The sequence below is a fragment of the Ignavibacteriota bacterium genome (genome assembly GCA_016713565.1).
In the GTDB taxonomy this organism is placed as follows: Bacteria; Bacteroidota; Ignavibacteria; order Ignavibacteriales; family Melioribacteraceae.
Genome location: JADJOX010000003.1, coordinates 57,672 through 173,014, shown reverse-complemented (window position 1 = coordinate 173,014; position 115,343 = coordinate 57,672). Strand labels below are relative to the sequence as shown.

Here is a 115,343-nt window from a genome sequence, read left to right as displayed (position 1 = left end):
GTATTTGGATCTCAAGGATATACAAATTGTAGAAATACTATTTTTAATCCAAAGGGAGATATAATTTGGGAATATCAATATCCAAAGATTGAAGGCGTTGAAAAAAATGAATCAGTAAAAGTTTCGCCTTATGTTCAAGAGCATATTGATCTTGTTACGGCAATTAGAGAAAACAAACCTTATGTTGAAGCTGAAAATACAGCCGTATCAACAATGTGCGCAATAATGGGAAGAATCTCCGCGTACACCGGTAAAGAAGTAACTTGGGATGAAGTTATGAATTCGGATCTTAAATTAGGACCGGATGTATATGAACTCGGCAAAGTAAATATTGAAAAGATAATTCACGTGCCGGGAATAGCTTGATAATTGTGCAGAATAATTTTAAGATTTTTTATTCTCTTTTATTAGGTATTCATTTTTTATTTTTTCAAAATAATTTCGTCTTTTCTCAAGGTGTTGTTAAAGTAGAAAATTTAAAATGTGAATACCTTTCTGCACCAAATAATATTGATACCTATAATCCAAGATTCAGTTGGACTTTAAGATCCAATGAAAATGGTCAGCTTCAAACCGCATATCAAATAATTGTATTTACCCAAAAAGATAAAATTGAAATTTGGAATTCGGGTAAAATAGATTCACCGCAAAATTCTCAGTTATATTATTCAGGTAAAAAACTAAAAAGCAATTCAAAATATTTTTGGTTTGTTAAAGTTTGGGATAAATCCTCAAAAGAATTTGTTAGTGATACTACTGAATTTTGGACGTCTTTGCTTGAGCCGACATTATGGAAAGCAAAATGGATTGGCGAAAATTCTAAAAAGGAATATTTCCCTGAAACAGGATTTTTTCAAGACCCAAAAGAACAATATAAATTACCGGATACAGTAATTCACAACGGCAGATCGCTTCTGCTTAGGAATGATTTATTTATAAAAGACAAAATTAAAACTGCAAGAGTTTTTATTACCGGATTGGGATATTACGAATTTTACATCAATGGAAATAGGATTGGAGATCATTATTTATCACCCGCAAAAACAAATTACAGAAAGGAAATTTTATATGATACTTATGACGTTGCAAATGAATTACTGAAAGGAAAAAATTCCTTTGGAATTCATTTAGGCAACGGCTGGTTCAATCCTTATAAAAAATGGTGGCAGCCATATAGAATGCAGTGGTTTGGCGCCAAACGGGCTATAATGCAATTAGTTATTGAATATGAAAACGGTTCTGAAGAAATTTTTACCACAAACGAAGATTGGAAATACGCAGACGGTCCCGTTACTTATAGTTGTATATATGACGGAGAAATTTATGATTCTAATCTTGAAAAAAAAGATTGGAATAAAATATCTTTCGACGATTCACATTGGAAAAATGTTAAAGTGCTTCAATCTCCTGGCGGCGAATTAAAATCGCATACAATGCCGGCAATAAAAGTAATGCACAAATTATTACCAATCAAAAAAAATGTTATTAATGATAAAAAAATAGTATATGATTTTGGACAAAACTTTGCTGGTTGGGTTAAAATTGAGATCAAAGGAAATAAGAATTCGCAAATTAAATTGCAGTTTGCCGAAGATATTTTCTTCGATGGAAATATTGATATTACCAGTAATGAAAACGCAAAAGCTCAATACGTAATAAAGTTAAACAGTGATACAATCCAAATATTTCAACCGAGATTTACATTCTTTGGTTTCAAATACGTTGAAGTATCAAGCGATAGTGATTTTGAAATTAGAAATATAGAAGGTCAAGTTCTGCATACTGCCGTTGAAAATACCGGAAGGTTTGAATGCAGTAATGAGACTCTTAATAAAATTCATCGCGCTACTGTTTGGTCGCAAAAAAGTAATATTTTAGGATATCCCTCAGATTGTCCGCAAAGAGATGAGCGCTTGGGATGGTTTGGAGATGCTCAAGTTACAATTGAGGAAGCTCTTTACAATTTCGACATGCCCCAATTTTATATGAATTGGCTGAATGGAATTAGATTGAATCAGAATTCAGATGGTGATATTCCTATTATTTCGCCTCGTCCTTATATTTGGGATGAAGGAGTTGAATGGAGTTCAACTTATTTGATATTAGTTTGGAAATATTATAAATATTTCGGCGATGAGGAAATTTTAAAAATTCATTATCCTGCGATGAAAAAATATTTTGACTTTTTAAATTCAATAGCGGATAACTTTATCATAAAGAAAGGATGGATTGGAGATTGGGGAAGTTTAGTAAATGGCTGGAAAGAAGGCGAACCGGAGTCGGTACCAACTGCATTTTATTATTGGAATGCGGTTATTCTATCCGAAATTGCGGAAAAGCTGAACTTTAGTGAAGATCAAAAATACTTTATAGATGCCGCCGAAAAAATCAAAAAAACTTTTAATGAAAAATTTTACCATAAGGAAACGAAAAACTACAATGACGGAAGCCAAATGGCGAATTCATTTCCTTTGTATTTGGGACTTGCACCTGAACGTGATAAAATTACAATACTGGATAATTTAATTAAAGATATTGTTGAGAAAAATAATGGACATTTAACTACCGGAGTTTTGGGATCAAAATATATGATTGATGTTTTAGCGCAGAACGGAAAGGAAGATATTGCTTATTTGCTTGCGACTCAAACCGGATACCCGAGCTGGAGTGAAATGGTTGAAAAATATACTACTATGTGTGAATTCTGGACTTTGAAACAATCACACAATCATGTAATGACAGGCAGCATTGACGCGTTTTTCTATAAAACTTTAGCGGGGATAAATTTTAGCGAAAATTCTATAGGAAGCAAAAATATTTTAATAAAACCATATTTTACGGATAATTTGAATTTTGTCAATGCTTCAGTAGAAACAATCAACGGCGCAATTTCTGTTAATTGGATAAAATCAGTTGATTCGATTAAATTGACCGTTCAAATCCCAATAAATTCAAGTGCGGAAGTTTTGTTGCAAAAAAAAATAATGGATAAAATTTTTGGCATAAATCAAATTTCCAACGATGATAAAAACATAGAAATAATAACAGAAAATAAAGATTTAATAATATTTCAAATCAATTCCGGTAAATATGAATTCTCGTTAGTAAGTAAGTAAAAAAACGTGAATTAGAAATTTACATTTCCATAAACTTTCCGACACTTTCATTTTTTAACTCACAAGAATAAATCAAATAATTATAGATTCTTAAAAATAAGAGTATATGAAATCCTTTTCTAAAAATTAAGAGATAAATTGCACCGCATTACTGATTTTGCTTAAAATTGACTAAAAATTAGTATTAAAAACTGGCATAATTTTAGAATTGAAAACTCGAATTTCGTTTTATATTATAAAATAATAATAGATAAGGGATAAAATGGAAAGAATGAAAATAACAATAGACGGCAATGAAGCCGCTGCTTATGTAGCTTATCATAACAGCGAAGTAATTGCAATTTATCCAATTACTCCGTCATCCGGAATGGGAGAAATGTCGGATGCTTGGGCGGCACAAGGTAAAAAGAATATTTGGGGAACAATACCAAATGTTTCTGAATTACAAAGTGAAGGCGGCGCTGCCGGTGCAGTTCACGGATCGCTTCAAACCGGCGCTTTAACAACTACTTTTACAGCCTCGCAAGGTCTTTTACTTATGATTCCGAATATGTATAAAATCGCAGGCGAACTTACATCAACGGTATTTCATGTTTCCGCCAGATCAATCGCTGCTTCCGCTTTGTCAATTTTTGGAGATCACAGCGACGTAATGGCAACAAGACAAACCGGTTGGGCTTTATTGGCTTCAAGTTCAATTCAAGAAATTATGGATTTGGCAGCCGTAGCTCACAGAGCAACTTTAGAATCAAGAATTCCATTTATCCATTTTTTTGATGGGTTTAGATCTTCACATGAAGTTAACAAAATTGAGCAATTGTCTCTAGAAGATTTAAAATCAATGATAGATGATAAATTGGTTCGTGAACATAGAAAAAGAGCTCTTTCACCCGATAACCCGTTTATTCGCGGAACAGCGCAAAATCCCGATGTTTATTTCCAAGGCAGAGAAGCAGTTAATAAATATTATGATGTTTGTCCAGATGCGGTTCAAAGCGCTATGGACAAATTTGCAGAATTGACAGGACGCCAGTACCATTTATTTGATTATTTTGGCGCGCCGGATGCTAAAAGAATTATTATTATGATGGGATCTGGAAGTGAAGCAGCGTTAGAAGCTATTGAATATATGACTTCAAGAATGGAAGAAAAGATAGGTGTTCTTAAAGTTAGACTTTACAGACCATTCTCAATTGATAAATTTATTGAAGCAATTCCAAATACAGTTGAAAAAATTGCCGTATTAGACAGAACAAAAGAACCAGGTTCAATTGGCGAACCGCTTTACTTAGACGTTGTTTCGGCATTGATCGAAAATATGAATTCGTCAAATCCAAAATTCGTTAAATTGCCTAAAGTAGTCGGCGGACGTTACGGATTATCATCAAAAGAATTTACACCCGCAATGGTTAAAGGAATTTTTGATGAATTGAAAAAAGATAATCCTAAAAACCATTTTACAATTGGTATTAAAGATGATGTATCATTTACAAGTTTAGATTATGATCCAAACTTCATAACCGAAGGCGAAGACGTTGTTCGCGCACTGTTTTATGGTTTAGGTGCAGATGGTACTGTAGGAGCAAATAAAAATTCAATCAAGATAATTGGTGAAGAAACAAATAATTATGCACAAGGTTATTTTGTTTACGATTCAAAAAAATCAGGTTCAACAACCGTTTCACATTTGAGATTTGGGAAAAAAGAAATTCATTCTACATACTTAATTCAAACGGCCAACTTTATCGGAGTTCATCAGTTTAATTTGCTGGAAAACTTTGACGTTTTAGAAAATATTGTAGACGGCGGGACATTCTTATTAAATAGTCCTTATTCAAAAGATGAAATTTGGAATAAACTTCCTCAGAAAGTACAAAAGCAAATAATAGATAAAAAACTTAATCTATATGTAATTGACGGTTACAGTGTTGCAAAAGATACAGGCATGGGAGCAAGAATCAACACTATCATGCAGACATGCTTCTTTGCAATTTCCGGTGTATTGCCCAAAGATGAAGCAATTGCTCAAATTAAAAATGCTATAAAGAAAACATACGGCGGAAAAGGTGAAATTGTTGTTAAGAAAAACTTTGAAGCTGTTGATAGCACATTAGAACATTTGCACAAAATTGAAATACCTGCTGAAGTTACAAGCAGCATAATTTTACCTCCAATTGTTTCAGAAAAAGCACCTGCATACGTTCAAGAAACATTGGCAATGATGATGAAAGGAAAAGGAGATTTAATTCCTGTAAGTCAGATGCCGCTTGACGGAACTTTTCCATCAGCAACAACACAATGGGAAAAACGAAATATTGCTTTGGAAGTGCCCGAATGGGATCCTGAAGTTTGTATTCAATGCAACAAATGTGCTATGGTTTGTCCACACGCAACGATAAGAATTAAAGTTTATGATAAGGAAATTACAAACAGCGCTCCGGAAACATATAAATGGACCGAAGCTCGTGGTAAAGAATATGACGGCATGGCATATACAATTCAAGTTGCTGTAGAAGATTGTACTGGCTGCGCTTTATGTGTTGATATTTGCCCGGCTAAAAACAAACGCGAGACGGGTAAAAAAGCTATTAATATGGTTCCACAAATTCCTTTGCGTGAAAAAGAAAGAACCAATTATAATTATTTTTTGGATATTCCAGAATTCGATAGAACAAAATTAAATGTCGGTTCAATAAAAGGCAGTCAATTATTGCAACCTCTGTTTGAATATTCGGGAGCATGCTCAGGATGCGGAGAAACTCCTTATGTTAAATTGGTTTCACAATTATTTGGTGATAGAACCGTTATAGCAAACGCGACCGGATGTTCTTCAATTTACGGCGGAAATCTTCCTACAACTCCATGGGCTGTAAATCGTGAAGGAAAAGGACCGGCTTGGTCAAATTCACTTTTTGAAGATAATGCCGAATTTGGATTTGGTATGCGTTTATCAATCGATAAGCAAAAAGAGTTTGCTGAAGAACTATTAAAAAGTATGGAATCGCAATTAGGTTCTGAATTTGTAAACTCAATTATAAACGCTGAACAAAAGTCCGAAGCTGACATATACGAACAGCGTGAAAGAGTAGCGGAGCTAAAAGAAAAACTTAAAAATATTAATTCCGATGCGGCTCAAAATTTATTAATGTTAGCAGATTACCTGGTTAAAAAATCTGTATGGATTATGGGCGGCGACGGCTGGGCATATGATATTGGCTACGGCGGTTTAGATCATGTAATTGCTCAGGGAAAGAACGTTAATATTTTAGTTTTGGATACAGAAGTTTATTCAAACACCGGTGGACAAATGTCTAAAGCTACCGGTTTAGGAGCCGTTGCAAAATTTGCCGCAGCCGGAAGACCGAATCCTAAAAAAGATCTGGGAATGATGGCTATGGGATATGGAAATGTTTACGTTGCTCAAATTGCAATGGGTGCAAACGACGCACAAACATTAAAAGCTATTCTTGAAGCAGAAGCTTATGAAGGTCCATCTATTATAATTGCTTACAGTCACTGTATTGCGCATGGATACGATCTTGCAAAAGGAATGGAACATCAGCAGTTGGCGGTAGACAGCGGACACTGGCCATTATACAGATATAATCCTGAAAATACTAAAGAAGGAAAAAATCCGCTTAAACTTGATTCAAAAGCTCCAAAAATTAAGTTGGCAGATTTTATTTATACTGAAACAAGATATAAAATGCTGCAGAAAATTGATCCGGAAAGATCAAAGTATTTACTTGGTCTTGCTCAAGCAGAAGTCGATCAGAAATGGAAACATTATGAACAGCTTGCTGCAATGGATTATTCAAACTTGAATAAATAGTTTTAACGGCTGCCATCATGTGGCAGCTTAAATTAAAGTTTTAATAAATATTGGAGAAAAAATGGATCTAACAACAAAATACATGGGTTTAAAATTAAAAAATCCAATTGTTCCTTCTGCATCGCCGTTATCTCAAACAGTTGATTCGGTTAAAGCAATGGAAGACGCCGGAGCAGCTGCAGTTGTAGTTTATTCTTTGTTTGAAGAACAAATTAATCATGAATCTGGCGAATTGGATCATTATTTAAATTATGGAACTGAAAGTTTTGCCGAAGCTACTTCTTATTATCCTGAACAAGAAGATTTTAAAATGGGACCTTATGAATATCTTGATCATATCGCAAATTTAAAGAAAGCAACCGATATTCCTATTATTGGAAGTTTGAATGGAGTAAGCAGCGGCGGCTGGGTTAAATATGCTAAAAATATTGAACAAGCAGGTGCCGACGCAATTGAATTGAATGTTTATTATATTCCGACTAACGTTAATCTGACCGGATCAGAAATTGAGAATATGTACGCTGATACTTTAAAATCTGTAAAGGAACAAATTAAAATTCCGGTCGCGATTAAATTAAGTCCCTTCTTTACCTCAATGTCGAATATGGCAAGAAGATTGGACAACGCCGGAGCTGACGCTCTTGTAATGTTCAACAGATTTTATCAGCCTGATTTTGATTTGGAAAAATTAGAAGTTGTTCCAAACTTGGTTTTAAGTACAAATTGGGAAATGAGACTTCCGCTAAGATGGATTGCAATATTATACAGCAATATTAAAGCAAATATGGCAGCAACAAGCGGTATTCATACTTATAAGGATGTCTTAAAAGTTATGATGGCAGGCGGCGATGTTGCTATGATGTGTTCTGAATTATTGATGAACGGTGTTGGCAGAATTTCCGAAATGTTGGCTCAGATCAAAGTTTGGATGGAAGAAAACGAATATGAATCTATCGAAATGATGAAAGGAAGCATGAGTCAGAAGGCAGTAAATGAGCCTGCGGCATTTGAAAGAGCTAACTATATGAAAGCACTACAATCTTATAGGACAAACCTCGTTTGATTTTTGAACGAAATCTTTTAAAAAAGCCATCCTTTGTGATGGCTTTTTTATTTTAAATTATGTTTTTGTGATTTTACTTAATTATATTTGCTCAAATATGAAAAACTAAAATCATTAAATCATTTGGGCAACGCTATGAAAAAAATTGGAATTCTATTTGTTCAAGAAAATACTTTTCCTCAAGCATTTGTAGATAGAGTAAATTCAAAAAAAGTGAAAGGAATAACGGCTGAATTAGCAAAAATTAATGTTGTTGAGCAAGGCAAAGCTACTCAATATGATGTGTTAATTGATAGAATTTCGCAGGACATTCCGTTTTACAGAGCATACTTGAAGAATGCTGCCTTATGCGGAACGGCTGTAATAAATAATCCGTTTTGGTGGAGTGCGGACGATAAATTTTTTAATAACGCAGTTGCAACCAAAATTGGCGTTAATGTACCCAAAACTGTAATTTTACCATCAAATCAACATCCGCCTGATACTAACGCAAATTCAATGAGAAATTTGGCTTATCCGTTAGACTGGAATTATATTTTCGATTACGTAGGTTTTCCGGCTTTCTTCAAGCCGTTTGCCGGTGGAGGATGGAAAAACGTGTACAATCCAAAAGATATTAATGAATTTTTTAGGGATTACCATGATACAGGAACTTTAGTAATGCTGCTTCAAGAAGCCATTGATTTCACAGAGTATTTCAGATGTTATTGCTTGGATAGAAGAGACGTTAGAATTATGCAGTACGATCCGAAACAACCGCATCATTTAAGATATGTTAAAGACCCCAAACCTGTTGAAGAAAAACTATTAAAAACAATTGAAGAAGATGTGTTAAAAATAAATAATGCTCTCGGCTATGACTTTAATACCGTTGAATTTGCGGTAAGAGACGGAATTCCTTATGCAATAGATTTTGGAAATCCGGCGCCTGACGCTGATATAAATTCAGTTGGTGAAGAAAACTTTGAATGGGTTGTTGAAGCAGCCGCAAATATGGCAATAAGGAAAGCAAAAAATCATATAAAAGGTAAAAATAATTTAACTTGGGGAGATTTTGTAACTTCTTTTACCGCAAATGAAAAACTAAACACTAATAAAAAGAAAAATAATTGAGGCACATATGTTGTCTGATAAAACTTTTACGTTAGGAATTGAAGAAGAATTTCAGATAGTTGACCCTGAAACCAGAGAATTACGTTCCAGGATTGAGCAGATTTTAAGAGGCGGAACAATGCATCTTAGAGAAAAAATCAAAGCTGAACTTCATCAATCTGTTGTTGAAACAGGTTCTAAGATTTGTACAAATGTAAAAGAAGCACGACTTGAAGTTGTGCATTTACGATCTCAGCTCGCCGAACTTGCCGAAAAAGAAGGACTAAAAATTGCGGCTTCTGGAACTCATCCTTTTTCCAAGTGGGAAGATCAAGAAATTACCGACCAGCCGAGATATGCGGGCGTTGTTCAAGATATGCAGCAAGTTGCGAGAGCAAACTTAATATTTGGGCTTCACGTTCATATTGGAATTGATGATAAGGAATTGGCAATTCATATAATGAACGCGGCTCGTTATTTTCTTCCGCACATTTTTGCTTTATCAACAAATTCACCTTTCTGGAAGGGAAGAAATACTGGGTTAAAATCATACCGAGCAAAAATATTTGATAGATTTCCGCGTACAGGTATTCCGGATTATTTCGCAAGTCACGGCGAATTTCAATCATTTGTTAATATGCTTATTAAAACAAATTGTATTGAAGACGCAAGTAAAATTTGGTGGGATATTCGTCCTCATCCCAAATACCCGACTTTGGAATTTAGAGTGTGCGATTTACCAATGACTGTTGATGAAACTGTTGCATTGGCAGCACTTTGTCAAGCTGTTGTTGCAAAATTATATAAACTTATAAAGCAGAATTTAGGATTTAGACTTTATAGAAGATTGTACATTAATGAAAATAAATGGCGAGCAAGCCGCTACGGAATTAGCGGAAAGCTTATCGATTTCGGCAAGCAGGTAGAAGTTGAAACACCATTGTTAATTGAAGAACTTTTAGAATTTATTGACGATGTTGTAGATGTTTTAGAAAGTAGAGAGGAAGTAAATTATGTAAGAGAAATTATAAAAAACGGAACGGGTGCCGATAAACAGATTTCCGTTTTCGAAAAAACTCAAAACTTAAATTCCGTCGTTGATTATATCATTTCTGAAACTTATAAGGGACTTAGCTATTAAAAGATGATTGCCGAAATTAGAGATAAATATAATTCACTCTTTGATGAAAATAATTATTCCGAGTTCATCAAAAATATAAATCTTGAAACTAACAATAGATTAGATTTTAGAATTTCTGAAACGCCTTTGTTTTTAAATGAAAGTTTATGCAATAAATTGATACAAGCGGGAGATGAAATTTTAAGCCAAATAAAAACAAATGAATTTTTAACAAAATCAAAAAATGCCGTTCCCGAAAAATATTTTGTCCCAAATGAAGATTTACATCCGGTTTTTCTACAGCTTGATTTTGGTATTATAAAAGATAGTAATGGCGAATTTATTCCTCAGCTTATTGAGCTGCAGGGTTTTCCGTCATTGTATGCGTATCAAATATTCCTTGATCAAAAAGTTAGAGAGCATTTTTTTATACCTGATAATTTCACGACATACTTTAATTCTTTCGACTTTAATTCATACCTTGAAATGTTCAAAAAAACTTTAGTTGGTAATTCGGATCCAGAAAACGTAATTTTATTGGAAATAGAACCTGACAAGCAAAAAACGCGCATAGATTTTTATTTAACTGAAAAGTATACAAACGTACAATCTGTTTGCATTACAGAAATTATTAAAAAGGGGAACAAGCTTTATTATAAAAAAAACGGAAACGAGATTCCGATAGAAAGAATTTATAACCGCGTAATTTTTGACGAATTAGAAAAAAAGAATTTAGTCTTTAATTTTGATTTTAGAGATGATTTAAATATAAAATGGGTTGGACACCCGAATTGGTTTTATAGAATCAGTAAATTTAGTTTACCGGAAATAAACAGCAAATATTCACCGCAAAGTTTTTATCTGAATGAGCTTGATTATTTTCCACTAGATTTGGAAAATTATGTATTAAAACCATTGTTCTCATTTGCGGGATCCGGTGTTATTATTGATATTTCAAAAGAAATTTTGGATTCTATAAAAGATAGACATAATTATATAATCCAGAAAAAAGTTGATTATTTTCCGCTTATTAAAACACCGCAGGGAAATGCAAAAGCAGAAATAAGGATGATGTATGTCTGGAATGATAAACCGATTCTCGTTAATAACCTTTTACGAACAAGCAAAGGTAAAATGATGGGTGTGGATTTTAATAAAAACCAAACTTGGATTGGCTCAAATACTGTTTATCATTCACTTTAAATCTTTATTATAATTTGAATATCTAGAAACTATTCTGCCAATTTGCCTGGTATTCCATTTGGGAATAATCTTTTTATTTCAGCGTCTATTTGAGAAATTCGATTTTCCGGATTAGGATGAGTGTTGAAAAATTCAGATTGACTTCCTCCACCTGAAGCTTCTTCAAGTATTTTCATAACTCCAATAAGTGCATTGGGGTTATAACCGGATTGCGACATAAAATTGACTCCAATTTTGTCGGATTCAAGTTCATCATCTCGTCCGTATTTCATATTCACAAGTTGACCAATATACGCCGCAGCTTGAGCAGAATTGCTTGAAGGATCACTTGCTAATAAAACTCCGTTCAGAATTCCTTCAGTTAAATTTGATTTAGCCATTTGCTGTGCTGAATGTCTTGCAACAACGTGACCAATTTCATGACCTAAAACTCCGGCTAACTGCGCCTCAGTTTTTAATCTTCCGAAAAGCGCGGCAGTTATAAAAATTTGACCGCCAGGTAATGCGAAAGCGTTAACGGTTTGTCTGTCATTCAGTAAGTGAAAATCAAATTGATATTCCGTTTCGGAAGCTTTAGTACTTCTTACTAATTTATTGCCAATTTGATCAACTAAATCTTGGTATTGCTGATTTGGATAAAGTCCGCCGTATTGCTCAATCATTTGAGGTGCCGCTTGCAATCCTAACGCAATTTCTTGCCTAGGAGTCATTCCAATGTATTGATCTTCACCTGTTACCGGATTGTACTCTTTAGAACTTAAGAAAGAAATGAGTGAAAACCCAATAACTACTAAGGCGATTAAAAGTCTTGATTTTCCAAAACTTCTTGTACTTCCAGTACCTCCAATCATTTTAATCTCCGATAACTATTTCTATTGGTTCGAATTCTTCTACTTCTAAAAGTTCATAAACTCCGCCGGCAATTGCGCCGAATAAAACATGAGTAAGCACAAAAGGCCAGCTGCGCATCACGAAAAACCATGGAAAAAAATAACTTAGTGAATAAAAATTAATTAAATAAATTGCCAAACCGAATAACGCTCCGCCTATAATTCCAGTAATTAAACCGTATTTATGTAAAACAAATGCTATTAAAATTGTATATAGTTCGGATAAGACTAAGTTTGTAATTATACACATTATCAACGCGGGTAAATTATATGTAGCCGGTGGCGCTAAAATAATTTGCCCGAAAAATATTGAGGAAAATAATCTTATAATCACCCACATATTTCCACCGAGTAAAATCGGTACAAGAAAAATATTAAGAAATAAAAATACAAAACCCGCAATTAATCCGGACCAAAGTGCCGCTCTCCAATCCATAATTTGTTTCATTTTTTTATTCATATTTATCTCATAAATTTTGTTCAAAATTAAAAACAAAAACACAGAATTCCAAAGTTGATGATCGGTTAATTTATTAATTTTTCTCAATTTATTTTAGTTAAGCAATCTTTATTTTAATTTTTACGATTGAAAGATTTTATTTTTTTATTCAAAAATTTAAATACGGTTAAAATTTATTAAATTTCCATACTTAATTTTTTATTTTTATTAAAAATAGTTTACAAGGAAGGTTATGAAAAAAACAGAAAATGAAAAACCAAATACTCTTGGCGGATTGAAACAAATTCGTGAGATCATTTTTGGCGAGTATTTGGATAATTTGCAAAATCAAATAAATCAGCTTAGAGATGAAAATAAAAATCTTAAACAGCAAGTGAGCCTACACGATAAAAATTTAGAAAAAGCTTCCTCTCAGATAAGTGATTTATTTTCGAAAAGTAAAAATTCTGATACCAATATTCAAAAGTCAAGTGAAGAACTTGATAAAATTAAAACGGAATTAGAAAGCAAAATTAAGGAATTGAAATTGACTAAGATAGATAAAAACCAAATAGGTCAAGTATTTATTGAATGGGGTATGAAAGTAAAACAAGAAGAAGGTCAGTAGGTATTTAAAATATGGTTTTAGACGAAGAAAAATCATTTGAAGTTTTAAGGGAAATTTTTCTTTCCGAAAACAATCAAAAACTTGAAGATCTTGAAAAGGAATTTAAAGATTTTAGGTTTTTGATCAATGATACCGAATATCAAATTTCAACTTTGTACCCAATTATTGATAAGATTATTGATAGAAAGATCATTCATTCAAAATCTGAGCTGACTCAATCAATTTCACCAATATTGGGTCCAGCAATAAAGAATCAAATTGCCGAATCAAAAGATGAAATTATTGACGCTTTATTTCCCATAATTGGAGAAATTATAAAAAAAGCTGTTGCAGAAAAGGTTAAAGAAGTATACCAGTCTTTAAATGCAAAAATTGAAGCAACTCTTCAAAAGGGAATATTTTCGAAATTAATTAAATCTAAAATTTCCGGAGTTTCTGCGAATGATTTGATTTTGCAAGAAGCTTTTCCGTTTGCATTAAAGGAAATATTTTTAATTCACGAAAAAAGCGGAATTTTGATTTCTCACATTTCTGCTTCTGAATCAAACAAATCTCTCGATGCGGATTTGATCAGCGGTATGTTGACAGCTATTAAAAATTTTGTGTCGGAATCATTTGTTAATGAAAGCGGGAATCAAAATTTATACGAAATCCAATATGGAGAGTCCAAAATTATTTTGGAAAGAGGAAGATATTCTTACTTAGCGGCTGTAATTTTAGGACAGGAACCGGTTAATTTTAGAGAAAATTTAACCGATGTAAATAATGATATTCACAAAAACTTTTATAAAAAATTGAGAGACTTTGATGGTGAAATAAATAAATTGGAAAATATTGACTCACCAATAAAAGATCTTTTTGCTACTGCAAATAAAAACGAAATTGTGAAAAGTGAAACTAAAAACCCGCCTTTATTGTTATACGCATTCGGATTGCTGCTTGCGATAGTTTTGATAATAATTGGGGTTTTCACCATTCCGAATTATATTAGCGAAAAAATGATTTCAAATAAAGTTGAAGAAAAACTGGAAATATTTAATAGCGCGGATATTAAAAATCTAACATGGAAAGTAGAAGATAATGCAATATTATTGGATGGAACAGTTGCATCAATTTTGATAAAAAATAAAATTGACAGTGTAATTTCTACTATTCCGGAGATAAAAAAAGTAGATAGTAAATTGGGAATAATTCTTCCTATTATTGAAGAAAATGAAATTGCGAAAAATATCCGTAATCTATTGACGGAGCTTTCATCAAATTCTAATAGGGACATAAAGTTTTCCATCGATAAAGATAAAGTTACGATTTGGGGAAACGTTATTTCAAAAGATGAAAAGTTAATATTAGGAAACAAAATTTCAGAAATAGCCGGTGTGAGGATTTTAATAAATAATTTAGATGTTATATTACTAAGTGATTCAGAATCATTAAAATTATTAAACAATTTAAAATTAAATTATGAATTTAACGAAACACCAATTAACAATGAACATTTAAAAGAGTTATATCCTATTTTACCATTTCTTGTAAGAAATAATAATTTGAATTTTAATGTCATTGGAATATCCGATAACTCGGGTGATAAAATTATTAATGATATCAAAACAAAAGAACGAATTGAAAATCTTTTAAATTTTTTGTCATCTGTTGGTATAAATAAAAAAAGAATAAGTATTACATTTGCGGAGAACAATAACAGCGGCAGAAGAATTGAATTTAAGGTGAACGCACAGAGGGAATTTTGACGGTACAAGTAAATATAAAAAAGAAGATTTGCCTTCTTGGTTCTTATGGTGTTGGAAAAACCTCTCTTGTTCAAAGATTTGTGTATAATAAATTTGATGAAAAATATCTTTCTACTATCGGCGTAAACATAAGTAGAAAAACAATTCAATTAAATGAAAGTGAAATCAGTGATTTTGTTAAAAATATTGATTTATTTATTTGGGATATTGCCAACATTGAAAAATTTGATTCTGTGGCAAAAAGTTATTTAAATGGCGCTCATGGCGCTATAATAGTTTCCGATATAAGCAGACCCAATACAATAAACCAATGCATTGAACAAGCAAATAATTTTTTGGAACTTAATCCAAAAGCAAAAATTGTATTTATTGGAAACAAACTTGATTTGGCGGAAAACGTTATTTTTGATAAGGAAAAATATCATTTAAACTTCAAATCCTTTAAGACAAACGTTGAATTTGTAAGCGCAAAAACCGGAAAAAATGTTGAAGAAATATTCAATATACTTGGGGAAAAATTAGCTGAGGAATAAGTTTGAAACAAATTTTAGAACAGTTAATTCAAGAAAAAAATATTGCTTATGCAATTTATGACGATAAATTAAATTTGTATGAAATAAGTAGTAATCTTCAAAAGATGCTAAATTTAAATGAAGTTAAATTTGAAGATTCACTTTTTGATACTTTTCCGGAATTCTTCGGGTCTGAGAAAGAAATTTATAATGTCCAATCTGGTAAAAGCCAAAAATTACTTTTAGAAAAAATAAATAGAAAATCACGAAACAACGGAATAAATTATTTTGATTTTGCGATTTTAAAGCTAAAGGGAAAAAATAATTTTCTGCTTTTGATAGTTAATGATTCAACAAAGGAATCAACTCTCCTGCAAAAAATAAATCAACAGCAAAACGAAATTAAAATTCTAAAAGAATCTTTTAACAATTTAAAGAAAGATTCTATTGAAAATATATTGGGAAATTCCAAACAAATTAATTCCGTGAAAAATTTCATCAGAAAAGTCGCTTCGGTAAGAGAAACATCAATACTTTTAACGGGTGAAAGCGGAACGGGAAAAACTTTAATTGCTAGAGCAATCCATAATCTCACTCTAAATGATGAAGCGCCCTTTGTTGAAATAAACTGTGCCACAATTCCGGACGCACTATTGGAATCGGAAATTTTCGGTCATGTTAAAGGAGCGTTTACAAATGCATTGGAAAACAAAAAGGGATTATTAGAAGAAGCAAATGGAGGAACTCTGTTTTTAGATGAAATAGGGGAATTGCCTATTTCACTTCAGCCAAAATTGCTTACTTTTTTAGAAACAAAAAAGTACAGAGCTGTTGGGTCAACCAAAGAAAACCAAGTAAATGTAAGAATTATAACCGCTACCAACAGAGATCTTAAAAAAGCCGTAAATGACAAAGAATTTAGGGAAGATCTGTTTTATAGAATAAATGTTGTAAATTTGGAAATTCCGCCGCTTAGGGAAAGAGAAAATGATATTTTAATACTTGCGGATCACTTTATAAAAAACTTCTCAAATGAATTCTGTAAAAACAATTTGTATTTATCAAAAGATGCAGAGGACAAATTATTGCAACACAGTTGGCCGGGAAATATAAGAGAATTAAAAAATGTAATTGAAAGAACTTTGATATTTTGTGAAAAATCCGAAATAGAATACGACGATATTGTACTTTTCGAAAATACAAAAATTAAAAAAGTTAACAATGAATGTAATATTCCCGATTACGGAATTTCTTTAGAGGAAATAGAAAAAAAATATTTGGAAAACGCATTAACTTTGGCAAATGGAAACCAATCAAAAGCCGCAAAATTACTAAACATAACTTTAGATACATTTCGATATAGAATTAAGAAATTCAATATTTCTTAATTACAAATCTTATAATTATTTCATTCAGTGAATTGACCAATATTTGGTTCAGTGATTTGGTCATTTCACCAAACTTCAATTCCTTTTATAGAAAAATGTCAAAAATAAAGCAAAATTCGAACATAATATTCGAAAAAATTTTGGCATTCTAATTGAATCTAATAATATGATTTATTGAAAAATGTGACTGTAACCTCTTGGAGAACTCCCCCTTTTCTTCAACTGTAAAAGTCACTATATAGGGAATTAGGAAACTAGTTCCCTATAACTTTAGGAGAAAGTAGTGGAAAATTTATTGAATTCAATCAAATATTTAACGTTAATAGGAGTATTGTATTTTATAAGCAGTTCGATGCAGTATTTTTTTCAGCAATAATTTTAACTTCAAAGCTCGTATAAAAGAGTAAGGATACATAATGAATTCTAATAATGAAATTATTGAAGAATTAAAACATTTTGATCAAGCAACTGCAAAGGTTCTATCAATAATCTCGCACGAAATAAGAGGTTCATTTAATATTATAAATGGAATTAGCAATCTTATATTAAGGGATAATATAATTAAGGATCCCGATGTAAGAGAATTAATTCATTTAATTCAATCTACATCGAGCAAAAGCTTTGATCTTTTGGATAACTTGTTGCACCTTTCCAATCTAGAAACCATAAATTTTAAATCCGAGAAACGAAATGTAAATATTAAAAATATCATCACGGATGTTATAGAGTTCTATAAATTTCAAATAAATCAAAAGAAGCTTTCAATTATTTTAGATTTGGATAACAACACCGAAGTTAGCCTAAATGAAAATATGATGATATTTATATTTAGAAATTTGCTTTCAAATGCCATTAAATTTTCGAATGTTAAGGGTGTTATTGAAATTTCATATAAGTGGAATAACGATGATATAGAAATAATATTTACAGATTTCGGCGTAGGAATGAACAAGAAAAAAATTAATGAATTAAAAGAAAATATTCACAATGTAAGTTTCAGCGGAACAATAGGTGAAAAAGGTACCGGTATTGGATTAAACTTATGCCAGTATTTTATTAAACAGTACAATGGTAGTTTGGAAATACAAAGCAGCTTAGGAAAGGGAAGTATAATAAAAGTAATACTTCCGGTGAATTTTTAGATAAATTTTGTACCGAAGGCCGGACTCGAACCGGCACCTAGTTGCCTAGACTAGATTTTGAGTCTAGCGCGTCTACCAATTTCGCCACTTCGGCTAAAAATGAGATGTAAATTTAATAAAGTTGAACACTTCTTACAACTATAATTAAATATTTTATTTTCTATAAAATAAATTTAATATCCGCACTTTTTACAAGACCAAGTTATTATCAATAGTCAACCACTTCAATTTTATTATTTGAATAAATTCGACTAAAAAGAACTTGAATAATTTATAAAATTATTATTATTTTTAATTAGATATAAAGCTCCACTTACTTCAATAACAAATTGAGGAAATTTAAATGTACGCAAGAATGACTACTTTTTACCTAAATGTAAAATCTTTGGATAAAGCCTCAAAAGTTTATCAAGAGAGCATAATTCCTGCGGCAAAGAACCAGCCGGGTTTTGTTAAAGCTTTTTTCTTAACCAACAGTAATGCCGGAAAATTTATCGCTATTACTATTTGGGATAACATTGAACATGCTTTAGCTAATCAGAAATCAGGCTATTATCAAACTCAAATAGATAAGTTTAATGATTTTATGATTGGTGATCCTGAAATTGAAGGATTTTCAGTCGGAGCAATGTCTTTATAATTAAAAATAGAAGATTTATAAATGGTTGTAATAAAATAAGATAAAAAGGCTACTATGTTATAGTAATATAATATAGTAGCTTTAATTTTATTTAGAAATTAACTTAGACCAACTATCTTTTAATGTAACTGTTCTATTAAAAACCAAATTATCATTTTTAGAATCTTTATCTAAACAAAAATATCCGTTTCTTTCAAACTGAAAATTCTCGCCGAGTTTTGTATTTCTTAAACTTGGTTCAAGTTTACAATTTTTTAGGATTGTTAAAGAATTAGGATTTAGAAATTCTATAAAGTCTTTTTCTTTATCTTCTTCTGGGAATTCAACACTAAAAAGTCTGTCATAAAGTCTAACTTCTGCTTCGATTGCTTGTTTTGCTGAAACCCAGTGAATTGTACCTTTTACTTTTTTGTCGCTTTTACCGGCGCCGCTTTTTGTCTCCGGATCAAAAGTGCAGTGGAGTTCAGTAATATTTCCGTTTTCATCTTTTATAACATTCTCGCATTTTATTATATAAGCATAACGCAATCTTACTTCTTGTCCAGGTGAGAGTCGATGAAATTTTTTGTGCGGAATTTCTTGAAAATCGTCTTGCTCAATATAAATTTCTCTCGTAAACGGAACATTTCTTGTCCCCATTTTTTCATCTTGAGGATTATTTATCGCTTCCAGTTCTTCGGTAACATTTTCTTCATAATTTACTAAAACAACTTTAAGAGGATTGAGAACCGCCATTACTCTTGGCGCTATTTCATTTAAATCCTCGCGAATGCTGTATTCTAAAAGGGAAATATCAATTACTCCGTCTCTTTTTGCAACTCCAACTCTTTCTGCAAAATTTCTAATTGATTTGGGTGTATAGCCTCTTCTTCTAAATCCGGAAATAGTAGGCATTCTCGGGTCATCCCATCCTTTTACAAGTTTTTCTTGTACTAATCTTAGTAGTTTTCTTTTGCTCATTACTGTATAGTTTAAATTCAACCTGGCAAATTCAATCTGTTGTGGATGATGAATTTCTAATTTTTCGATAAACCAATCATAAAGCGGACGATGATTTTCAAATTCCAAAGTACAAATGGAATGAGTAATTCCTTCAATTGAATCCGACTGTCCATGTGCCCAATCATACATTGGATAAATGCACCATTTATTTTCCGTGCGGTGATGATATGCATGACGAATTCTATACATAATTGGATCGCGCATATTCATATTAGGAGAACTCATATCAATTTTTGCGCGTAAAACATGTTCGCCGTCGTTAAATTCACCGTCTCTCATTCTTTTGAATAAATCCAAGTTTTCTTCTACAGAGCGGTCTCTATATTTGCTTAATTTTCCCGGTTCGGTAGGATTTCCGCGCTCTTCCTTAATTTCTTCCAATGATGATGAATCAACATAAGCTAAGCTGTTTTTAATTAATCTAACCGCATAATCATAAAGCACTTCAAAATAATCTGAAGCATAGAGTTCATTTCCTTCCCACTGGAACCCAAGCCATTTTATATCTTCTTTAATAGATTCAACATATTCAACATCTTCTTTTGTTGGATTTGTATCATCAAATCTTAGGTTGGTCTTACCATGATATTCTTTACCCAAACCAAAATTTAAACAAATTGATTTTGCATGACCAATGTGCAAATATCCATTTGGTTCGGGAGGAAACCTTGTATAAACCTTTCCGCCGTTTTTATTTTCTTTAATATCATTATCAATAATTTCTTGAATAAAATTTCTTGGTATTTTTTTCTCTTCATCCATAAATAATATAATTTAAATTGTTACAAAAATTTTGGAATTTCTACAATTCCATTTACAATTCTTTTTAAAACTTCATCCTTTCCTAAAATATACAGCAGATCAAAAACTCCCGGACCAATGCCCACTCCGGAAACTGCCAATCTTAACGGATGAATAATTTTTCCGGCGCCAACATTATTTTGTTCCGCGACTTTGTGAAGAATTTCTTCATAATCTTGTTTTTGAGGACTTTCGACTTTTGATAATCCAAAAGAAAATTCATTAAGTAATTTTTCAGAATCTTCTTTCCATCTTTTTTTTATGATAGCTTCATCGTAATCAATTGGCGGTTCATAAAAATAAGTGCAGCTGTTTATAAAATCCTTAACAAATTCCACTCTTTCTTTCATCGCCTCAATAATAGAAATCAATTTTTCATCTGCGATGTTGATATTTGCATATTTGGATTTTTGTAATTCGATTTTAAATAATTGCAATAACTCATCATTGCTTTTATTTCTTAAATGAAGTCCGTTAAGCCAGTTTAATTTTTCTACGTTAAAAACCGCACCGGCTTTATTTACTCTTTCCAAAGAAAACTTTTTGATCATTTCATCGATTAAATAAAATTCTTTATCATCGCCGAAATTCCATCCTAATAATGCGACAAAATTTACCAACGCTTCTTTTAAATAACCTTTATCTCTGTAATCCTCTACAGCAACATCACCCTGACGTTTGCTTAATTTACTTTTATCAGGATTTAATAAAAGAGGGAGATGAGCAAACTGAGGAATATCCCAGCCGAAATGCTGATAAAGCAAAACGTGTTTCGGAGTTGAAGAAAGCCATTCTTCACCGCGTATAACGTGTGAAATTTCCATTAAATGATCATCAACGACATTAGCCAAATGATACGTTGGAAAACCATCACTTTTAATTAATATTTGATCGTCAATTGTATCTGAATTGAATTCGACAATTCCTCTTACAATATCTGTAAATTTAATTGATTGATTAGGTTCGACATTTAAGCGAATTACTTTTGGAATTCCGCTTTCCAATTTTTCTTTAATTTCATTTGCGGAAAGATGAAGACAATGCTTATCGTATTTTGCTTGCGGCAATTTCAATTTTTGCTGTTCTTCCTTTAATGCCGTTAATCTTTCCGGTGTACAAAAACAATAATACGCTTTATTTTCTTCAAGCAGCTTTTTAACTCGTGATGAATATATTTCTAATCTCTGAGATTGAAAATATGGTCCAAAATTTCCATTTACATCGGGACCTTCATCATAATTCAATCCAACCCAATTAAGAGAATCTATTAATTTTTCGACCGCGCCTTCAACATAGCGCGATTGATCCGTGTCCTCAATTCTTAAAATGAATTTACCATTATTCTTTTTTGCGAAAAGATAATTATATAACGCGGTTCTTAATCCGCCAACGTGTAAATAGCCGGTTGGACTCGGCGCAAATCTTACTCTAATTTCTTTGGTCATTTACCTAGTAATTTAAATATTGATTAGAAATATAAGAATTTTTTACGGATTTCTTTGAATGGAAAATATTGAATAATTACTAGTCTATAGATTAATCAGTCACTTTAAAGCAATAGAATTTATGGAAAAACTGAAAATTAATTTAAAAATCATTGACAAATAATTTTAAACTTTGAGTCCGCAAATAAATTATCAATTAAATCTAAAATCTAATTCTCAATTTTTACTTGGGTATAATATTTTACCTTTTCAATAAACTCTTTGCTGTCTATTGGCTTTGGAATATAATCGGTTGCGCCGGCTTCCAGACATTTTTCTCGGTCGCCTTTCATTGCAAATGCAGTAAGCGCTATAATTGGTGTATCCTGATATCCATCAAGTTCCCTAATTTTTTGAGTTGCCTCAAATCCGTTCATTACAGGCATCTGCATATCCATCAAAATTAAATCCACATTTTCGTTTTTACAGATTGATAACGCGTCTTCGCCGTTTTCAACAACTACCACATTTTCGAAGCCGCTTTTCTTTAATAATCGGGTTACAATAATTTGGGAGTGTTTATAATCTTCCGCCATCAAAATTTTCGGTGAATCATGAACTTCTTTAATTTTCTCAATAGAGACCGGCTCTTCGTAATTATTAATCATTGACAAAATTGTTTTTTCCAGTTCATTAAACGATGTACTTTTTTTATCGAGAAGATCAACGAACAAACCGTCTATTTTTTGCAGATCCTGTTGATAATCTTCTTTCCCAGTATAAATTATTATAGGCAGTTTTGAAAAGTTATCAAGCGATTTAATTTGCTTTATGAGTTCAAAGCCGTTTAATTTAGGCATATCAAGATCAACAATCGCAAGGTCAAGTTCTTTATCGGAAATTAACTCAATAACGCTTTCGGGTCTATTTTCAGCAATTACATTGAATCCAGCCGTTTGAACAGCCTGCTGAACCAATTTTAAAGTAGGGAGATCATCATCAACGCACAGAACGGTTGAATTTCTTCTTAGTTTATAACTGGTCAAAATTTCAACTAAATTATTGTAATTTATTGGTTTTACCAAATACTCAACAGAGCCCATTAAGTAAATCTTTTCTTTTTCCGCTTCAAGTGAAAATACAATAACCGGAGTATTTCTGGTAAATTTATTGTTTTTAATTTTTTGCAAAATTTCTAAACTGTTTTCATTTTCCTGTTCGATATTCAAAATAACCGCGACATACTTATTTTGCTGAAGCAGTTTTAAAGCAAAATCGCCGGAATTAACAATTTCAGTCTGATAATTCCACTTTGATAAATAGTTATTTAATAACGCCGAAGAAGCTTGATCACTTTCTATTACAAGAATTTTATCTTTGTTTGAACTTATGTTGTTCATTAAAACTTCGTGTATTGATTTGTGCATTTCAGTTTGGATTGGAATTGAAATATTAACAATAAGATTGTTTTCTTCAATATCTAATTTTAATTGTCCTTCAATCAATTCAATAATTTTTAAGAGTAAATTGACCGCTAAACCGTTTGTTTTATTTAATATTTCACGTTTTCCAAACGGAGAAAATATCTGATCCAAATCATTTTTATTTAGTTTAGAGTTTTTACCAACTATGCTAAAAAATAAATTATTTTCCGATACAATTTTTGAACTTATAATTGCCTCATTCGAATGAGAAAAGTCTGATACAAAATTTAAAGTTATATTTAAAATTGATTTAAGAATATTTTCGTCAAAACTTATATCTCCCGATTTTATTTGATCAAGAGAAATTTTAGAATTCGGATTATCGGATTTTCGCGCTTGTACAAAATCAATTAATAAATTTTCCATATTAAAAGTAGATTTTGTCTGCCTCATTCCTGTGTTATAAAGAGTTACCAAATTATTAAGATCATCTAATGAAGAAGAAATGAATTGGTGAGAATTTCTAATTTGATCTAAATATTTATTAATTCCGCTGTTTGGATTTTCTGCCTTTGCCAAAGTAAGTAATCCATTTATTGTAATAATTTCCTTTTGAAATCCTTTAATACTTTTTGAAATTATATTTTCAGAGGGAATGTTTAAATCTCTTTTTATTAAATTTGCATCATTCCACATAGCTAAACAATTTTGAGCAAATTTAACAATTATTGAAAATTTATTTTTAACTTCATCTGAGGGAAGAATTTTATGAGATAAAATTATTAAGCCGAAAAAGTTTTCATCATAATTAAATAAAATTGACTGAAGATTTTCGGTTTGAAAGGGAAGTTCAATATTGCAATCTTTATAAAAATCGCCAATTAAATTCTGCTCAGCTTTCATTTTTTCATATTCAGAAATTGAAATTATGTTTGGAATATTTAAATCGTCAGTTTTCTGAGATTTTCCAATAAGCACGAATGAATTATCTGAATTTTCCTTAAATAAATGTACGGATCGTAAACTCAATTCATCGTTTAAGAATATGCACAAATCATCCGGGAAAGTCCTGTTGCCCAATTTTGACAATTTGCGAAGAACGTTTAGATTTTCGAATAAATTTAATTTTATATCATAAACCATTTGTAATATCCAATCCATTTTATATTGCAAAGTTAAAGGTGAATTTAACGGTTTGCAATAATTAACTCATAATCGATAAAGAAAGTGATTTTTTGAATAAAAATATTTTCCGTCGGATGTTTCAGAATTGGAAAAAAATAATTCTATTATCTTTTTGAGAAACAAAAATTGAATTAGAAGCATTTCAAATAGCCGAAAAAATTTTAAAAAATAATAAATTGTTTTCTTTTTGCTTTATAAAACGATTTTATTTCACTTTTTTCATAAAAACATGAAATACAATTTATTTGGCATAAAAGATGAAAGATGTATTCGCCTTTTCGAATATAATATTAAAAATTCAAATGAATATTTTAATTAAAATAAATTGAGCAGAAGGTATGGGGGGAATTAGCTCCGCCGCGAAACGGAGCTAATTTCTGTTAAAGATTATCAATAAAATATTGTGAAATTTTAGTGTAGAGGTGTAAAGCATCTTTTCCTACAACACCGTGACCATGTCCCACATATGGAAAATAATCAAGAGGCACATTCAAGTTTGCGGCTTTCTTGGCAAATTCCAAAGTATTTTCCCAAACAACTGTAGGATCTGAAGTCCCATGAACCAATAATAATTTCCCATTTAAATTTTCAACATAATTTAGTAGACTTGCTTTTTCGTATCCTTCGGGATTTGATTCGGGTGTATCCATATATCTTTCACCGTACATAATTTCATAAAATTTCCAGTCAATAACCGCGCCTCCGCCTACACCTACTTTGAATGTATTATTTGTTCTCAACATCAAAGACGTTGTCATAAATCCGCCATAACTCCAACCGTAGACACCAATTCTTTCTTTATCAACATAGTTTAAGCTTTTAAGGTATTCAATTCCCAATAGCTGGTACTGAATTTCAATAGTTCCAAGATTTCTAAAAATTGCCTGTTCAAACTCTAGACCTCTGTTTGCCGAACCTTTATTATCTAAAGTAAAAATTATATAACCTTTTTCCGCCATATATTGAAACCAAAAATCATAACGACCAAAGTACCAAGAATTTGTTACCAATTGAGCATGCGGACCGCCATAAACATAAACAATTACGGGATATTTTTTAGATGGATCAAAATCTACAGGAAGTATCATTCTGCAATACAAGTCAGTTTTATTATTATCCTTTATTGTAAATATTTTAGGTTTGCTGAAATTATATTCTGCAATTGGATTTTCACTTTTGTTTATTACGGCAACCTTTTTTCCGTTTTCATCTATAATGTTTGTAACTGAAGGTATTTCTAAACTTGAATATGTATCTATAAATAAATTGTTAGATGAATTGTATTTCAATTTGTGATTGGCTTTTTCTTCGGTTATTTTTTTTATTTGACCGTTATTAATATTCAATTTATAAACATTATCCTCAATCGGTGAATCTTTGGTTGATGTAAAAAATATGGATTCATTTTTTTCATTATATCCTAAAATATCTTTAACTACCCAATTTCCTTTTGTCAACTGCCTTAGTAGTTTACCGTTTACATTATATAAATAAAGATGATTCCAGTTGTCTCTTTGAGAGAACCATATAAACCTTTCAGGATTATTTTGAAGAAAATAAAGTTCGTTTTGCGGTTCTACATATTCTTTGTCTGTTTCTTCAAATAAAATTTGAAGCTGTTTTCCGGTTTGAGCATCATATTTTACCAATTTTAATTGATTTTGATCTCTATTTAAATGGGCTGTAAAAATAAATTTTTCCGTTGGATCCCAAGTTACGCAAGTCAAATACTGATCGTCAGGTCCGCCAGTTTGAAGCCAGGTAATTTTACCGTTTGAAAAATTATAAACACCGATTTTCACAATTTCAGATTTTTGTCCTGCCATTGGATATTTAATATTCTTCAGTTTTGCCGGGGCATCGCCAATTTCAACTAGGGGATAATTTGTAACATTAGATTCATCTTTTTGGTAAAATGCCAAATAATTATTTTTAGGCGACCAAAAAATTCCATCTTCAATTCCGAATTCAGACCTGCTAACGGTTTGTCCGCTTACAATGTTTTTATTTTCTTCATTGGTAATTTGAACTATTTTATTTGAATCGATTGAAGCAAAAAGATTGTTTTCAACCGTAAAAGCGGCAAAAATATTATTGTTCGAAGTTTCAATATTTTCCGCGTTATCTAAAACTTTATTTAAAATCTTATATGTTTTGGTATTGTGATTTATGCAAACCAAATAATTATTGATCCAAAAAGTGAACTCATCTTTATTTAACCATTTTATATTCGGGAAGTTTTTGATTTGATAATTTAAGATAGAATTACTTAAAATATTTTTAATATCAGAGTTGCTTATTAAATTAGTTTTGATATTATTGTTAATTTTAAGTTCAATTAAAATAGAATCTCCATCAACATAACTTACATTTTCAGAATTTGGAATCCAGCTTAACTGCTTTAAAGTTTTTGGCGCGAGTTTATTTGTGGAATTAAATACAACCTCTTCGATTGTCAAATTTTTCTTCTGTGGAAAAATTACTGAAACCGATATTAATAGAGATAAAATTAAATTTTTTAGATTCATAGTAAACCTTTGATTTCAAGAAACAAATTTTTAAGTGAATAAAGTTACAAAATGAAAATTTCATTTTTTTATAAAATTGCAAGAAATGTTTACATGTAAATATTACACTTATAAGTAAAATTTAATTATGGTTTGAATTTCTAAATTGTTACAAAGTAGGAAAAATTTATAAAAGTGGGATTAAATCATGTCTCAAAAAAAATCACTATGTGATTGAAATCAAAATTCCCTAAAAAATATTTACTCCTTTCGTTAAAGAGACTTACAATTTTTATCAAAAACCCAATCAAAATTAAACCCATTAATAAAAATTGATTTTCGGAGCAGATGAAATTCAATATGGCATAAAATGTGTTTGTAATCACAAGTTTATGAGATTAATAAGGAAAAATATGACTGAAGTTCAAACACCCGCAAACAACAATGGAAAAGCAAATCTCCTTGATGATCAATATTTGAATGATAAAATTAATCAGATAAAGGAAAATCACTTAAAAAATATTTCACCCATAATCTTGATAAAACCCGCAATTTTTTCGTTTATTGTTTTGCTGGGTTCATTATTTATAGATATTTCTTCAGTTCCTCTACTTGGAAACGTAACTATTGATATTGCAAAATCACTATACCCAAATTGGCACCAGGCGGAAAACACAGTAGAGCCGATACAGTTTTGGTGGCTTCCGGTTATTAGTTATTTATTCTTTATTTCAATTGCTATTAAAGAATATATGGGATTATTCAGCCATGTCCGTTCTACAACCCCAAGAGAAAATATAGACAGAATTATTTCTTCATCAATAAGTTTAATTGACGGTTATGCAACAGCTCTTCCGCTAATTGGAGCCGCATTTTTACTGGTCAGCATAAAATTGGGTCCAGAAATATTTTTAGGATTATCAGTTCCTTTTGAAATCAAATCTTTAATCGTTTTGGCAATTGCAAAATTGTTTGAACCGGTGCTGGATTATATAGGAGTTAAATTCCAAAAGGTAATAAATGTTGCGTCGGATTATCAAGAACAGTTTTATCAAAAGCTGCAAGTTAAGCAGACTGAAAAACTTATAAAATTATTTTCTGATAATAATTCACCAAGACAAATGGACGGAAATTTATCTTTGGAAAATCTTTCAAATTTAAGGGAAGAATTGGAAAAAATTAAAACATTAAGTTTTGAATCATATCAAAATTTTAACGTATTAAGTAAAATTACCGCTCAGCTCAATTCAAGTTTAGAAAACAATGGAAAACATATATCAGCATTGAGTCAAATGAGTCAATCGATTGATGCTATGGCATCAAATTTAAATAGCGACAAAGTTTTACAGTCTTTGAATAGTCTTGAACTAATTGTAAATAAAAGGTAATCAATATGGTTAGAAGAAGCAGAGATGCAAAATTTGTCATCTATCAAGTTCTTTACATTTTTGTTATAACAGTTTTAGCGCTTAAAGGCGCTGAAATAAATTTAGGTGAAGTTGTTAAAAAGGAAAATGTAGTTTCAAAAAGTGTACGAGATTCGTTGATAAATGTTGTAGATTCATTGAGCAAGTTAGGGTTAAAATTTAATATTGAAATTGACGAAAACGTTATTTCCGAGAATAAAGATCTAAAGGAAAAATTATCACAATTAAATACGCAGGTTGCTTCTCTTTCCAAAAAAGTAAAAGAAACGCCTTTGCCGGAACCGGTTAAAGAAAAAGAAATTAAAAAAGAAGAAACAGTTCCCTCGCCATTTTCAAAGAGTTTAGAATTTCTGCAATATGCTACAAACATTGCGGAAAATAAAGGAGATTATATTGTTAGTATTGTAGATCCGAAAAACAATTCCGAATTGATTAAGGTAGAACCTAATTCTAAAAAAGAATTTGAACTAACAAATCAAAATGAAATACTAATTAAATACGCAAACCAAACCGACAGAGTAAAGGTAAAAAATAATTTACCTCCAGAAGTTGATATAAAAAAATCAACAACCAAAATGGATAAAGGCGATATTTTTGTTAAAGATTTGCAGAAAACCACGTGCTTTACCGTTGAAGTTAGGGATGAAAAAATTGAACAAATTAAAGTCACATATTCTGGACCTATTACAGTTTCAGGTCCGCAGCAGGACAAAAAGGGAAATTTGGTTTATAATATTTCTCTAAACCTTGCAAATACAGAAGAGAAATTTAATTCTTGGGCAGATAGAAATGAACAACTAATTGATTCTGAAGGACGTTATAAAGCGAACTTTTTCTTCACCGCATTCGATACAAAGTCAAAACAAAAGACTGAGGTTGGCGAAGCATTTTACTTTACTGAATTTTCCAAATAATAGAAATAAATAAAAATGAAAAAAATTACTCTAATATTACTTGTACTATTTACATTACTTAACAATAATTTAATTTTGGCTCAAGATGAAGAAGAGCAAATAATGTATTATCAAATGGAACCGCTTGATGATAGTCTATTTGTTAAAATACAGGAAAATCTTTTTATTGATCCGCCTGACCCGAAAGCTGAAATAATTGTTGATCTACGTGATTCAAAAAATAATACAATCGAAATTAAAAGCCGTATTTATCCTTTAGCCGCATTGAATGAAGAGTTAAGAGCAAGAGTAATTACTTATCCTTTTAAAATAAACTTACAGGATAATATAACTTATACTACGGTATTTACTGATGTTTTCGCTAAAATGAAATTTAATAAGATTTTTGATACGCCGACCAAATACCAAATCAGTGCTGACTTGGCTTATGTAAATCCATATTTACAATTATTCGGCGGTGAAAGATTTGGCATTGCAATTAAAAAGGATATCGGTATTTCCATGGGATTGGGAACTCCATATTCTGGACCAATGGAAACCGATTTGGTTGAAGCTAATTTTCATATTCTTGGATTTAGATTTGGAATGTTCGGTATAATTGACGCTTTCACTAAATTGAAAAACACAAACAACCATAATAATATTTACGGATCACAAGGATTTCAAGTAGGTTATGTAATTCCATTCGGCAACTTTTTTGAAGTGAGCTATAATAAAGTCAATACAGAATTAACCGAGCCTGAAGTACTTAACAGAATGCAGAACGCGGTTGAAAAATTTGACTATAAACCAATGATTTTAAAAGGTTCATATTTAAACTACGAATTGAGATATCCTGTTAGGTTTTTAGGTTCAACGAGAAGTAAATTTTATGCGGCTAAATTTTTTAATGAATGGCACTTTGGTTTTACAGGTAGGGAATTATCTTTGGCAGGCAGTACATTTGACTTAAGATTGGACGCGATGCCAAAAAGCGATGTAAGAAATCCCCAATATTTAATTGATATTTTGGTGCAGAGAATTATGGAATCTTGGGGATTTAGTGCCTTTGCAATTGGACCTGCAGCAATTTTATCAAAAACTGATGAAGGTAAATTCGGTGTTACAGCTTTATTTGTAAACTTAAGATTAAAGGTTGGTACATCATTATAAAAGTTTCATATTTCCCCTAAAACAAAAAAAGTCCGATTAAACTCGGACTTTCTTGTTTTTAATCTTGACTTATAAAATTACTTTTTTTCATTTTCGTTTAACATTTTTCTTCGTTCATGTACTTTATCGATTATTTTATAATCAACAGCTTCTGCCGCAGTCATATAATAATCTCTATCACAGTCTTTCATAATTTGCTCGGTGCTTTTGCCCGTATGATTTGCCAAAATTTTATACAATTTATCGCGCGTTTTAATCATCTCTTTTGCGTGAATTTCTATATCGGTAGTTTGTCCTTGCAAACCGCCAACCCAAGGCTGATGGATCATTATTTTTGAGTGAGGTAGAGCAAATCTTTTATTTTGAGCTCCGCCTGCCAGCAAAACGGCTCCCATACTGGCAGCCATTCCAACGCAGTTAGTTGAAACGTCGGGTTTAATGAATTGCATTGTGTCGTAGATTGCCAACCCAGCAGAAACACTTCCGCCTGGAGAATTTATATATAAATTTATGTCCTTTTCGTGATCTTCGGCTTCTAAAAAAAGTAATTGTGCAATTACTACGCTCGCAATATGATCGTCAATCGCTTCACCTAAAAAAATAATTCTTTCACGCAGTAAACGAGAAAAAATATCCATTCCACGTTCCCCGCGACCGGATTGTTCAATTACATAAGGAATTAATGTGTTATATGTTTTTCCTGACATTTTATACCTTTGAGTTTTTTATAAATTCATTTAATGAACATCTTCGTGTTTATTTTCTGAATCTTTAGCTGAGTTTTCATTTTTAACAGTTGGATCAACTTCTTTAATTTTATTGTTTTCTTTTAAGAATTTTATAACTTTTTCTTCAACCATAGTTTCTAATCTATTTGAATCTTTATAATACTTAATAAGTTTATCCACTGGAATATTTATTTTTTCAGATTCTTCTTTTGCCATTTCTTCAAGTTCATTTTCGGTAACTTCAATTTTTTCTTTTTCGGCTATATTTTCTAAAATAATTTGCCATTTAGCGTTCCATTCGGCTTTAGGTCTTAAATTTGTTCTGAGTATTTCATCATTTGGAATCGGTGTTTTATATTGTTTGGCATATTGTTTTTCATTTTCAATCATTCTATTTAGAATTATTTCTACATAGCTTTTCGAAGGTTCAAAATCATTATTTTTAACAATTTGCTCAAGAAGTGTGTTTTCAAAAATCCTTGTTGATTGATCATTATAGTAATTTTCATAATTGGATTTTGTAACTTCTTTTAATTCATTAATAGTTTTGGCTTTTTTACCTGATATCTGCAAAACCAAATCTTCAGTAATCTCAGGTAAAACAATTTTTTCAATTTTTTTAATATCTGCATTATAATTAAATTCTTCTACGTGTTTATGATCTCCGTGCATATGCTCGTCAACAAATGAAAATTTGAAATTTTCTCCAAGCTTTTTACCTTGTGCATTTTTTACAATATTTTCATTAACTTTATTGTCGCTTAAATCGATTACAATATTTGAGCTTTTGTTTCCTTCAATATCATTGCCATCAGCATCTGTCCTTTGAAGATCAACAGTAATTTTATAGGTGTTATCGGTAACTTCATCGGCGTTTTCAAAACTTGCTTTTGATTTCAGCAGGTTGTTAACTTCAGCTTCAATGTCTTCACTATTTACTTTAAAGACTGGCTTTTCAATTTCTTGATTAGTATAATCTTTTAAATCTAAAGTTGGTTTTACTTCGTATTTTACTTTAAAATTTAAATATTTATTAATTTCAAAATCCAAAGCCGTCATTTGCGGCATACTTAAAGGTTTCAGATTTTGTTCTTTTACAATTTCCCAAAATTTGTTATTTGCAATATCTTCACTCGCTTTATATTCAATTGCATCGCCATATGCTTTTTTAAGCATCGCGATTGGAACTTTGCCTTTTCTGAATCCGGGCATAGCAATTTTTTTTCTTTCTGCTTGATATGCAGTTTCAATTTCGGTTTTTATTTCATCATAAGAAAAATTAACTTCAATTTCATGTTCAGTGTTATTTAAAATATTGATTTTTGTTTCCAAAAAGTACCTCTGATAGTTAAAAAAAGCAGAAATGTGGTACGAGAGGGGGGACTCGAACCCCCACACCGTTAGATACTAGATCCTAAGTCTAGCGCGTCTGCCAATTCCGCCACTCTCGCAAAAAATAAAACGTAAATTTACTGTAATTTTCAGTTATAAACAAATACGTTAATTATCTTCTATGGTAAAATATTGATTAAAATTTTTAAGTTTAATTACGAATATTAAAACAATAAAAGATTTTTATTGCGAAAAAAAAATGTTTCTATTACTTAATAAATGGTAATAATTAAATGAATGTAACTCATTCATTAACAAATAATTAAGAAAAAATAATGTTTGAATTAGCCCCCAATCCATATTCAGACCCGATTAAAAAATTTTACTCTGAAATAAAAGGTATTCAGTGGAAAGTTCCTTTTATTCTCCAAGGGATTCAGGCTTTTGTAACAATTATCATTTTGGCGATACTTTCTATACTATACGTTACTGTAGGAATTGTTTCGCAAATAAGTACTACTTTTTGGGATATGATTGTCGGTTTGGGTGAAAAAATGAACTTTTCACAACCTATCGAAAGTACGGCATATGCAATTGCTTTGGTTCTTTATTTCATATTATTCCTTCCATTTTTCATTTTACAATCACCCGTTTGGTTCGGAGGGTGGCTATCAACAAAAATTGGATTTAAGCCTTTTTTAGTTATAACCCTAATTTTTGCCTTTTCAATTTACATTTATTTTTTCAGTCCGGATACAGCGACTAATTCTTACGCAAAAATAATAGCAATCCAAGATTCTATAACAAAAGAATATTTTTCTTCCGATTCCATATCTGTTCCCGTCGATTCAACTTTTGTCGCTCAAGAACTTAAGGCAGAGGCAAAGCAGCAGACTGGCATTTCCAAAAAACTTAAATCAAAGAAAAAGAAAATTACTCAACAGATAAAATAATTCGTCTAAAAATTTTATTTTATGATTGTAAATTAATCAATATCAAATTATATTACATAGTTGTAAAAGCAATTAAACATCCCCCAATACTTTTACTGTGCGAAAGACTAAATAACTTTTCCTAATTTTGGAGGTTAATACGCATGGAAACCACAAAGGATATTCTAGAACATTCAAGAAAGTTTCACCAAATTATTGCTGATTATTATAAGAAATTGAGTCAAAAAGAAGATAAGGAACGCATTAAACTACTTCTTAATTATCTTGAAGATAGAGAAGTTGAAATTGAAAAAACTTTGACCGAAATTGAAAATTCAACTTCTTCAAATATTTTAAATTCTTGGTTTCCAAGAAGTCAGTGCAAATCTAAATTAGATGTACTTTCAACATTGATTGACGAACAAAAAGTTACAATTGATGAAATTATTGATCTATTTGTTCATTTGGATAACTGCCTAATTGATTTATATACCAAATTAGTTGAAAATGCAGAGAACATTGATGTTCAGGAATTTTTCAAAAGTTTAACAAAATTGGAGGAAATACATAAGATCAAAACTCTTAAAAATGCTTCACAGCTTGAAGATATTTAAAATTTATAATGAATATTGCCTCAGTAATTTTCTATTAATAAATAGAACTCCTATATTTATTTATTCATTTTAAAATTTAAGGCAAATTATGGATAAATTTGTAATTCATGGCGGAAATCCATTAAAAGGATCTGTAGAAATTAGCGGAGCAAAAAACTCGGCTTTGGCGTTAATGCCTGCAGTTCTTTTAAACAACGGAAAAAATGTAATAGATAATATCCCGGAAGTCAATGATATTTATACTATGTCAAAACTTCTTAATCAGCTTGGTGTTAAATCTGAATTTTTAGGTAAGCAAATTGTTTTAGATTCATCTAAAATAACTTCACAAACCGCACCATATGAACACGTTAAAAAAATGAGAGCTTCGGTTTATGTTCTAGGTCCGTTATTATCAAAATACGGAGTTGCAAAAGTTTCTATGCCTGGCGGATGCGCTTGGGGTCCGAGACCAATAAATCTTCATCTTGAAGCAATGAAAAAACTCGGCGCCGAAATTGACTTGGAAGAAGGATATATAATTGCAAAAGCTAAAAAGCTAAAGGGAGCACGACTTAATTTTGATATTTCTTCTGTTGGTGCAACCGGAAATGCGCTGATGGCAGCTGTTTTGGCAAAAGGGGAAACTATAATTACTAACGCGGCAGCCGAACCTGAAATAACTCAGTTAGCACAATTTTTAATTTCTATGGGTGCAAAAATTGAAGGAATCGGGTCAAATATTTTAGAAATTCAAGGAGTTAACGATCTTTCAAGTGCCGAAGTTAACAATATTCCGGATAGAATTGAAACAGGTACTTTGTTAATTGCGGCGGCAATGACCAAAGGAAAAATAAAATTAAAAAATGCAAATTCAAAACACCTGAATTTAGTTATTCAAAAACTTGAGGACAGCGGGGTTAAATTAAGTTATAACAATAATATTTTGTCAATTGATGCAAGTAATTTTGAGGCTAAAAGTGTTGATGTTACAACCGGAGTTTATCCGGGTTTTCCAACTGACATGCAGGCTCAGTGGACAACATATATGGCAATTGTAGATGGCTCTTCCAAAGTTACAGATACAATATATTTAGATAGGTTTAAACATATCCCAGAACTAATTAGATTAGGTGCTAATATTGAAGTGATTGGAAACAGCGCGATAATTCACGGCGTAAATAAATTAAAAGGAGCAACTGTCATGTCAACTGATTTACGTGCAAGCGCTTCTTTGGTTTTAGCGGGTTTGGTTGCCGAGGGAACTACAGAAGTTCTTAGAATTTATCACCTTGACCGAGGATATGAACGTATTGAAGAAAAATTATGTAAATTGGGAGCACGAATAGAAAGAGTTAAAACGCAAGAATTTTAGAAAAACGTAAAATTTGACAAAAATTAACAAAAACATAATTTCATTTTTTTTTATTGTTCTGGTAATTGCATTAAATTTAGTGTTTACTCAATTGCCGCTATTAAACTTACTTGGTTTTGAAACAAGTTTTATAAACGCCATAATTTTTTACTTTATATCAGGGCTATATTGGCAATTATATTCAAAGTCAATTTGTGATAATAAAATAAATATTGCAATTAAACCGCCGACATTTTATGGTTTCGTTGCTTTTTCACCATTCTTTATACTTATTATCTCAACAATTTTTTGCCAAAATTGTCCGCTTGGTGATGGAATATTATTTTATTTAATCTTATCAATGCCATCCTTATTTATTGGAATTTCTGTCGCAGAATTATCAAACTGGGTTTCCAATAGATTTTCACATTTAACATTTATAATCATTTCGATTCTTTTTTTATTTGGATTCTTACCGGAATTGTATTTCAATCCGCAGATTTATTTTTATAATCCGATTTTTGGTTTTTTCCCCGGTACAATTTATGACTATCGTATTCAAATTAGCAGCGAGTTAATTGGATACAGAATTCTAAATATTTTACTCTTTGGAACTATTTTCTTTGTTTTACATTTTAGAAAAATATTAAATAAAAAACTGCCGGTAATTATTATTTTTTTTGTTGCCATAATTTATTTAACCTCGGATTTTTCAAAACCATATTTAAAATTTTCTACAGATAAAAAGCGGATTGAAAAGGAGTTAAAAGGTAAGTATACAAGTGGAATTTTAGAGATATTATATCCCAATAATATTTCTGAAAAGGAAAAGAAAATCTTAATTCTTGAACATTTGTATAGCATTAAAAAAAATAAAAATACATTCGGTTTAAATTTTAATCAAAAGATAACATCAATAATTTTTGAAACGGGAGAACAGAAAAAGAAACTTTTTGGATCACAATTTGCCGATGTTACAAAACCATGGCTAAATCAAGTTTATATTGATTTTGATAATTATAAGAACAGTTTGAACCACGAAATTCTTCACGTTTTCTCAAAGAAATTTGGAAAAGGATATTTTAATCTTCCCAAAAACTATAACCCGGGGTTAATTGAAGGTTTTGCGACCGCGTTTGACAATAATTTTGATGATTACGACATTGATTATTTAGCTTTTTTAGCATATTCCAACGGAAATAAAATATCGCTGAAAAATTTATTTTCAAACCTAAGTTTTTTCGTTAACGTATCTTCAATTTCATACATTTATGCGGGATCGTTTCTTAAATTTCTTTCCAACAAATATTCTGTAACTAAGGTTTTGAACTTCTATAAAGAACCGGATTTTAATAAAGTATTTGGCATTAAAATCGAAGAAATTGAATTTGATTATTACAATTATTTAAAAAATCTAAATTTTTTATTCAATAAAAATAAAGCGGATTACTATTTTGGACGTATTCCGCTTATAAAACAGTTTTGTGCAAGAGCAAAAGAATATGATATTCAGACAGCATGGGAACTGTTTGACAAAGAAAATTATTCTGAATCGGAAAAATTGTTCTCGAAAGTTTATACTTATTCAAATTCCTTTTCGGCTTTAAACGGAATGGTTCAAAATGAAATAAAAAATAAGGATTTTAATTCAGCAATTACCTTATTGGAAAAAGAAGAGACAAAGTTTTTAAAGACTTCTTACTATTTTAATATTGAATACTTGAAAGCGTTCTTATTTGGAAAGGTAAAAAAATATGAATTCGCAGCTGAAATCTATGATAGTTTGATGATTCAAAATCCTTCGGATTTCTATTTTAGAAGTTCTTTTGTCTATAAAACAATATTAGAAAAAGATAAAAATGATTTTGATAATTATTTAGAAAACAAAGATTCAAGGCATAATATTATAAAAAAATATTTATCGGATAATGAGATTATTCTTCAATTCTACATTGAATCTTTTTTATTAAATACGGATCATGGTGAAAATATAAAATATATAAATGAAATTGAAAAAGTTTATAGTTTAAGCAAAAGTAGATTATTTTCCTCCGAAACAAATTATTTATTGGCAAAATTATTTTATAAAAATTTGGAATTTGATAAAGCTGTCAAATTTGCCGAAATTTCTTTAGCTAATTCAAAATTAGAAAGAAAGAAAATAATTAAAGATCTTTTTGATAAATTAACATGGCTTAATTCTAATTATTAGAAACAAATACTTACCCATGAATTTTAGTGAATTTTTAAAAAATAATAGTTTTTTCGGAGAAATATCAAACCTTTCCGACTTTCATAATGTCAAAGTTTATATTGTTGGCGGATTTGTCCGGGATTTAATTTTAAATAGAACAAAAAACGAAATTGATTTTTTAGTTATTGGAGACGGAACTTTTTTTGCAGAAAAACTTGCGGAAAAATTGGGTGAAAAAAATGTTAAAATCTTTAAAAACTTTGGTACGGCTCACTTTTTTTATAAAAATTTGAATTTAGAATTTGTTGGAGCAAGGAAAGAATCCTACAATAAAGACAGCAGAAATCCAAAAGTTGAAATTGGAACCTTTGAGGATGACATAAGAAGGAGAGATTTTACAATAAATACATTGGCAATATCATTAAATAAAGAAAATTTTGGAAAATTAATTGATACGTTTGACGGTTTGAATGATATTGAATCTAAAATTATCAAAACACCGCTTGATCCAAAAATTACTTTTGATGATGATCCATTAAGAATTATGCGTGCTTTCCGATTTGCAACGCAATTAAATTTTAATGTTGAAGAAAGGATATTGACTGCAGCTGAAGAATTAAAAGAAAGATTGAAAATTGTATCGCAAGAAAGAATTACGGATGAATTTCTGAAAATATTGGAATCAGACAAGCCATCGGTGGGATTAATGCTGATGCAAAATACAAAAGTTATGGAAGTGGTCTTCTCTCAAATAGCAAACTTAGCGGGAGTTGATCAGAGAAAAGATTTTCATCATAAAGATGTTTTTTTACATACATGTCAAGTAGTGGATAATATTTCGAAAAATACGAATAATGTTTGGCTTCGTTTTGCTGCTTTAGTACACGACATCGCGAAACCTCAAACTAAAAAATTTATAGAGGGAATAGGCTGGTCCTTTCATGGGCATGAAGAGCTTGGTGCGAGAATGATGAAAAACATTTTTGTTCAATTAAAATTACCATTAAATAAATTAAATTATGTTGAAAAATTAGTTAGGCTGCATTTAAGACCTATCGCATTGGCATCTGAAGAAGTTACCGATTCGGCGGTTAGAAGGTTAAGCGCAAACGCCGGAGAAGATTTAGATGATTTAATAACCTTATGCCGGGCAGATATAACGAGTAAAGACCCCGGAAAAGTTTCTAAATACTTACAGAATTATGAAAATGTGATGCGTCGGGTTAAAGAAGTTCAGGAAAAAGATAATCTTCGCTCATTTCAATCTCCGGTCAAAGGCGATGAGATTATGAAAGTCTGCAATCTTAAACCATCAAAAAAAGTCGGTGTAATTAAATCGGCAATTGAAGAGGCGATTCTTGAGGGAATAATTCCGAATGAATATAATGCGGCATTTGATTATTTAATAAAAATTAAAAATTTATACCTATAATTGTATTGATGATACAAATATTGGTTGTAAAATAAAATATAATATTTTGTAACTTTTTAAAAATACTTTCGTCATAATTACAAATGACTAAAATTTACAAGCTCTTAAACAAAATTGGAGATTAAATATGAGTAGGATTTGGTTAGTGTTTGTCATTCTGATTAGCACAAATCTTTTTGGTCAAAAATTATTAACCTTAGATGAAGCAATAAAAATTGCGCTTCAAAGAAATTCAAATTTAATAAAAAGCAAAAATTCACTTCAAGTTGATAAAGCTAACATAAAGAGCGCTTATGGTGACTTATTGCCGGATTTGGGAATTAGAGGCACATGGGGATGGCAAAGAGTAAATGATGCCGGCGGACAACAAATTGATTATTTAGGTAATCCAATAGAAACTCCGCAAACTCAAACAGATACAAGGAATTTTAGTTTATCAGCCGGAGGTAATGTAGTACTTTTTGACGGACTTGCAAATTATTCAAGAATTTCTCAAGCGGAAAATAATTTGGAATCGGCTGAATTTTCTTTAGAAAAATTAAAACAAGATATTATTTATACTACTACTTCACTTTACTATCTTATAATCAGTTCCGAAGAGTTGGTAAGAGTTAGAGAAGATAATGTTAAATTTAACCAAAAATTATTAGAACAAATTCAAGAAAGAAATAAACTTGGTTCAATTCCAATAGCCGATGTTTATACTCAACAGGTAAGTGTTGGCAATGCTCAATTACTACTGATACAAGCTCAAAATGATTGGGAAACGGCAAAAAATAATTTCTTGAATTATTTAGCATTGGATATATTTGAAAATTATTCAATGGTTGATCCTTACAATTCAACTAATATTGGTGAAGAAGAAACTCTATTTAAAGATTTCAGCAATATAGAATCAATGGTAGATGACGCCTTAAATTCCAGAGCGGATCTAAAAAGTATGAAATTAAATTTATCAGCCGCCGAAAAAGGTGAAACAATTGCACAATCAGGATTGCTGCCATCGCTAAGCGGAAATTATTCATACAGTACAAGCGCTACAAAACCAAATTTATTGTTTGATAGAGAAACATATAATGTCGGGTTGACCTTAAGCTTACCAATTTTTTCAAATTGGAGCACTGAAGCAAACATGCAGCTGGCAGAAGTGAATAAATTGAATATTCAAGAAGATATACTTGCACTGGAAAGAACGATTAAAATTGAGGTTAAAGAAAGTTATTTAAATTTAGTTGCCTCCAAAAAACAATTGGAAGTTACTAATTCAAATATAATTGCAGCAAAAGAAAATAGAAAAGTTAACAACGAAAGATATAATTTAGGTTCAGGAACTATCCTGGATGTACTGCAATCCGATAAAGATTATACACAAGCTTTAAGAGATAATATTAGTGCTAAATTTCAATATTATCAAAATAGAGATAAGCTGATGAATGCGTTAGGCAAACTTGAAATTGAAAAATATAATTAAAATCTGCAGAAGGAGATTTAATAATGGGCAAAAATAACCGAAAAAAGTCAAAGAAAAAGTTATTTATATTTGGCGGACTTGGACTTTTGTTATTGGTAGTTATTCTTTTAACTGTATTTAGCGGCGATAAAGAAGTTATTGTTACTGTACAGACCGAAAAAGTAGCAAAAAGAAATATTACTCAAATTGTTTCCGCAAACGGAATAATCAATCCCGTTGAAAAAGTTGAACTAAGACCGGAAGTTACGGGTGAAATCGTTGAACTTCCTGTTCAAGAAGGTGACGTTGTAAAAAAAGGACAACTTTTAATAAGATTAAAACCGGATCAATATATTGCAAGAAGAAATGTTGCTAAAGCAAGTTTAAATTTAGCTGAAGCATCACTAAGAGAAAGAGAAGCCACTTTAGTTGAAGTTGAGGCTAATTACAACAGAGTTAAAGAATTGTATGATAAAAAATTATCAAGCGATTCCGATCTTGAAGCAGCCAAATCTGCTTATATAGGCGCTAAATCTCGAGTTGAAGCTCAAAAAGCATCTGTTCAACAATCAAATGAAAATTATAACGATGCGGTTGTTGAACTTGATAAAACAGCAATTTATGCTCCGCTTGACGGAACTGTTAGCGCGCTAAATGTAGAAAAGAGCGAGCGTGTGTTAGGAAGTTCTTTTAGTCAGGGAACACACTTAATGACAGTTGCCGATTTAAGTAAAATGGAAGCAATTGTTGAAGTTGATGAAAATGACGTTGTTTTAATATCGATTGGTGATACTGCAACAATTGAAATCGACGCGTTTGGAGAAGAAAAGTTTACAGGAGTTGTTACACAAATTGGAAACAGTGCAAAAACTTCCGAAACCGGAACACAAAATGAAGTTGTAAATTTTGACGTTGAAATTAGACTGTTAAATCCTAGCATTAAAATCCGTCCGGGAATGTCATGCGATGCTGATATTAAAACCGAAACAAGAAAAAATGTTAATTCAGTTCCTATACAAAGTGTAACCGCAAGAATGCCGAAAATGAAAGATCAGAAAGAAAATTCAAAATCAAAAGGTAATTCCAAATCGGATGAAATTAAAGAAAAAGCTAAACCCGTTGAAGTTGTATTTGTGGAAGAAGGGAATCTTGCTAAAATGGTTGAAGTTAAAACAGGCATTAGCGATGACGCATATATGGAAATTGTAAGCGGTTTGAAGGATGGACAAATGATAATTAGCGGTCCGTACAAAGCAATTTCAAAAGAATTGAATGATAGTACAAAAGTTAAAATTACAAATAAACGCAGCGGTCAAAATTCAGGTGATGAAGAAGAATCTGAATAATGAATAAAACTAATTGGAAAAATAATGAACATAATTACAATTGAACATATTGCAAAATACTATCAAGTTGGAATGGAAGAAGTACAAGCTTTAAGAGATGTTTCATTAAAAATTGATAAAAATGAATATGTTGCCATTATGGGTCCTTCCGGTTCTGGTAAATCTACTCTTATGAATATTTTAGGCTGTTTGGATACACCAACAAAAGGGCTTTATACATTTACAAATAAAAATGTAAGTGATATGAATGATAATGAGCTTGCTTCAATTAGAAATAAAGAAATTGGATTTGTATTTCAGACTTTCAATTTGCTTGCCAGGTCAAATGCACTGCATAACGTTGAACTTCCGCTAATTTATGCCGGTGTAAGTAAGGAAGAACGCAGAGAAAGAGCAAAAGATGCATTGATTAAAGTTAACCTTGAAGATCGTATGGATCATAGACCCAATGAACTTTCGGGAGGACAAAGACAAAGAGTTGCTATCGCGCGTGCGCTTGTTACAAATCCATCAATTATATTAGCCGATGAACCGACAGGAAACCTTGATACAAAGACCGGTGAAGATATTATGGCACTGTTTGAAAATCTTTATAAACTCGGCAATACAATTATTTTAGTAACACACGAAGAATATATTGCGGAGCATGCAAATCGTATTATCCGTTTAAGAGACGGACTAATTGAGAAAGATGAAATAATTACTAATAGAAGAGTAGCAGTTCCTCTAAAATTAGAAGTATAAAGGAAATAGTTAAATGTCAAACTTTTTATTTGAGTTAAAAGAAGGTTTAATAATTGCGTTCAATGCAATTAGAGCAAATAAAATCAGATCAATATTAACTACATTGGGAATTGTGATTGGCGTTGCTTCAGTTGTTTTAATGTCAACTGCCATAAAAGGAATTGACGAGTCATTTCAGTCAAGCGCTACAAGTATAATGGGAACTGATAACATTTTTATAGATAAATGGGCTTGGTTCGGAACAATTCCTTGGTGGGAATTGAGAAGCAGACCGGATATTGATATGGATGAATTTCATAAATTTAAAAATCAAGCCGTTCTTCCAATTGCCGTTTCACCTCGTTCAATAAGAAGAGAAGCTGCTACTCTTAAAGACATTGTTGTAGAAGGTTGTTTTATTGTTGGAACAAATCAAGATTACATTAAAACAACCGATTTGAAATTTACAGAAGGCCGATTTTTTAGTGAGATTGAAAGTAATGCCGGAAGAAGAGTTTGCGTTATAGGTGGAGAAATTGCCGATAAACTATTTCCTCAGGGAAATGGCGTTAACCAAGTAATTAAAATCGGCGGGAAAAAATATCAAGTATTGGGAATAAATGACAAGCAAGGAAGTTTTCTATTTGGTGATTTTAATCCTGATAATATGATTTATATTCCGATTGGAGCAATGTTTAAAGATTTTCAAAACCGCAGATGGGGCGGTGGAATTTCAATATGTGTCAGAGCTCCAAACAATCAATCTGTTGCCGCGGTAAAAGAAGAATCGATCAGTATTATGAGAAGAATTCGCGGATTAAAGTACAGCGATGAAGATAATTTCTCAATTAACCAGCAGGATGTTTTGTTGGATATGATAAATCAGCAAGTCGGCGTTATTCAAATTGCGGGATTATTTATTACAGGCTTGGCATTATTTGTCGGTGCAATTGGAATAATGAACATTATGTTTGTTTCGGTAAAAGAAAGAACCAGAGAAATTGGAATAAGAAAAGCAATTGGCGCAAAAAAGAGAACTATACTTGGTCAATTTCTTACCGAATCAGCAGCAATATGTTTGATAGGCGGAATTATTGGGTTATTTATTGCGGTGCTTGGCGCTAAAATAATTGAACAATATAATTTTCCGGTTTCAGTGCAAGTTGATGCGGTTGTAATTGCAATTGGCATTTCTTTATTGACAGGCGTTCTCTCGGGAATTGCTCCTGCATGGACTGCAGCAAAAATGGATCCGGTTGAAGCTTTGAGGTATGAATAATGGAAATATTATTAGTAGCTTTGAGCTCTTTAAGAGCTAACAAGTTGAGATCACTCTTAACAATTTTAGGAATTATTGTTGGCATCTTTTCAATTATAACAATCAGTACTGTAGTTTCTATGCTTCAAAATAGTATTGAGGAAGGCGTTTCTCAATTAGGACAAACGACATTTCAAATTCAAAAATACCCCGCAATGATGGATAGAGGTGAACGAGATAAATATAGAAATAGAAAAGATTTAACGGTTGATGAATATTATGCACTGAGAGATAGACTGCAGGGAGAAGCTGAAGCTGTAGGCGTTGAACAATGGGAATGGGGAAAATTGTTTACTTATGAAAATAAAAAGACAAATCCGAATGTCCAGATTGTTGGATGCACGCCGGAAGCCTTTCCAAATAACAAATGGATTGCCGAATCAGGCAGAAGTTTCAATTATAATGATGTAAATAGTTACGATAAATGTATTGTGCTTGGAAAAACATTAGCTGAAACTTTATTTGGCGATCTCAATCCAATTGGACAGGAAGTAAAAGTAGATAACAAAAAACTAAAAGTTATTGGTGTATTAGAAAAACAGGCAACTTCTTTTGGAAATGATAAAGATAATTTTGGCGCAATTCCGATTACAACTTTTCAAAATTTTTACGGAAAATATGAAGAGAGTGTTAATATTACTGTAAGCTCATTCTCAAAAGCCGATTATAATGAACTTATAGAAAAAGCAGTTGGATATTTTAGAACAATAAGAAAAGTTCCACCGGGAGAAGATGAAGATTTTGCAATATTTTCAAACGAATCAGTTTTAAATGATATTAACAATATGACCGCGGGTGTAAAAATTGGCGCATATGTTATTGCTTTAATCGCGCTGCTTGCCGCCGGAATCGGAATTATGAACATTATGCTTGTTTCAGTTACTGAACGCACAAGAGAAATTGGAATACGAAAAGCAATTGGAGCTAAAAGAAATAATATTCTCATGCAGTTTTTAATTGAGTCCGTTGTACTTTCTTTATTTGGCGGAATTATTGGAATTATAATTGGTTTAATTGTTGGAAATTTAGCCGGCTCAGCTATTGGAGGTGAATTTTCAATTCCAATGGATTGGGTAGCAATTGGAGTTTTACTTTGTGTACTTGTTGGAGTTGGGTTTGGAACTTATCCTGCATACAAAGCGGCAAATTTAGACCCGATTGAAGCGTTAAGATATGAGTAAGATATAAATAATTTAATATTTCAAATACAAAAATCCCATCAATTTCGGTGGGATTTTTTGTTTATTGACTTGCATTAACTGTTCCCACCTTATAGTTTTGATAAATAAATTAATCAAATTATAAAAAAGACCATATTTGAAATCGTTGAAATTCCTTATAATATTTCTGTTGCTTCCAATTTTAATTTCAAATCTGTCGGCACAAAATGATTTTTCCCAAATAACAAAAACAGATACCTTTAAAATTAACTTTCAAAATCTCTATGAACTAAATACGGTTTATATTATTCCTTTTTCGGAAAAAGTAAGCATAAATAAAAAAATATTAGAACCAAATCAGTATTCTCTCAATTTTGAAACCAACTCAATTTCACTTGCTGATTCAATTAGATATTCAATTTTCGATACTTTATTAGTTGAGTACGCTTCCTACAATTTTAATCTTAGGAAAAATTACAAAAACAGAACATTAATAAAGTATTTTGATAATAACTCAAATAATTATATCGGAGCTGTTAAAAATGAATCCGTTGATCTTTCAACAAAAGCAATTCTGGGCAAGGACTTAAAAAGCAGCGGAACTTTACTACGAGGATTTACATTTGGTTCAAATAAAGATTTAACGGTAAATAGCGGTTTGCGCCTTCAGCTTGCGGGAAAAATTTCGGAGGATATTGAAATTGTTGCCGCATTAACGGATGAAAATACGCCTATACAGCCTGAAGGAAATACTGAAAGGTTAGAAGAACTTGATAAAGTTTTTATTGAAATTAAACATAAATACGCAAACGCCATATTTGGCGATTATAATTTAAAGCAAAGCATTGGCGAGTTTGGAAAAGTTGATCGTAAACTGCAGGGTGTTATTGGAAATTTTAACGTTGAAAATTATAACGGTTCTTTTTCTTTCGCTTCTTCCAAAGGTAAATTTAATTCAATGCAGTTTAATGGAACCGACGGCGTTCAAGGTCCATATAGATTAACAGGCGTAAATGGAGAAAATGATATTATTGTAATTGCTGGCAGCGAAAAAGTTTTTATTGATGGGAAGGAATTAAGCAGGGGAGAAAATAAAGATTATACAATTGAATATTCGAATGGTGAAATTACTTTTACGCCTAAAATGTTAATTACTTCGTTAAGCAGAATTACAATTGATTTTGAATATACAAACCGTCAATATGATAGAAATACACTTTCGACAAACGCGCAGGGAAACTTATTCAATAACTCGCTGAAGATTTATATAAATGCATACCAGGAAGGAGACAACAAAAATAATCCGATAGATTTTACATTAAACGAAACAAGTGAAAATATTTTAAATAATGCCGGCGATAATAAATTATTAGCATCACAATCTGGAATTATTCAATTGGATGGTGATTCGTTGGGAATTTATATGGTAAAAGACACCCTAATTTCCAATGAAGATTATAAAATTTATATTTACGCGCCCGGTTCAACCGAAGCAAAATTTAATATCATATTTAGTTTTGTTGGAGACAATAAAGGCGATTATATTCGTGAAAGCATTGGAAAATTTAAGTTCGTTGGAATAAAGAAAGGGTCATACCTTCCAATCAAACTTTTACCGCTGCCCGAAAAAAATCAACTTGCTAATTTCGTAATTGATTATTCTCCAATTAATAAAATAAATTTGAACTTTGAATTAGCAGGAAGCAGTTATGATAAAAATACATTTTCAAGTATTGATGATAAAGATAATAACGGATTTGCGCGAAATTTTAAGCTGAAAATTGAACCGATTGATATAAATATATTTAATTCAGATCTTGGCAAATTCAGCGGCACGCTAAAAACTAGATTTTTAAACGAAAGATTTAAAACCATTGACAGAATAAACGAAGTTGAATTCGACCGTAATTACAATACGGCCGGAGCATTGAACAAAGAAGAATCTTTGAATGAAATGCAATTAGCATACAATCCGCTTGAAAATATTGATTTTATCGGGCAATATGGAAATTTAAAAAAAGGAAGTTCATTTTCTTCGGAAAGAATATTTGTAAAGACAAATTGGAGAAATTATAGCAGGGTAAATGTAAACTATGAGTTTGACAAAGTTATTACTGAAAATCAAAAATTAAATTCAGATTGGCTTCGTCAAACTGGAGAAGTATCATACCAAAATGAATATTTGCAGCCGGGCTTATCTTTTAGAACCGAAGATAAAAATGAAAAATTTATTAATACCGACTCTTTGGTTAACAGCAGTTTAAAGTATAATGAATTTGCGCCGTTTGTAAGTTTTAATACAGGAAACGATTTATTGTTAATAGCAAAATATACTTATACAAACGAATATTCACCTATCAAAGGGGTTTTATTTGACGAATCAAAATCATATACTAATTCGTTTTCAGCAAACTGGAACGGAATAAAAGAGTTTTCTTCAATCTTGGATTTATCATTTCGCAAGAAAAAGTATACAGAAACTTTTTCCAATATGGGATTGGGAAACAATGAAACTATACTATTGAGAACACAATCTAATTTAAATTTGTTCGACCGTTTTATTTCCGGAAATTTTTATTATAATGCCGCATCGGAAAGAACGGCAAAATATGAAAAAGTTTATATAAGAGTTATTGAAGGAACTGGTACATATTCTTATCAAGGAGATTTAAATGGAAATGGAATTGCGGAAGAAAATGAATATATAATCGATCCTTATAACGGAGATTATATTCAATCAACGCTTCCAACCGATGAATTATTTCCTGTTATCGATTTGAAAATTAATTCAAGACTTCAAATTGATTTTGCAAAATATTTCAATCAGAATAATTTCTTAAATTCAGTATTTAATTCATTATATTCGGAAACTACTTATAGAGTTGAAGAGAATAGTAAAATAGAGGATACGAAAAAAATATATTTTCTGAATTTCAAATACTTCTTAAATGATTCGCTTACGATGAGAGGTTCTAATTATCTTCAGCAGGATCTGCATATTTTAAAAAATCAAAGGGATTTGTCATTCCGTTTAAGATTTACGGAATCAAGAAACCTAAATCAATTTAGCTCTGGTTTAGAAAAATCATATTATAACGAAAAAAATATTCGAGTTAAATTTAGAATGGTTGATGAAATAAATAACGAAACCGAATATAAATATTTTATTGAAAATGTTTTTGCTCCGCTAAATACAAATCGTTCGCGGTTAGTCAATAAAAGTGAATTACAGTCGGATTTTTCTTACAGACCTTATAATAACGTAGAAATCGGGTTTTTATTTAAGGTGGGAAGACTTGAAGACAAGTATCCGGAAACACCAACTATATTGGATGAAAACAAAGTCGGATTAAGATTAACACTTTCATTATTGGAAACCGGAAGATTGAGATTTGAAATTGAAAGAACCGAATTGCTTGTAAATACGGACAAAAATATTATTCCATTTGAAATTACGAACGGAAATTTAATTGGCAAAAATTATATTTGGAGAGCAAATTTTGACTATCGTTTTACGGGAAATTTGCAGACCAATATAAATTATTTCGGAAGACTTCAAGGGAAAGGCAGGGTAATAAATACTTTGCGAGCTGAAGCCAGAGCATATTTTTAATTTATAAAATGAGTTAATATATGAAAGTAGTTACAAGTTTAATTGAAGCGCACATTGTAAGAATTATTGATAAAAAAGTTGAATTTCTATTGTTGAAAAGATCACCGGAGAAAAAGTATCCTAATATTTGGCAAATGGTAACCGGTAAGATTAAAGCTAATGAAAAAGCTTATGAAACCGCAATTCGCGAAATAAAGGAAGAAACAAATTTAGATATTGATGAATTATTTATTGTGCCGAATATAAATAATTTCTATAATGAAATTGAAGATTCAATAACTCAAATTCCCGTTTTTGTCGCTACTGTAAAAGATGAAACAAAGTTTAAGTTATCAAATGAACATGTAAAATTTAAATGGGTTAGTTATAAAAAATCACAAAAAATGCTCGCATGGCCAGGACAAAAAAAATCGGAAAAAATTATTAAAGATTATTTTGAAAAAAAATACGAAACATTGAATTTTATTAAAGTCAAATAATATGAGAATTACAAAATTATTAATGCTGATTACAGCAATAAATTTACCGTTTTCATCAATTTATTTGTGCCAAAACAAAATTGGCATTGCTGATTCTGTTTGCGAGATAAGTAATGATATTGAACTAGTCGCAAACAATAATATTGAATATTTTTCAAGACCGCTAATGTTTTCAGCAAATGATTGGCTGGTTTTATCCGGCATAACGGTCGGTACCGGAATTTTAATATCAATTGATAAAGAAGTTCAAAATAAAGTGAGAACCAATCAGTCTAATTTTTTAGATGATTTTACATTAGCGGGAAAATATTATGGCGATGTCTATGGCTTAATCGGAATTCCGTTATTTGTTTATGGAAGCGGATTGATTTTTGAGAACGAAGAATTACGAACTACGGGAAGAATTTTAACGGAATCATTAATAGCGGCAGGAATTACAACAACAGTTTTAAAGGTAATAATTGGCAGGAGCCGTCCCAAAAAAAATAAAGGTGAATTTGATTTTAATTTTATCGAATTTAAAAATATTAACGTGTCATTGCCAAGTGGGCATTCAACGGTAGCATTTACAATTAGCACGGTTCTTTCCGAAAGAATAGATAATATTTATGCAAGCATAGGTCTTTATGGTTTAGCTTCATTAACGGCTTTTCAAAGAATATATTCAAATAATCATTGGCTATCTGACACAATTTTAGGCGCAACAATAGGAATAACCGCTGGAAAGTTTTTTTCTAATCTTGAAAATGAAAGAAAAGAAAATTCAAAAGAAAAAATAAGTTTTCGAGTTTTACCTTATTTAAACTCCTCAGCAATGGGACTTTCATTGCAAATTCAATTCTGAATTTCAATTTAAGTAATTCATAAATAAAGAATCATTTTTTATATTTCATAAATAAATTTTGATTTATTTCCGGAGGGAATATTGGATTTATTAGTAGTTGGTTCCGTTGGTTTGGATTATGTAGAAACACCATTCGGCAAAATTGAAAATGCGCTAGGCGGAGCAGCCGTTTATATTTCATTGACAGCAAGTTATTTTACAAAACCCGTCAAGCTTATCGGCGTGGTGGGAGAAGATTTTCCAAATGAGCATATCGGTATGCTTGAAAATCATATGGTTGATCTTGAACATCTTGAAATTGTAAAAAATGGAAAAACATTTAGATGGGGCGGGAAATATCATTATGATCTGAATGTTAGAGATACGCTTTACACAGATCTAAATGTGTTCGAAAATTTTAATCCAATTGTTCCCGAAAAATCAAGAGAAAATAGTTTTGTAATTTTAGGAAACATTCAGCCTTCACTGCAGCTATCGGTTATCGATCAGCTCAAAGGAAATAATTATATAATCTGTGATACAATGAACCTTTGGATAAACAATACATTGGATGATCTGAAGAAAGTGCTGGCTAAAACAAATGTATTGATCATTAATGATTCAGAAGCCAGATTATTGTCAAACGAAGCAAATTTAATAAAGGCATCAAGAATTATTAGAGACATGGGTCCTGAGTATTTAATAATAAAAAAAGGTGAGCACGGAGCTTTGCTGTTTCACAATCAAACAGTTTTTTCTGCTCCGGCATATCCGTTAGAATCTATTTATGATCCAACCGGCGCGGGCGATACTTTCTTAGGCGGATTTGCAGGCTATTTACACAGTGTTATCGATAGAGATTTTGATACGCTTAAACGTGCAGTGATTTATGGTAGTGCTATGGCGTCTTTCTGTGTTGAACAATTCAGTACAAAAGGCTTAGAAGAGTTGGACAAACTTCAAATCCATGACAGGTTTGTTGAGTTTCGAGAACTATCAAGGTTTGATGATGTCTAATTTCAAATCAATAAGTATTATTGAGAATAAACTTGTTTTAATCGATCAGACTAAATTACCGCTTGAAGAAGTCTATATCATTACTGACGATTATGAAAGAATTGCTGTTGCCATTGAAAGGCTAGAAGTCCGCGGTGCGCCGGCAATTGGTATTGCAGCTGCTTATGCAATTGCTTTAAGTTATAAAAATATTTCAACCAATAATTCAGATCATTTTAACAACGTATATATCAGATTATTTAAAACAAGACCGACCGCGGTAAATCTTTTTTGGGCTTTGGAAAGAATGAAAAAGGTTTACTTCCAAAATAAAAACTCCGGAGAAATATCTAATATTTTGATGAAAGAAGCTAAACTAATTCATCAAGAAGATATTAATATGTGTGAAAATATTGCACAGAACGGAATAAAAATATTTAGCAAAAAAAGTAATGTTCTAACTCACTGTAATACCGGTCAATTAGCCACTGGCGGTAATGGAACCGCCTTTAATGTAATTAAATATGGTTTTGAAAATGGGAATGTTAATTTTGTTCACGTCGATGAAACCAGACCTTTATTACAAGGAAGCAGACTAACAGCTTTTGAATTAAGTAAAATTGGAATTCCATTTGCGATAAATGTTGATTCGGCATCAGCGTTTTTAATGAAAAACCATGAGGTAGATTTAGTAATAACAGGAGCTGATAGAATAGCTTTAAATGGTGATTCGGCAAATAAAATTGGTACATATAATTTGGCGGTTTTGTGCAAATATCATAATATCCCATTTTATATTGCCGCGCCTACATCAACAATTGATAAGAATTGTGTTTCAGGTGATAATATAAAAATTGAGTTTAGAGAAAAAGGGGAATTAAATTCTATTAAAGGAAAATATATAACAAATAACGAATACGAAGTATACTCACCGGCATTTGACGTAACTCCCGGAAAATTAATAACGGGAATAATTACCGAAAAAGATTTGCACAATCCGCCTTACAATTTTAAAGATATTTAAAATTACTTATGGCAGAAATAGTAAAAAATGAAGCCCTAATTTTAAAGAAAATAAATTTCGGCAATTCCAGTTTAATTATTCATTTATATACCAAAGAACACGGCAAAATTTCCGCAATAATCAAAGGAGCAAAAAGTCCAAAATCAAAATTAGGCAGTAAGGTAGATATTCTTAACCACGTTGAAATTGTGTATTATAATAAAGATGAAAAAGAACTTCAGCTTATTACTCAAGTAAATTTAATAGAACATTTTGCCAATTTAAAATCCGATTTAGCCAAATTAAAATATGCTATGTCAATTTGTGAGCTGATCTTAAAACTTGTTTTAGAAAAAGACAAAAATGAGAAATTGTATAGAGGTGTAATTAGAATTTTAAATTTAATAAATGATGAACAATCCGACCCTATTTTGCATTTCACTCAATTTTTAATTTTCTTTATTAAAGAAATTGGATTTGAATTAAATTTTAATACATGTTCAAACTGCGGAAGTAAATTACTGGAAACAGAACAAAACGCCTTTAGTTATAATGATGGAATAATTTGTGAGAAATGTAATTCTGAAAAAATAAGTACATATCAATTTACAAAGGAACTTTTTAATTTATTTGTATGTTTAACATCCAAAAGTAAATCACTTTCTTATAAGAAAAAAGATTTAGAAAATATAATTTTTATTTTAGAGAGATACTTGATATTTCATAATTCGGAATTTTCAGGTATAAAATCATTACAAATATTATAAAGGAAGGTTATAAAAATGAAATCCAAAAATTTATTTGGTAAAATTTCGTTAATAATAGTCGGAATTGTTTTTGGTGCAATTCTAGTTACAAGCGCAGATCTTGTAAAACTAAATCTGGCAGAAAATAAAACCATTGGAAGTCCAAACTCACCTGTAGAAAATTTAACATTAACAAATTTTAATACTGCATTTGTAGAAGTCTCAGAAAAAGTTACTCCATCTATAGTTAGCATAAATGTTGTTAGTTCCATTAAGGAAGATCCGCATAAAGATCTTTTCAATTTTCCTTTCAATTTCCCTGAATTTAAAAATCAGGACCAAGATATGAGACGCGAAGGAAGCGGAAGCGGCGTCATTATTTCAAAAGATGGTTACATTCTTACAAATAATCATGTCGTGGAAAATGCTTCGAAAGTTACAATTCATTTATTTGATAAAAGGGAACTTGAAGCAGAAATTATAGGCAGAGATCCGTTGACCGATCTTGCGGTTGTAAAGGTTAACGCAAATGATTTGCCGGCTGCTTATTTAGGCGATTCCGATAAACTCAGAGTTGGCGAATGGGTTTTAGCAATAGGTAATCCGTTAAGTTATTTAACTTCAACAGTAACCGCGGGAATTGTAAGCGCAACAAGCAGAAATATTGGAATAATGAAAGACACATACGGTATTGAAGATTTTATTCAAACTGATGCTGCAATAAATCCCGGAAACAGCGGTGGCGCGCTTGTTGATCTTAACGGCGCGGTTGTTGGAATAAATTCAGCTATCGCAACAAGTGGATTCTCAGCAACTTATATTGGGTATGGTTTTGCAATTCCTATAAATATCGCAAAAACTGTTGCACAGGATTTAATAGATAACGGCGAAGTAAGTAGAGGATATATTGGCGTAAGTATTAAAGAAGTTGATGCGGCGACCGCAAAGGCATTGGGACTTGAAAAACCGATGGGAATAATAATCAATGACGTAATTGAAGATGGCGCGGCTGCAAGTCAGGATATAGTTGCCGGCGATGTAATTTTAGAAGTTGACGGTAAAGAAGTCGATAAACCTAATCAATTACAGAGCTATATTGCAACCAAACATGCCGGAACTGAAGTTAATTTAACATTATTCAGAGACGGTAAAAAAATCAAAAGAGAAGTTGTTTTAAAAGCTAGAGAAAAAGACAAAGAAGAATCAGCAAAATTTGTTGATCTAAAAAAAGATAAGAAAAAAGAAAATAATAAAATTCAAGAAGCTACCATTAAAGATTTGGGTCTGACTGTCCAAGATCTTAATGATTCTGCTTTGAAGAAATATAAGGTCAAAAACGGTGTAATTATTAAAAATGTTGAACCGTTCAGTAAGGCATCTGATCAGAGGTTATTTGCCGGACTAATTATTACACAAGTCGACAAAAAAAATATTAACTCCGTTAATGAATTTGAAGATTTAATAAATTCTAAAAAAGGAGAAGCCATTTTACTGAAAGTCCAAAATGATGAAGGAACAACAATGTTTATTGGTCTAGAAATTCCAAAAGAATAATATTCAGTTTTTATAAAACAATTAAAGAAAACGCCTAAATTTCATAGGCGTTTTTTTTATATTTATACCAACAATATTTAAGGAAAATAATGATTAGAATTCTTACTTCCGGCGAATCTCATGGAAAAGCCCTATCGGTAATTGTTGAAGGATTTCCCTCAAACATTCCTTTGAATAAAGAATATATAAATGATCAGCTTAGACGCAGACAAATGGGTTACGGTCGTGGCGGAAGAATGAAAATAGAAACTGATGAAATTGAAATTCTATCCGGCATTCGTTTCGGAAAAACTTTGGGATCTCCAATTTCATTTAATATCAGTAATTCAGATTGGAAAAATTGGACAGAGTTAATGAGCCATACTCCAATTAAAAATAAAGTAGAGAAAATTACAATTCCAAGACCCGGACACGCAGACCTAACAGGAATAAGCAAATTTAATTTTAGTGATATTAGAAACTCCATTGAAAGATCTAGCGCAAGAGAAACTGCCGCACGAGTTGCCGGTTCAACAATTGCTCGGAAATTTCTTGAAGAGTTTGGAATAACGGTTGGTAGTTTTGTTGAAAGTATTGGAAACGTTTATTCAAAAAATAACTTTGCGCAAAAATTATTTGATAATAATCTGCCGGAAAAATTTTCGGCAATTGATTTAGCAAATGAAGCGGATAAAAGCGATGTTCGTGTTCTTGATCCGGAACAAGAAACTAAAATAATTAATAAAATCAAATTAGCCAAAAAAAATGGCGATACTTTGGGCGGCAATATTGTTGTTGTCGCAACCGGTGTACCTGTGGGACTTGGTTCTTACATGTTTTATGATAGAAAATTAGACGCGTCAATTGCTTTTGAGTTTATGTCAATAAATGCAATTAAAGGTGTAGAAATTGGAACGGGATTTTTATCTGCCGGATTATTCGGTTCGAAATCACACGATGAAATAACTTTAAATAATGACGGTTTCTCGAGAAAAACAAACAGAGCCGGCGGAATTGAAGGCGGAATTTCAACTGGATTACCTATTATTGTTAGAGCCGCAATGAAACCAATTGCTACTTTAATGCAGCCGATTGAAACCGTAGATCTAAAAAGTATGACTTCAATGAAAGCAAGAAGGGAAAGAAGTGATTTTGTTGCTGTACCAGCCTGCGGCGTTATTGGAGAAGCAGCTCTTGCATGGGTTCTCGCTAAGTTTATGCTTGAAAAGTTTGGCGGTGATTCTTTGGAGGAAACAAAAGCAAATTATAAAAATTATACAAAAAATTTGTTTCATAACATTAAGAAGAATTTTAAGTAAGATTTATGCTTAAAATTAAAAAATTTATTTTTAATCCGTTTCAAGAAAATACTTATTTGGTTTGGGATTTCGAATCTATGGAAGCTATGGTTATTGATCCCGGATGTTATAATGAAAATGAAGAATCTCAAATTATTGAGTTCATAATTAAAGAGAATCTTATTCTCAAATATTTAATAAATACGCACTGCCACATTGATCACGTTTTGGGTAACGCATTTATAAAGAATAAATTCAATTGTACATTCTTTGCCCCGGAATTAGACATGCCGTTATTAAATAATTTAATGTCGCAATCGGAATTGTTCGGATTTAAAGCGGCAAAATCACCTACACCTGACAAATTTATTACTGAAGATTTAAAACTAAATTTAGGTGAAAATTATTTTACATTTCTTTTTACGCCGGGACATACAGCGGGGGAATTTTCAATTTTATTTGATAACTTTTGCTTTAGCGGAGACGTTTTATTTTTAGATGGAATAGGAAGAACTGATCTGCCTGGCGGTGATTATAATACCCTGATTAATTCTATAATTAAAAAATTACTCGTTTTACCTGATAATACCGAAGTATTTCCTGGTCATGGAGATAAAACAACAATCGGATATGAAAAACTTAATAATCCATTTTTAAATTAAGATAGATTGATTATAACGTTTTGATTAGATAATTTTTAGGTTATAACAAATTCATTATGCAAATGATTGAAAAAAGTATATTTAAAAATAATTCTTTGAAATTAACGTTTTCATTGATAAGCGTTCTCTTATTTGTTTATATAATTCTTTTCGAATTTATTCTACCTATTAATCAAATTTTACCCAAGCCTTCCATTTTGATTGAATCAATTCCTAGTTTAATAAATGATAAAAGTCTTGTCAATAGTTACTTCTATACATTATCCATTGTCTATCTTACATTTATCGCGACATATTTTATAATTAGATTTTTTTTTAGTACTCTTCTAAAATTTGCAATATCCTTTCAGAATATTCTTTCATTTTTTAAATCATCTGAATATATTCTCCCGATTTTTCTAATTTTAATTTTCAATCTTTGGTTTGGCGAAGCAGATTACGGAGAAGTAATCTTTACAATTATTATCTTAATGGCTGTTTTAAAAACCGTAGTTTTGGAGAAATCAGTAAAAGTTAAAGAAGAATATATTTCTTCGGCATTAAGTTTAGGACTAGGCAAAAAGGAAATAATAAATAAAGTAATTTGGAAATCCGTTCAGCCGGATGTTTACGGTGTATTCCTGAAATATCATTTTCTAATTTGGACATATGTTTTAGTTTACGAATTTATAAATAAGACCGATGGAATTGGTAATAGTATTCATAACATGCTTAGGTATAAGGATTTTGTTTATCTTCTACTGATAATTATTGTTTTGATCATTACTCTAACAATCTTCTCATATTTGATGAAAATTATTAAATCAAAATATTTCTATTGGGAAAGTTTGGATGAATAAAACTATATTAACTGCCGAAAATATTTCTAAACAGTTTACCGATAAAGTTGGATATAAAATTCATCTTTTGGAAAATATTTCACTCTCGTTAATGCAGAATGAATTTCTTACAATACTTGCTCCCAAAGGTTCCGGAAAAACTTCTTTATTAAAAATAATGGCTGGTTTAGAGAAACAATCAAGCGGTAAAATTTTTACACAAGAAAATAACATCCCTTTTATTCCATCCTTGCCGTCGTCATTTCCTTGGCTAAATGTTTTTGATAATATTTGTTTTAATTCAAATCTTAAAAAAGATGAGATTGATAAAATTATAAATTTGGTTGGTTTGGCGGGCTATGAAGATCATTTCCCTCATAATAAAAGTGAAGGATTCAGATTTAGAATATCATTAGGAAGGGCATTGGCAGTTGATCCGAAACTAATTGTAATAGATGAACCATTCAATAATTTGAAAGACAAAACCCGTGAAGAAATATATATTCTTTTAAGAAAGGTTTATAACGAAACAAAAATATCAATTGTATTTGGAACAACAAATATTACGGAAGCAATTTTTTTATCAGATAATATTCATTTGATGAAGAAAAACCCGGGTGAAATTATTGAATGTGTAAAGGTTAATTTCCCTGCTGAAAGAAATTTGGATGTTATTGAAAAAAATGAATTTAAACTCCTTAGAAATAATATTGAAGAAACCTTTAAAACTAATCTTACCAATAAATTTTACAACTTTTCCGTTTAATTATGAAAAATAAAAACGAATACCTTGATAATCTTAGAAAAGAAGCTAAACTTGGCGGTGGGATTGAAAGAGTTTCTAGTCAGCATAATAAAGGAAAATTAACGGCAAGAGAAAGAATTGAACTTTTGGTTGATGAAGGAAGTTTTGATGAAATTGATATGTTTGTTAAACATAGATCAAATGATTTTGGAATTGATAAACAAAAATTTTTGGGAGATGGAGTAATTACCGGATTTGCAAAAATTAACAAAAGACCAATTGCAATTTTTAGTCAAGATTTTACGATATTCGGCGGTTCATTATCGGAAGCGCACGCGGAAAAAATTTGCAAACTTATGGATATGGCATTGAAGATCGGTATTCCAATTATTGGATTAAATGATTCGGGAGGAGCCAGAATTCAAGAAGGAGTAGTAAGCTTAGGAGGTTATGCTGAAATATTTCTACGTAATACCTTAGCGTCTGGCGTTGTACCCCAAATTTCAGCGGTCTTGGGTCCATGTGCCGGCGGTGCGGTTTATTCTCCGGCTATAACCGATTTTATTTTTATGACTAAGAAAACAAGCCACATGTTTGTTACAGGTCCAAATGTTGTAAAAACCGTAACACATGAAGAAGTCTCTTTCGAACAATTAGGCGGAGCGGAAACTCATACTTCAAAGAGCGGAGTAGCGCATTTTGCCTTTGATAGTGAAATTGAAGTGCTGAATAACATAAGGAAATTACTTGATTATCTTCCATTGAATTGGAAAGATAGTCCTGTTGAGAAAGATTTTGATTATACCGAAAATTTACTGATGCCTGAACTTGATGAAATCATTCCGGAAAATTCCAATAAACCATACGATATGCACAAAGTTATATTTAAAATTTTAGATGACGGCGAATTTTTAGAAGTTCAGGAAAATTTTGCCGAAAATATAATAATTGGTTTTGGAATAATAGGAGGTTTAAAAGTTGGAATTATCGCACATCAGCCGGCAGTCTTAGCGGGTGTTTTAGATATTAACGCGTCTGTAAAAGGCGCAAGATTTGTAAGATTTTGCGACGCGTTTAATATTCCATTATTGGTTTTTGAGGATGTTCCGGGATTTTTGCCGGGAACAGAACAAGAATGGGGCGGAATAATAAAACATGGCTCAAAATTACTTTTTGCTTTTAGTGAAGCAACAGTTCCAAAAGTTACTGTTATTACTCGAAAAGCGTATGGCGGCGCTTATGATGTAATGAATTCCAAACATATTCGCGGCGATTTTAATTTTGCATGGCCTTCAGCGGAAATTGCCGTAATGGGTCCAAAAGGCGCGGTTGAAATTATATTTAAAAAAGAAATCCAATCTGCGGAAAATCCCGGAGAAAAACTCAATCAAATGTTAAACGAATATATTGAGAAATTTACAAGTCCGTATATTGCCGCGGAAAGAGGTTATATTGATGATGTAATTAAACCGAGTGAAACTAAAATTAAACTAATTAATGCATTTCAATTATTGAAAACAAAAGTAGACTCGAACCCAAAGAAAAAACATTCTAATATTCCATTATGATTATTATTAACTCTTCTTACAATAATAATTTGTAAAATATTTGTAAATTTATTTTGATTAATAAAGAAATTTACAAGAGGTGAAAAAATGAAACTCAGATATTTTTCACATTCGGCATTTGAAATTACGACTAATAGCGGTATAAAAATATTAATTGATCCGTTTTTAGATGATAATCCTACTTCACCTGTAAAATCCAAAGATGTAAGTGCAGATTATATAATTTTAACACATGGACATGGTGATCATATTGGAGACGCATTTAAAATTGCCAAAAGAACTGATCCGACGTTTATTTGCGTTAATGAATTAGCCAATTACTGTATTTCAAAAGGTTATAAAGCTCATAATATGCACATTGGCGGAGCACATAATTTTGAATTCGGCAGAATTAAATTTACTATCGCTCATCATGGATCACAAACTCCCGACGGAACTTACAGCGGAGAGCCATCAGGTGTTCTCATAACTATTGAAGATATAACAATTTATCATACGGGTGATACCGCGCTGTTTTTAGATATGAAACTTATTGGCGAAATGAATAAAGTTAAGTATATGCTGCTCCCGATAGGTGATAATTTTACAATGGGAATTGAAGATGCGGTTAAAGCCGTAGAATTTGTTAATCCGGAATTTGCCATTCCGATTCATTATAATACATTCCCGGTGATAAAAGCAGATCCGAATATTTTTAAAAAGCAAGTTGAGTCGGTTGGAAAAAAATGTATTATTTTGAATTTTGGGGAAGAGTTGGAATTGTAATTCTAATTATTAAGCATTAGTTTTTGACTTCTAAAAAAGTATTATTAAATTATAGATATTCGGGTTTTCATGTCAAATGTTATAGCAATAGCGAATCAGAAGGGCGGTGTTGGTAAAACGTCTACGGCAATCAATTTATCAGCCTCGATTGCGGCAGCAGAGTTTAAAACTTTATTAATTGATATTGATCCGCAGGCAAATTCATCTCACGGTTTGGGAATTTACAATAATGAAAATTCAATCTACAACGTTTTAATCGGGTCTGCAGCGATTGAAAACTGCATTATTAATTCTTATATGCCAAATCTTGATATTCTTCCTTCCCATATTGATTTAGTAGGTGCCGAAATTGAAATTGTAAGTCTTGAAAATAGAGAAAAATTATTAAAAGAAGCGCTTAATGTTGTAAGATTAAGTTATGATTATGTAATTATAGATTGTCCGCCTTCATTAAGTTTGTTGACGTTGAATGCATTAACTGCGGCCGATTCTGTGATTATTCCGGTTCAGTGTGAGTATTTTGCGCTTGAAGGTTTGGGACAATTATTAAATACAATTAACATTGTAAAAAAACAGCTTAATACAAGTTTGGCAATTAATGGCGTTTTACTTACAATGTATGATCAAAGATTGAACTTATCAAATCAAGTAGTTGCAGAAGTTAATAAATATTTCGGCGAAAAGGTATTTTCAACTATTATACATAGAAATGTTAAAATTTCGGAAGCGCCGAGTCATGCCAAACCTGTAATATTATATGATGCTATTTCTACAGGAGCAAAAAATTATATTTCACTGGCATCAGAAGTAATTAGCAGATGTAATCATAAACAATTGAGTCAATAATAAAATGAATGATAAGAACAAAGTTGCTCTTGGCAGAGGACTTGAAGCGCTTTTAAATCCCTCAAATAAAATTAATCAACATGAAAATATCGATCTATCGAGCAAGAACATCAAATCTGACGATGGAATTTCGAATGATATTTTGGTAAAAATTAATATTGAAGATATTTCTCCAAATCCGTATCAGCCGAGAACCGAATTTGACGCGGAATCTTTGTCAGAATTAAAACAATCAATTTTACAAAATGGATTAATTCAACCGATTACCGTAAGACGAAATACCGCAAATAAATATGAACTAATTTCCGGTGAGCGAAGGTTAAGAGCAATTAAGGATATTGGATATAAAACAATTCCGGCATATATAATTGTTGTTGAGTCAAAAGAAGCAATGGTGGCGCTTGCTTTAATTGAAAATATACAAAGAGAAAAATTAAACGCTATTGAAATTGCTCATGCTTATAAAAGATTAATAGATGAATGTAATCTTTCTCAGGAAGAAGTTTCTGAGAGAGTCGGTAAAGATAGAACCACAATAACCAACTCGATTCGTTTGTTAAAATTGCCCGTTGAAATTCAAAATAGTCTAGTGAAAGATGAAATTTCTGCCGGACACGCAAGAGCTTTAATTAATATTTATGATGAAAAATTACAGCTTCAACTTTTAGAAAAAATTAAAAAACAAAATCTCTCTGTAAGAAAAGTAGAACAGATTGTTAAAGATTTGCTTAGCGGTAAAAAAGATGTAAAAAAAGATATTGTAAATTCGAACGACCAAGATCTTATTTCGCAAAGAGATATTGAAAACAAATTAAGAATTGTTTTTGGAACTAAAGTAAGCTGTAGACAAAGAAAAGACGGGGCGGGACAAATAACAATTGATTTTTATTCAAATGACGAACTTGATAGACTTTTCGAATTATTTGACATCATTGAAAAAGCTAATTCATAAATTAATTCTCATTCTTATTTTTTCCTATGTCAATGTATTCACACAAAACATTGACACGGATTCTACGTCTAATGATTCGGATGCTGATACTGTTTTTGTAATGACAAAATCACCGACCGGAGCAATGTTAAGAAGTATGTTGATTCCCGGATGGGGACAATTTTATAATGAATCATATTGGAAAATCCCGATTATTTGGGGAGCATCAGCATGGTTCATTTATGCTTGGGATAGACAAAATACAAAATACTATTATTATAAAGATTTGTATAAAAACAGTCTAACAGCAACTGCAAGCGGAAACGCAGACTATAAAAAGTTGAGAAATTTTTATAGGGATGACAGAGATTTGTTTGCAATTTATTTAGGGTTAACGTATTTCTTAAATTTTATAGATGCTTATGTTGACGCACATTTATTTGATTTTAACGTAGGGATAAACAATTTTACAAATGAACCCGAACTAAGGATAAAGTATAATTTTTAACTATGACTAATAATTACATTGTTTGTCAAAATTGCGGGGAAGAAAACCCACTGTTTTTCAGTAAATGCGGTAAGTGCCATCATTATTTACGCGCAACTGTTCCGAATATAGATTTTTGGAGTACAGTATGGAAGATTTTTGAAAATCCGGTTGATGGGTTAAAAAATGTTATTTATGCCGAACATAAAAATTTTATTTCATTCTTAACTTTTTTTGTTTCAGTTAAATTCTTATTAATTTCTGCTTTTATTCAATCATTTTTTGATGATGGAGTTGTAAAATCCGGAAGTTTTATTTATAATTTACTTCTACAGTCATTGATATACTCAATTTTTTTAATTGTATTTTCAGCTTTAGTGAATTTGGTCATTAAATCGGTTTCAAAATCAAAATTTAAAAATACATTTTCTGTAATTTTATATTCATTTATACCATTAGCTCTCACGCTTTTTTTTCTAACTCCAATTGAATACGGTATTTTTGGAAAACATTGGTTTATATTTAATCCATCGCCATTTTTGATCAAAACCATACCAGCATATATATTAACAATTATTGAAGGAATTTTTATTGTTTGGAGTCTATTTATTTTTTGGAAAGGCGTTAAACTGCTATCTGATTCTACATTATTAACAACAGCATTGACTTTAGTTTTTATAATATCATTAGGCTCTATTATTTATTTTGTGCCTTATATAATTATTTAATAATATTAAGATAATTGATTATAATTCCATATCTTAAACCTCTGCCGCTCACAAATATTTTATCTATTTTTTTTATTTTCATTATTGCTTCAAGGATTAAAATTCCGGCAAACAACACATCTTCTCTTCCTTCTACAACCGAGCCGTAAAGTTCTTTCATTTTATAATCCGGAATTTTTTGCAATTCCGTTTTCATTCTCAAAATATCTTCAAATGTCAACTCCGAGGCCTCAACTTTCACTTCATCATATTCATGTAGATTTTGCTTAATGCACGTTAATGTTGTAGGTGTTCCGGCAACAGCAATTGTCGGTAAAGTATCCGGAATAATTTTTTCAATTGGGTTAAAAATTTCATGGAGATATTTCAAAGCATTATTTACTTCATTATCATTTTTTGTTGAATCCTTGAAAAAATTTTCTGTCAAGCTTACTACACCGACTTGAAAACTATGCTTAAATAAAATGTTATTATTATTACCGTAAATTACCTCTGTGCTGCCGCCGCCAATATCAATAACCATTTTAGTAATAAGTTCGGGTATTGAGGAAGACGCTCCAATAAAAGAAAGCTCGGCTTCCTTTGTTCCGTTGATGATTTCAATATTGAAATTTAATTTTTCTTTTATAATTTTTAATATTTCTTCAGAATTTGAGGCAACTCTCATTGCGTTTGTCGCGTTTAGCAAAACCTTTTCACAATTATATTCGTTTGTTTTCTCTTTATATAATGTCAATATTTTTATAAGATGCTCAATTCTATCTTGCTTGATTTTTTTACCCGGGAGCAAATCTTTACCAAGTCTGGGAGAATTATATAAATTCAACAAAGGGAATAGCTTATTATTTTCAATTTTGGCAATTAATAATAAAACTGTATTGGATCCGATATCAATACTTGCAATGTTCATAAATTCTTATTTTCAATTGAGTTAAAGAATTGTTATTTTCAAATTCAAAATAAATTGATGTTCTAAATATAATTCAGAATAATGAAAATTAAAGAAAAAGAATTTGAAGAAGTACTAGAAAATTTAAAATCGATTGCGACTCAAATGGGCGCAAAAGTAAGATTTGAACGAGGTGATTTTAAAGGCGGTTATTGCATTGTAAAAGAAAGTAAAGTTATTGTTTTAAATAAATTATCTACAAATCAAAGAAAAGTAATTACACTTTCAGCCGCGCTAAAAGAACTTGGAATTGATGACATTTACCTGCCTCCAAAATTACGAGAAATTATTGAAGAAATGGATGAGACAAAATGAAAATATTGATAATAAACGGACCAAATTTAAATTTGCTTGGAAAAAGAGACGAAAATCAATATGGAGCATTGACATTAGAGGATATAGAAAAATTAATTAAATCTGAATTTCCAAATGACGATTTTACTTTTTATCAAAGCAATATTGAAGGGGAGATTGTAACGGAAATTCAAAATGCACCAAAAAACTTTAGCGGACTTTTAATAAATCCCGGAGGATATACTCATACTTCCGTTGCAATAAGGGATGCCTTGGAAATTATTAAAATCCCCAAAATAGAAATTCACTTATCAAACGTTTCCTCAAGAGAAGACTTTAGAAAAGTATTAATTACTACTGCAAGCACAAATGGATATATCTCGGGATTTAAAGAAAACGGTTATCTTGCCGGAATCTATTTATTGAAAAAGATGTGTAACACATAATTTTAGCTTGCTCCCGCTTAAAAAATAACGATATACGCAATTCTGGAACTATATTCATAAGTATGGTTTGTTGAAAATTTTCATACGTAATTTCGAATATTAATTCTTGTTGTAATTTTTTAGAATGACGAAGAAATCAATTGCTTTATTTATTTGATTAACTTTTAGTTAATAAATAAAAAGCTTGTTTCAAGTTTAAAATTAGAATAATGTCAAAACTTGCTATTTTATAATACTTTATATATTTTAGCTAAAGTATAAATCGAGGAAAACATGAAGGATTTCGGCTTAAAAAAACTGTATTACTCTATTTCTGAAGTAAGTAAATTAACCGATTTGGAGCAATATATTTTAAGATATTGGGAAACTGAATTTGAACAATTGAAACCTTCAAAGAACAGAGCCGGAAATAGAATTTATACCAACAAAGATATTAAGATGATACTTCTCATTAAGCATCTCTTACGCGAGGAAAAGTACACTATAGAAGGGGCGAAAAAAATTCTTAGCGATCCGGAAGAATTAAACAAGATAGGCAAAGATAACAATAGCAGTTCAAACAGTTTAAATTCAACAAAAAATGTTGTTCCTGAATTAGAGTATCAAGAACATAGAGATATTAAAAAAGATCTTGAAGATTTAAAAAGTTTTCTAATTGATTTAAGATCAAAGATATAATATTAATTTTTAAGATTTTTTTCCAAATAAAATACTGAAAGAATAGAATTTTAAATTTGAGAAGAATTATAAAATTAAATAATTAAAAACATAATCATCACAAAATTATACTTCTAGTAATTATTAACAAAACTTCTTTCACCTAATTCTTTATTTATAAATATCCTAGCAATTGTCAATTCTTTTTGAAATTAAATTTTAATTTTAAAATCGTTATTTTAGATTTGGATTAAATAATATCTTAAATCTTATTTTATTTGAAAGGAAATTTAATGAAACCCTACAATAATTCTTTTGATAAACTTGATACAGCAATTATTAATTGGATGGCAAATAATGGAATTTTTCTCCTGAGAGTAAGTGTTGGAATAGTATTCTTTTGGTTTGGAATTCTCAAATTCTTTCCAGGTGTAAGTCCAGCTCAACAATTGGCAGCAAAAACTATAAATAATTTAACTTTCGGATTTATTCCTCCTGAAATTTCAATTAACCTTTTAGCCTTATGGGAAGTATTGATAGGTATTGGTCTTTTAACCGGAGCATTTATGCGCGCGACACTTTTTTTGCTGTTTTTACAAATGATTGGAACGCTGACTCCGATTTTCATTTTTCCCAACGAAGTTTTCACTCAAATACCGTATGCTCCAACTTTGGAAGGACAGTATATAATAAAGAATTTAGTAATCATTAGTGCAGGAATTGTATTGGGCTCTAAAGTAAGAGAAAAACTTTTTTATAAGTGAAATTTTTTAAGAATATTTTCCTTTTTTTCGGTTAAAATAATAATTCAAAGCGGCGTTTAATTATCAAAAAAATAATTCTTTGGCAAAATGTTAATTATTAAGAATTGCTAAATCATTTTGTTAAACGAATCACATTTAAACTCAAAAATCTGCATCAATTGAAAAAATAATAACAATTATCGATTATACGACTTGAGTAAAGGAATTTAAGCAAAATAATAAAAGTTGTTAATCAAAAAACTCATATAATATCAAATTCAACAACAATTTCTAGAATTTCGCTAAAGGCCATTTAATTTTATTTTAATCGTTCTTTTGGGGGAAGAAAATGGGTATGAAATTATTCTATCTTATTTTGTTATTTTTTATTTCAATTATATGTGCAGATGTAAAAGCTAACGGTTTAGAATCAGAGCTAGAAAGCGCTAATGAAATTACGGATTCAGCAAGCAGTCCTTTCTCAATTAATTTTGGAGCAGATTTAGTTTCACGCTACATTTGGCGTGGGATTGAATTTGGAACAGACGCAAAAGGTAATTCCTCGCCTCACTTTCAGCCAACCGGAACTCTCACTTATTCCTTTTCAAAAAGCGGCAGTATGTCATTAGGTTTTTGGGGTTCTTATGGATTTAATGGTAATTTTAGCGAAAGTGATATGTATTTTAATTTATTTTTTGCAACAGATCTTTTAGACTATTCAGTTACTTTCAGCGACTATTATTATCCTTTCCTGAATATTCCATTTACCAATCTCGATTCTGATGGATTTGGAGCACATACAATTGACGCACAAGTTACTCTTTCTTTAAAATCTTATTTACCGATTTACGTTCTTTTTTCAAATAATATTTATAATGATGTTCCGGATAACAAATCACTTTATTTGGAAACTGGATTTTCATTCAACATCAATAATATTAATACCGGAATATTTGTTGGAGCAGCACAAGGAAAAAGTATATGGCACGCTGTTAATTCAGACAAATTTGAGTTTATTAACGTTGGGTTTAAGGTAAATAAAGAAATTAGTATTACAAATGAATATTCATTACCAATCGGTTTGCAATGGATATATAATCATCATTTAAAAAAAACTTATTTAGTCTTTAAAGTTACATTATAACGGGTGCAAAATGAAAAAAAGTATAAAAACTAAATTGTTATTGTCTATTGTTCCATCTGTTATTGTAACAATGCTTATTCTTGTTATTATCTTAATTAAAATGGTTAATGACAGTAATGAAAAATTAGCATATGAATCTTCTTTTGAAACTACAAGAAAATACTCGAATTTATTTAACGGTGAATTTCAGTCGAATCTTTCGTTAATTAAAAGCCTTGCGAAAACTATAGAGGAGAATAAAAGTTCTTCCCGCGAAGAATTTAATAGGATGCTTTACAATTTTCTTGAAAGCAATCCTCAATTTTTAAGTACATCAATGTGTTTTGAGCCTAACTCATTAGATGGAAATGATTCTAAGTGGGCAAATACATCCACAAATGACGAGAATGGCAGATTTATTCCATATTGGATTAGGGAGAACAACAGTATAGTACAAGCAGAATTAACCGGTTATAATGATCCGGCTGCTGATTGGTATTTCGTTCCAAAAAATACAAAACAGCCGTATATAACCAAACCACTATTATATAATAATTCTTTAATAGTTTCTTACTGTATTCCAATTATTAGAAACGGTCAGTTTATTGGTGCGGCATTTGCAGATCAGGAATTGAATTATATTAACAAAAGAGTTTCCGAGATAAAACTTTTTGATACCGGCTACGCATTTATTGTAGATGATCAAGGTACATATATTGCTGATAAAGATACGAAAAAAATAGGAACTGAGAATTTACTGAAAAACGCAAAAACCGATGAAAATCTTTTTGAAATTGCTGATGTAATTACAAATAAGGAAGAACATTTTGTAAACGCGTTTAGCGAGCAGCTTAATACAGATGCAGTAATGTTTCCCGCAAAAATTCCATTAACAAAATGGTATTTGGTTTCTGTTGTTCCTGAAGATGAAATAATGGCATCGGTAAATCATCTGATTTATATGTTAATAATTTTAAGTGTGGTGATAGTTTTATTAATATCAGGGTTAATATACGTCATAACGAACAAAATTACCCAACCTATAAATAAAGCTTTGGTAATGATAAATGAATTGTCAAAAGGTCATCTAAGTATTCGAGTAAATTCTGACAGTCAGGATGAATTTGGACAAATGACTAAAGCTATGGATGAATTTGCAAATAAACTGCAGGTTGAAATTGTCGGCTCAATGAAAAAAATTGCTAGCGGTGATTTGAATGTTGAAATAAATTCAAATGATCATCAAGATGAAATTTCTCCTGCGTTGAATCAAACAATCGGTGCGTTAAATGGATTGATAAATGAATCTAAACTGTTAATTGAAGCGGCAACTCACGGGCGTTTAGAAACTCGCGGCGATGCAAAAAAATTCTCGGGAGTATACCAGGAAATTGTAATTGGCGTCAATACAATTTTGGATGAAGTAATTAAACCGATAAATGAAGCTGAAAAAGTTTTGAGTAAAATGGCTCAAGGAGATCTTGCTGCCCAAATGACTGGTGAATATCAAGGAGATTATCTAAAATTCAAAGATAATATAAATAATTTAGCTGAATCATTTAATGCAGCCATTACACAAGTTACAGAAGCGGTGCAAGCTACGGCAAGCGCTGCAACACAAATTAGTTCCAGCGCTGAAGAAATGGCTTCAGGTGCTCAAGAACAGTCAATGCAGGCAAGTGAAATTGCGGCGGCTGTTGAACAAATGACAAAAACAATTTACGAAACCACTGAAAATACAAACTATGCTTCGGATGCTAGTAAGAATGCAAAGAAATTTGCCTATGACGGCGGTAAAATAGTTGATGATACAATTATGGGAATGAATAAAATTTCCGAAGTTGTAATTAAAAGTGCCGAGAAAGTAAAAGAATTAGGGAACAGCAGCAATAAGATCGGAAACATAATTCAAGTGATAGATGAAATTGCAGATCAAACAAATTTACTTGCTCTTAACGCTGCTATTGAATCAGCAAGAGCCGGTGAACAAGGCAGAGGTTTTGCTGTTGTTGCTGATGAAGTGAGAAAATTAGCGGAAAGAACATCCAATGCTACAAAGGAAATTGCCGTTATGATAAGTCAAATTCAAAAAGATACCAATACTGCAGTTGAATCTATGATTGAAGGAACGGAAAAAGTTGAACAAGGTAAAAACTTAGCTGTCAAAGCAGGTCAGTCATTGAAGGAAATTATAAAAGGAAACGAACAAGTGGTTGACCTTATTACTCAAGTTGCAGCTGCAAGTGAAGAACAGTCCGCCACATCAGATCAAATAAGTAAAAACATTACAACAATTAGCAATGTTACTCAGGAAAGCGCTTCCGGTTTACAGCAAATTGCTCATGCTTCGGAAGACTTGAATAAACTTACTGTCAATTTACAGAACTTGGTTTCAAAATTTAAATTGGTATCAGTTGCAAAAAATGAAATGTATAATATAGAAAACAAAAGAAAAAAAGTTTCTAGTTATGCTTAAATACTAAATTGATTTTGTATTATATTATCGTAGAAATTAGCGTTCAAAAATCAATTTTAATCATTTCTTCACAGCAAACTTTGATAGGTTATTTTAAACCTATCAGAGTTTGTTATCAAATTTAGTTAATCAAATCTTATATAAATATGAAAAACAATTAAAGAATTAAAATGGTAATTATTTTCATCAAACATTTTTTTATATTTTAAGGCGAATATAAAGAAAAAACATATGCAAAACGGTGATAATAAATTATTCATAAAAAATATGGTTTGTCCGCGCTGTATAAAAGTTGTAAAGGACGAATTGAATAAATTAAATGTAAAAGTTAGATCTGTAGTTTTGGGTGAGGTTGAAAGCGAACTACCAAAGGAAAGACTTCCGATGGAAAAAATTGAAAAAATGTTATTGGAAAATGGATTTGAACTTATTGATGATAAAAATTCTAAGATTATTGAAAAAGTGAAAAACGAAATTATTTCGGTTTTAAATGAATATGAAGGAGAAGAGATAACTAATATCAATTTCCCTAATTTTTTGACAAAAAAAATCAACAAAGATTACAATTATATCAGTTCCATATTTTCAAAAACTGAAGGGATTACAATTGAGCATTACATTATTCTTCAAAAAATTGAAAAAGTGAAAGAGTTTCTTAAATATAACGAACTTACTCTAAGCCAAATAGCCTACCATCTGGGTTACAGCTCAGTGCAGCATTTATCAAGACAGTTTAAAAAAACTACCGGAATGACCGCAAGCGAATTTAAAAACAATATTTCAAACCAAAGAAAATTTATCGATTCTGTTATTTAATTTCTTGACCCAAGTCAAAATAATATAACATTTTCGGGGAAATGTATAACGCAACATTTCCGCATTGTTACTATTTTTGCATAAACATTAGGAGGAAAAAATGAAAGAAAAAAAAATAAATATCGTAGGAATGAATTGCCATCATTGCGTTATAGCGGTCGAAAATGAATTGAAAGAATTAGGAATTGATTTGCTTGATGTAAAAATCGGTTCAGCTGATATCAAATACGATGAAACTAAAATATCTGACGATGATATTGCCAAAGCAATTGATGAAGCCGGTTTTAAATTAGTCAATTAAAAGTAAGTTATACAATAGTTTGTAACTCCTTTGAGTAATCTTTGGACTTCAGTATTGCTAATAAAATTTTAACATTATTTTAGTGAAAGAAAATTTTGAAAATGAAAGATGATATTCTAAATTATAATATACACGTTAGCGGAATGACATGTGCAAGTTGTGTCGCAAGAGTTGAGAAAGTGCTTAATAAAATTGAAGGAATTCAAAATGCTCAAGTTAATTTTGCAGCCGAAAAAGTTTCATTTAATATAATTGACAATAAAGTAGACATTAAATCCGCCGCACAACAATTGGAAAAATACGGTTATATTCTTGACCTTAACTCCGTGTTGAAAGATGAGAAACCTGAGTCTGAAACTGTTGATAGAACTGACGAAGTTTTTGAAAATAATGATTTGCTTAAAGATTTCCGTTTGGCATTAATATTTACTGTACCGGTTTTTATTATCAGCATGCTCAGCGTTATGTTAAGCGATTGGCCTATAAGCTCTGATTATACCAATAAAATTTTATTGATTTTAACTACACCGATAATGTTCATTCCCGGGAAAAGATTTTTTAAAGTCTTTTGGACAAACTTAAAGCATTTTTCTTTTGAAATGAATTCACTTGTTTCAATCGGTACAGGAGCCGCATTTTTATACAGTGCTTTTGCGTCATTATTTCCGGATCTTATATCAGATAAAGGAATTGTTCCACATGTTTATTTTGATACTTCAGCTGTAATCATTACGCTGATTTTAATGGGAAAAGTTTTAGAAAATAATGCTAAGAAAAAAACCAATTCTGCAATAAAAAAATTGATAGAATTAAAACCCAAAGAAGCAACAATTTTGGAAAATGGAAAAGAAATTAAAATACCTCTGAATCAACTTAAATTAGGTCAATCAGTAATTGTAAAGCCGGGAGAAAAAATTGCTGCCGATGGAAAAATTATAAATGGGTTTTCTACAATTGACGAATCAATGATAACAGGTGAAAGTATTCCTGTTGAAAAAAGAACCGGCTCGTTAATCATTGGCGGTACAATCAATAAAAATGGAACATTTGTTTTTGAAATTACAGCTCTCGGTAATAACTCGGTACTTGGTCAAATAATTAAGTTAGTTGAAGATGCACAAGGTTCTAAAGCTCCAATTCAAAAATTGGCTGATAAAATTGCAGGCGTATTTGTTCCAATTGTAATTGCAATTGCAATATCAACTTTTTCTTATGGCTGATTTTCGGCATGGAAAATTCTTTTATAACTTCAATGATTAATGCTGTAGCTGTTTTAATTATTGCTTGTCCGTGCGCGCTGGGATTGGCAACACCAACCGCAATAATGGTAGGAACCGGTTTGGGTGCAAATAGAGGAATTTTAATTAAAAACGGTGAAAGTTTGGAAATTGCCCATAAAATAACAACAATTGTACTTGATAAAACCGGAACAATAACTGAAGGATGTCCTATTGTATCTAACGTAGTTGCAAATAATATTTCCGAAATTGAATTATTGTCTATTGTGGGATCAATAGAAAAAAGGTCTCAACACCCGATTGCCGAATCAATTGTTAATTATGCAGAAATTAAAAATTCGGTATTTTATGAATTCGAATCGTTTAATAATATAGACGGATTTGGTGTTTCCGCAATTGTTAACGGGAAAATGGTAATTGCGGGAAATAAAAATTTAATGTCCCAATATTCAATTAATATTGAAGATGTAAAAAGTAATTATAATGAATTTACAAAATCGGGAAAATCAATAGTATTTGTTGCAATTGACGGAGAATTAAAAGGATTAATTTCCATCGAGGATCCGATAAAATCAACCGCTAAAAGTGCTATTGAAAATATTAAACAAAACGGACTTGAAGTTGTGATGATAACCGGGGATAATAAAAGAACTGCTGAATCAATTGCGGCAAAAATCGGAATTGAAAATTATTTTGCGGAAGTTTTGCCTGAAGGAAAATCACAAATTATTAAAGAATTTCAGCAAAAAGGAAAAATTGTGGCAATGGTTGGCGATGGAATTAACGATGCTCCGGCATTGGTTACTGCCGACTTGGGCATTGCAATTGGAACCGGGACAGATGTAGCTATTGAGTCTTCGGATATAACTTTAATTAAAGGAAATTTAAATGATGTTCTTTCGGCGATAATAATATCCAAAAAAACAATTAGAACAATTAAGCAGAATTTATTTTGGGCGTTTATATATAATGTTATTGGAATTCCTCTTGCTGCATTGGGAATTCTTAATCCAATGATGGGAGCTTTGGCAATGTCGTTCAGTTCGGTTTCAGTAATTTCAAATTCACTGCGGTTAAAAAAAGTTAAAATTTAAGTTCGTTACAGTTTTGACCAAAAACATATAATAATTTTGTAACAAAATTTTATAATTGTATAACATAATTGATTTTTTTATAATTACCTTATAAATATCACAATAAAAAATAATTGAAAAATTTTTTTTACATATCGCAAAAAAATAAAAAGAGAATTTCTTTTTTTCTTTTGATCAATTTTATCCTTTATACATTTTTTGTCGGTTTCCCAAAAGAATATTGCGATAAAATATGCGCAGCAAATATTTCGGAAAAATGCGATTGCTCCTCGAACGGCGGAATGAATTGCTGCAATATGATGGAAACGAAATCGAAGCATAATTCTGCAAACACAAGTCTTAGAATTATAAATAGAAGCTGCAGCTATGAATATGCAATTTCTGAAAATAATTCGTATGTTGTGCCGAAAGTAAATGAAAGTAAAATTGAATTATTTATTAGCACGGAAATTATAGTCGAAAAAGAAAAATTATCATTTAAAAACAAGTTCATCTTCCAAAATTCATTTTCTGATATTGGTCCGCCAATTTATATAACGGTTTCATCTCTTTTAATATAATCCCTCTCCAACTCAATTTGATTTCCACGAAATTGGAAATCGTCGCATAATTATTTCAATTATCAAGTAAATAAATATTTTAATTCAAATTTTCGACGGGGAAATAATGAAGTCAAAATCGTTTTTCTTTGTTGTGATATTGTTGTTGATTTTTAATAATAATCCAGCACAAGAAAATCATAGTAGTTTAAATAGCTTAATTAACAAAGCTATTGAATTGAATCCAAAGCTTAAAATGCTTGAAGCGAAAAAAAATAGCTCCGAAAAGAGAGTGTCCATTAATTCTAACCTGCCTGATCCAAATCTTACATTGGGAATTATGAGTTTGCCGACTAATACTTTCTCATTCACTCAAGAAGCGATGACAGCAAAAGTTATTGGATTAAGTCAAGCAGTTCCGTTTCCCGGAAAATTAAATAAAACGGCGGAAGTTTTTAACAAAGATGTTGAAATTACAAAAGAGGAATTGAATGATTCAAGAAATGAAATTATTAATAATGTAAAACAAGCTTATTATGATCTTAACTATATTCGCGAAGCTTTGAAGATTAGCGGGCGCAGTAAAGAAAATCTGGAAAGAATAGTTTCAGTAGTAAGAACCAAATACATGGTTTCAGAAGCGACTCAGCAAAATTTAATTCAAGCTGATCTGGAACTATCAAAAATTAGTGATAAAATTGCGGAATTAAAAGGCAGTGAAAGAACAAATGTTTCAATACTAAATTCATATGTCTTGCAGGATCCCGAAACTCCGATCGAAACAGAAGAAATTTCTGAGTTGGATTCGACTGATTTGAATATTGATAATTTAATTAATACAGCAAAACAGAACAGACCTTTCCTGAAAGGTATTCAATTGAAAAAGAATAAATCTTTGATAATGGAAAACCTTGCTGAATATGAATTTTATCCCAATTTTAATTTTACCGTTCAATATTCTCAAAGAGACAGAATTGCCGAAACAAATATGCCTTTGAATGATTTTATTTCATTCCTTGTCGGCTTAAACATCCCAATAAACTACGGAGGGAAAAAATCTGCAAAAATTGAAGAATCGCAGATAATGCAGAGAATGTATGACGATGAATATGATAACGCGATTCAACTTTTAATCAAAAGCTTTAGTGAAGGACTATCCAAACTTAAGGAATTGAAAGAACGTGAAAGGTTAAACAGAGATGGGCTGCTGCCTCAGGCGAAGCTATTATTAAAATCGGCCATGGCAAACTATCAAGTGGGAAAAACAGATTTTATTAATGTTCTCGATGCCCAAAATAAAGTGTATGAAGCTGAAACAAACCTTTACAAAATTAAAATTCAATATTATAAGGAATTAGCGAAACTTGAATTTTTGTGCGGGCATTCTGAATTACAAAAAAGCAATCAATAATAATTTTTGAATTATTAAATATATGTGAATTGTTGAAGTACAAGTTTAAGTTAAAATAGAAATTGCAATATTTTGTGAAACTTGTAATTAAATGTATTCCATAATGAAAATTTTATATTTTCAAGACAATCAAGATTTATGTAAATAGAATAAATATTCGGAAATTGTAAAAGCATTTAGCGGAGAAATTTTAATGAATTATAAAACATATTTATCATTAGCAATTATAGCCATAGCAGTTATAATAAGCGTTTACTTATGGAATTCAAATTCACAAAGTAAAATAAGTATTGCCAGCGAAAAACAACTATATACTTGCGGAATGCACCCGGAAATTATTTCGGAAGAACCTGGTAATTGTCCGGTTTGCGGAATGAAACTGGTACCCAAAAACAAATCCGATTCTGCAATTAACGGCGAAAGAAAAATTCTTTATTGGCGTGCTCCGATGGACCCAAACGAAATTTATGATAAACCCGGAAAATCCAAAATGGGAATGGACCTTGTTCCGGTCTATGATGATAATATTGAAGCTGGTAGTATTGTGCAAATCGACGGCGTAATTCAGCAAAATATGAATGTCAAAATTTCTTCTGTGGAAGAAAAAGAACTTTCCGGTGAAATATTTACAAACGGAGTTTTAACAACAGACGAACGCAATGAATACATTGTTACTACAAAAGTCAATGGATGGATTGAAAAATTATATGTTAATTATACAGGACAAAAAATTACAAAGGGTCAAAAGTTAGTTGATATATATTCTCCAGAATTAGTTTCAGCACAGCAAGAACTTCTTACGGCTTTAGATTATCAAAACTCAACAAATTTGATGGAAGATTCCGAAATTTCAAATAGTGGAAATCAGCTTGTTAAAAATACAATCCAAAAACTTCTTCTTTTAGATATTTCTAAAAGTAAAATAGATGAAATTATTAGAACCAAAGAGATAGAAAAGTATTTGACTTTGTACGCTCCGACAAATGGAACTGTTTTATTAAAAAATGTTATTGAAGGTGAAAAAATAATTGCTGGGAAACAGCTTCTGCATATCGCTGATTTGTCAAATCTTTGGCTCAAAGCAGATATTTATGAAAGTGAATTGAGCAAGGTGAGTATTGGTTCTTCGGCAAAAATCAATTTTACATATTTACCTGAAAAAACATATTCAGGTATTGTTGATTTTATTTATCCAACTGTCGATCCCCAAACAAGAGTTGTGCAATTAAGAATGAATATTAAAAATATAAATGGAGAATTAAAACCGGAAATGTTCGCAAATGTTCAAATAAAAGGAAATAGTTTTGGAATATATCCAGTTGTATCTGAATCTTCTATAATTAGAAGCGGAAAACATAATGTAGTTATTCTTTCTTTTGGTGAAGGGAAATTTAAGCCAGTTGAAGTTCGCTTGGGAGCTTATTCAAATGGATTTTATCAAATTCTGTCAGGATTAAATGCAGGTGATAAAATAGTTTCATCAGCTCAATTTATGATCGATTCCGAGAGCAGTTTAAAAGCCGCGGTTAATGCATATGCCGCTGAAGTAAATGATGTTAAAAGTAAAGCAAATATCGGCAAAGTTGAGTCAAATGTAAATTCTAAAGTCGAACAAGAACACGGCGAATCAATTATAAGAGAAGGAATAATAAATGTTATTGAAATTGACAAAAACAAAGATGGAAAAGTCTTTCAAGATATGATGGATTGGAACGTTATTTCAGATAAAGATGGCAAATGCATTTTATGCAATATGAACTTAAAAGAAGTAACTATTGATGAAGCAAAAAAGAATTTACAAGAACATGGTTATGACTATAAATAAGCATAAAGTTCTTGGCAAATAATTAAGTGATCTTACGGAATTTTCTTTCACTAAGTATAAAAAATTATTTAACAGGAAGCGGGTAATTATGGAGAAAATATATGCAAGTTCAAGAAAATAATAAAGATAGATTTATTGCAAAGCTAATTGAATGGTCTATTAATAATAAATTTATGGTAATAATTTTAACCGCCGCATTAATTGGCGGCGGAATATGGGCAGTAGAAAATACAGCAGTAGACGCGCTTCCGGATTTAAGCGATGTGCAGGTAATAATTTATACAGAATTTCCTGGTCAAGGTCCGCGAATAGTTGAAGATCAAGTAACTTATCCATTAACTACAAAAATGTTATCAGTTCCTTATGCACAAGACGTAAGAGGATATTCGTTTTTCGGTTTTTCCATGGTTTATATAATTTTTGAAGATGGAACAGATATTTATTGGGCAAGAAGTAGAGTTCTCGAATATCTCAATTCTATTCAAAAGGATTTACCGGCAGGAGTCTCTCCAACACTTGGTCCCGATGCAACTGGATTAGGCTGGGTTTATCAATATGTTTTAAAATCGGATAAAAGAAATTTACAGGAATTGAGATCAATTCAGGATTGGTTTCTGCGGTACGAACTTTCATCGCTTCCTGGTGTTTCGGAGGTTGCCAGTATCGGTGGATTTGTAAAACAGTATCAAGTAAATGTTGACCCAAATAAATTATCATCATTTGGAATTCCGTTGCAGAAAGTTAAAACAGCGATTAAAGAAAACAACAATGATGTTGGCGGAAGGCTACTTGAAATCAGTGAAATGGAATTTATGGTCAGGGGACTTGGTTATGTAAAAAGTATAGAGGATTTGCGAAAAATTACAATCGGGATTTCACAAAATTCAGGAACTCCAATTTATTTAAAAGATGTAGCCGAAATTGATATTGGACCGGAATTAAGAAGAGGAATTGCAGAATGGAACGGGGAAGGTGAATCAGTTGGCGGAATTATAGTAATGCGTTACGGTTCAAATGCTTTAGAGGTAATAAAAAGCGTTAAGAAAAGAATCGCTGAATTAAAATCATCGCTGCCTGAAGACGTGCAGATCGTAGATGCATACGACCGTTCTGAATTAATTGGTGCGGCTATAGATAATTTAAAAAGTACTTTATTTGAAGAAAGTATAATTGTTGCTATTGTTATAATTTTATTTTTAATGCACATAAGAAGTTCTTTGGTTGCAATATTTACATTACCTACCGCAGTTTTAGCAGCATATTTAGTTATGAAGTACCAAGGTATAAATGCAAATATTATGTCATTAGGAGGTATAGCAATTGCGATCGGAGCAATGGTAGATGCTTCAATTGTTATGGTTGAAAATGCACATAATCATATGGCCAGCGAACAGAAAAAAGAAAAAGAGAAACAGCGCTCGCATTGGACCGTAATCCTAGAATCGGCAAAAGAAGTTGGTCCTTCAATATTTTATTCGCTCCTTGTAATTACCATTTCTTTTTTACCTGTATTTACTCTTGAACAACAAGAAGGAAGATTATTCAAACCATTGGCATTTACAAAGACTTATTCTATGGCGAGCGCAGCCATTTTAGCGGTAACAATTGTTCCCATACTTATTGGATTTTTTGTTAGAGGAAAAATAAAATCCGAAGAAGAAAACAAATTGACAAAATTACTTACAAAAATTTATCATCCGGTTGTTGATTTCGTTATGGATAAAAGATGGATAGTAATCGCCGCAGCAATAATTATAATTATAATAACTTATATCCCGTATTCTAAACTTGGTTCGGAATTTATGCCGCCGCTATATGAAGGTGATTTACTTTATATGCCTACTACACTTCCTGGAATTTCTATTACAAAAGCAAAAGAAATATTGCAGCAGACTGATAAAATAATTAAATCATTCCCTGAGGTTGAAAGCGTATTCGGGAAAATGGGAAGAGCTGAAACGGCAACAGATCCCGCACCATTATCAATGATTGAAACAACAATTCAGTTAAAACCGCAAAGTAAATGGCGAGAAGGAATGACTGCGGATAAATTAGTCGATGAATTAAATAATGCAATTCAAATCCCCGGGTTAACCAATGCATGGACAATGCCGATCAAAACAAGAATTGATATGTTGTCAACAGGAATTAAAACTCCCGTTGGGATAAAAATAGGAGGACCGGATACTCAGGTTCTTCAGAATATTGGAAAGGAAATTGAAGAAGTTGCGAAAACAATTCCGGGAACTCGCTCAGTTTATGCGGAAAGATCAGCAAGTGGAAATTTTATTGATTTTGAAATAAATAGAAATGCAATCGCAAGATATGGAATATCCATCAATGATGTTCAAGATATAATAATGTCGGCTGTCGGGGGAATGAACATCACAAAAACAATAGAAGGTCTTGAACGATATCCGGTTAACTTAAGATATCAAAGAGATTTTAGAGATAACATTGAAGCTTTGAAAAGAGTGCTGGTTCCTATTCCGAACGGTGGAAATGTTCCTTTGTCTGAATTAGCGGAATTGAAAATAAAAAAAGGTCCGCCTATGATTAAATCGGAGAATGCAAGACCAAATGCATGGGTTTATATCGATTTAAAAGATATTGATGTTGGAACTTATGTAAAACATGCGCAGGAAATAATTAGCAGCCAAATTAAACTTCCTCACGGATACTCAATTATTTGGAGCGGACAATATGAATATATGGAAAGATCCACCGAAAGATTGTATTTGGTAATTCCGATAACTTTATTGTTTGTGATTTTACTTTTATACATAAATACAAAATCGGTGTTAAAGACGTTTATTGTTCTGCTTGCGCTTCCATTTTCGCTGATTGGCGCATTTTGGTTTCTTTATCTTGCCGGTTACAATATAAGCGTTGCTGTTTGGGTAGGAATTATTGCTTTACTTGGTGTTGATGCTGAAACTGGCGTAATTATGCTTCTTTATCTAGACATTGCTTATGATAAATTCAAAAAAAATAATATTCTTAATTCTGTTAGTGATTTAAGAAAAGCTATTTTTGAAGGTGCGGTAAAAAGAATAAGACCCAAAATGATGACTGTAATGACAACTTTGCTTGGACTGTTTCCAATTTTAATTGGAAGTGGAATTGGTTCAGATGTAATGAAAAGAATTGCGGCTCCTATGGTCGGCGGAATAATAACAAGTTTTATAATGGAACTAACAGTTTATCCTGCAATTTATTTTATTATAAAAAAGAGGGAACTTAAAAAAAATTCAAGTTTATACGTAAAATAAGGCAAATGATTTTGTAAAGTTGAAATTTAGAATAAAAATTCGGATTCAAATGATTGGCGAATTTGAATTTAATATTTCATTTTCCTTTAAAATTGAATGTATAAAGTAAGTAATTAAATAGCATTTAGAAAGTATACAATGTTAACAAATAATAAATATTCTGTAATTATAATATTTTACATAATAACATTTTTTACCGCAAATTAAATTCTCAAATTAAAGATTCAACAATTCAGCTAAAGAAGAAAGTTGAAATGACTGTGTACGGTACAAAAACGAAAATGAAAAATATGTCTGTCTGAAAATTGTCTTTGCCGAATGAGATTTAATGAAGTAACAATTGAAAGTGCAAAGAAAAATTTAATTGAATATAAGCATGAAGTAAAAAAATAGAAAAGTTTTTAAATTTGTTTTTATTCTTTATAACAACCACTTTTGCAGTGTAGAATATATTTAAAACAATTCTAAATAATAATAAAATAGAAAGTTGGTATTTTTGAATAACATAGAAGAAAATATAATAATTGTAGGCGCCGGTTTCGGAGGCTTGTATGCTGCCAAGGAATTACTTAAATCCACAAATAGATTTAAAGTAATTTTAATTGATAAAAGAAATTTCCATTTGTTTCAGCCACTACTATATCAAGTAGCCACCGCACAGCTTTCACCTGAAGATATATCTTATCCGGTTAGAGAAATATTTAAAAATAATGCGAATATTACAATCCTTAAAGATGAAGTTAAATCTATCGATTTGGATAATAAATTTATCAATGTAGAATGCGGAAAGATAAATTACAGTAAACTTATTATATCTACAGGAGTCGCGCCTGATTACTTTGGAAATTTTGAATGGGAAAAAATTGTGCCTCCATTAAAAACGCTAGAAGATGCACTGGTTATAAGAAGAAAAATTCTAAATGTTTTTGAGCGAGCAGAATCTGAAATGTTGCATCCCGTAGAAAAAATTCCATTAAATTTTGTAATAATCGGCGGCGGTCCAACCGGAGTTGAACTTGCCGGAGCTTTAGCGGAATTGAGAAAATACTCTCTTAAAAATGAGTTTAGAAAAATAAATCCCGAAAGAGCAAAAATTTATTTAATTGAAGCCGGTAATAGAATACTTTCTAATTTTCCCAATAAGTTAAATGAAAAAGCTAAGGAATTTTTAGAAAAACTTGAAGTAACGGTTAAAACCGACTGCCTTGTGACATCTGTTCAAGATGGAATAGTTGAGATTAAAAATAACGGAGAACTTCAAACAATTGAAAGTAAAGTTGTAATTTGGACTGCCGGCGTTAAAGCATATTACGGAAATAATATTATTGGTTTAAAAGGAATTAATTTGGATAAAAAAGGAAGAATTGAGGTTACAGAAAATTTAACCATTCCGAATTATAAAGATGTTTACGTTATTGGAGATATTTCTAAATTAGTTACAACAAATAATATCAATTTACCTGGTACCGCTCCCGTTGCAATTCAACAAGGTACGTATGCTGCAAAACATATTAAGAATAATGGCAGCATATCGGATTTCAAATATAGAGATAAAGGCAATCTTGCTGTAATTGGAAGAAATGCCGCAATTGCGGATTTTGGATTTATTAAACTAAGCGGATTTTTTGCATGGATAATTTGGGTATTTGTTCATATTGGATATTTAATTGGTTTTAACAATAGACTTTTAGTTATGATAAAATGGGGGTGGAATTATTTTTTTAAAAAGCAAACATCAAGAATTATTTATAGAAGTAATAATAATAGGTAGTAAGTCATAGCTGTAATTTTATTTTTGATCTAAAATATTTGAAGGTTTTTATACATGGAATTAATTATTATTGGAATATTGGTAATCGGGTTGTTGCTTCTTATTATCAGAAAATTCAACAATGCCGGCAAAGGAAAAAGCTGCTGCAAATAATCTTTCACAATTAAATAGGATAAAATATGAAAAAGATAGATTTACTAATTTCTATTATAATTTTTTTTAGTTTAATTTCCGCTTGCGGTTCAGAGCATAAATCGGATGATAAATCCGGCGTAGGAATGGGAGTGAAAAATGATCACGAACATAAAATTAGCGATATAAATAGTTTGGATTCCGAACTAATAAGAAACGGAATAATTGATATTTCTACAATTGATGAAAATAAAAACGACAGTTTGTATGAATGTCCGATGGACTGGAATGTATTATCAGATAATGACGGCGATTGTCCAACATGCGGAATGAAATTAAAAGAATTCAAAATCGAAGACGTTAAAGCCAACTTAAGTAAACATAGTTTTGAATATAAATAAAGTTACTACAATTTTTTTAATTGAATTTATTATCTAGTTAATTTCTAAAATTTATCTAAAAGTGTAAAGTATGGAAGAGATTGAAATTAAGCATATAAGTGCTTTAAATATTCTGCAATTGCAGGAAATATGCATTAAAACTTTTTATGAAACGTTTGCCAAAGACAATTCTGAAGATAATATGAAGAATTACATAGATGAAAGATTTTCTCTCGAAAAATTGAACAATGAACTTAACAATAATAATTCCGAATTTTATTTCGCAATATTAAATAATAACATAATCGGTTACCTAAAAATAAATTATGCAGATGCCCAAACGGAGATTAAGAAATCAACAACTCTTGAAATTGAACGCATTTATGTTTTATCAGAATATCAAGGAAGGAAAGTAGGACAGTTGCTTTTTGATAAAGCAGTTCAAATAGCAAATATTAAGAAGATGGAATATATCTGGCTTGGAGTTTGGGAAAGAAATTTAAGGGCAATAAATTTTTACAAAAAGAATGGCTTTATTGAATTTGGAGAGCACATTTTCAAATTGGGTGACGAAGAACAAAAAGATATTATGATGAAAATGAATGTATAATAATATATAAAGCAAATATTTATTATAAAATAAACACTTATCGTATAATCACATCTTAAAGCAGAAAAATTAATTTATCGAAGTAGAAAAAATTTATGATTGACAAATATAAATTAATTGATTAAGTTAAATCAGAATAAAAAATCTGAATATAAAAATATTTTAGAAAATGATATTTAACAAGAGTACGGAATATAGCGTTAGGATTCTTTTATATATGTGTGAAATGGAAGATTACAAATATTTCAGTGCTACAGAAATTGCAAGAGCAATAAAAATTCCAAAAGAATATTTATCAAAAATACTTCAACAATTGACAAAGAAAGGATTTGTTTACTCAAAGCGCGGAAAAGGCGGCGGCTTCAAAATAATAAAAACCAAAAAAGAAATTAAAATAATGGAATTAATAAATCTATTTGAAAATAAAAAATTTTATAATAAATGTCTTATTGGATTGTCGGAAGATTGTGAAGAATGCAGATGTATAATACATTCAAAGTGGACGAATATAAAATCAATTTTAGTTTCGACAAGTTTAGACAATATTAAGATAAAGAAATTACTCAATTAAATAAGTCAAAAAAATATAAAGGATATAAAATGATAAATAAAATATTGGCTGTTCTTATCATCGTTTTAACAATAAGCTGCGGAGAAAGCAAAGAAGAAAACGGAACAAAAAGCAGTAATTCGGCAAATGAAAAAATTGCTCAAAAATTTGGTTTAACTCTTTTTGAATTGGAAAATGGAATAGGTCCAATTAAAGAAAAAATTAAAATTGACGGAATCGATAATGTGCTTGCGCAAAAAGGTTCCAAATTATTCGATGAAAAATGCGCTCAATGCCACAAGCTAGATGAGAGATATACCGGTCCGGCTCTTAGAGGAGTAACTGAAAGAAGAACACCGGAATATGTTATGAATATGATATTAAATCCGGAAGAAATGACTAAGCGTCATCCTGAAGCAAAAAAGTTATTGGCAATTCATATAAATCAAATGACTTTTCAAAATGTAACGCAAGATGATGCGAGAGCAATTCTTGAATTTTTAAGAATGGAATCGAGTCACAAATAACAGGAGATACAAATGATACAAAAAATTATAATTCTATTGACTATTTCTGTTCTATTTTTGGTTCTTGTTTTTGGATGTTCAAGCAATGGAAATAATCCCGGAACTTCTGATGCTGCTGAAAAAGTTTATGTTGCTCCCGGGCAGTACGATGAATTTTACGCGTTCATGTCCGGTGGATTCAGTGGTCAGGTTACAGTATACGGTTTGCCTTCGGGAAGACTATTTAAGATTATCCCCGTATTTGCACAGCATCCTGAAAATGGTTACGGATATACGCCGGAAACTAAACCAATGCTTCAAACCTCTTATGGTGAAATAGCTTGGGATGACGCGCATCATCCGGAATTATCACAAACTGACGGCACACCGGATGGAAAATGGTTGTTTATTAACGCGAACAATACTCCTCGTATTGCAAGAATAAATCTTAAAACATTCGAAACGGAAGAAATTATTGAAATTCCAAATTCCGCCGGTAATCACGGATCTCCGTTTACCACTATGAATACGGAATATGTGGTTGCTTCAACAAGATTTAGTTTGCCAATTCCTCAAAAAGATGTTCCAAGATCTTCATACAAAGAAAATTTTAAAGGAACGATATCTTTTATTAAAGTTAATCCTGAAAACGGAAGAATGAATATTGCCTTTCAAATATTGGTACCAGGATTCAACTATGATTTGGCTCATTCCGGAAAAGGACCTTCGCACGGTTGGGCGTTTTTCACATCATATAACAGTGAGCAAGCCAATACATTATTGGAAATTAACGCATCACAAAATGATAAAGATTTTATTGCCGCTATAAATTGGAAAAAAGCAGAGGAATATATTAAGGCTAGAAAAGGTAAAGAATATAGTTCAGAATATTATCACAATACTTATAATGATGAGACACACAGTGCCACTTCTAATATAGAAAAGAAAATTTTAGTTTTGGATCCTAAAGATTGTCCGGGTATGATTTATTACTTGCCAACACCCAAATCGCCTCATGGAGTTGATGTTGATCCTTCCGGAGAATATATAGTTGCTGCCGGAAAGTTGGCTACTGTAATACCTGTCCATTCATTTACCAAAATGCTGAAAGCTATAGAAAATAAAGATTTTATTTCGGACATTAATGGAATTCCGGTATTAAAATATGAATCAATAATTGCCGGAGAAGTACAAGATCCCGGTTTAGGTCCGCTCCACACAGAATTCGACGGAAAAGGTTACGCTTATACATCTGCGTTTATTTCTTCTGAAATCGTAAAATGGAAATTAGGTACATGGGAAGTTGTAGATAGAATACCAACATATTATTCAATCGGACATTTAATGATTCCAGGTGGAGATAGTAAAAATCCATTTGGTAAATATGTTGTTGCTTTGAATAAAATTACTAAAGATAGATATTTGCCAACTGGACCGGAACTTTGTCAATCCGCTCAGCTAATAGATATAACCGGGGATAAAATGAAATTGCTTTTGGATTTCCCAACTATCGGTGAGCCTCATTATGCACAAGGAATACCTGCTGAAATTCTAATGAAAAATCAAAGGAAGATTTATGAATTGGGTAAAAATGGGCATCCGTACGGATTGAAATCCGAGAAAGATGCCAAAGTGGAAAGAAAAGGAAATGAAGTTCATATTTATATGAGCGCGACAAGAACGCATTTTAAACCGGATAACATTGAAGGTGTAAAAGTTGGAGACAAAGTATTTTTTCACGTTACAAACTTAGAACAAGATTGGGATATTCCACATGGATTCGCGGTTAAAGGAATGCATAGCGCAGAATTACTGATAATGCCCGGACAAACAAGAACCGAAATTTGGGAGCCGAAATCCGAAGGTGTTTATCCTTTCTATTGTACGGATTTTTGTTCCGCTTTGCACCAAGAAATGCAAGGTTATATTAGAGTTTCATCAAGCGGCAGTAATACCGAACTAAAATATAACTAAATAAAATATGGTTGTCTCATGTTGTTATATATAATATTAATTTGTTTTAATTAGTGTAATGATTCAGGCTCCTTTATTAATATATATGAGGCAACCTCTTATTGATTGCATAAGAGGCAAATAAAATGAACAAAAAGGAAAAAATATTAACTTTAATTGCGGCGCTGATTTTAATAGGTACGTTTTTCTTTCCCATTTGGAAAATTGATCTACATGCGCCACAATATCCCGAAGGTATTGGATTAAGAATTTGGATAAATCAAATAACAGGAGTGAATGAATTTGATTTGAGTAATATAAATAAACTTAATCATTACATAGGGATGAAAGAAATAATCCCTTCATCAATTCCGGAACTTACAATTATGCCTTATATAATTATCGCTTTAATTGTATTAGGTATTCTGGTTTCATTTTTAAAAAAGAAAAGTTTGCTTTCAGTTTGGCTGGTTCTAATTATAATTTTTATGATGATTGGTTTATACGATTTTTATCTTTGGGGATACGAATACGGTCATAATTTAAATCCGCATGCTCCAATTAAAGTGCCTGGAATGACTTATCAGCCGCCTCTTTTAGGAGCGAAACAACTTCTTAACATGAAATCAATTTCACTTCCTGATTTCGGAAGTTATTTTATCGGTCTTTCCATAATTATTGGATTTTATGTTCTGTTTAATCAAAAACTAAATAAGAAAAAAACAAAATGAAAAAAATAATTTTGATTTTAATTGTATTTATTTTGTCAGGCTGTTCAAATAAATCTGAACCGATTAACTACGGTTACGATAGTTGTGATAAATGCAGAATGCAAATTGTGGACCGCAAATACGGAACTGAACTGGTCACTTCGAAAGGAAAAATTTATAAATTTGATTCTATCGAATGTCTCGTGTTTTTTACTGAAAATTCAATTGATGATGAAAATTTTTTTACTTTGGTTACGGATTATTTAAATAACAATGAACTTATTAACAATAAAAAGGCATTTTATCTCCAAAGTGAAAATTTAAGAAGTCCCATGGGATTAAACATCACCGCATTTTCATCGCAAAGTGATTTGAAAAAATTTAAAGAAAAGTATGCAGGAAAAGAATTAAGCTGGAAAGAAATTATTGAATATGTTAATCGGAAATGGCAAAATAAATAATATTTATTTTTGGGTTATTACTTACTTAGTAATTAGCATCATCTCAAACAATTTTATCGCGAAAGAAATACACGTCGGGAATGAATACTTTTATAAGAATCTAACATCCGCAATAAAAGCTTCTAAACCGCATGATAAAATTATTTTGCATAAAGGAAAATATCTTGAGCACGACATTATTATTGATAAGCAGATTGAATTGACAAGTGTTGAAAACGCAGTAATTGACGGTCAGAATAAATACCATATTATTCTTGTTAAAGCCGATTCTGTTAAGATTTCTGGAATTACATTCATTAATGCTGGAATTAGTTTTATTGATGATAATGCAGCGGTTAAACTTGATTCCGTAAAAGGCTGCATTGTTTCAAATAATGTTTTTGATAATAATTTTTTCGCAATATATTTGGCACGAACCTCCGACAGTATTATTAAGGATAACAAAATAAAAGCCTATACTGAAAAAGAATCTTACTCTGGAAACGGAATTCATTTGTGGTATTGTAAAAACATTACAGTTGAAAATAATTTTATAAGCGGACAAAGAGATGGAATCTATTTTGAATTTGTAAGAGACAGTAACATTAAAAAAAATATTAGCGAAAATAATTTGCGTTATGGATTGCATTTTATGTTTTCGGATAACTGCAATTATTCCAACAATAAATTTGTAAAGAACGGAGCCGGAGTCGCGGTTATGTATACAAAAAAAGTGAAAATGTTTAAAAATGAATTTATGAATAATTGGGGACCAGCATCTTACGGTATCCTACTGAAAGATATTTCGGACAGTGAAATTGACAGCAATTTATTTTATAAAAATTCCAGTGGAATTTATATCGAAGGCTCAAATAGAATTAATATTAACAACAATAATTTTATGGAAAACGGCTGGGCAATTAGATTAATGGCAAATTCAATGGATAATAATTTCAAACGTAATAATTTTATCGGCAATTCATTTGACGTTTCTACCAACAGTACAAAAAATTTTAATTTTTTTGAAAATAATTTCTGGTCGGATTACAAAGGTTACGATATTGATAAAAACGGTATTGGTGATATTCCGTATAGACCTGTAAAATTATTTTCTCTGATTGTTGAAAAGAATAGACCTACATTAATACTTTTACGAAGTTTTTTTACTGAAATATTGGACGTTGCTGAAAAGATTTTCCCGGTACTAACTCCTGAAACGTTAATTGATAGTTCTCCATCTATGAATAAAATATTATGATCATTATAAATAATTTGGATAAATATTACGGGAAAACTAATGTTCTTAAAAACATTAACCTAAAAATAGAAAAGAGTAAAATCACTTATCTCGTTGGACCAAATGGCTCGGGCAAATCAACATTGATAAAAGCGATTCTTGGATTAATTAAAAAGTACAGTGGTACAATTGAGATTAATGGAAAAATAATTAATGGCGAAAGTGATTATAGGAAAATTATTGGATATATGCCTCAAAGCGCCAGCTTTCCTGAAAATCTTTTGGTAAAAGACATAATTAAAATGGTAAAAGATGTTAGAAATCAAAAAGAATTTGACGAAGAATTGTTGCACGATTTTTCACTGGAAAAGGAAAAAAATAAAAAATTAAAAAACCTTTCGGGAGGCACAGTACAAAAGGTAAATGCCGCGATAGCATTTTTGTTCGACCCCCAAATTTTAATTTTGGATGAGCCGACATCAGGTTTGGATCCTGTCTCAAGTAATTTATTGAAGAATAAAATATTAAAAGAAAACAAAAAAGGGAAGACAATTTTATTTACTTCTCATATAATTAGCGAACTTGAGGATTTAGCGCAAAATATAGCTTTTCTTCTTGAAGGGAATTTATGGTTTAACGGTTCTAAAGATGAACTTAACAATTTGACAAACGAAAAAAATCTAGAAAAATCAATTGCATCTATAATGCAGAAAAATAACAAATGAACAAAACTCTTAAGATTATTAAATATCAAATAAAAGATAATATCCAAAGCAGATGGATAATTGGATTTTTTTTATTTTTCCTTGCATTTTCCGTTTGGATAATAACATTCACTGGAAATGTTTCAAAAGTAATTATGAGCATTTTAAATTTGATTTTAATCGTACTTCCGCTTATCAGTTTGATATTTGGAACAATCTACATCTATAATAATCTTAATTACATTAAGTTTATTCTAACTCAACCGGTCAAACGAACATCTATCTATTTGGGTTTGTACTTAGGATTAGTAATACCGCTAGTTTTTTGTTTAATATTTGGCATTGGGATTCCAATAATTATATTTTATCCGCTTTTTGCAAGCGATGTTGAAATAGTGATTTTACTTTTTTTGACCGGAATATTTCAAATTATAATTTTTACTGCATTCGCGTTTTTCATTGCTTCGGCAAATGACGATAGATTAAAAGGATTGGGAGTATCAATTTTTGTTTGGCTTTTCTTTACAATTATATATGATGGATTCATTTTATTCATTCTGCAAACCTTTCAGGATTATCCGCTTGAGAAAACTGCACTTGTATTAATGATGATAAATCCGATTGATATTGGTAGAATTTTTATAATACTTAAATTTGATGTTTCAGCATTAATGGGATATACCGGAGCGGTATTTGAAAAATTTTTCGGAAATAACTTGGGAATGTTTATTTCATTTTTTGTGCAGGTTTTCTGGTTTTTTGTTTTTTTTATATTAGGACTAAAAGTGTTTAAAAATAAAGATTTTTAATAAAAAGAATATTTTCAAAATGTGATTTTTTTTAAAGTATGTTTTCATTTACATCTACATATTTTCATAACTTCCAAGTATCTAATATATATTTACAAATGATTAAAAATAATCTATTCCCAAACAATTAAAATGCAATAATCTAGGTTTATTGAAAAATAACTTTAAGCTATTCTTATCAAATTCAAAAGTATTTATTTTTTATAACAAATCAATCTATTATTTTTAATTAATAAACTTTTTTTATTTAAAAAAGAATTCTAAATTAGTTTAAGGATTAAATAATACTAAAAAATCTTATTTAATGGGGTTATATGGAAAAGATTCTTATTGTAGAAGATGAAGATTTGAATGCCCTCGAGTATGAAGAGCGATTAAAGAGCTTCGGCTACGATGTTGTTGGTGTATCTGATAAGGGCGAAGACGCAATTGAAAAAGTTAATATTTTAAAGCCTGATCTAGTTTTAATGGATATAAAACTTCAAGGAAAGCTGGATGGAATTGAAACCGCCCAAGAAATATTAAAAAATTTTGATATACCGATAATTTTTCTTTCAGTTTATGCGGATAAAGAAATAATAAACAGAGCATACGAAGTAAATCCGGCCGGCTATTTGTTGAAACCGCTAACAGAGCGTGAACTTAGAATTACTTTAGATTTGGCTTTGTATAAATCACATATGGAAAAAAAGATCGCAAAACTTGAGCTTGATTTAAAAGACAGCGAAAATAATTATTCAAAAATAATTGAGTCTTCACAGGATATCGTTTTTATAGTAAATAAGTCAGGATCAATAATATTTATTACAGAACAAGTTGAATCCATATTAGGTTATAAAAGAAGTTCAATGTTCAATACTCAATTTGAAGAATATGTTCCGCAAGATGAATTACAGAATTATTACAGCAAAATTGAAGAAGTTTTAGGCAGCGGGGAAGTTAAAAATTTTATTACAAAGATTTATAATAACAACAAACAGGAACTTGATGTTGTAATAAATGCTAAGACCTATAAAAAAGGGGATCAAACTTTAATTCAAGGCTCTATTAGGGATATTTCACCGTTTTTGAAATTTGAAAAAAAAATTAACGACAGCTTTAAAAGTTATGAAGGACTTTTCAACGCAATTTCGGATTCGACAATTGTAATAAGTTCTGAAATGAATATCATTGATCTAAACAAAATAACTTTGAGATTGTTTGAATGTAAAAAAAATGAATTGATTGGTCAAAAATTTGATATGATTTTTGAAACCGATTCTATATACAAAACAAATCTCAAGGAAGCTATAAATTCTGTATTTAAAACCGGAACTTCAATTTCATTCGATCTTATTGCAAAAAAGAAAAATAATTTTACTTTCCCTGTCGAAATTGTAATCGATAGAAGTGTTTATTTCGGACAAAATGTTATTATATTAACTATTCATGATATGACTCAAAGAATATTTTATGAAAATGATCTTGAGAAAAAACAACACATGTTTCGTTCAATATATGATGCGTCTCCCGCATTATTGTGCATCATTAATACTGATTATCAAGTTATTGACGCAAATCAAAAATTTAAAGAAGTAACCGGCTGGCCTAAAAATAATCAGAATATTAATACAATCGGAAATGTAATTGATTGTATTTATTCGGTTACAAATCCTCATGGCTGCGGTTATGGACTTAAATGTCAAGAATGTTCATTAAGGCAAAAACTTAAAAACACAATTGAAAACAGAATAGAATATAAAGAAGTAGAATACAAGCATACTATTTTTCATGGAGTTGAAGAAAAGGAAATTACAGTTCTTATTTCTACTCATATTATTCAATTTAACGGTGAGACAAATTTTCTTTTGAATCTTATAGATATTACACCGCGTATCCAATTTGAGAATGAGATAAAAAGAAAAAATGAAGAATTACAAAAACTCAATTATGAAAAAGACAATTTATTTTCAATAATATCACACGATTTAAGAAGTCCTTTTCAAGGATTTATTGGACTAACAGAAATTTTATCAAATAGCATTGATTCAATGCCGCCGATGAAATTAAAAGAAATATCGAAGACTATTCATATTAGTGCAACAAATATATTTGCGTTACTGAAAAATTTATTTGAGTGGTCTTTAATTCAAAGAAATCTATATGAAATTAATTTGGAACCTTTACAAATTAAAAAAATTATATCAAGCGCAATTGACTCGTTCAAAAGTACTGCTTCATTAAAAAACATAACAATTATTAATGGAATTAAACGAGATGTAACAATACTTGCGGATAAGAAAATGTTAAATTCAATAATTGTGAATTTAATATCAAATGCAATTAAATTTTCGTTCCGGGGTTCGTCTATATTTATTAATTTAGATGAAAATTCTAAAGAATCAATAATTATTTCAGTTACTGATTTCGGAATTGGAATGCCTGAAGAGTTAATGAAAAATTTGTTCAAAATTGAAGAGAAGGTCGGAAGAAAAGGAACCGAAGATGAACCAACTACAGGATTGGGTTTAATTTTGTGCAAAGAATTTGTTGAAAAAATGAACGGTAACATATGGGTTTCAAGTAAATATAATTACGGAACAAGTTTTCAATTTTCTTTGATCAAACCTCAATAAAAATGTAATTATTAATAATATTGAATAATTAAAATTGATGTTGAAGAGTTAAAAAAGCTATTATATCTAAATAAAAATTTCACATAAAGGAATGAATTATTTATAAAATTTAAAAATTTACTTTTTTGCTTTTATATATAAAGTACAAATTGCAGCAATTATATATATATATGGTTTTTTGTTATATAAGTTTATAATGTAAAAGATAATTTGCCTTTTAGCCTTATTTATTATTTCCTTTTCAAACACAGGTTGTTTAAGGACTTACTATCCCACAATCAGTTCAGCATTACTTCAAATTACAGAGATGCGAAAAATACTTCATTTCGCGGATATATATTTGGACTAATGTTTAACTTAAACAAGTTTTAGAAGTAATTAATTATGAAAAATATTTTATTAATAATTAAAGTCGTTAACACATCTATTCGGACTTAGTGAATATCTCTGTAAATCTCACAACAATTATTTAGTAAATAATATTAGATGTATAGCATTAAAAAAAAAATATTAATAAATTGAAAATATATTTAAGTTAAATAAAATAATATTGACTATATATAAAGTAATAATTATATTGAAATCAGATATAATATTCTGAAAATAATTAATCAAATAATTGAATAAGTAAATGTTAACCGCGTCGATAGCCGTTCTTTACTGATTCATACTAATTGAGGAATATTGATTGGGAAAAATCAGCATTACTCATTACTGAAATATTTAATTAGCAGATTGAATAATGCGATATTGACGATTTGTAAAATTCAAAAAATAATTATTTTATGGGCGCAAACTTTAAAATGATAAGAACCCCCGTTGTTCATTTCTTTGCCGAATCAATAGATAGTCGTATAAAGCGGCAGTGTTTGCGCCTAATTTTAATTAATTATCCAATTTTACAAACCAATTTAATTAGCTGTATTGGGAATTGGATATAAGTTATGAAAAAAAGTTATTCAAAAAATTCAAAATATATTATTATAAAAATAATACCGGCTTCGCGTATTTAATAAAAATAGATTGGATAAATAAATCTCAAAATTATCCAATATGAGTTTTAATAATATTAAATATATCTTTGACTAATATCTAACTTGCAGCAAAATAAAATAGGTGATTTATGAATAAATATACTTCATTAAACAACTGGATGGAAAATAACATCGTAACTGCATATTCTTTGATAAGAATATTTGTGGGCTTCGCGCTTTTTGTAAGAGGTGTTCTACTTTTTAGTGATCCGTCAATATTTACAAAACTAACGGGTGCAAATCAATGGTATTGGTGGTTTTCATATGCAGTTGTAATTCATACTATATGCGGATTTCTTGTTGGGTTAGGTTACCTGACTCGATTATCGGCATTTCTTCAGATACCAATTCTTTTAGGCGCAATTTTTATTTTTCACTTAAAAGAAGGTCTGGTACGCGTTGAACAATCACTCGAATTATCTACTCTTGTTCTTGTACTATTGATAATATTTTTTCTTTTTGGATCAGGCAGCATATCAATTGACAATTATCTCAAAAAAAAACAAAAAAATAAATTAAACTAAATACATTTATAAATAAACAAGTTGGAAGAGGTTATGAATATTAAAATAGATTCCAATTCTAGAATTGGAGAAATAGTTAAGAATAATTATAAAACGGCGGAAGTATTTAAAAAATATAATATAGATTTTTGCTGTGGCGGAGACCAGACAATATTCAATGCATGTATTGATATTGAACTTAATTCTGATGAACTAATTGCTGAACTGCTCAATAAAAATAATCAACCAGGTGACGTCGATCGAAATTATAAAGATTGGACGGTTGATTTTCTGGCTAAATATATTCTAAATATTCATCATGCATATATTAAAAAAAATATTCCAATTTTGGTGGAATTGACTAATAAAATTGCTAATCGGCATGGTTCACTTCATCCGGAATTGTTTTTTGTAAATGTTAACTTTTTAAAGGTTGCTGAAGAACTACAACTGCATATGATGAAGGAAGAAAGAATTTTATTCCCATATATTATAAAACTTTATGAAGCTTATAATAACAGCTTGGAAATGGATAAACCTGCATTCGGTACTATTGCTAATCCGATTAAAATGATGGAAGAGGAACATGAAGAAGCAGGAAATCTGCTTGGAGAAATTAGAAAAATTACAAATGATTTTACGCTTCCTGATGATGCATGCAATTCATATGCAATTACATTTAAAAAACTTGACGAGTTCGAAAATGATCTTCATCTGCACATTCATTTAGAAAATAATATATTATTTCCTGATTCAATTGAACTCGAACGAAAATATTTTGAAAGATAAAATGTGGAGAGTTTATTAAATGGAAGAAACCATAAAAAGATTTTATGACAAAAACTCAATCGGAAAAAGTTTTCCTTTTGAACCAACAAATGCTTATGATCACCAAAACATAGCAAGAGTTGAATATGAAAATTATCATCCATTTATTAAAGAACTAATTGATGAACATAAAAAGATGACTTTAGTTTTAAATAATTTTGAAATGTCATTAATTGATTGGCGAATTAATGACTGGGAATTTAAGGAAACAATAAATGAAAATTTTAAATCATTTTTTACATTAATAAAGGAGAAAGTTCCAATACATAATAAAAAAGAAGATAAGGTACTTTTACCATTGCTTAATAAAAAGTTGATTGAATTAGGCGATCAAAATTTCCTAAATTGTGAATTAACAGGAAATGATTTAATAGTAGATGAACACTTAAAAATTGAACAGGCTGCATCAATTGTATTTAATTTATTAGATATTGGCTTAAGTCTTTTTGATAAACAATCAAAAGAAATTACATATGCGGCTGTTTTTGAGCAAGGACTTGCAATTGTAGAAACAATAAAACTTCACATATATCGAGAAGAAAATATTTTATTCCCGCAGTCAATGAAGCTATTAAATTTGAATGAAATTACATTTCAAAGCAGCGACTAAATATTCTGAATGAATTATCGTCAATGCTTAATTATGAACTCCTTAATATTTAATTAATTTTAAGCAGTATAGAATTAAATAATTCAAAAATAATGAATTATTAATTATACCTACAAAATATTTATCAACAGTCAATCAATTCGTATACTTATATAAATACTTGATAATATTTTAGTTAAAATAATAATTTTATAAAATCTTAAATAATATAGTAACTATTTATGTAATGTATTTAATTAAACATATTTGCAATTTGTGAAAAATCAGTTATTTTTCAATTATTAATTAAAACTAATAAAATAAAAATGTAATATATGTAAGCTTAATTGCGGAGCCTAAAACTGATAATTAAAGACATAGTGTAGTATTTGAAAGTTTATTAAACAAATTATATAAATAATTCAACCAATTCTCCAAATAAACATTTTGAAAACTCATTAACATACCTTACAGTTATTATTTTTGAGGCATTATGAAAATAATTTATCAATACGCTTATTTAATAATTTCATGTTACTTTATTATTATTTCTTGCAGCTCAAACACTGAACCTACTAAGCCGGATATTGAATATCCAACAATTTTATACCCAATTGGAAGAATAAAAGCCGATTCAATTCAAAATTCATTTAATACTTCCGAAATCAAGATTTCCATTGATGATTATGGATTATTTTCTTTTACAGATTTTTTTGAACGCGGTAATTCCAATATTACCGATAAAAGTATCGCGGTTAAATTGGCAAAAGAAAGCTTGTTAAAATATTCAAAATATTCAAATATTACTGATACTTCGACAATTGAATTAAAAGATGCTGTAAAAAATGATATTTCATTAACTGGTTTTTCTGACTGGATAATTTCTTTTAAAAATCAAAAGCAAGATGGTATAGAAGTCTTGCATAGTGAAATTAACGTAATTGTTCATGATCAAGTTAAACGGATAATTGGACATCACTTTAACGATATATCAATACCAAAATTAAATATATTCTCTAAAGAAAAAATACAAGAAAAAATCGTTGGTCATAAATTCGAAGCTGGCGGTAAAGGTTCCTCTGAAGTTATAATAACGTCAGATATGATCATTAAAGATAAAATATCAAAAAACATTATTTGGATTGAGTTAAATGACAGCATTGAACTTCATGTAGTTTGGAATATACCGTTAGGTTATAGCTCTGAAATTATAAGATGGAATTTTTATTTAGATATTTTGAGCGGTGAAATTTTATCATACAGTAAAAATTAGGCGAAAATGAAAATATAGATATTAAATAATTTATTAAATAGATGATCAATTTGTCATTACGTATTGTTAAGACAGTTAATAAAATATCTGATGTTTATATATTGAAAAAGGTTGAGTATTGAAAAAAATCATATTTAAAAAATATTTTCAAATGTATCTAATAATTATGACAAAAAAATTTAAAATATAAATAAATATTATTATGGGTATAAATTTATACCATTAGTTATATGAATAAAATTATATATTTTATTATTGATTATATAAATTTATATATCTTATGAAAACAAGTCATTTAAATATCATATATTTCATACTTACATCAATGCTTTGGGGTCAATGGGAGAAAGTTCCTTTAGATTTAGGCTATCCAAATGCAATTATTGAGTATAAAGATAAGATTTATATAGGCGGAGGTTTCAAAGGAATTTATATATCAGAAGATGACGGTAATAGTTGGACAGTGATGAAAGAAGGGATTATTGCTAATTCTTTTGAAACAAATTCATTTTTTATCTCTGATGGATTATATGCGTGTACAACCGCAGGCGTTTATAAACTTAATGAAATAAATAAAATTTGGGAAAAAGTTTTTGAATATTCCGCATTTTCTATGTATAAAAAAGATGAAAATGTAATTATTGTAAATAATAACATTGGGTTAATTATTTCAAATGATAATGGACAAACATGGAAGTTTGAAAAAAATGATCCCTATATCATTTATTTTAATATAATTAAATTTCGTAGTCAATTATACTGTACGAGTAATGCGGGTCTCTTTAGATCAAATGATTCAGGCGAAACTTGGGAAAAAATAAATTCGGGTTATTTTAGGAAATTATTTATTGAAGATAGTATATTATACGCATTGCAAGGTTGGAATTTAACAAAAACATTTGATGATGGATACACTTGGATAGAAGTACAATATTTTTACAATAATATATTTGATTATTTGAAATATGACAATAAAAAAATTGTTAGTTCTTTCGAAAAAATTTATTGTAAAATAGAAAACGATTCTGAGTGGCGGCCTGTTCTTCAAAATTTCCCCGATAAAATAAATGGTGAAATTGGTAAAGTTTTATTTGCCCACGACAAATATCTATACTTGTGCAATGGAAACGGACTTTGGAGAAAGCAATTTAGTGATTTTGATCTTCCGGCAATTAAAATTTCTGGTTTAGAGAAAGATAGTTGTAATATTGATGAAATATTCACGAATAATTTCTTTATACAAAATGAAGGTTTTGACACACTTGATATTTCAAATATTGTATCAAGTAATCCCAACTTTACAATAATCGAAACAAAATATAATATTCCACCAGGGGATGCATTTGGAGTTTTGTTTAAGTACTACCCTAATAATGCAGGAACAGATTCAACTACTTTTATGGTTTATTCAAATACAAAAGATTCAGTTATTAATTACACATTTAATATCTATGTTATTCCTTCTGTATATTATATGCATCAAAATTATCCCAATCCTTTTAATGCTTGGACAAAAATTGATTATTCAATATCAAAACCCGAATTTGTAAGTATAAATATCTATAATTCATTAGGTCAACAAATTCAAACTATTGCCAATGAATTGCAAAGTGGAGGCAAGCATTCTTTATATTTTAATTCAGAAAAATTAGCCTCAGGTGTATACTACTACAGCATTAATTCCGGTAAATTTTATGATGTAAAAAAAAATGTTAATACTTAAATAAAAATTATCTTCATCTTTCCCGCCGATTGAATAATATCATATTGATATTATTCCAAATCTTTTTTATCAAATTATTATAAAAAATTTGCCTTATCTTTCTTTGAAAAAGAATTCATTTATTTTAATTTATTGCTATAAAGAAAGTTCTAACTATTAAAATGTTTCAAACAGCATTATAATTATTATGAAAAATAAAAATTAATCTTGTGAACTTATTACTAAAAACATTTTCAAAATATGATCAAACTATGAAAATAAAATATTTTATTTTAGAATTTATTATAGCGTTTCTGTTTAATACTATCTTCTGTTTTGCGGGGAATATAGTTATCCAAAATAATGAGGTTAAAAAAGAGGTGATCTTTGGAAATTCAAAGATTATGCTTACACTAGATTACAATGCTAAATGTAAAATTTCACAACTTGAAATTAACAGCCAAAATCTAATTTCAGGTTCATCTGGTATGTTTTCTGAAATAAGAACATTAAAAAATTCTTTCTCAACAATAAATCTTCTTTCTGCTCCAAAAGTTACTGTAGCAAACAATAATGTATTTGTTAAAGGAATTAGATATGGTGATATTGAAAATAAAATTATTGAAAATTGGGAGTTTATTATTACAGAAAAAAATGTGGTATTGAATATTGAAAGAGAAATCGAAAATGATATATTAGCTGAAGAAGTTTCTTTTCTTGTAATTAACTTTAATGATATAAAAACGTGGAACGCGGCATTTCTTGGTAACGGCGGCGTCGCTTGGTTTTATCTTTTCAATGAAAAACTTTGTACTTACGGTGTTCATACGGATCTTTCGGTATTTTGGAATCGCGACAACAACACAGTTCTAAAAATAAATTCTACCTCAGAAGGAAAACAAACAGCCGTAAAATTCTCTCGTAGTAATGACGATAAGTTGGTTTATTCAATTTCGGTTTCTGATGATGAACTTAAACCAAGATACGACGCTGACACAAAAAGAAGAAGATTTATAAGACAAAAAACAGACGTGTGGGAACCGTTTATTTTGAAGGCAGGTAAATATAAACAAACAATTACGCTTGCACCTTCAAATTATTCTGATGAATACAATAGAGGTAATTTTAGTGGAATTGACGGCGAAAAAATCACAAGTTTATTAAATACAGTTGCAAGAATCGGTGTTATTGATTCAAAACATTTCGGCGCAAATAGCTGGCATACACCATATGGACCAATTTGCCTGCATGAGCAGTATATTGGTCAATTGGGAATTGCGATAAATGATCCGAACTACATAAACGGTTATAAAGAATGTTTGGATTTTTACAGAGATAACGCGGTCAAACCTGATGGTAGAGTTTTTTCTCGTTGGGCATACGATAACAGCGATATGATGCCGGGAGAAGTTACGCCTTTAGGGTTTTATGAAGCTCAGTGGGGATATTTGTTTGATTCAAATACGGATCTCACAACAAATGTGTGTGAATTATATAATTTGTGCGGAGATATTGATTGGGTAAGAACGCATAAAAATAGCTGTGAGAAAACGTTAGAATATTTGCTGAAAAGAGATTCGAATAATAACAATCTTGTTGAAATGATGTCTGATTTTTATTATGAAAAGAAAAGCTCGGATTGGATAGATATTATGTGGGCATCATTCGAAAATGCATTTGTCAACGCTAAATTATATCGTGCGTTAACTTTGTGGTCTAGTGTAGAAAGGCAGCTTGGCGATAATGAAAGAGCATTATATTATGCGGATTATGCTGAAAAGCTTAAAAAAAGTTTTAACAAATCAATTGATGACGGTGGATTTTGGGACAGTAAAAATAAATGGTATGTTCACTGGAGAGATAAAGATAATTCAATTCATGGAAATAATCTTGTAACTCCTGTTAATTTTATGGCAATAGCTTACGGCATTTGTGAATATAATTCGAGGCGCAACGCAATACTTAATAAAATTGAATTGCAGATGAAGACGGAGAATTTATTCTTCTGGCCAATTTGCATGTATCCGTATCAAAGCGACGAAGGTTTAGATTATCAATTTCCATTTCCTAATTATGAAAATGGCGATTTGTTCCTTTCTTGGGGAGGAGTTGGAGTTGAAAGCTACGCGTCAGTTAATCCTGAACTCGCGCTGAATTATGTTGAAAATATTTTAAAGCAGTATGATAAAGACGGACTTGCCTTTCAAAGATATTCCAGAATTAGTCAACAAGGCGCAGGCGATGATATTCTTGCGGGAAACGCGCTTGCTTTGGTTGGACTATACAAATCTATATTCGGCATTAATCCGCTATATAACCGACTTTATATAAATCCAAATCTTCCCGAAAAGTTATCTGGAACCGAATTGATTTATAATTACAGAAATGATAAGCTAAAAATCGGACTTTCAACAAACAGCTATTCTATTTCCAATAATCAATTTAAAATAACTTCTGAAAAGGATTTTGGATTTTTTTCTACAAGTAAAGAATTATTTTATTTCAACTCAAGTAGTGATGATTATTTGATTATGGCTAAACCTGATGCTGAAACAAATTTGTCATTAGATATTTTAAAATGCGGGTCAAATGAAATTAATTGGAATCAGGTATTAACAGAAAATCATAAATCGGTTTATTATACCATAAACAATTTAGAAAAGAACAGTAATTACACAATAACAATTAATGATAAAGAAATATTAAAGTTAAATTCAAAAAATGATGGAATAATAAAATTCAATTATAAGTTTACGTGTAAAGTTAGCAACATAAAAATTACCGGTAAATTTCGAAATGATTTGAAAGTTAATAGTAATACTTCAGTTAAAAACATATTTAACGCTGAATACAGTTCCGAGTATTCAAAGTATGATGCCGGCGGAAAAGACGGATTGTTTGATGGATTAAGAGGTTCCGTAAATTTTAATGACGGAGCTTGGCAGGGATTTGAAGGCGAAGATATGGATGTAACTTTTGAATTGAAAAATCAGTTAGGCATTAAAAAAATTTCAGCTGGTTTTCTTGAAAATACAAGTGATTGGATTTATTTACCGGTTTTATTTGAAGTTTATTCATCTTTGGATGGTAAAGAATTTCGTAAAATCGGTGAATTAAATAGGGAAGAGATAAAAGAATTTCCGGAAGATGAAATTAAATATATTTCACTTTCATTTAAGAATGTTGAGGCAAAGTATATAAAAATAATAGCGAAAAACATAAATTCATACCATGAAAATGAACAATTACCAAAAGGTAAAGAATGGATATTTTGCGATGAAGTTTTGATTGAATAAAATTAACAATATTTTAAAAATTAATTTTATCATTTCATAAAGTGAAAAGGTCAATTCTTATGGAAGCACAGAAAAACCAAAAAGAAATTCTTGACTTTTTTAATCAAGGATTAAGTTTACTTGAAGAAAATTTGTGCGGATTAACTGAGAATGAATTAAACTATATTCCTTCAAATGGCGGCTGGACAATTAGACAAATTGTGCATCATATTGCCGACGGTGATGATTTGTGGAAAACGGCAATAAAGATGGCATTGGGAAATGAAGAAGCCGAATTTTGTCTCAATTGGTACCAAACATTGTCGCAAATTGAATGGGGAAAAAAATGGAATTATGAAAAACGTTCAATTACAAAATCATTAAATTTATTTAAGGCAAATCGCGAACTCATTAAAGAATTATTGGAATATGCGCCAAACTCATGGAAAAGAAAAATAAAATTTCTTGAGAGAGATGGAAAAATTGAAGTTTTACCAATTGGTTTTATAGTAGAAATGCAAGCTGAACATGCTATTCATCATATAAACAGGATTATTGCTATTAGAAAAGAAATTACTAATAAACTGGCTAATAATTCAACTCAAAGTCATCTTAATAATTAATTTCTAAAAATTTATTTCACATATATATTTTAAATAATTATGGTTATAGATTACTTTGCCGTATCACTTCCAAATATTCAAATATTGGAGGAAGATTTAAATAAACTTAACCGACTTCATTGCAAATATTTAATCGCATTTTTAATATAATTTTGCACTAGAATTGACCGAATCAATATTTTTATAATAAGCGAATTATAAGGAATAAAAAATGAAACAATTTATTACTCTAATTTATTCTGCAATAATTTTTATTACCGCTTGCAGCAATGAAGAACCCATGTACATTGATTTGTCAGGTAAATGGAATTTTCAAATTGATTCTATGGATGTTGGAGTACAAGAGAAATGGTTCTCGCAAAATTTTGATGAAACGGTTGACCTTCCCGGTTCTATGGCTATAAACGGAAAAGGCAATAATATTTCATTAAATACAAAATGGACCGGCGATATTGTTGATTCATCATTTTTTAAACTTCCGCGATATGAAAAATTCAGAAATCCAAATAACTTTAAAGTTCCATTTTGGCTGCAGCCTAAAAAACATTACCAAGGTGTGGCTTGGTACAAACGTGAATTCCTTATTCCCGAAAATTGGACAAATCAGCAAATAGAAATATTTTTAGAACGATGCCATTGGCAGTCAACTGTTTGGATTGACAATACTTTACTTGGCACTGAAAATTCATTGAGCACTCCACACAAATTTCATATAAATAATATTTCATCGGGAAAGCATTTTATAACTGTACGTATAGATAACAGAATAAATGATGTTAATCCCGGGAAAAACTCGCACAGCGTTTCAGATCATACTCAATCAAACTGGAATGGAATAATCGGCGAAATGTTAATAATCCAAAAAAGTAACGTTAATATTGATGAAATTAAAATTATTCCGAATTACGCTAATAAAAAAATTAAGATAGAAACAGTATTACAAAATGAAACTAATAAATCTGTAACCGGAAGTCTAGGATATTCAATTAAAAACGTAAATGAAGATCAACAAGGAAAATTACTTAAAAATATTAAACTGAATTTTACCGCAAAAACCGGAACGGATACCATAAATACAGAAATTAATTATTCCAATTTTCTTTCACCTTGGGATGAATTTAATCCAAATGTTTATGAACTATCTGCGGAATTAATAGGTGATAATTTTTATGACTTTAAAAATGAAAATTTTGGTTTACGAAATCTAAAAGTAAATGGGACTCAATTTAGTATTAATGGAAACTTAACATTTTTACGCGGAACTTTAGAATGCACGATATTTCCCAAAACCGGATTTCCTCCTGCAGATGAAGAAGAGTGGAAGAGAATATTAAGAATCGCAAAAAGTTTTGGACTTAATCATATAAGATTCCATTCTTGGTGTCCTCCGGAAGCGGCGTTTAACGCGGCTGACAAAATAGGAATGTATTTACAAATTGAATGCGCGTCTTGGGCAAATCAAGGTGTAACCATTGGCGACGGTAAACAAATTGATAATTATATCTATAGAGAAAGTAAAAGAATAATAAAGGAATACGGAAATCATCCTTCGTTTTGTTTTCTATTATACGGCAATGAACCGGCAGGAGAACATCAGGAAGAATATTTAACAAAACTGGTTTCATTTTGGAAACAATTTGATAATAGGAGATTATATGCAGGAGCTTCCGGATGGCCTGAATTAGAAGCAAATGATTTTATCAGTACACCAGATCCAAGAATACAAGCATGGGGAGTTGGTTTAAATAGTATTATAAATTCTGAACCGCCTCGTTCGGATTTTAACTGGGATAAAATAATTCAATCAAAACGTAAACCGGTAATTAGTCATGAAATTGGGCAATGGTGTGTTTATCCTAATTTCAAAGAGATGAAAAAATATGATGGCGTTCTATATCCAAAAAACTTTGAAATATTTAAATCATTTTTAGACGATAATAAAATTTCAGATTTAGCGGATGATTTTTTATTTGCTTCGGGAAAATTGCAGACACTTTGCTACAAAGCTGATATAGAAGCGGCTTTACGTACAAAAAATATGAGCGGATTTCAATTGTTGGATCTTCATGATTTCCCGGGACAAGGTACAGCTTTAGTTGGAGTTCTTGATCCTTTCTGGGATGAAAAGGGATACGTTACCGCTGAAGAATATAGTCAATTCTGCAATTCAACTGTTCCATTGGCAAAATTCTCAAAATTCATTTTTTCTTCAGATGAAATTTTAAATATTCCTATTGAAGCGGCTCATTTCGGTTCGGCACCACTAGAGAAAATTACGCCAACTTGGAAAATTCTGGATTCAAAAAATAATGTAATAGCAAATGGAGAATTGAATGAATTAAATATTCCAATTGGAAACGGAATCAGCGCAGGGAATATCATTCAATCTTTAAGTTCTTTGATTTCACCCGCAATGTATAAGCTTGAAGTTAATATTGATAAATATAAGAACTCATGGGATTTTTGGGTTTATCCGAAATCTAATCCGATTAAAACAGATGAAGAAATAAAAATTGCTCAAGAAGTAAATGAAGAAATTTTGAAATATATTGAGAATGGCGGCAAAGTTATAATATGTCCCGAAAAAGGAACTGTTCGGAATGATAAAGGTGGAGACATTGCCGTTGGATTTTCAAGTATTTTTTGGAATACGGCATGGACGAATAATCAACCTCCGCATACTTTGGGAATTTTATGTGATCCTAAACATCCGTTGTTAAAAGAATTTCCAACACAATCTTATAGCAATTATCAATGGTGGGATGCTATGAGTCATTCAAATGCGATTTTATTAAACGAGTTAGGAGATAGTATTAAACCTGTTGTAAGAATTATTGATGACTGGTTTACTGCCAGATCTTTAGGACTTATAATTGAATCAAAAGTTGGGAATGGGGAAATTATACTTACCGGCATTGACTTACTTACTGATATAGATAATAGACTTGAAGCAAAACAATTATTAAAGAGTATGTTAAATTATATGAAAAGTGATTCTTTTGAGCCTATGCAGGAAATTAAACCTGCTAAATTATTAAGTTTATTTAAAAAATAATGTATTGGATAATTAAGTACAATTTATCGTAAATAAATTTACTTTTCATTAAAAAATATTATTAAGCTTTAAAAAAAATTTGGGCCGAACTCATTAGCGGAAATTTGTGTTAAAATTCCCGCATCTTGTATCCTCACATTAAAAGTAAATTTTATTAGTAGTATAGTAAACTTATATAAAAGATTCTTGTAAATCAAATAATAATTTCTTTGAATTTATTTCCATTTTATCGGTTTCTATATAGTTTAAATAAAATGAAGTATCCTCATTATCAATTGATCCTCCGGCATTAAATATTTTTATACCAAATCGGGAATAACATTTATTTTCATGGCTATGACCGTGAAGAATTAAATCCACATTATTATCAGAAAATAATTTTAAGAGTTTTTTGTTCCCTCTCAATTTTAGAGTATAACCTTCAATTTTATTCCATATATCATTGTTTGAACTTTTAGCTTCAAAGTTATTCTTGTAAAAATGATGGTGTGATAAAATAATTTTTTTTTGGTCTTGAATTCTTTTGTCGTTCAATATGTAATTTAAATTTTTAAATTCAGATTTTTGACTTTTCCATTAGATGCAAAGGGGTTTTTAAGAATTGAATAAATGTCGTTGGTGTTAATTCCTATAAGAACTAAATTATCAAGTATTTTAACGAATGGAAAAACGCTTTTATCTTCCGGGAACATACAATCAACAAATAATTCTTCAAATATATTTATAAAGTGTAAGACTTGGTTCTCATAATTTGTAGATCTACATCTTTCGGGAAAATTTATTAAATCTCTAACTGAATAAACACCTCCAAAGATATCATGGTTTCCAACAATAACTGTTGTTTTTTTGGAATCCAATAAATTAAAATCTTTTAAGATATCTCGAAAAATTATGAAGCTTTTATCATCAGCATCATGCGCAATATCACCTGTAATAATTAGGTGATCAAAACCGTCAATTATAGCTTTGAAATAGCGTTTACTGTTTTAGCAATATTGTTTTTATAATAAATTGGATTAATGTGAAGATCGGATATGTGTAAAATTTTCATGTTTATAAAAAGTTTTTACGAAATTTACTTCACAAATGTTAATATACTTTGAAGTTAATGTTAACCAATTATTAACAAACAGACAATTTCTTCCAATTTCTTAATCATTTCTTAACTTCAAAGTAATGATTCAATAATAAATGCATTCTAAATTTGCCTCAAATAAAATAAACTCCTAGTTGGTTAGAATGAGTAAAAAAGCATTATTTATATGCGGCTCAATGAATCAAACAACCATGATGCACAAAATATCGAAGCATCTGCTGGGGTTTGATTCATTTTTTACGCCTTTATTATGACGATGGAATTATAGGTTATTTAGCGAGCAAAGGATTATTGGAATTTACGATTTTAGGAAATAAAGCGAGAACCAAAACCGAAAATTATCTTATTAGTAATAAATTAAATATTGATCCTGAAAAAAGAAATAATGAATATGATCTGGTGTTTACTTGTTCCGACTTGATTATACCAAATAATATAAGATTCAATAAAATTATTTTAATTCAGGAAGGAATGACAGATCCTGAAAATTTTATGTATTATTTAGTAAAATATTTGGGATTGCCGCGTTTTTTGGCAAGTACTTCAACAACAGGGCTTTCGGATGCGTATAGATTGTTTTTTGTTGCATCAGAAGGTTATAAGAAATTGTTTATTAAAAAAGGAGTTAATCCAGAAAAAATTGTTGTAACAGGAATCCCTAATTTTGATAATACAATTGAATTCATAAAAAATGATTTTCCGCATAAGAATTTTGTTTTAGTTGCGACTTCAGACTCTCGTGAAACATTTAAATATGAAAATCGTAAGAAATTTATAAATAAAGCACTAGAAATAGCTAACGGACGGAAACTCATTTTTAAACTTCATCCAAACGAAAATTTTAAACGTGCAATTAATGAAATAAAAAAATACGCACCATATGCTTTAGTTTATACTGATGAAAATATAAATCATATGATTGCAAATTGTGATGTATTAATAACAAAATATTCTACTGTTGTATACATTGGAATTGCGTTAGGAAAAGAAGTCTATTCATATTTTAATATTGACCAATTAAAAGAATTGTCCCCAATTCAAAATAATGGCACTTCAGCCGAATTGATAGCTTTTAAAATCTCTTCAATATCATTTTGTCCCAATTTATGGTTGAAAACAGTACAGCAAATTAGAAAGATCATAACATGTTAAAGATTGTAACATGTAATACAAGCAAGAACAGGATCGACCAGGCTGCCTAATAAAATATTATTTAATGCGGCTGGCAAAGCGTTACTTTTGCACATTGTTGAAAGAATAAAAAAAGCAAAAAATTCCGGAAGAGTTGTTGTAGCAACAACTTTGACAATGAAGATGATATAATAGAAAATTATGTGAAGATAATAATATTGAAATATATAGAGGACACCCAACTGACTTGCTGGATAGACACTATAGAGCCTTTAAAATATGATGCGGATATTGTAATTAAAATTCCTTCAGATTGTCCTTTAATCGATCCTCATATTATTGATAATGTAGTATCGTTTTTTTTAGAAAATATTGATTCGTTTGACTTTGTAAGTAATTTAAGACCTCCGACTTACCTGATGGAAATGACGTTGAAGTTATGAGTATGGATACATTAAGATATATCTGGAAAGAAGCAAAAAAGACTACGAACGTGAACATACAACCCCATTTATTTGGTCGCATCCTGAAATTTTTGAGATTGGAAATGTTACATGGAATACCGGATTTTATTTTTCAAAAAGTCATAGATGGACATTAGACTATGAAGAAGATTATACATTTATAAGAATGATTTACGAAGAACTTTATCATTCAAATCCGAATTTCGGTCTATATGATATTTTAAACCTAATTGAGAATAAACCTTACCTTAGCAGAATAAATAGCAAACACGTTGGGAAATTCTGGTATAATGATAATATAGTTATTGCCCCAAAATTAAGGTTGGAATATGGACAATAAAAAAATAAATGAAATAAACATTTCAGCAAAAAATGTTAGAGAACATATTATTACTATAAGTAATAAAGGCGGAGCATTTATTGGATCTGCTTTATCTTGTACGGATTTAATTATAAGTCTATATAAAAATTTTCTGAATGTAAATAAAGATAATTATCAAACAAAAGATAGAGATTATTTTTTCTTATCAAAAGGTCATGCTGTTCACTCGTTATATGGTGTTCTAGTTGAATTAGGTTTGCTCGAAAAGAAAGACTAAAAAATCATTTACAAGCAAATGATAATATTTATTGGCATCCAAATTCTAAATTCCTGGTATTGATTTTCATTCAGGGTCGCTCGGCCATTCTTTATCAATAGCCGTTTGAGTAGCGGTTGATATTAAATTAGAAGGAAGTAAAAATAAAGTAGCAGTATTGCTGGGAGACGGTGAATTAAATGAAGGCTCAATTTGGGAATCTTTATTAATTGCGAATGCTTATAAATTAGATAATCTACTTATTATTATTGATCGTAATCAAATCAAGCAAATTTACATACCGAAGAATTAATTCCATTAAATCCTCTAAATCTAAAATTTGAATCCTTTGGATGTTCAGTTAAACAAATTGATGGTCATAATTTTATTGATTTGAATGACACACTTAAAAAGTTTTCCATTTGAAAAAAATCGTCCTTCTGTAATAATTGCGGACACAATAAGAGGAAAAGGAATAAAAAGTATTGAGAATAAAATTAATAAATGGTTTGTAGAAAATAATGATTTCGAGATGATAGAATATATAAATGAGTTAAATATAACATCTGAATATGAATTTGAAATTATATAAGTAATTAAAATGAACTACGAAGAAAAATTATTTGAACTTACTCATAAAAATAAAAATATAATAGTTTTGACCGCAGAAAACAGAGCTTCAATAAGAAATCTGCAAATATAATTCCAAATAAATTTATTGACATAGGAATTTGTGAACAATCTTTAGTTGGAGTTTCAGCAGGACTTGCGTTAAGAGGAAAGTTCCAATTGTACATGCTATAGCAGCATTTTTAACAATGAGATCATTTGAATTTATAAGAACTGATATTGGTTATCCAATTAAACGTAAAACTTATTGGTAATTTTGCCGGCTTTCTTTCTGAAGGAAATGGACCAACGCATCAAGCAATTGAAGATATTTCTCTATGAGAACCATTCCAAATATTAACATTTTTTGTCCCGCTGATATTGAAGATTTAATTAAAGGTCTTTCCACAATTGTTAATTATAATAGTCCATTTTACATAAGATATAATGATCTAAAACCAATAGTTGAACATGAAGAATTTGCGCTCGGAAAAGCCGAGGTTTTGGAGAAGGCAATGAAATTGGTCTAATTGTTTATGGAACTTTGTTTAATGAATACAAGTCTAAAGAAATTCTTGAAGCTGAAGGAATTTCCACAAGATTATAAATTTAAGAACCCTAAAACCAATTGACGAATTAGAAATAATTAATACAATAACTATTTGTAAAACAATTGTTTCTATTGAAGATCACTATCACATTGGTGGACTTAATTCAATATTATCTGAGATTATTGTAAAAGAAAAAATTATAACTGATTATTTGCCAATTAATTTGCAAAACAAATTCTTTAAACCGGCAAAATTTAGGAACATTTTATCTCATGAAGGATTTACCGCCAATCAACTAGTTAATACTATTAAAAAACATTTATATAAAAAGGAAAAAAATATTGATGTCCAATGGAGTAATGTTTAATAATAATTATCCATCAATTATAAAATCTGATGAATATTATGATAGAGCGGTTAACTTAATTCCTTCAGTAACTCAAACACTTGCTAAAGGACCCACTCAATATGTAAAAGGTGTTGCCCCAAAATATTTAGTAAAAGGGCAAGGCTCACATGTTTGGGATGTTGATGGTAATGAGTATATAGATTACAATATGGGAATTAGCCAATTTCATTAGGATACAATTATAAAAAAATAAATGATGCTATTTCAACACAGCTAAATGATGGAATTACATTTTCATTAATGCATCCGTTGGAAGTTGAAGTAGCCGAATTAATTAATGAAATTATTCCAAACGCGGAAATGGTAAGATTCAGTAAAACCGGTGCCGATGTAACGAGTGCGGCAGTAAGATTAGCGCGTGCTTATACCGGGAAAGATAAAATATTAGTTTGTGGCTACCATGGCTGGCATGATTGGTATTCAAATATTCTTCCTCCGAAAAAAGGAATTCCTAAAGTAATTAGTGAATTAACTCATACGTTTAATTATAATGATATTGAGTCGTTGAATAAGTCTATTGATTTAAATACCGCAGCAGTAATACTTGAACCTGTTGTGTTCGAAGAGCCAAAAGAAAATTTTTTACTTCAAGTTTCTGAGTTATGCAGAGAAAAAAATGTTATACTGATTTTGACGAAATGTGGACTGGATTTGAATGTCTCTTGGTGGCGCGCAAGAATATTTTAATATTTCACCAGATTTGCTACTTATTCAAAAGCAATTGCTAATGGAATGCCAATATCAGTCCTAACGAAGAAAAGAAATTATGCGCTTGCTGAAAATGATATTTTCTTCTATACTACTTTTGGTGGTGAAGCATTATCACTTGCGGCTGCAAAAGCAACAATTGAGGAAATAAAAAATAAAGATGTTATTAATTATTTGTACTGCCAAGGTAAAAAAATCAAAGTTGGTTTCAATGCATTATGTGAATTATATGATTTGGATTTCATCAAAACAGTTGGTTACAATTGGCGTTCTATGGTTAGTATAAATAGCACACTTATTAAACCGCTAATTATCAAATCTTTTATTCAGCAGGAAATGATTAAAAGAGGAATTTTATGGTCGGGATTCCACAATATGTCCTATTCGCATACAGATGATGATATAAACTATACGCTTAATGTTTATGAAACAGTTTTGAAATTATTGAAAAATGTAATTATCAATAATGATATTGAAAACAAACTTTTAGGTGAACCCGTAAAAGCAGTATTCAGAAAAACAGATAATTTTAACGTAAAACCGGTTTCAAACTAATGGAACTATTTTCTTTGCAAAATAAAGTTGCTATTGTAACTGGAGCCTTGGGATTATTAGGTAAAAATCATTGCGAAGCTTTATCTGAAGCTGGCGCAAATGTAATTGTTACTGATATAGATGAAGTAAAATGTAAATTATTTGCTGAAAATAACTAATAAATCAGATGGATTTAATATTGATGTAACAAAAAAAGAATCCATTGAGAATTTGCTGGAAAAAGTTCTATCAAAATTTAATAAAGTTGATATATTGATAAATAATGCGGCAATAAATGATATGGTTGAAAATCCAAAAATATTTTAGATGATTCAAAATTTGAGAATTATTCTTAAGAAAATTGGAAAGCGTCCATTGATGTTAATCTAACCGGCACATTTCTTTGTTCTAAAATAATTGGCCGACAAATGGTTAAGCAAAATAATGGAAACATTATAAATATTGCATCTACTTATGGTATTGTATCTCCAAATCAAAATTTATACAAAGATATAAATGGGAATCAATTATTTTATAAACCTCCGCATATTCTGTGACAAAAGTGCGGTTATTCATTTACAAAATATTTGGCCACTTATTGGGCTGATAAAAATATTAGAGTTAATTGTTTGTCTCGCGGGTTGAGAATAATCAAAGTGAAGATTTCATAAATGAATATTCTAAAAAGAACACCGTTAGGCAGAATGGCTAATTCCAATGAATATAAAGGCGCAATAATATTTTTGGCAAGTGAAGCTTCTAAATATATGACCGGAGCTAATTTAATCGTTGACGGCGGTTGGACAATTTGGTAAAAAGGAAAAAAACATGAATGAATTAAGTGAAAAACTAGTAAAAATTAAATTATTGTTAACGGATGTTGATGGTGTTTTAACAGATACGGGAGTTTATTATTCTGTATCTGGCGAAGAATTAAAAAGATTTAGTCTTAGAGATGGAATGGGAGTACAACGACTAAGGGAACTTGTAAAAGTAAAGGTTGGAATTGTTACAAGAGAAAAATCTTTGCTAGTTAGAAAACGAGCAGATAAATTAGATCTTGATGAAATCCACCTGGGTTCTAAAAACAAATTAAAAGTACTAAAAAATATTTGTATTGAAAGGAATTTGGAATACAGTCAGGTTGCGTATATCGGAGACGACGTTAATGATCTGGAAATTATTGAAGCGGTTGGTGTTTCTGCTTGTCCAGCCGATGCAATGAAAGATGTAAAAGAAAAAGTAGATATTATATTGGAAACTAACGGTGGACATGGCGCATTTAGAGAATTTGCAGAAATTATTATTGAAGAAAATTAAAAAATAAAGAAGAGGATTAAATGAATAAATCAAATTTAATTCGTGTTGGAAATAAATTTATTGGTGATGGTCAACCGGTTTATATTATTGCTGAGATTGGAATAAACCATAATGGTTCATTGGAAAATGCTAAAAAATTAATAGATGGAGCTGTATTTGCAGGATGTGATGCGGTAAAATTTCAAAAACGTACACCTGAAATTTGTGTCCCAGAAGATCAATGGTATATTGAGCGAGATACTCCTTGGGGAAGAATGTCTTATATTGAATACCGCCGTAAAGTTGAATTTGGCTTTAGCGAATATGAAATTATTGATCAATACTGCAAAGAAAAAAATATACATTGGTTTGCATCTGCTTGGGATGTTGAAGCGGTGAAATTTTTAGAAGATTTTAATCCTATTGTTTATAAAATTTCTTCAGCGTCTTTAACCGATTCAGAACTTCTTCTAAATATTAAAATTGCAGAAAAACCAATTATGATCTCAACTGGAATGTCATCTCAAGAAGAAATTGATAAAGCAGTTGAATTATTAAGCGATACAAAACTAATGATTGCGCAGTCTACGTCAAATTATCCGTGCAGTTTAAATGAATTGAATATAAATGTAATAGATAGTTATAAAAAGAGGTATCCAAAAATTCCTATTGGATATTCCGGTCATGAAACAGGTTTAGCGCCAACTTATGCTGCAGTGGCAAAAGGTGCAACATTTATTGAACGACATATAACACTTGATCGTGCATCTTGGGGAAGTGATCAAGCGGCATCTGTAGAAATTATGGGAATGTACAGACTGGTAAAAGATATTAGAGATATTGAAAAAGCACTTGGCGATGGAATTAAAAAAGTTTATGACAGCGAAAAAAAATCTATGTCGAAATTAAGAAAGAATATTTCTGAAACTTTGTACGCGTAATTAATGAATTTAATTTTCTTACAATTTATTTCATTTATAGTTCTTTCACTTTTTGCAATTGGTATTATTATCTTAGAAAGAGTTTTTCCGTATAATAGTAACCAACAATTTTTAAGAAGTGGATTTTGGACTGACTTAATATTCTATAATTTATTTCAAACATTTTTCTTGGAATACTAATTTCTTATTTAATACAATTTATTGATAATTCCACTCAAATATCAAGATTAAAAATTATTTCAAATTGGCCCATATTTTTGCAAATATTATTCTTTGTTATTTCTCATGATTTATACATTTATTGGTTTCACAAACTTCAACACAAAAATAAATATTTATGGCGTCTACATGAAGCGCATCATTCGTCTAAAGAAGTAGATTGGCTTTCCGGAGTTAGATCACACAGTATCGAAATTATAATCAATCAAACAATTGAATTCCTTCCAATTGTGCTGCTTGGAGCTGCACCGGAAGTTGCCGTTTTAAAAGGATTAATTAGCGGGATTTGGGGAATGTATATTCATTCTAACATTGACGTAAATTCCGGAATTTTTCAATACATAATTAATGGACCTGAAATGCATAGACTGCACCATTCTATTGGTAAAGGAAGAAATAATAACTTTTCCACTAAAATAGCAGTTTGGGATTGGGTCTTTGGAACATCATATTTCCCTAAAAATGAAAAAGCAATTGAATATGGATTGAAAACATTTTTTCCGAAAAATTACTTTAAGCAATTTTTATTCGCATTTAGGAAATACAAAAAAAAAAGAAGATTAAAAAATAATTAGAGAATGAAATGCAAGTTAATTGGATTTATTTATTAATAGCCGGATTCTTGGAAATCGGATGGGTTATAAGCTTAAAAAAACCGAAGGTTTTACCAAAGTAATTCCAATAATATTTTACGCGCTTTTTGGATTTTTCGCTGCATATTTTTTTCAAACGCTTTAAAACAATTCCAATTGGAATAGCTTACTCTATATGGATGGGAATTGCAGTAATTGGAACAACAATTGCCGAAAGTTTAGTTTTCAATTCGACAATAAATATTACTAAAATATGCTTTGTTACTTTGATTTTAGTTGGCGCTATAGGTCTAAAATTATCATCAAATATGGAATAATGAAATGAATAAACTTGATCTAAACTTAGTAGTATCAAAATACTATTCTAATTATTCAAATTTATCCGATTGGAAAAAAAGATTTTAATGAAAATAGTTAATAAAGTAATTCATCTTGATGATATCAATAAAATTTTAGAAGCAAACAATGAGATTTAT

General features: G+C 30.5%; 95 protein-coding genes, 2 tRNA genes and 6 pseudogenes (2 of these 103 cut by a window edge). 90 read left to right on the top strand and 13 right to left on the bottom strand.

The genetic code is table 11. The annotated features are described in order from the left end of the window. From IPK06_03575 to IPK06_03545, 7 genes are all read left to right on the top strand, one after another. On the top strand, nt 1–366 hold the 3' end of the coding sequence (locus IPK06_03575; protein MBK7979089.1) for a Gfo/Idh/MocA family oxidoreductase. It extends 951 nt beyond the left edge of the window; the window shows 366 of its 1,317 coding nt (coding positions 952–1,317); its start codon lies beyond the left edge, outside the window; its stop codon occupies nt 364–366. 5 nt (nt 367–371) lie between these two features. Beyond that, nucleotides 372–3,116 carry a family 78 glycoside hydrolase catalytic domain gene (locus tag IPK06_03570; protein MBK7979088.1) on the top strand — a complete coding sequence of 915 codons (2,745 nt, stop codon included), beginning with the start codon at nt 372–374 and terminating at the stop codon, nt 3,114–3,116. Between the two features lie 262 nt (nt 3,117–3,378). Further along, nucleotides 3,379–6,948 carry a pyruvate:ferredoxin (flavodoxin) oxidoreductase gene (gene nifJ / locus IPK06_03565; protein MBK7979087.1) on the top strand — a complete coding sequence of 1,190 codons (3,570 nt, stop codon included), beginning with the start codon at nt 3,379–3,381 and terminating at the stop codon, nt 6,946–6,948. A gap of 61 nt (nt 6,949–7,009) precedes the next feature. Next, complete coding sequence (locus IPK06_03560) at nt 7,010–8,011, top strand: dihydroorotate dehydrogenase-like protein (GenBank protein ID MBK7979086.1); 1,002 nt, start codon at nt 7,010–7,012, stop codon at nt 8,009–8,011. A 135-nt stretch (nt 8,012–8,146) separates the two neighbouring features. Then, nucleotides 8,147–9,124, top strand: a complete 978-nt coding sequence (locus IPK06_03555; protein MBK7979085.1) for a hypothetical protein — start codon at nt 8,147–8,149, stop codon at nt 9,122–9,124. Nucleotides 9,125–9,131: 7 nt separating this feature from the next. Continuing rightward, on the top strand, nt 9,132–10,244 hold the full coding sequence (locus IPK06_03550) for a carboxylate-amine ligase (GenBank protein MBK7979084.1): 1,113 nt from the start codon (nt 9,132–9,134) through the stop codon (nt 10,242–10,244). Nucleotides 10,245–10,247: 3 nt separating this feature from the next. Beyond that, the gene (locus IPK06_03545) at nt 10,248–11,426 is read left to right on the top strand and encodes a hypothetical protein (GenBank protein MBK7979083.1); all 1,179 of its coding nucleotides are present in this window, start codon (nt 10,248–10,250) and stop codon (nt 11,424–11,426) included. Nucleotides 11,427–11,455: 29 nt separating this feature from the next. Here the strand turns inward: IPK06_03545 and IPK06_03540 are convergent, their stop codons facing one another. Together IPK06_03540 and IPK06_03535 are read right to left on the bottom strand one after the other, a co-directional pair. Next, the gene (locus IPK06_03540; protein MBK7979082.1) at nt 11,456–12,277 is read right to left on the bottom strand and encodes a M48 family metalloprotease; all 822 of its coding nucleotides are present in this window, start codon (nt 12,275–12,277) and stop codon (nt 11,456–11,458) included. Between the two features lies 1 nt (nt 12,278). Next, on the bottom strand, nt 12,279–12,776 hold the full coding sequence (locus tag IPK06_03535) for a hypothetical protein (protein MBK7979081.1): 498 nt from the start codon (nt 12,774–12,776) through the stop codon (nt 12,279–12,281). A 232-nt stretch (nt 12,777–13,008) separates the two neighbouring features. On the opposite strand from IPK06_03535, the gene IPK06_03530 reads away from it, so the two are divergent. The 5 genes from IPK06_03530 (at nt 13,009) to IPK06_03510 (ending at nt 18,173) form a co-directional block, all read left to right on the top strand. Next, nucleotides 13,009–13,383, top strand: coding sequence for a hypothetical protein (locus IPK06_03530; protein ID MBK7979080.1), 375 nt, complete (start codon nt 13,009–13,011; stop codon nt 13,381–13,383). A gap of 11 nt (nt 13,384–13,394) precedes the next feature. Continuing rightward, nucleotides 13,395–15,131: a hypothetical protein gene (locus tag IPK06_03525; protein ID MBK7979079.1), complete on the top strand. Its 1,737-nt coding sequence runs from the start codon at nt 13,395–13,397 to the stop codon at nt 15,129–15,131. Nucleotides 15,132–15,145: 14 nt separating this feature from the next. Then, the gene (locus IPK06_03520) at nt 15,146–15,664 is read left to right on the top strand and encodes a GTP-binding protein (protein ID MBK7979078.1); all 519 of its coding nucleotides are present in this window, start codon (nt 15,146–15,148) and stop codon (nt 15,662–15,664) included. Nucleotides 15,665–15,666: 2 nt separating this feature from the next. Beyond that, nucleotides 15,667–17,031: a sigma-54-dependent Fis family transcriptional regulator gene (locus IPK06_03515; GenBank protein MBK7979077.1), complete on the top strand. Its 1,365-nt coding sequence runs from the start codon at nt 15,667–15,669 to the stop codon at nt 17,029–17,031. 416 nt (nt 17,032–17,447) lie between these two features. Then, nucleotides 17,448–18,173 (top strand): HAMP domain-containing histidine kinase, encoded by a 726-nt coding sequence (locus IPK06_03510; protein ID MBK7979076.1) that lies wholly within the window; start codon nt 17,448–17,450, stop codon nt 18,171–18,173. Between the two features lie 10 nt (nt 18,174–18,183). On the opposite strand, the gene IPK06_03505 is transcribed toward IPK06_03510, so the two are convergent. After that, a tRNA-Leu gene (locus IPK06_03505) sits at nt 18,184–18,267 on the bottom strand. Between the two features lie 249 nt (nt 18,268–18,516). On the opposite strand from IPK06_03505, the gene IPK06_03500 reads away from it, so the two are divergent. Then, nucleotides 18,517–18,813, top strand: a complete 297-nt coding sequence (locus IPK06_03500) for a hypothetical protein (protein MBK7979075.1) — start codon at nt 18,517–18,519, stop codon at nt 18,811–18,813. An 87-nt stretch (nt 18,814–18,900) separates the two neighbouring features. On the opposite strand, the gene IPK06_03495 is transcribed toward IPK06_03500, so the two are convergent. The 4 genes from IPK06_03495 to IPK06_03480 all read right to left on the bottom strand — a co-directional run bounded on the left by IPK06_03495 (nt 18,901) and on the right by IPK06_03480 (nt 27,177). After that, nucleotides 18,901–20,577 (bottom strand): glutamine--tRNA ligase/YqeY domain fusion protein, encoded by a 1,677-nt coding sequence (locus IPK06_03495; protein MBK7979074.1) that lies wholly within the window; start codon nt 20,575–20,577, stop codon nt 18,901–18,903. Between the two features lie 20 nt (nt 20,578–20,597). After that, nucleotides 20,598–22,061, bottom strand: a complete 1,464-nt coding sequence (locus tag IPK06_03490) for a glutamate--tRNA ligase (GenBank protein ID MBK7979073.1) — start codon at nt 22,059–22,061, stop codon at nt 20,598–20,600. Between the two features lie 209 nt (nt 22,062–22,270). After that, a complete protein-coding gene (locus IPK06_03485; protein ID MBK7979072.1) occupies nt 22,271–24,625 on the bottom strand; it encodes a response regulator in 2,355 nt (784 codons plus the stop codon). 404 nt (nt 24,626–25,029) lie between these two features. Continuing rightward, on the bottom strand, nt 25,030–27,177 hold the full coding sequence (locus tag IPK06_03480) for a DPP IV N-terminal domain-containing protein (GenBank protein MBK7979071.1): 2,148 nt from the start codon (nt 27,175–27,177) through the stop codon (nt 25,030–25,032). Nucleotides 27,178–27,569: 392 nt separating this feature from the next. Between IPK06_03480 and IPK06_03475 the strand changes: the two genes are divergently transcribed. The 3 genes from IPK06_03475 to IPK06_03465 are packed head-to-tail and all read left to right on the top strand — an operon-like array spanning nt 27,570 to nt 30,649. Then, the gene (locus IPK06_03475; protein ID MBK7979070.1) at nt 27,570–28,544 is read left to right on the top strand and encodes a hypothetical protein; all 975 of its coding nucleotides are present in this window, start codon (nt 27,570–27,572) and stop codon (nt 28,542–28,544) included. 5 nt (nt 28,545–28,549) lie between these two features. Continuing rightward, on the top strand, nt 28,550–29,497 hold the full coding sequence (locus IPK06_03470) for a hypothetical protein (protein ID MBK7979069.1): 948 nt from the start codon (nt 28,550–28,552) through the stop codon (nt 29,495–29,497). Nucleotides 29,498–29,512: 15 nt separating this feature from the next. After that, nucleotides 29,513–30,649 (top strand): hypothetical protein, encoded by a 1,137-nt coding sequence (locus IPK06_03465; GenBank protein MBK7979068.1) that lies wholly within the window; start codon nt 29,513–29,515, stop codon nt 30,647–30,649. Nucleotides 30,650–30,726: 77 nt separating this feature from the next. Here IPK06_03465 and clpP read toward each other — a convergent pair whose 3' ends face one another. The 3 genes from clpP to IPK06_03450 all read right to left on the bottom strand — a co-directional run bounded on the left by clpP (nt 30,727) and on the right by IPK06_03450 (nt 32,828). Then, complete coding sequence (gene clpP, locus IPK06_03460; GenBank protein ID MBK7979067.1) at nt 30,727–31,356, bottom strand: ATP-dependent Clp endopeptidase proteolytic subunit ClpP; 630 nt, start codon at nt 31,354–31,356, stop codon at nt 30,727–30,729. A gap of 30 nt (nt 31,357–31,386) precedes the next feature. Beyond that, nucleotides 31,387–32,709 carry a trigger factor gene (gene tig, locus IPK06_03455; protein MBK7979066.1) on the bottom strand — a complete coding sequence of 441 codons (1,323 nt, stop codon included), beginning with the start codon at nt 32,707–32,709 and terminating at the stop codon, nt 31,387–31,389. Nucleotides 32,710–32,743: 34 nt separating this feature from the next. After that, nucleotides 32,744–32,828: transfer RNA gene (locus tag IPK06_03450), tRNA-Leu, on the bottom strand. 216 nt (nt 32,829–33,044) lie between these two features. Between IPK06_03450 and IPK06_03445 the strand changes: the two genes are divergently transcribed. The 27 genes from IPK06_03445 (at nt 33,045) to IPK06_03315 (ending at nt 63,252) form a co-directional block, all read left to right on the top strand. After that, complete coding sequence (locus IPK06_03445; protein MBK7979065.1) at nt 33,045–33,662, top strand: hypothetical protein; 618 nt, start codon at nt 33,045–33,047, stop codon at nt 33,660–33,662. Nucleotides 33,663–33,805: 143 nt separating this feature from the next. After that, complete coding sequence (locus IPK06_03440; GenBank protein MBK7979064.1) at nt 33,806–34,255, top strand: hypothetical protein; 450 nt, start codon at nt 33,806–33,808, stop codon at nt 34,253–34,255. An 88-nt stretch (nt 34,256–34,343) separates the two neighbouring features. Continuing rightward, complete coding sequence (gene murA / locus IPK06_03435; GenBank protein ID MBK7979063.1) at nt 34,344–35,609, top strand: UDP-N-acetylglucosamine 1-carboxyvinyltransferase; 1,266 nt, start codon at nt 34,344–34,346, stop codon at nt 35,607–35,609. A gap of 13 nt (nt 35,610–35,622) precedes the next feature. After that, on the top strand, nt 35,623–37,800 hold the full coding sequence (locus IPK06_03430; GenBank protein ID MBK7979062.1) for a hypothetical protein: 2,178 nt from the start codon (nt 35,623–35,625) through the stop codon (nt 37,798–37,800). Nucleotides 37,801–37,816: 16 nt separating this feature from the next. Beyond that, a complete protein-coding gene (locus tag IPK06_03425; protein ID MBK7979061.1) occupies nt 37,817–39,214 on the top strand; it encodes an HD domain-containing protein in 1,398 nt (465 codons plus the stop codon). 127 nt (nt 39,215–39,341) lie between these two features. Then, nucleotides 39,342–40,685, top strand: coding sequence for a TolC family protein (locus IPK06_03420; protein MBK7979060.1), 1,344 nt, complete (start codon nt 39,342–39,344; stop codon nt 40,683–40,685). Between the two features lie 23 nt (nt 40,686–40,708). Beyond that, nucleotides 40,709–42,010, top strand: a complete 1,302-nt coding sequence (locus tag IPK06_03415; GenBank protein ID MBK7979059.1) for an efflux RND transporter periplasmic adaptor subunit — start codon at nt 40,709–40,711, stop codon at nt 42,008–42,010. Between the two features lie 30 nt (nt 42,011–42,040). Beyond that, complete coding sequence (locus IPK06_03410; protein ID MBK7979058.1) at nt 42,041–42,754, top strand: ABC transporter ATP-binding protein; 714 nt, start codon at nt 42,041–42,043, stop codon at nt 42,752–42,754. Between the two features lie 13 nt (nt 42,755–42,767). Continuing rightward, nucleotides 42,768–44,012 (top strand): ABC transporter permease, encoded by a 1,245-nt coding sequence (locus tag IPK06_03405; protein ID MBK7979057.1) that lies wholly within the window; start codon nt 42,768–42,770, stop codon nt 44,010–44,012. Beyond that, nucleotides 44,012–45,232 (top strand): ABC transporter permease, encoded by a 1,221-nt coding sequence (locus IPK06_03400; GenBank protein ID MBK7979056.1) that lies wholly within the window; start codon nt 44,012–44,014, stop codon nt 45,230–45,232. Before IPK06_03405 ends, IPK06_03400 begins: the two co-directional genes overlap by 1 nt. 136 nt (nt 45,233–45,368) lie before the next feature. After that, complete coding sequence (locus IPK06_03395; protein MBK7979055.1) at nt 45,369–48,824, top strand: hypothetical protein; 3,456 nt, start codon at nt 45,369–45,371, stop codon at nt 48,822–48,824. Nucleotides 48,825–48,844: 20 nt separating this feature from the next. Continuing rightward, nucleotides 48,845–49,303 carry an NUDIX domain-containing protein gene (locus IPK06_03390; GenBank protein MBK7979054.1) on the top strand — a complete coding sequence of 153 codons (459 nt, stop codon included), beginning with the start codon at nt 48,845–48,847 and terminating at the stop codon, nt 49,301–49,303. A gap of 1 nt (nt 49,304) precedes the next feature. Next, nucleotides 49,305–50,147, top strand: a complete 843-nt coding sequence (locus tag IPK06_03385) for a phosphatase PAP2 family protein (protein ID MBK7979053.1) — start codon at nt 49,305–49,307, stop codon at nt 50,145–50,147. Nucleotides 50,148–50,228: 81 nt separating this feature from the next. Further along, complete coding sequence (locus tag IPK06_03380) at nt 50,229–51,143, top strand: sugar kinase (GenBank protein MBK7979052.1); 915 nt, start codon at nt 50,229–50,231, stop codon at nt 51,141–51,143. Further along, complete coding sequence (gene mtnA / locus IPK06_03375) at nt 51,136–52,146, top strand: S-methyl-5-thioribose-1-phosphate isomerase (protein ID MBK7979051.1); 1,011 nt, start codon at nt 51,136–51,138, stop codon at nt 52,144–52,146. The genes IPK06_03380 and mtnA overlap by 8 nt, the downstream gene beginning before the upstream one ends. Nucleotides 52,147–52,154: 8 nt before the next feature. Beyond that, nucleotides 52,155–52,892, top strand: a complete 738-nt coding sequence (gene recO / locus IPK06_03370; GenBank protein ID MBK7979050.1) for a DNA repair protein RecO — start codon at nt 52,155–52,157, stop codon at nt 52,890–52,892. 15 nt (nt 52,893–52,907) lie between these two features. Beyond that, nucleotides 52,908–54,425, top strand: a complete 1,518-nt coding sequence (locus IPK06_03365) for a Do family serine endopeptidase (GenBank protein MBK7979049.1) — start codon at nt 52,908–52,910, stop codon at nt 54,423–54,425. A 92-nt stretch (nt 54,426–54,517) separates the two neighbouring features. Next, nucleotides 54,518–55,723, top strand: coding sequence for a chorismate synthase (aroC, locus tag IPK06_03360; GenBank protein ID MBK7979048.1), 1,206 nt, complete (start codon nt 54,518–54,520; stop codon nt 55,721–55,723). A gap of 5 nt (nt 55,724–55,728) precedes the next feature. Further along, nucleotides 55,729–56,364: an MBL fold metallo-hydrolase gene (locus IPK06_03355; GenBank protein ID MBK7979047.1), complete on the top strand. Its 636-nt coding sequence runs from the start codon at nt 55,729–55,731 to the stop codon at nt 56,362–56,364. A 62-nt stretch (nt 56,365–56,426) separates the two neighbouring features. Further along, nucleotides 56,427–57,203 carry a hypothetical protein gene (locus IPK06_03350; GenBank protein MBK7979046.1) on the top strand — a complete coding sequence of 259 codons (777 nt, stop codon included), beginning with the start codon at nt 56,427–56,429 and terminating at the stop codon, nt 57,201–57,203. Beyond that, nucleotides 57,196–57,948 carry an ATP-binding cassette domain-containing protein gene (locus IPK06_03345; protein ID MBK7979045.1) on the top strand — a complete coding sequence of 251 codons (753 nt, stop codon included), beginning with the start codon at nt 57,196–57,198 and terminating at the stop codon, nt 57,946–57,948. The genes IPK06_03350 and IPK06_03345 overlap by 8 nt, the downstream gene beginning before the upstream one ends. Nucleotides 57,949–57,950: 2 nt before the next feature. Next, nucleotides 57,951–59,495: an acyl-CoA carboxylase subunit beta gene (locus IPK06_03340; protein MBK7979044.1), complete on the top strand. Its 1,545-nt coding sequence runs from the start codon at nt 57,951–57,953 to the stop codon at nt 59,493–59,495. 87 nt (nt 59,496–59,582) lie between these two features. Then, nucleotides 59,583–60,260, top strand: coding sequence for a metal-dependent hydrolase (locus IPK06_03335; protein ID MBK7979043.1), 678 nt, complete (start codon nt 59,583–59,585; stop codon nt 60,258–60,260). 69 nt (nt 60,261–60,329) lie between these two features. Beyond that, a complete protein-coding gene (locus IPK06_03330) occupies nt 60,330–61,106 on the top strand; it encodes a ParA family protein (protein ID MBK7979042.1) in 777 nt (258 codons plus the stop codon). Nucleotides 61,107–61,110: 4 nt separating this feature from the next. Next, complete coding sequence (locus tag IPK06_03325) at nt 61,111–62,058, top strand: ParB/RepB/Spo0J family partition protein (GenBank protein ID MBK7979041.1); 948 nt, start codon at nt 61,111–61,113, stop codon at nt 62,056–62,058. Beyond that, on the top strand, nt 62,039–62,545 hold the full coding sequence (locus IPK06_03320) for a hypothetical protein (protein MBK7979040.1): 507 nt from the start codon (nt 62,039–62,041) through the stop codon (nt 62,543–62,545). Before IPK06_03325 ends, IPK06_03320 begins: the two co-directional genes overlap by 20 nt. A 2-nt stretch (nt 62,546–62,547) precedes the next feature. Further along, nucleotides 62,548–63,252: a hypothetical protein gene (locus IPK06_03315; GenBank protein MBK7979039.1), complete on the top strand. Its 705-nt coding sequence runs from the start codon at nt 62,548–62,550 to the stop codon at nt 63,250–63,252. On the opposite strand, the gene IPK06_03310 is transcribed toward IPK06_03315, so the two are convergent. Next, the gene (locus tag IPK06_03310) at nt 63,245–64,162 is read right to left on the bottom strand and encodes a hypothetical protein (protein MBK7979038.1); all 918 of its coding nucleotides are present in this window, start codon (nt 64,160–64,162) and stop codon (nt 63,245–63,247) included. The two genes, IPK06_03315 and IPK06_03310, sit on opposite strands and share 8 nt — an antisense overlap. Before the next feature lie 81 nt (nt 64,163–64,243). On the opposite strand from IPK06_03310, the gene IPK06_03305 reads away from it, so the two are divergent. The 33 genes and pseudogenes from IPK06_03305 to IPK06_03145 all read left to right on the top strand — a co-directional run bounded on the left by IPK06_03305 (nt 64,244) and on the right by IPK06_03145 (nt 105,735). Then, a complete protein-coding gene (locus IPK06_03305) occupies nt 64,244–64,516 on the top strand; it encodes a hypothetical protein (GenBank protein MBK7979037.1) in 273 nt (90 codons plus the stop codon). Continuing rightward, nucleotides 64,513–64,941 (top strand): 3-dehydroquinate dehydratase, encoded by a 429-nt coding sequence (locus IPK06_03300; GenBank protein MBK7979036.1) that lies wholly within the window; start codon nt 64,513–64,515, stop codon nt 64,939–64,941. The genes IPK06_03305 and IPK06_03300 overlap by 4 nt, the downstream gene beginning before the upstream one ends. A gap of 273 nt (nt 64,942–65,214) precedes the next feature. Further along, the gene (locus IPK06_03295; GenBank protein MBK7979035.1) at nt 65,215–65,619 is read left to right on the top strand and encodes a MerR family transcriptional regulator; all 405 of its coding nucleotides are present in this window, start codon (nt 65,215–65,217) and stop codon (nt 65,617–65,619) included. A gap of 272 nt (nt 65,620–65,891) precedes the next feature. Next, nucleotides 65,892–66,362: a DoxX family protein gene (locus IPK06_03290; GenBank protein MBK7979034.1), complete on the top strand. Its 471-nt coding sequence runs from the start codon at nt 65,892–65,894 to the stop codon at nt 66,360–66,362. Nucleotides 66,363–66,690: 328 nt separating this feature from the next. Then, nucleotides 66,691–67,485 (top strand): hypothetical protein, encoded by a 795-nt coding sequence (locus tag IPK06_03285; protein ID MBK7979033.1) that lies wholly within the window; start codon nt 66,691–66,693, stop codon nt 67,483–67,485. 10 nt (nt 67,486–67,495) lie between these two features. Beyond that, nucleotides 67,496–69,940 carry a HAMP domain-containing protein gene (locus tag IPK06_03280; GenBank protein ID MBK7979032.1) on the top strand — a complete coding sequence of 815 codons (2,445 nt, stop codon included), beginning with the start codon at nt 67,496–67,498 and terminating at the stop codon, nt 69,938–69,940. A gap of 267 nt (nt 69,941–70,207) precedes the next feature. Beyond that, the gene (locus IPK06_03275) at nt 70,208–70,756 is read left to right on the top strand and encodes a helix-turn-helix transcriptional regulator (protein ID MBK7979031.1); all 549 of its coding nucleotides are present in this window, start codon (nt 70,208–70,210) and stop codon (nt 70,754–70,756) included. 100 nt (nt 70,757–70,856) lie between these two features. Then, entirely contained in the window at nt 70,857–71,057 is a 201-nt protein-coding gene (locus IPK06_03270) for a heavy-metal-associated domain-containing protein (protein MBK7979030.1), read from the top strand. 113 nt (nt 71,058–71,170) lie between these two features. Further along, nucleotides 71,171–73,389: pseudogene (gene cadA / locus IPK06_03265) on the top strand (cadmium-translocating P-type ATPase). Nucleotides 73,390–73,559: 170 nt separating this feature from the next. Further along, nucleotides 73,560–73,949, top strand: a complete 390-nt coding sequence (locus IPK06_03260; protein MBK7979029.1) for a hypothetical protein — start codon at nt 73,560–73,562, stop codon at nt 73,947–73,949. A 106-nt stretch (nt 73,950–74,055) separates the two neighbouring features. Next, nucleotides 74,056–75,339: a TolC family protein gene (locus IPK06_03255; GenBank protein ID MBK7979028.1), complete on the top strand. Its 1,284-nt coding sequence runs from the start codon at nt 74,056–74,058 to the stop codon at nt 75,337–75,339. A 193-nt stretch (nt 75,340–75,532) separates the two neighbouring features. Then, on the top strand, nt 75,533–77,164 hold the full coding sequence (locus tag IPK06_03250; GenBank protein MBK7979027.1) for an efflux RND transporter periplasmic adaptor subunit: 1,632 nt from the start codon (nt 75,533–75,535) through the stop codon (nt 77,162–77,164). A gap of 101 nt (nt 77,165–77,265) precedes the next feature. After that, complete coding sequence (locus IPK06_03245) at nt 77,266–80,436, top strand: efflux RND transporter permease subunit (GenBank protein ID MBK7979026.1); 3,171 nt, start codon at nt 77,266–77,268, stop codon at nt 80,434–80,436. A 496-nt stretch (nt 80,437–80,932) separates the two neighbouring features. Continuing rightward, complete coding sequence (locus tag IPK06_03240) at nt 80,933–82,207, top strand: NAD(P)/FAD-dependent oxidoreductase (GenBank protein ID MBK7979025.1); 1,275 nt, start codon at nt 80,933–80,935, stop codon at nt 82,205–82,207. A gap of 179 nt (nt 82,208–82,386) precedes the next feature. Beyond that, nucleotides 82,387–82,740, top strand: coding sequence for a hypothetical protein (locus tag IPK06_03235; protein MBK7979024.1), 354 nt, complete (start codon nt 82,387–82,389; stop codon nt 82,738–82,740). Between the two features lie 70 nt (nt 82,741–82,810). Continuing rightward, nucleotides 82,811–83,329 carry a GNAT family N-acetyltransferase gene (locus tag IPK06_03230; GenBank protein MBK7979023.1) on the top strand — a complete coding sequence of 173 codons (519 nt, stop codon included), beginning with the start codon at nt 82,811–82,813 and terminating at the stop codon, nt 83,327–83,329. Between the two features lie 169 nt (nt 83,330–83,498). Further along, a complete protein-coding gene (locus tag IPK06_03225; GenBank protein MBK7979022.1) occupies nt 83,499–83,900 on the top strand; it encodes an Rrf2 family transcriptional regulator in 402 nt (133 codons plus the stop codon). Between the two features lie 29 nt (nt 83,901–83,929). Then, nucleotides 83,930–84,406, top strand: a complete 477-nt coding sequence (locus IPK06_03220; GenBank protein ID MBK7979021.1) for a cytochrome c — start codon at nt 83,930–83,932, stop codon at nt 84,404–84,406. Between the two features lie 12 nt (nt 84,407–84,418). Then, complete coding sequence (gene nosZ, locus IPK06_03215; protein ID MBK7979020.1) at nt 84,419–86,359, top strand: Sec-dependent nitrous-oxide reductase; 1,941 nt, start codon at nt 84,419–84,421, stop codon at nt 86,357–86,359. 125 nt (nt 86,360–86,484) lie between these two features. Beyond that, the gene (locus tag IPK06_03210; protein MBK7979019.1) at nt 86,485–87,069 is read left to right on the top strand and encodes a hypothetical protein; all 585 of its coding nucleotides are present in this window, start codon (nt 86,485–86,487) and stop codon (nt 87,067–87,069) included. After that, complete coding sequence (locus tag IPK06_03205) at nt 87,066–87,509, top strand: nitrous oxide reductase accessory protein NosL (protein ID MBK7979018.1); 444 nt, start codon at nt 87,066–87,068, stop codon at nt 87,507–87,509. The genes IPK06_03210 and IPK06_03205 overlap by 4 nt, the downstream gene beginning before the upstream one ends. Beyond that, complete coding sequence (nosD, locus tag IPK06_03200) at nt 87,481–88,746, top strand: nitrous oxide reductase family maturation protein NosD (protein MBK7979017.1); 1,266 nt, start codon at nt 87,481–87,483, stop codon at nt 88,744–88,746. The genes IPK06_03205 and nosD overlap by 29 nt, the downstream gene beginning before the upstream one ends. Further along, a complete protein-coding gene (locus tag IPK06_03195) occupies nt 88,743–89,450 on the top strand; it encodes an ATP-binding cassette domain-containing protein (protein ID MBK7979016.1) in 708 nt (235 codons plus the stop codon). Before nosD ends, IPK06_03195 begins: the two co-directional genes overlap by 4 nt. After that, nucleotides 89,447–90,238, top strand: a complete 792-nt coding sequence (locus IPK06_03190) for an ABC transporter permease subunit (GenBank protein MBK7979015.1) — start codon at nt 89,447–89,449, stop codon at nt 90,236–90,238. The genes IPK06_03195 and IPK06_03190 overlap by 4 nt, the downstream gene beginning before the upstream one ends. A gap of 314 nt (nt 90,239–90,552) precedes the next feature. Continuing rightward, complete coding sequence (locus IPK06_03185; GenBank protein ID MBK7979014.1) at nt 90,553–92,853, top strand: PAS domain S-box protein; 2,301 nt, start codon at nt 90,553–90,555, stop codon at nt 92,851–92,853. 1,123 nt (nt 92,854–93,976) lie between these two features. Continuing rightward, the gene (locus IPK06_03180) at nt 93,977–94,411 is read left to right on the top strand and encodes a DoxX family protein (protein ID MBK7979013.1); all 435 of its coding nucleotides are present in this window, start codon (nt 93,977–93,979) and stop codon (nt 94,409–94,411) included. A 33-nt stretch (nt 94,412–94,444) separates the two neighbouring features. Beyond that, on the top strand, nt 94,445–95,179 hold the full coding sequence (gene ric, locus IPK06_03175) for an iron-sulfur cluster repair di-iron protein (GenBank protein MBK7979012.1): 735 nt from the start codon (nt 94,445–94,447) through the stop codon (nt 95,177–95,179). A gap of 19 nt (nt 95,180–95,198) precedes the next feature. Further along, complete coding sequence (locus IPK06_03170) at nt 95,199–95,828, top strand: hypothetical protein (GenBank protein ID MBK7979011.1); 630 nt, start codon at nt 95,199–95,201, stop codon at nt 95,826–95,828. Between the two features lie 472 nt (nt 95,829–96,300). Continuing rightward, entirely contained in the window at nt 96,301–97,080 is a 780-nt protein-coding gene (locus IPK06_03165) for a hypothetical protein (GenBank protein ID MBK7979010.1), read from the top strand. 280 nt (nt 97,081–97,360) lie between these two features. Then, nucleotides 97,361–98,803 (top strand): T9SS type A sorting domain-containing protein, encoded by a 1,443-nt coding sequence (locus tag IPK06_03160; protein ID MBK7979009.1) that lies wholly within the window; start codon nt 97,361–97,363, stop codon nt 98,801–98,803. A 383-nt stretch (nt 98,804–99,186) separates the two neighbouring features. Beyond that, nucleotides 99,187–102,078, top strand: a complete 2,892-nt coding sequence (locus tag IPK06_03155) for a hypothetical protein (GenBank protein MBK7979008.1) — start codon at nt 99,187–99,189, stop codon at nt 102,076–102,078. A 41-nt stretch (nt 102,079–102,119) separates the two neighbouring features. Continuing rightward, nucleotides 102,120–102,680: a DinB family protein gene (locus IPK06_03150; protein MBK7979007.1), complete on the top strand. Its 561-nt coding sequence runs from the start codon at nt 102,120–102,122 to the stop codon at nt 102,678–102,680. Nucleotides 102,681–102,891: 211 nt separating this feature from the next. Continuing rightward, nucleotides 102,892–105,735: a beta-galactosidase gene (locus IPK06_03145; GenBank protein MBK7979006.1), complete on the top strand. Its 2,844-nt coding sequence runs from the start codon at nt 102,892–102,894 to the stop codon at nt 105,733–105,735. Between the two features lie 171 nt (nt 105,736–105,906). On the opposite strand, the gene IPK06_03140 is transcribed toward IPK06_03145, so the two are convergent. Both IPK06_03140 and IPK06_03135 read right to left on the bottom strand, forming a co-directional pair. Next, complete coding sequence (locus IPK06_03140; GenBank protein MBK7979005.1) at nt 105,907–106,269, bottom strand: metallophosphoesterase; 363 nt, start codon at nt 106,267–106,269, stop codon at nt 105,907–105,909. An 8-nt stretch (nt 106,270–106,277) separates the two neighbouring features. After that, entirely contained in the window at nt 106,278–106,592 is a 315-nt protein-coding gene (locus IPK06_03135; GenBank protein MBK7979004.1) for a hypothetical protein, read from the bottom strand. Between the two features lie 382 nt (nt 106,593–106,974). Between IPK06_03135 and IPK06_03130 the strand changes: the two are divergent. The 14 genes and pseudogenes from IPK06_03130 to IPK06_03065 form a co-directional block, all read left to right on the top strand. After that, nucleotides 106,975–107,875, top strand: a pseudogene (locus IPK06_03130) (hypothetical protein). A 123-nt stretch (nt 107,876–107,998) separates the two neighbouring features. Further along, nucleotides 107,999–108,766 (top strand): annotated as a pseudogene (locus IPK06_03125) (glycosyltransferase family protein). Beyond that, a complete protein-coding gene (locus IPK06_03120; protein ID MBK7979003.1) occupies nt 108,756–109,025 on the top strand; it encodes a hypothetical protein in 270 nt (89 codons plus the stop codon). The pseudogene IPK06_03125 and the gene IPK06_03120 overlap by 11 nt, the downstream one beginning before the upstream one ends. Before the next feature lie 157 nt (nt 109,026–109,182). Next, nucleotides 109,183–109,317 carry a hypothetical protein gene (locus tag IPK06_03115; GenBank protein MBK7979002.1) on the top strand — a complete coding sequence of 45 codons (135 nt, stop codon included), beginning with the start codon at nt 109,183–109,185 and terminating at the stop codon, nt 109,315–109,317. 84 nt (nt 109,318–109,401) lie between these two features. Then, nucleotides 109,402–109,596: a hypothetical protein gene (locus tag IPK06_03110; protein ID MBK7979001.1), complete on the top strand. Its 195-nt coding sequence runs from the start codon at nt 109,402–109,404 to the stop codon at nt 109,594–109,596. Between the two features lie 355 nt (nt 109,597–109,951). Continuing rightward, nucleotides 109,952–110,143, top strand: coding sequence for a hypothetical protein (locus IPK06_03105; protein ID MBK7979000.1), 192 nt, complete (start codon nt 109,952–109,954; stop codon nt 110,141–110,143). Nucleotides 110,144–110,213: 70 nt separating this feature from the next. Beyond that, complete coding sequence (locus tag IPK06_03100; GenBank protein MBK7978999.1) at nt 110,214–110,531, top strand: hypothetical protein; 318 nt, start codon at nt 110,214–110,216, stop codon at nt 110,529–110,531. Further along, nucleotides 110,509–111,836, top strand: a pseudogene (locus tag IPK06_03095) (aminotransferase class III-fold pyridoxal phosphate-dependent enzyme). Before IPK06_03100 ends, IPK06_03095 begins: the two are co-directional and overlap by 23 nt. Then, nucleotides 111,836–112,630 (top strand): annotated as a pseudogene (locus IPK06_03090) (SDR family oxidoreductase). The pseudogenes IPK06_03095 and IPK06_03090 overlap by 1 nt, the downstream one beginning before the upstream one ends. A gap of 13 nt (nt 112,631–112,643) precedes the next feature. Next, on the top strand, nt 112,644–113,135 hold the full coding sequence (locus IPK06_03085) for an HAD-IIIA family hydrolase (GenBank protein ID MBK7978998.1): 492 nt from the start codon (nt 112,644–112,646) through the stop codon (nt 113,133–113,135). A gap of 20 nt (nt 113,136–113,155) precedes the next feature. Then, on the top strand, nt 113,156–114,055 hold the full coding sequence (locus tag IPK06_03080) for an N-acetylneuraminate synthase family protein (GenBank protein ID MBK7978997.1): 900 nt from the start codon (nt 113,156–113,158) through the stop codon (nt 114,053–114,055). Nucleotides 114,056–114,058: 3 nt separating this feature from the next. Further along, nucleotides 114,059–114,849 (top strand): annotated as a pseudogene (locus IPK06_03075) (sterol desaturase family protein). 125 nt (nt 114,850–114,974) lie between these two features. Further along, nucleotides 114,975–115,184, top strand: coding sequence for a hypothetical protein (locus tag IPK06_03070; protein MBK7978996.1), 210 nt, complete (start codon nt 114,975–114,977; stop codon nt 115,182–115,184). Between the two features lie 87 nt (nt 115,185–115,271). Beyond that, nucleotides 115,272–115,343: the start of a 1-acyl-sn-glycerol-3-phosphate acyltransferase gene (locus IPK06_03065; GenBank protein ID MBK7978995.1), read on the top strand. 807 nt of this gene lie beyond the right edge of the window; only the first 72 of its 879 coding nucleotides appear in the window; its start codon is at nt 115,272–115,274; its stop codon lies off the right edge, out of view.

Coding starts and splice junctions, on each gene's coding strand:
- nifJ (MBK7979087.1), top strand. CDS start 3,379: ATGGAAAGAATGAAAATAACAATAGACGGCAATGAAGCCGCTGCTTAT.
- IPK06_03560 (MBK7979086.1), top strand. CDS start 7,010: ATGGATCTAACAACAAAATACATGGGTTTAAAATTAAAAAATCCAATT.
- IPK06_03555 (MBK7979085.1), top strand. CDS start 8,147: ATGAAAAAAATTGGAATTCTATTTGTTCAAGAAAATACTTTTCCTCAA.
- IPK06_03550 (MBK7979084.1), top strand. CDS start 9,132: ATGTTGTCTGATAAAACTTTTACGTTAGGAATTGAAGAAGAATTTCAG.
- IPK06_03545 (MBK7979083.1), top strand. CDS start 10,248: ATGATTGCCGAAATTAGAGATAAATATAATTCACTCTTTGATGAAAAT.
- IPK06_03540 (MBK7979082.1), bottom strand. CDS start 12,277: ATGATTGGAGGTACTGGAAGTACAAGAAGTTTTGGAAAATCAAGACTT.
- IPK06_03535 (MBK7979081.1), bottom strand. CDS start 12,776: ATGAATAAAAAAATGAAACAAATTATGGATTGGAGAGCGGCACTTTGG.
- IPK06_03530 (MBK7979080.1), top strand. CDS start 13,009: ATGAAAAAAACAGAAAATGAAAAACCAAATACTCTTGGCGGATTGAAA.
- IPK06_03525 (MBK7979079.1), top strand. CDS start 13,395: ATGGTTTTAGACGAAGAAAAATCATTTGAAGTTTTAAGGGAAATTTTT.
- IPK06_03510 (MBK7979076.1), top strand. CDS start 17,448: ATGAATTCTAATAATGAAATTATTGAAGAATTAAAACATTTTGATCAA.
- IPK06_03500 (MBK7979075.1), top strand. CDS start 18,517: ATGTACGCAAGAATGACTACTTTTTACCTAAATGTAAAATCTTTGGAT.
- IPK06_03495 (MBK7979074.1), bottom strand. CDS start 20,577: ATGGATGAAGAGAAAAAAATACCAAGAAATTTTATTCAAGAAATTATT.
- IPK06_03490 (MBK7979073.1), bottom strand. CDS start 22,061: ATGACCAAAGAAATTAGAGTAAGATTTGCGCCGAGTCCAACCGGCTAT.
- IPK06_03485 (MBK7979072.1), bottom strand. CDS start 24,625: ATGGATTGGATATTACAAATGGTTTATGATATAAAATTAAATTTATTC.
- IPK06_03480 (MBK7979071.1), bottom strand. CDS start 27,177: ATGAATCTAAAAAATTTAATTTTATCTCTATTAATATCGGTTTCAGTA.
- IPK06_03475 (MBK7979070.1), top strand. CDS start 27,570: ATGACTGAAGTTCAAACACCCGCAAACAACAATGGAAAAGCAAATCTC.
- IPK06_03470 (MBK7979069.1), top strand. CDS start 28,550: ATGGTTAGAAGAAGCAGAGATGCAAAATTTGTCATCTATCAAGTTCTT.
- IPK06_03465 (MBK7979068.1), top strand. CDS start 29,513: ATGAAAAAAATTACTCTAATATTACTTGTACTATTTACATTACTTAAC.
- clpP (MBK7979067.1), bottom strand. CDS start 31,356: ATGTCAGGAAAAACATATAACACATTAATTCCTTATGTAATTGAACAA.
- IPK06_03445 (MBK7979065.1), top strand. CDS start 33,045: ATGTTTGAATTAGCCCCCAATCCATATTCAGACCCGATTAAAAAATTT.
- IPK06_03440 (MBK7979064.1), top strand. CDS start 33,806: ATGGAAACCACAAAGGATATTCTAGAACATTCAAGAAAGTTTCACCAA.
- murA (MBK7979063.1), top strand. CDS start 34,344: ATGGATAAATTTGTAATTCATGGCGGAAATCCATTAAAAGGATCTGTA.
- IPK06_03425 (MBK7979061.1), top strand. CDS start 37,817: ATGAATTTTAGTGAATTTTTAAAAAATAATAGTTTTTTCGGAGAAATA.
- IPK06_03420 (MBK7979060.1), top strand. CDS start 39,342: ATGAGTAGGATTTGGTTAGTGTTTGTCATTCTGATTAGCACAAATCTT.
- IPK06_03415 (MBK7979059.1), top strand. CDS start 40,709: ATGGGCAAAAATAACCGAAAAAAGTCAAAGAAAAAGTTATTTATATTT.
- IPK06_03405 (MBK7979057.1), top strand. CDS start 42,768: ATGTCAAACTTTTTATTTGAGTTAAAAGAAGGTTTAATAATTGCGTTC.
- IPK06_03400 (MBK7979056.1), top strand. CDS start 44,012: ATGGAAATATTATTAGTAGCTTTGAGCTCTTTAAGAGCTAACAAGTTG.
- IPK06_03390 (MBK7979054.1), top strand. CDS start 48,845: ATGAAAGTAGTTACAAGTTTAATTGAAGCGCACATTGTAAGAATTATT.
- IPK06_03385 (MBK7979053.1), top strand. CDS start 49,305: ATGAGAATTACAAAATTATTAATGCTGATTACAGCAATAAATTTACCG.
- mtnA (MBK7979051.1), top strand. CDS start 51,136: ATGTCTAATTTCAAATCAATAAGTATTATTGAGAATAAACTTGTTTTA.
- recO (MBK7979050.1), top strand. CDS start 52,155: ATGGCAGAAATAGTAAAAAATGAAGCCCTAATTTTAAAGAAAATAAAT.
- IPK06_03365 (MBK7979049.1), top strand. CDS start 52,908: ATGAAATCCAAAAATTTATTTGGTAAAATTTCGTTAATAATAGTCGGA.
- IPK06_03355 (MBK7979047.1), top strand. CDS start 55,729: ATGCTTAAAATTAAAAAATTTATTTTTAATCCGTTTCAAGAAAATACT.
- IPK06_03350 (MBK7979046.1), top strand. CDS start 56,427: ATGATTGAAAAAAGTATATTTAAAAATAATTCTTTGAAATTAACGTTT.
- IPK06_03345 (MBK7979045.1), top strand. CDS start 57,196: ATGAATAAAACTATATTAACTGCCGAAAATATTTCTAAACAGTTTACC.
- IPK06_03340 (MBK7979044.1), top strand. CDS start 57,951: ATGAAAAATAAAAACGAATACCTTGATAATCTTAGAAAAGAAGCTAAA.
- IPK06_03335 (MBK7979043.1), top strand. CDS start 59,583: ATGAAACTCAGATATTTTTCACATTCGGCATTTGAAATTACGACTAAT.
- IPK06_03330 (MBK7979042.1), top strand. CDS start 60,330: ATGTCAAATGTTATAGCAATAGCGAATCAGAAGGGCGGTGTTGGTAAA.
- IPK06_03325 (MBK7979041.1), top strand. CDS start 61,111: ATGAATGATAAGAACAAAGTTGCTCTTGGCAGAGGACTTGAAGCGCTT.
- IPK06_03315 (MBK7979039.1), top strand. CDS start 62,548: ATGACTAATAATTACATTGTTTGTCAAAATTGCGGGGAAGAAAACCCA.
- IPK06_03310 (MBK7979038.1), bottom strand. CDS start 64,162: ATGAACATTGCAAGTATTGATATCGGATCCAATACAGTTTTATTATTA.
- IPK06_03305 (MBK7979037.1), top strand. CDS start 64,244: ATGAAAATTAAAGAAAAAGAATTTGAAGAAGTACTAGAAAATTTAAAA.
- IPK06_03300 (MBK7979036.1), top strand. CDS start 64,513: ATGAAAATATTGATAATAAACGGACCAAATTTAAATTTGCTTGGAAAA.
- IPK06_03295 (MBK7979035.1), top strand. CDS start 65,215: ATGAAGGATTTCGGCTTAAAAAAACTGTATTACTCTATTTCTGAAGTA.
- IPK06_03290 (MBK7979034.1), top strand. CDS start 65,892: ATGAAACCCTACAATAATTCTTTTGATAAACTTGATACAGCAATTATT.
- IPK06_03285 (MBK7979033.1), top strand. CDS start 66,691: ATGGGTATGAAATTATTCTATCTTATTTTGTTATTTTTTATTTCAATT.
- IPK06_03280 (MBK7979032.1), top strand. CDS start 67,496: ATGAAAAAAAGTATAAAAACTAAATTGTTATTGTCTATTGTTCCATCT.
- IPK06_03275 (MBK7979031.1), top strand. CDS start 70,208: ATGGTTTGTCCGCGCTGTATAAAAGTTGTAAAGGACGAATTGAATAAA.
- IPK06_03270 (MBK7979030.1), top strand. CDS start 70,857: ATGAAAGAAAAAAAAATAAATATCGTAGGAATGAATTGCCATCATTGC.
- IPK06_03255 (MBK7979028.1), top strand. CDS start 74,056: ATGAAGTCAAAATCGTTTTTCTTTGTTGTGATATTGTTGTTGATTTTT.
- IPK06_03250 (MBK7979027.1), top strand. CDS start 75,533: ATGAATTATAAAACATATTTATCATTAGCAATTATAGCCATAGCAGTT.
- IPK06_03245 (MBK7979026.1), top strand. CDS start 77,266: ATGCAAGTTCAAGAAAATAATAAAGATAGATTTATTGCAAAGCTAATT.
- IPK06_03235 (MBK7979024.1), top strand. CDS start 82,387: ATGAAAAAGATAGATTTACTAATTTCTATTATAATTTTTTTTAGTTTA.
- IPK06_03230 (MBK7979023.1), top strand. CDS start 82,811: ATGGAAGAGATTGAAATTAAGCATATAAGTGCTTTAAATATTCTGCAA.
- IPK06_03225 (MBK7979022.1), top strand. CDS start 83,499: ATGATATTTAACAAGAGTACGGAATATAGCGTTAGGATTCTTTTATAT.
- IPK06_03220 (MBK7979021.1), top strand. CDS start 83,930: ATGATAAATAAAATATTGGCTGTTCTTATCATCGTTTTAACAATAAGC.
- nosZ (MBK7979020.1), top strand. CDS start 84,419: ATGATACAAAAAATTATAATTCTATTGACTATTTCTGTTCTATTTTTG.
- IPK06_03210 (MBK7979019.1), top strand. CDS start 86,485: ATGAACAAAAAGGAAAAAATATTAACTTTAATTGCGGCGCTGATTTTA.
- IPK06_03205 (MBK7979018.1), top strand. CDS start 87,066: ATGAAAAAAATAATTTTGATTTTAATTGTATTTATTTTGTCAGGCTGT.
- nosD (MBK7979017.1), top strand. CDS start 87,481: ATGTTAATCGGAAATGGCAAAATAAATAATATTTATTTTTGGGTTATT.
- IPK06_03195 (MBK7979016.1), top strand. CDS start 88,743: ATGATCATTATAAATAATTTGGATAAATATTACGGGAAAACTAATGTT.
- IPK06_03190 (MBK7979015.1), top strand. CDS start 89,447: ATGAACAAAACTCTTAAGATTATTAAATATCAAATAAAAGATAATATC.
- IPK06_03185 (MBK7979014.1), top strand. CDS start 90,553: ATGGAAAAGATTCTTATTGTAGAAGATGAAGATTTGAATGCCCTCGAG.
- IPK06_03180 (MBK7979013.1), top strand. CDS start 93,977: ATGAATAAATATACTTCATTAAACAACTGGATGGAAAATAACATCGTA.
- ric (MBK7979012.1), top strand. CDS start 94,445: ATGAATATTAAAATAGATTCCAATTCTAGAATTGGAGAAATAGTTAAG.
- IPK06_03170 (MBK7979011.1), top strand. CDS start 95,199: ATGGAAGAAACCATAAAAAGATTTTATGACAAAAACTCAATCGGAAAA.
- IPK06_03165 (MBK7979010.1), top strand. CDS start 96,301: ATGAAAATAATTTATCAATACGCTTATTTAATAATTTCATGTTACTTT.
- IPK06_03160 (MBK7979009.1), top strand. CDS start 97,361: ATGAAAACAAGTCATTTAAATATCATATATTTCATACTTACATCAATG.
- IPK06_03155 (MBK7979008.1), top strand. CDS start 99,187: ATGCTTACACTAGATTACAATGCTAAATGTAAAATTTCACAACTTGAA.
- IPK06_03145 (MBK7979006.1), top strand. CDS start 102,892: ATGAAACAATTTATTACTCTAATTTATTCTGCAATAATTTTTATTACC.
- IPK06_03120 (MBK7979003.1), top strand. CDS start 108,756: ATGGACAATAAAAAAATAAATGAAATAAACATTTCAGCAAAAAATGTT.
- IPK06_03110 (MBK7979001.1), top strand. CDS start 109,402: ATGACACACTTAAAAAGTTTTCCATTTGAAAAAAATCGTCCTTCTGTA.
- IPK06_03105 (MBK7979000.1), top strand. CDS start 109,952: ATGAGAACCATTCCAAATATTAACATTTTTTGTCCCGCTGATATTGAA.
- IPK06_03085 (MBK7978998.1), top strand. CDS start 112,644: ATGAATGAATTAAGTGAAAAACTAGTAAAAATTAAATTATTGTTAACG.
- IPK06_03080 (MBK7978997.1), top strand. CDS start 113,156: ATGAATAAATCAAATTTAATTCGTGTTGGAAATAAATTTATTGGTGAT.